Source organism: Ruminococcus sp. RTP21358st1_G6_RTP21358_211008, from assembly GCF_040908885.1.
In the GTDB taxonomy this organism is placed as follows: Bacteria; Bacillota; Clostridia; order Lachnospirales; family Lachnospiraceae; genus Blautia_A; species Blautia_A faecis.
This window is the reverse complement of sequence record NZ_JBDGDM010000008.1, coordinates 1-105,954: the sequence shown is the minus strand read 5'-3', so window position 1 is coordinate 105,954 and position 105,954 is coordinate 1. Positions and strand designations below refer to the sequence as shown.

General features: G+C 42.9%; 95 protein-coding genes and 8 pseudogenes. 25 read left to right on the top strand and 78 right to left on the bottom strand.

The features are described 5' to 3' along the window. Positions 1 to 888: reverse transcriptase domain-containing protein (locus tag AB5Z12_RS04960; RefSeq protein WP_368366355.1), on the top strand; the 888-nt coding region annotated here is incomplete at its 5' end. 122 nt (positions 889 to 1,010) lie between these two features. On the opposite strand, the pseudogene AB5Z12_RS04955 reads toward AB5Z12_RS04960, so the two are convergent. Beyond that, positions 1,011 to 2,453, bottom strand: a pseudogene (locus AB5Z12_RS04955) (DNA topoisomerase 3); the annotation flags it as partial. A gap of 305 nt (positions 2,454 to 2,758) precedes the next feature. Between AB5Z12_RS04955 and AB5Z12_RS04950 the strand changes: the two are divergent. The 3 genes from AB5Z12_RS04950 (at position 2,759) to AB5Z12_RS04940 (ending at position 4,597) form a co-directional block, all read left to right on the top strand. Further along, on the top strand, positions 2,759 to 3,691 hold the full coding sequence (locus tag AB5Z12_RS04950; protein ID WP_368357288.1) for a diacylglycerol kinase family protein: 933 nt from the start codon (positions 2,759 to 2,761) through the stop codon (positions 3,689 to 3,691). A 69-nt stretch (positions 3,692 to 3,760) separates the two neighbouring features. Continuing rightward, positions 3,761 to 4,450: a phosphatase PAP2 family protein gene (locus tag AB5Z12_RS04945; protein ID WP_148462491.1), complete on the top strand. Its 690-nt coding sequence runs from the start codon at positions 3,761 to 3,763 to the stop codon at positions 4,448 to 4,450. 75 nt (positions 4,451 to 4,525) lie between these two features. Then, complete coding sequence (locus tag AB5Z12_RS04940; RefSeq protein WP_368072542.1) at positions 4,526 to 4,597, top strand: DUF6783 domain-containing protein; 72 nt, start codon at positions 4,526 to 4,528, stop codon at positions 4,595 to 4,597. Between the two features lie 7 nt (positions 4,598 to 4,604). Here AB5Z12_RS04940 and AB5Z12_RS04935 read toward each other — a convergent pair whose 3' ends face one another. From AB5Z12_RS04935 to sfsA, 3 genes are all read right to left on the bottom strand, one after another. Further along, positions 4,605 to 5,621 (bottom strand): glycosyltransferase family 2 protein, encoded by a 1,017-nt coding sequence (locus tag AB5Z12_RS04935; protein WP_118583852.1) that lies wholly within the window; start codon positions 5,619 to 5,621, stop codon positions 4,605 to 4,607. 111 nt (positions 5,622 to 5,732) lie between these two features. After that, the gene (gene mutY, locus AB5Z12_RS04930; RefSeq protein WP_368357289.1) at positions 5,733 to 6,773 is read right to left on the bottom strand and encodes an A/G-specific adenine glycosylase; all 1,041 of its coding nucleotides are present in this window, start codon (positions 6,771 to 6,773) and stop codon (positions 5,733 to 5,735) included. Next, positions 6,770 to 7,462: a DNA/RNA nuclease SfsA gene (gene sfsA, locus AB5Z12_RS04925; protein ID WP_118583848.1), complete on the bottom strand. Its 693-nt coding sequence runs from the start codon at positions 7,460 to 7,462 to the stop codon at positions 6,770 to 6,772. Before sfsA ends, mutY begins: the two co-directional genes overlap by 4 nt. Positions 7,463 to 7,771: 309 nt before the next feature. Here sfsA and AB5Z12_RS04920 point away from each other — a divergent pair, with 309 nt between their 5' ends. Then, on the top strand, positions 7,772 to 8,386 hold the full coding sequence (locus AB5Z12_RS04920) for an HAD family hydrolase (protein WP_148462493.1): 615 nt from the start codon (positions 7,772 to 7,774) through the stop codon (positions 8,384 to 8,386). Positions 8,387 to 8,596: 210 nt separating this feature from the next. Here AB5Z12_RS04920 and AB5Z12_RS04915 read toward each other — a convergent pair whose 3' ends face one another. From AB5Z12_RS04915 to AB5Z12_RS04905, 3 genes are all read right to left on the bottom strand, one after another. After that, positions 8,597 to 8,893 (bottom strand): DUF3784 domain-containing protein, encoded by a 297-nt coding sequence (locus tag AB5Z12_RS04915; protein WP_226855285.1) that lies wholly within the window; start codon positions 8,891 to 8,893, stop codon positions 8,597 to 8,599. Between the two features lie 159 nt (positions 8,894 to 9,052). Then, complete coding sequence (locus tag AB5Z12_RS04910) at positions 9,053 to 11,083, bottom strand: L,D-transpeptidase family protein (RefSeq protein WP_226837158.1); 2,031 nt, start codon at positions 11,081 to 11,083, stop codon at positions 9,053 to 9,055. Positions 11,084 to 11,404: 321 nt separating this feature from the next. Then, entirely contained in the window at positions 11,405 to 12,748 is a 1,344-nt protein-coding gene (locus tag AB5Z12_RS04905) for an MATE family efflux transporter (protein ID WP_173715630.1), read from the bottom strand. Between the two features lie 331 nt (positions 12,749 to 13,079). Here AB5Z12_RS04905 and AB5Z12_RS04900 point away from each other — a divergent pair, with 331 nt between their 5' ends. Both AB5Z12_RS04900 and gpmI read left to right on the top strand, forming a co-directional pair. After that, a complete protein-coding gene (locus AB5Z12_RS04900; protein ID WP_118580901.1) occupies positions 13,080 to 14,381 on the top strand; it encodes a homoserine dehydrogenase in 1,302 nt (433 codons plus the stop codon). A gap of 264 nt (positions 14,382 to 14,645) precedes the next feature. Next, positions 14,646 to 16,187, top strand: coding sequence for a 2,3-bisphosphoglycerate-independent phosphoglycerate mutase (gpmI, locus tag AB5Z12_RS04895; RefSeq protein WP_118580904.1), 1,542 nt, complete (start codon positions 14,646 to 14,648; stop codon positions 16,185 to 16,187). Between the two features lie 236 nt (positions 16,188 to 16,423). On the opposite strand, the gene AB5Z12_RS04890 is transcribed toward gpmI, so the two are convergent. Continuing rightward, positions 16,424 to 16,639, bottom strand: a complete 216-nt coding sequence (locus tag AB5Z12_RS04890; protein ID WP_118580907.1) for a hypothetical protein — start codon at positions 16,637 to 16,639, stop codon at positions 16,424 to 16,426. 105 nt (positions 16,640 to 16,744) lie between these two features. On the opposite strand from AB5Z12_RS04890, the gene AB5Z12_RS04885 reads away from it, so the two are divergent. Further along, entirely contained in the window at positions 16,745 to 17,023 is a 279-nt protein-coding gene (locus tag AB5Z12_RS04885; RefSeq protein WP_118580910.1) for a helix-turn-helix transcriptional regulator, read from the top strand. Between the two features lie 320 nt (positions 17,024 to 17,343). On the opposite strand, the gene AB5Z12_RS04880 is transcribed toward AB5Z12_RS04885, so the two are convergent. The 5 genes and pseudogenes from AB5Z12_RS04880 to AB5Z12_RS04860 form a co-directional block, all read right to left on the bottom strand. After that, entirely contained in the window at positions 17,344 to 19,152 is a 1,809-nt protein-coding gene (locus AB5Z12_RS04880) for a Na/Pi cotransporter family protein (RefSeq protein ID WP_195590339.1), read from the bottom strand. 352 nt (positions 19,153 to 19,504) lie between these two features. Next, entirely contained in the window at positions 19,505 to 20,284 is a 780-nt protein-coding gene (locus AB5Z12_RS04875) for a YibE/F family protein (RefSeq protein WP_173735496.1), read from the bottom strand. Next, on the bottom strand, positions 20,284 to 21,381 hold the full coding sequence (locus AB5Z12_RS04870; protein ID WP_148462497.1) for a YibE/F family protein: 1,098 nt from the start codon (positions 21,379 to 21,381) through the stop codon (positions 20,284 to 20,286). Before AB5Z12_RS04870 ends, AB5Z12_RS04875 begins: the two co-directional genes overlap by 1 nt. Positions 21,382 to 21,819: 438 nt before the next feature. After that, entirely contained in the window at positions 21,820 to 21,984 is a 165-nt protein-coding gene (locus AB5Z12_RS04865; RefSeq protein ID WP_173735495.1) for a hypothetical protein, read from the bottom strand. Further along, positions 21,959 to 22,162, bottom strand: a pseudogene (locus AB5Z12_RS04860) (ABC transporter substrate-binding protein); the annotation flags it as partial. The gene AB5Z12_RS04865 and the pseudogene AB5Z12_RS04860, both read right to left, overlap by 26 nt. A 209-nt stretch (positions 22,163 to 22,371) precedes the next feature. On the opposite strand from AB5Z12_RS04860, the gene AB5Z12_RS04855 reads away from it, so the two are divergent. Further along, complete coding sequence (locus tag AB5Z12_RS04855) at positions 22,372 to 22,824, top strand: Fur family transcriptional regulator (RefSeq protein ID WP_243284573.1); 453 nt, start codon at positions 22,372 to 22,374, stop codon at positions 22,822 to 22,824. Positions 22,825 to 22,831: 7 nt separating this feature from the next. On the opposite strand, the gene AB5Z12_RS04850 is transcribed toward AB5Z12_RS04855, so the two are convergent. From AB5Z12_RS04850 to AB5Z12_RS04815, 8 genes are all read right to left on the bottom strand, one after another. Then, positions 22,832 to 23,131 (bottom strand): hypothetical protein, encoded by a 300-nt coding sequence (locus tag AB5Z12_RS04850; protein WP_173773250.1) that lies wholly within the window; start codon positions 23,129 to 23,131, stop codon positions 22,832 to 22,834. Between the two features lie 53 nt (positions 23,132 to 23,184). Then, complete coding sequence (locus tag AB5Z12_RS04845; RefSeq protein ID WP_173773251.1) at positions 23,185 to 26,046, bottom strand: glycoside hydrolase family 3 C-terminal domain-containing protein; 2,862 nt, start codon at positions 26,044 to 26,046, stop codon at positions 23,185 to 23,187. A gap of 33 nt (positions 26,047 to 26,079) precedes the next feature. Next, positions 26,080 to 26,730, bottom strand: coding sequence for a DUF3786 domain-containing protein (locus tag AB5Z12_RS04840; RefSeq protein ID WP_148462499.1), 651 nt, complete (start codon positions 26,728 to 26,730; stop codon positions 26,080 to 26,082). Positions 26,731 to 26,749: 19 nt separating this feature from the next. After that, positions 26,750 to 27,499, bottom strand: a complete 750-nt coding sequence (locus AB5Z12_RS04835; protein ID WP_148462500.1) for a P-loop NTPase — start codon at positions 27,497 to 27,499, stop codon at positions 26,750 to 26,752. A gap of 67 nt (positions 27,500 to 27,566) precedes the next feature. Further along, positions 27,567 to 27,761 (bottom strand): hypothetical protein, encoded by a 195-nt coding sequence (locus AB5Z12_RS04830; protein WP_118580931.1) that lies wholly within the window; start codon positions 27,759 to 27,761, stop codon positions 27,567 to 27,569. Between the two features lie 16 nt (positions 27,762 to 27,777). Beyond that, positions 27,778 to 29,595, bottom strand: a complete 1,818-nt coding sequence (locus AB5Z12_RS04825) for a nitric oxide reductase activation protein (protein WP_148462501.1) — start codon at positions 29,593 to 29,595, stop codon at positions 27,778 to 27,780. Between the two features lie 6 nt (positions 29,596 to 29,601). Further along, positions 29,602 to 30,534, bottom strand: coding sequence for an AAA family ATPase (locus AB5Z12_RS04820; RefSeq protein WP_148462502.1), 933 nt, complete (start codon positions 30,532 to 30,534; stop codon positions 29,602 to 29,604). A gap of 85 nt (positions 30,535 to 30,619) precedes the next feature. Continuing rightward, positions 30,620 to 31,390 (bottom strand): AAA family ATPase, encoded by a 771-nt coding sequence (locus AB5Z12_RS04815; RefSeq protein WP_118316228.1) that lies wholly within the window; start codon positions 31,388 to 31,390, stop codon positions 30,620 to 30,622. Positions 31,391 to 31,558: 168 nt separating this feature from the next. Here AB5Z12_RS04815 and AB5Z12_RS04810 point away from each other — a divergent pair, with 168 nt between their 5' ends. Further along, complete coding sequence (locus tag AB5Z12_RS04810; protein WP_015542174.1) at positions 31,559 to 32,206, top strand: TetR/AcrR family transcriptional regulator; 648 nt, start codon at positions 31,559 to 31,561, stop codon at positions 32,204 to 32,206. On the opposite strand, the gene AB5Z12_RS04805 is transcribed toward AB5Z12_RS04810, so the two are convergent. Beyond that, complete coding sequence (locus AB5Z12_RS04805; protein ID WP_148462503.1) at positions 32,128 to 32,754, bottom strand: DUF3786 domain-containing protein; 627 nt, start codon at positions 32,752 to 32,754, stop codon at positions 32,128 to 32,130. The genes AB5Z12_RS04810 and AB5Z12_RS04805 overlap by 79 nt on opposite strands. A 40-nt stretch (positions 32,755 to 32,794) precedes the next feature. Further along, positions 32,795 to 33,127, bottom strand: coding sequence for a hypothetical protein (locus AB5Z12_RS04800; protein WP_015542172.1), 333 nt, complete (start codon positions 33,125 to 33,127; stop codon positions 32,795 to 32,797). A gap of 228 nt (positions 33,128 to 33,355) precedes the next feature. Between AB5Z12_RS04800 and AB5Z12_RS04795 the strand changes: the two genes are divergently transcribed. Next, positions 33,356 to 33,805: an Rrf2 family transcriptional regulator gene (locus AB5Z12_RS04795; protein WP_148462504.1), complete on the top strand. Its 450-nt coding sequence runs from the start codon at positions 33,356 to 33,358 to the stop codon at positions 33,803 to 33,805. A gap of 545 nt (positions 33,806 to 34,350) precedes the next feature. On the opposite strand, the gene AB5Z12_RS04790 is transcribed toward AB5Z12_RS04795, so the two are convergent. The 4 genes from AB5Z12_RS04790 to gap form a co-directional block, all read right to left on the bottom strand. Continuing rightward, on the bottom strand, positions 34,351 to 35,685 hold the full coding sequence (locus tag AB5Z12_RS04790) for a tyrosine-type recombinase/integrase (RefSeq protein ID WP_148462505.1): 1,335 nt from the start codon (positions 35,683 to 35,685) through the stop codon (positions 34,351 to 34,353). Positions 35,686 to 35,891: 206 nt separating this feature from the next. Continuing rightward, positions 35,892 to 36,644 (bottom strand): triose-phosphate isomerase, encoded by a 753-nt coding sequence (gene tpiA, locus AB5Z12_RS04785; protein ID WP_118580952.1) that lies wholly within the window; start codon positions 36,642 to 36,644, stop codon positions 35,892 to 35,894. 188 nt (positions 36,645 to 36,832) lie between these two features. Next, positions 36,833 to 38,026, bottom strand: a complete 1,194-nt coding sequence (pgk, locus tag AB5Z12_RS04780) for a phosphoglycerate kinase (RefSeq protein ID WP_118580955.1) — start codon at positions 38,024 to 38,026, stop codon at positions 36,833 to 36,835. Positions 38,027 to 38,169: 143 nt separating this feature from the next. Beyond that, positions 38,170 to 39,189 carry a type I glyceraldehyde-3-phosphate dehydrogenase gene (gene gap, locus AB5Z12_RS04775; RefSeq protein WP_117851616.1) on the bottom strand — a complete coding sequence of 340 codons (1,020 nt, stop codon included), beginning with the start codon at positions 39,187 to 39,189 and terminating at the stop codon, positions 38,170 to 38,172. 369 nt (positions 39,190 to 39,558) lie between these two features. Between gap and AB5Z12_RS04770 the strand changes: the two genes are divergently transcribed. After that, the gene (locus tag AB5Z12_RS04770) at positions 39,559 to 40,392 is read left to right on the top strand and encodes a histidinol-phosphatase HisJ family protein (protein ID WP_173735493.1); all 834 of its coding nucleotides are present in this window, start codon (positions 39,559 to 39,561) and stop codon (positions 40,390 to 40,392) included. A 165-nt stretch (positions 40,393 to 40,557) separates the two neighbouring features. On the opposite strand, the gene AB5Z12_RS04765 is transcribed toward AB5Z12_RS04770, so the two are convergent. The 3 genes from AB5Z12_RS04765 to nifS all read right to left on the bottom strand — a co-directional run bounded on the left by AB5Z12_RS04765 (position 40,558) and on the right by nifS (position 45,267). Continuing rightward, a complete protein-coding gene (locus AB5Z12_RS04765; RefSeq protein ID WP_368368574.1) occupies positions 40,558 to 43,179 on the bottom strand; it encodes a cation-translocating P-type ATPase in 2,622 nt (873 codons plus the stop codon). 273 nt (positions 43,180 to 43,452) lie between these two features. Then, the gene (gene nifU, locus AB5Z12_RS04760; RefSeq protein WP_118580961.1) at positions 43,453 to 43,899 is read right to left on the bottom strand and encodes a Fe-S cluster assembly scaffold protein NifU; all 447 of its coding nucleotides are present in this window, start codon (positions 43,897 to 43,899) and stop codon (positions 43,453 to 43,455) included. Positions 43,900 to 44,085: 186 nt separating this feature from the next. Next, a complete protein-coding gene (gene nifS, locus AB5Z12_RS04755) occupies positions 44,086 to 45,267 on the bottom strand; it encodes a cysteine desulfurase NifS (protein ID WP_226815045.1) in 1,182 nt (393 codons plus the stop codon). Positions 45,268 to 45,470: 203 nt separating this feature from the next. Here nifS and AB5Z12_RS04750 point away from each other — a divergent pair, with 203 nt between their 5' ends. Together AB5Z12_RS04750 and AB5Z12_RS04745 are read left to right on the top strand one after the other, a co-directional pair. Further along, positions 45,471 to 46,907, top strand: a complete 1,437-nt coding sequence (locus tag AB5Z12_RS04750; RefSeq protein ID WP_270413939.1) for an MATE family efflux transporter — start codon at positions 45,471 to 45,473, stop codon at positions 46,905 to 46,907. A gap of 96 nt (positions 46,908 to 47,003) precedes the next feature. Then, positions 47,004 to 48,035, top strand: a complete 1,032-nt coding sequence (locus tag AB5Z12_RS04745) for a 3-deoxy-7-phosphoheptulonate synthase (RefSeq protein WP_118580970.1) — start codon at positions 47,004 to 47,006, stop codon at positions 48,033 to 48,035. A gap of 394 nt (positions 48,036 to 48,429) precedes the next feature. On the opposite strand, the gene xerD is transcribed toward AB5Z12_RS04745, so the two are convergent. Continuing rightward, complete coding sequence (gene xerD / locus AB5Z12_RS04740; RefSeq protein WP_173718393.1) at positions 48,430 to 49,311, bottom strand: site-specific tyrosine recombinase XerD; 882 nt, start codon at positions 49,309 to 49,311, stop codon at positions 48,430 to 48,432. A 24-nt stretch (positions 49,312 to 49,335) separates the two neighbouring features. Then, positions 49,336 to 49,449 (bottom strand): annotated as a pseudogene (locus tag AB5Z12_RS04735) (DUF6783 domain-containing protein); the annotation flags it as partial. On the opposite strand from AB5Z12_RS04735, the gene AB5Z12_RS04730 reads away from it, so the two are divergent. Continuing rightward, positions 49,408 to 49,566 carry a DUF6783 domain-containing protein gene (locus tag AB5Z12_RS04730; RefSeq protein ID WP_368072541.1) on the top strand — a complete coding sequence of 53 codons (159 nt, stop codon included), beginning with the start codon at positions 49,408 to 49,410 and terminating at the stop codon, positions 49,564 to 49,566. The pseudogene AB5Z12_RS04735 and the gene AB5Z12_RS04730 overlap by 42 nt on opposite strands. A 126-nt stretch (positions 49,567 to 49,692) precedes the next feature. On the opposite strand, the gene AB5Z12_RS04725 is transcribed toward AB5Z12_RS04730, so the two are convergent. The 8 genes from AB5Z12_RS04725 to spo0A all read right to left on the bottom strand — a co-directional run bounded on the left by AB5Z12_RS04725 (position 49,693) and on the right by spo0A (position 57,665). After that, positions 49,693 to 50,295: a stage II sporulation protein M gene (locus AB5Z12_RS04725; RefSeq protein ID WP_173773253.1), complete on the bottom strand. Its 603-nt coding sequence runs from the start codon at positions 50,293 to 50,295 to the stop codon at positions 49,693 to 49,695. Positions 50,296 to 50,510: 215 nt separating this feature from the next. Next, positions 50,511 to 52,067, bottom strand: a complete 1,557-nt coding sequence (gene rny, locus AB5Z12_RS04720; RefSeq protein WP_118580984.1) for a ribonuclease Y — start codon at positions 52,065 to 52,067, stop codon at positions 50,511 to 50,513. Between the two features lie 190 nt (positions 52,068 to 52,257). Further along, entirely contained in the window at positions 52,258 to 52,746 is a 489-nt protein-coding gene (locus AB5Z12_RS04715) for a regulatory protein RecX (protein WP_195409229.1), read from the bottom strand. A gap of 3 nt (positions 52,747 to 52,749) precedes the next feature. Further along, entirely contained in the window at positions 52,750 to 53,826 is a 1,077-nt protein-coding gene (gene recA, locus AB5Z12_RS04710) for a recombinase RecA (RefSeq protein WP_118580990.1), read from the bottom strand. A gap of 654 nt (positions 53,827 to 54,480) precedes the next feature. Then, positions 54,481 to 54,729 carry a spore coat protein gene (locus AB5Z12_RS04705; RefSeq protein ID WP_118580993.1) on the bottom strand — a complete coding sequence of 83 codons (249 nt, stop codon included), beginning with the start codon at positions 54,727 to 54,729 and terminating at the stop codon, positions 54,481 to 54,483. 12 nt (positions 54,730 to 54,741) lie between these two features. Further along, positions 54,742 to 54,927, bottom strand: a complete 186-nt coding sequence (locus AB5Z12_RS04700; protein ID WP_148462515.1) for a hypothetical protein — start codon at positions 54,925 to 54,927, stop codon at positions 54,742 to 54,744. A gap of 394 nt (positions 54,928 to 55,321) precedes the next feature. Continuing rightward, positions 55,322 to 56,767: a glycogen synthase GlgA gene (glgA, locus tag AB5Z12_RS04695; protein WP_118580996.1), complete on the bottom strand. Its 1,446-nt coding sequence runs from the start codon at positions 56,765 to 56,767 to the stop codon at positions 55,322 to 55,324. 91 nt (positions 56,768 to 56,858) lie between these two features. Then, positions 56,859 to 57,665 (bottom strand): sporulation transcription factor Spo0A, encoded by an 807-nt coding sequence (gene spo0A, locus AB5Z12_RS04690; protein WP_118580999.1) that lies wholly within the window; start codon positions 57,663 to 57,665, stop codon positions 56,859 to 56,861. A gap of 572 nt (positions 57,666 to 58,237) precedes the next feature. On the opposite strand from spo0A, the gene AB5Z12_RS04685 reads away from it, so the two are divergent. Then, positions 58,238 to 59,569, top strand: a complete 1,332-nt coding sequence (locus AB5Z12_RS04685; protein WP_226855487.1) for a SpoIVB peptidase S55 domain-containing protein — start codon at positions 58,238 to 58,240, stop codon at positions 59,567 to 59,569. Positions 59,570 to 59,598: 29 nt separating this feature from the next. Here the strand turns inward: AB5Z12_RS04685 and AB5Z12_RS04680 are convergent. Then, positions 59,599 to 59,649 (bottom strand): annotated as a pseudogene (locus AB5Z12_RS04680) (DUF6783 domain-containing protein); the annotation flags it as partial. Here AB5Z12_RS04680 and AB5Z12_RS04675 point away from each other — a divergent pair. Continuing rightward, a pseudogene (locus AB5Z12_RS04675) lies at positions 59,626 to 59,808 on the top strand (DUF6783 domain-containing protein); the annotation flags it as partial. The pseudogenes AB5Z12_RS04680 and AB5Z12_RS04675 sit on opposite strands and share 24 nt — an antisense overlap. Positions 59,809 to 59,838: 30 nt before the next feature. Here the strand turns inward: AB5Z12_RS04675 and recN are convergent. Both recN and AB5Z12_RS04665 read right to left on the bottom strand, forming a co-directional pair. Further along, positions 59,839 to 61,515, bottom strand: a complete 1,677-nt coding sequence (gene recN / locus AB5Z12_RS04670; protein WP_187565772.1) for a DNA repair protein RecN — start codon at positions 61,513 to 61,515, stop codon at positions 59,839 to 59,841. A gap of 46 nt (positions 61,516 to 61,561) precedes the next feature. Next, positions 61,562 to 61,714 carry a DUF6783 domain-containing protein gene (locus AB5Z12_RS04665; RefSeq protein ID WP_347708387.1) on the bottom strand — a complete coding sequence of 51 codons (153 nt, stop codon included), beginning with the start codon at positions 61,712 to 61,714 and terminating at the stop codon, positions 61,562 to 61,564. Here AB5Z12_RS04665 and AB5Z12_RS04660 point away from each other — a divergent pair. Continuing rightward, positions 61,664 to 61,771, top strand: a pseudogene (locus AB5Z12_RS04660) (DUF6783 domain-containing protein); the annotation flags it as partial. The gene AB5Z12_RS04665 and the pseudogene AB5Z12_RS04660 sit on opposite strands and share 51 nt — an antisense overlap. Before the next feature lie 144 nt (positions 61,772 to 61,915). On the opposite strand, the gene argR reads toward AB5Z12_RS04660, so the two are convergent. The 24 genes from argR to AB5Z12_RS04540 form a co-directional block, all read right to left on the bottom strand. After that, on the bottom strand, positions 61,916 to 62,371 hold the full coding sequence (argR, locus tag AB5Z12_RS04655; RefSeq protein WP_118581008.1) for an arginine repressor: 456 nt from the start codon (positions 62,369 to 62,371) through the stop codon (positions 61,916 to 61,918). 191 nt (positions 62,372 to 62,562) lie between these two features. After that, entirely contained in the window at positions 62,563 to 63,441 is an 879-nt protein-coding gene (locus AB5Z12_RS04650) for an NAD(+)/NADH kinase (RefSeq protein ID WP_148462519.1), read from the bottom strand. A 56-nt stretch (positions 63,442 to 63,497) separates the two neighbouring features. Continuing rightward, positions 63,498 to 64,322, bottom strand: a complete 825-nt coding sequence (locus AB5Z12_RS04645) for a TlyA family RNA methyltransferase (RefSeq protein WP_118581011.1) — start codon at positions 64,320 to 64,322, stop codon at positions 63,498 to 63,500. After that, positions 64,319 to 66,202 (bottom strand): 1-deoxy-D-xylulose-5-phosphate synthase, encoded by a 1,884-nt coding sequence (gene dxs, locus AB5Z12_RS04640; protein WP_368357278.1) that lies wholly within the window; start codon positions 66,200 to 66,202, stop codon positions 64,319 to 64,321. Before dxs ends, AB5Z12_RS04645 begins: the two co-directional genes overlap by 4 nt. 13 nt (positions 66,203 to 66,215) lie before the next feature. Then, positions 66,216 to 67,112, bottom strand: coding sequence for a polyprenyl synthetase family protein (locus AB5Z12_RS04635; protein WP_118581017.1), 897 nt, complete (start codon positions 67,110 to 67,112; stop codon positions 66,216 to 66,218). After that, a complete protein-coding gene (xseB, locus tag AB5Z12_RS04630; protein WP_270431862.1) occupies positions 67,096 to 67,320 on the bottom strand; it encodes an exodeoxyribonuclease VII small subunit in 225 nt (74 codons plus the stop codon). The genes AB5Z12_RS04635 and xseB overlap by 17 nt, the downstream gene beginning before the upstream one ends. A gap of 81 nt (positions 67,321 to 67,401) precedes the next feature. Then, a complete protein-coding gene (xseA, locus tag AB5Z12_RS04625; RefSeq protein WP_118581022.1) occupies positions 67,402 to 68,631 on the bottom strand; it encodes an exodeoxyribonuclease VII large subunit in 1,230 nt (409 codons plus the stop codon). Beyond that, positions 68,624 to 69,181, bottom strand: coding sequence for a transcription antitermination factor NusB (gene nusB, locus AB5Z12_RS04620; RefSeq protein WP_118581025.1), 558 nt, complete (start codon positions 69,179 to 69,181; stop codon positions 68,624 to 68,626). Before nusB ends, xseA begins: the two co-directional genes overlap by 8 nt. 104 nt (positions 69,182 to 69,285) lie before the next feature. Continuing rightward, on the bottom strand, positions 69,286 to 69,672 hold the full coding sequence (locus AB5Z12_RS04615; RefSeq protein WP_118581028.1) for an Asp23/Gls24 family envelope stress response protein: 387 nt from the start codon (positions 69,670 to 69,672) through the stop codon (positions 69,286 to 69,288). 183 nt (positions 69,673 to 69,855) lie between these two features. Further along, positions 69,856 to 71,445, bottom strand: coding sequence for a peptide chain release factor 3 (locus AB5Z12_RS04610; RefSeq protein WP_118581031.1), 1,590 nt, complete (start codon positions 71,443 to 71,445; stop codon positions 69,856 to 69,858). A gap of 158 nt (positions 71,446 to 71,603) precedes the next feature. Further along, positions 71,604 to 72,299 carry a SpoIIIAH-like family protein gene (locus AB5Z12_RS04605; protein ID WP_118581034.1) on the bottom strand — a complete coding sequence of 232 codons (696 nt, stop codon included), beginning with the start codon at positions 72,297 to 72,299 and terminating at the stop codon, positions 71,604 to 71,606. Positions 72,300 to 72,310: 11 nt separating this feature from the next. Beyond that, the gene (locus AB5Z12_RS04600; protein WP_226815050.1) at positions 72,311 to 72,682 is read right to left on the bottom strand and encodes a hypothetical protein; all 372 of its coding nucleotides are present in this window, start codon (positions 72,680 to 72,682) and stop codon (positions 72,311 to 72,313) included. Beyond that, a complete protein-coding gene (locus AB5Z12_RS04595) occupies positions 72,639 to 73,205 on the bottom strand; it encodes a stage III sporulation protein AF (protein WP_368357277.1) in 567 nt (188 codons plus the stop codon). The genes AB5Z12_RS04600 and AB5Z12_RS04595 overlap by 44 nt, the downstream gene beginning before the upstream one ends. 87 nt (positions 73,206 to 73,292) lie before the next feature. After that, entirely contained in the window at positions 73,293 to 74,561 is a 1,269-nt protein-coding gene (locus tag AB5Z12_RS04590) for a stage III sporulation protein AE (protein ID WP_368357276.1), read from the bottom strand. Continuing rightward, positions 74,558 to 74,944 (bottom strand): SpoIIIAC/SpoIIIAD family protein, encoded by a 387-nt coding sequence (locus AB5Z12_RS04585; RefSeq protein ID WP_118581049.1) that lies wholly within the window; start codon positions 74,942 to 74,944, stop codon positions 74,558 to 74,560. Before AB5Z12_RS04585 ends, AB5Z12_RS04590 begins: the two co-directional genes overlap by 4 nt. A 44-nt stretch (positions 74,945 to 74,988) precedes the next feature. Continuing rightward, the gene (gene spoIIIAC, locus AB5Z12_RS04580) at positions 74,989 to 75,183 is read right to left on the bottom strand and encodes a stage III sporulation protein AC (protein ID WP_021924294.1); all 195 of its coding nucleotides are present in this window, start codon (positions 75,181 to 75,183) and stop codon (positions 74,989 to 74,991) included. 74 nt (positions 75,184 to 75,257) lie between these two features. Next, positions 75,258 to 75,773 carry a stage III sporulation protein AB gene (locus tag AB5Z12_RS04575; RefSeq protein ID WP_233456011.1) on the bottom strand — a complete coding sequence of 172 codons (516 nt, stop codon included), beginning with the start codon at positions 75,771 to 75,773 and terminating at the stop codon, positions 75,258 to 75,260. Continuing rightward, positions 75,770 to 76,678, bottom strand: coding sequence for a stage III sporulation protein AA (gene spoIIIAA / locus AB5Z12_RS04570; RefSeq protein ID WP_330382709.1), 909 nt, complete (start codon positions 76,676 to 76,678; stop codon positions 75,770 to 75,772). Before spoIIIAA ends, AB5Z12_RS04575 begins: the two co-directional genes overlap by 4 nt. A 117-nt stretch (positions 76,679 to 76,795) precedes the next feature. Further along, positions 76,796 to 77,944, bottom strand: a complete 1,149-nt coding sequence (locus AB5Z12_RS04565; RefSeq protein WP_226837125.1) for a hypothetical protein — start codon at positions 77,942 to 77,944, stop codon at positions 76,796 to 76,798. Between the two features lie 263 nt (positions 77,945 to 78,207). Further along, positions 78,208 to 80,037: an ATP-dependent helicase gene (locus AB5Z12_RS04560; RefSeq protein ID WP_368357275.1), complete on the bottom strand. Its 1,830-nt coding sequence runs from the start codon at positions 80,035 to 80,037 to the stop codon at positions 78,208 to 78,210. Positions 80,038 to 80,056: 19 nt separating this feature from the next. Next, the gene (gene gltX, locus AB5Z12_RS04555; protein WP_195409220.1) at positions 80,057 to 81,511 is read right to left on the bottom strand and encodes a glutamate--tRNA ligase; all 1,455 of its coding nucleotides are present in this window, start codon (positions 81,509 to 81,511) and stop codon (positions 80,057 to 80,059) included. A 331-nt stretch (positions 81,512 to 81,842) separates the two neighbouring features. Then, a complete protein-coding gene (gene acpP, locus AB5Z12_RS04550) occupies positions 81,843 to 82,076 on the bottom strand; it encodes an acyl carrier protein (RefSeq protein ID WP_021924300.1) in 234 nt (77 codons plus the stop codon). A 102-nt stretch (positions 82,077 to 82,178) separates the two neighbouring features. Continuing rightward, positions 82,179 to 83,399, bottom strand: a complete 1,221-nt coding sequence (locus AB5Z12_RS04545; RefSeq protein WP_368357274.1) for an FtsW/RodA/SpoVE family cell cycle protein — start codon at positions 83,397 to 83,399, stop codon at positions 82,179 to 82,181. A 213-nt stretch (positions 83,400 to 83,612) separates the two neighbouring features. Continuing rightward, a complete protein-coding gene (locus tag AB5Z12_RS04540) occupies positions 83,613 to 87,194 on the bottom strand; it encodes a hypothetical protein (protein WP_368357273.1) in 3,582 nt (1,193 codons plus the stop codon). 348 nt (positions 87,195 to 87,542) lie between these two features. Between AB5Z12_RS04540 and AB5Z12_RS04535 the strand changes: the two genes are divergently transcribed. After that, entirely contained in the window at positions 87,543 to 88,163 is a 621-nt protein-coding gene (locus AB5Z12_RS04535) for a TetR/AcrR family transcriptional regulator (RefSeq protein ID WP_173718378.1), read from the top strand. A 35-nt stretch (positions 88,164 to 88,198) separates the two neighbouring features. Further along, complete coding sequence (locus AB5Z12_RS04530; protein ID WP_227200037.1) at positions 88,199 to 88,972, top strand: DUF6062 family protein; 774 nt, start codon at positions 88,199 to 88,201, stop codon at positions 88,970 to 88,972. 100 nt (positions 88,973 to 89,072) lie between these two features. Here the strand turns inward: AB5Z12_RS04530 and AB5Z12_RS04525 are convergent, their stop codons facing one another. Both AB5Z12_RS04525 and trkA read right to left on the bottom strand, forming a co-directional pair. Then, positions 89,073 to 90,512, bottom strand: coding sequence for a TrkH family potassium uptake protein (locus AB5Z12_RS04525; RefSeq protein ID WP_368357272.1), 1,440 nt, complete (start codon positions 90,510 to 90,512; stop codon positions 89,073 to 89,075). Between the two features lie 12 nt (positions 90,513 to 90,524). Next, entirely contained in the window at positions 90,525 to 91,883 is a 1,359-nt protein-coding gene (trkA, locus tag AB5Z12_RS04520; protein ID WP_118581079.1) for a Trk system potassium transporter TrkA, read from the bottom strand. A 603-nt stretch (positions 91,884 to 92,486) separates the two neighbouring features. On the opposite strand from trkA, the gene AB5Z12_RS04515 reads away from it, so the two are divergent. The 4 genes from AB5Z12_RS04515 (at position 92,487) to AB5Z12_RS04500 (ending at position 94,601) form a co-directional block, all read left to right on the top strand. Further along, on the top strand, positions 92,487 to 93,140 hold the full coding sequence (locus AB5Z12_RS04515) for a restriction endonuclease (RefSeq protein WP_118581084.1): 654 nt from the start codon (positions 92,487 to 92,489) through the stop codon (positions 93,138 to 93,140). A 136-nt stretch (positions 93,141 to 93,276) separates the two neighbouring features. Further along, positions 93,277 to 93,690 carry a spore coat associated protein CotJA gene (locus AB5Z12_RS04510; RefSeq protein ID WP_368357271.1) on the top strand — a complete coding sequence of 138 codons (414 nt, stop codon included), beginning with the start codon at positions 93,277 to 93,279 and terminating at the stop codon, positions 93,688 to 93,690. Next, positions 93,687 to 93,962: a spore coat protein CotJB gene (locus AB5Z12_RS04505; RefSeq protein ID WP_118581087.1), complete on the top strand. Its 276-nt coding sequence runs from the start codon at positions 93,687 to 93,689 to the stop codon at positions 93,960 to 93,962. The genes AB5Z12_RS04510 and AB5Z12_RS04505 overlap by 4 nt, the downstream gene beginning before the upstream one ends. Positions 93,963 to 93,968: 6 nt before the next feature. Beyond that, entirely contained in the window at positions 93,969 to 94,601 is a 633-nt protein-coding gene (locus AB5Z12_RS04500; protein WP_173719384.1) for a manganese catalase family protein, read from the top strand. A gap of 222 nt (positions 94,602 to 94,823) precedes the next feature. On the opposite strand, the gene AB5Z12_RS04495 is transcribed toward AB5Z12_RS04500, so the two are convergent. The 9 genes and pseudogenes from AB5Z12_RS04495 to AB5Z12_RS04455 all read right to left on the bottom strand — a co-directional run. Further along, complete coding sequence (locus AB5Z12_RS04495) at positions 94,824 to 95,726, bottom strand: radical SAM protein (protein ID WP_195478292.1); 903 nt, start codon at positions 95,724 to 95,726, stop codon at positions 94,824 to 94,826. A gap of 3 nt (positions 95,727 to 95,729) precedes the next feature. Next, positions 95,730 to 97,577, bottom strand: coding sequence for a sugar ABC transporter substrate-binding protein (locus AB5Z12_RS04490; protein ID WP_368357270.1), 1,848 nt, complete (start codon positions 97,575 to 97,577; stop codon positions 95,730 to 95,732). Further along, positions 97,561 to 99,426: a sensor histidine kinase gene (locus tag AB5Z12_RS04485; protein WP_368368573.1), complete on the bottom strand. Its 1,866-nt coding sequence runs from the start codon at positions 99,424 to 99,426 to the stop codon at positions 97,561 to 97,563. The genes AB5Z12_RS04490 and AB5Z12_RS04485 overlap by 17 nt, the downstream gene beginning before the upstream one ends. Then, positions 99,353 to 100,897: a response regulator gene (locus AB5Z12_RS04480; protein ID WP_118581742.1), complete on the bottom strand. Its 1,545-nt coding sequence runs from the start codon at positions 100,895 to 100,897 to the stop codon at positions 99,353 to 99,355. The genes AB5Z12_RS04485 and AB5Z12_RS04480 overlap by 74 nt, the downstream gene beginning before the upstream one ends. Positions 100,898 to 101,168: 271 nt before the next feature. After that, on the bottom strand, positions 101,169 to 102,005 hold the full coding sequence (locus AB5Z12_RS04475) for a carbohydrate ABC transporter permease (RefSeq protein ID WP_118581591.1): 837 nt from the start codon (positions 102,003 to 102,005) through the stop codon (positions 101,169 to 101,171). Next, complete coding sequence (locus AB5Z12_RS04470) at positions 102,005 to 102,859, bottom strand: carbohydrate ABC transporter permease (RefSeq protein WP_148463677.1); 855 nt, start codon at positions 102,857 to 102,859, stop codon at positions 102,005 to 102,007. The genes AB5Z12_RS04475 and AB5Z12_RS04470 overlap by 1 nt, the downstream gene beginning before the upstream one ends. Before the next feature lie 194 nt (positions 102,860 to 103,053). Further along, positions 103,054 to 104,331 (bottom strand): ABC transporter substrate-binding protein, encoded by a 1,278-nt coding sequence (locus AB5Z12_RS04465; protein WP_173719381.1) that lies wholly within the window; start codon positions 104,329 to 104,331, stop codon positions 103,054 to 103,056. A gap of 312 nt (positions 104,332 to 104,643) precedes the next feature. Further along, positions 104,644 to 105,513, bottom strand: a complete 870-nt coding sequence (gene fba / locus AB5Z12_RS04460) for a class II fructose-1,6-bisphosphate aldolase (protein WP_118581582.1) — start codon at positions 105,511 to 105,513, stop codon at positions 104,644 to 104,646. A gap of 120 nt (positions 105,514 to 105,633) precedes the next feature. After that, positions 105,634 to 105,732 (bottom strand): annotated as a pseudogene (locus AB5Z12_RS04455) (DUF6783 domain-containing protein); the annotation flags it as partial. On the opposite strand from AB5Z12_RS04455, the pseudogene AB5Z12_RS04450 reads away from it, so the two are divergent. After that, positions 105,709 to 105,864, top strand: a pseudogene (locus tag AB5Z12_RS04450) (DUF6783 domain-containing protein); the annotation flags it as partial. The pseudogenes AB5Z12_RS04455 and AB5Z12_RS04450 sit on opposite strands and share 24 nt — an antisense overlap. Between the last annotated feature and the right edge of the window lie 90 nt (positions 105,865 to 105,954).

Below are 105,954 nucleotides of genomic sequence, written 5' to 3'. Positions count from 1 at the left end.
TATACATTTGCTGTAGTCCTTGACTTGTCAAAGTACTTCGATACTCTTAATCACGAAATTCTCATCAATCTTCTCCGGAAGAATGTAAAAGATGAACGTGTAGTACAGTTGATAAAGCGCTATCTGAAGAGCGGTGTAATGGAAAACGGAGTGGTCATTGACACAGAGGAAGGCTCACCACAAGGTGGAAATCTATCACCATTGCTGGCAAATGTCTATCTCAATGAGTTCGACCAGGAATTCCTGAAAAGAGGTGTTCCATGCATAAGATATGCAGATGACATCGTGCTTCTTGCAAAGAGCAGGCGGGCATCAGAGAGACTCTTGGAAAGTAGTACAAAATATCTTGAGGAGAGACTGAAACTTACAGTCAACCGAGAAAAGAGCCGTACTGTCAGCGTGTTTGCAATCCGAAATTTTAAATTCCTTGGCTTTGCATTGGGAAGGAACGGAAAAGGCATTTATGTCCGAGTTCATCCGAAGTCATGGAAGAAGTTCAAGTCCAGACTGAAGGAGTTATCTTCCCGTAAGCGATGTCAGTCAATCAAGCCAAGCCTTGAGAAAATAAGAGTATATGCAAGAGGATGGCTCAACTACTACGGAATTGCAAGTATGAAGAACAACATAGACGACATCAACGGATGGCTCTATCACAGAATACGCATGTGCATATGGAAACAGTGGAAGAAACCTAGAACGAAATATAAAAATCTAGTCAAGCTGGGAATCCCAGAACACTATGCGGCAACAATAGCAAACAGTCGCAGAAAGTATTGGTATATCAGCAATAACAAAGCTGTGATTTGGGCGCTGAATAAAGAAAGACTGATAAACAGTGGCTTTTACGATTTAGCCACAGCTTATCAGTCTGTGCACGTCAACTATTGAAAGCGCCGTATACCGAACGGTACGTACGGTGCTGTGAGAGGACGGCGGTTAGTCACCGCCTCCTACTCGATTACCTTTAGATATTTCACCTGTCTACTTGACAAGGGGCATATCAATCTTGCTGGCGGTTTTGTTTTTCCTGTATTTAAGGAAGTTTTCAAAATCTTTAGTCTGGTTCCGGTTTTCATCTCCGGAAGACGCTGGTCTTTCAGTTTTTTCTCATCATCCGCCTCATCTTCCAAATCATCATCTGCTCCGCCTTCGTAAACTTCCTTCCAGCCCATGCTCTTTATCACTTTGCCGCTGGCTGCAAAAGTTTCTCCTGCCGCTTTCGCCTCCATGGTCACCTGCTCATACTGGCTTGCAGGATAAAGAACTGCAAGGAAACGACGGACAACCATATCATAAATCTTCCGTTCTTCATTTGTCATGTGGTCCAGCTGAACAAACTGTTCTGTCGGAATGATCGCATGGTGGTCACTGACCCTCTTATCATCCACAAAACTTCCATTCACCTGCACAGGCTTATTCATAAGTGCGCCAGCAAGCTTTCTGTACGGACCGATTCCGCAGGCCTTCAGTCTTTCCTTAATAGTAGGAACAATGTCCTTTCCAATGTATCGGGAATCGGTTCTGGGATATGTGAGTACTTTGTGATTTTCGTAAAGGCGCTGCATAATATTCAGGGTCTCTTTTGCAGAAAAACCATATTTCAGGTTGGCTTCCCTCTGCAAAGTTGTCAGGTCGTACAAGCCCGGGGCCATAGTCTTTTTTGCTTTTTTCTCTACACTGGTTATTTCAAGAGCAGCGTTCTCCAGCCTGCCTTTGATCTGCTCTGCCCTTTCCCTGGAAAAAGTACGGAAGCTCTTTGTTTTCTCATCTCTCCAGGTCCATTTCACATCCTGGGTCTCCAGAGAAATACCATAATATTCTTTTGGCACAAATTTGCGGATTTCTTCTTCGCGCTTTGCGATCATGGCAAGGGTGGGGGTCTGCACCCTGCCACAGGAAAGCTGGGCGTTGTATTTACAGGTGAGAGCTCTGGTACCATTCATTCCCACCAGCCAGTCTGCTTCTGCCCTTGCAACAGCTGCACGGTAAAGATTATCATAGTCATGCCCGTCTTTCAGATTGGCAAAGCCTTCTTTAATTGCTTTATCTGTGACTGAGGAAATCCACAGTCTCTTAATTGGCTTATGGCAGCCTGCTTTTTCCAGAATCCAGCGGGCAACAAGTTCACCCTCCCGTCCTGCATCTGTGGCTATAATGATTTCTCCAATATCTTTTCGGAAAAGCTGAGTCTTTACTACGGAAAATTGCCTGCCTGTCTGGCGGATGACTACCAGCTTCATCTCCTTGGGGAGCATGGGCAAGGTCGCCATTTCCCATTTTTCATACTTTCTGTCATATTCTTCCGGGTCAGCCAGGGTTACAAGATGTCCAAGTGCCCAGGTTACTACATAGTTTTTGCCTTCGAGAATACCACCATTTTTCTGGTTTGCGCCAAGAACACGGGCAATGTCTCTGGCAACGGACGGTTTTTCCGCAATTACAAGTGATTTCATGTATACACTCCTGATTATTTTTGTATTTGATGATGTCTGCTTAAGCAAACAGTGAAATCCTCTCCATAATTGTTAAGGAATAGTTACATTATAACACACTTCAGAAATTTTTAAGAATATTTTGTTAAAATTAATTTGTAAAACGATCCCACCAATGCTATTATGTAACCATAAAAGACAGAGAATCTACATCGCAAGGCTTCAGGTTCTTTGCCACAGAGCATGCCCCCAAATACTTTCCCTGATATGTGCTTCACAATTTATGGGAGATTTTGCAAACATGTTCTAAAAACCTAGGAGAAGTTATGTATTATTTTATTGTTAATCCCAATTCCCGCTCTGGCAGGGGACGTTCCATCTGGAATGAAATTCATCAGCAGCTTATGCTTCGGGGAATTGATTTCCAGTACTGCCTTACAAGATATTCCGGACATACTGCAGAGATTGCTTCTGATGCCTGTGCTCTTGGCACTGAATCTGAGCCTGTATATATCATTGCAGTGGGAGGTGACGGCACCATTCACGAGGTGCTCACCGGCATCACCGATTTTGACCGGGTAGTCTTCGGATACATTCCAACCGGCTCTGGCAATGATTTCTGCAGAAGCATGAGACTCCCTTTTGATCCAATGGAATCACTGGAATATATCCTAAAGGCAGAGCATATCAGCAAAATGGATGTTCCTTACCTGCTCCGCAATAATAAGAAGTCCCGATTCGGTATCAGCACGGGAATCGGATATGACGCCGGCGTATGCCAGGAGGTTCTGGCAACGCCCTTAAAGAAGATATTCAATCGTCTTGGGCTGGGAAAGCTGATTTATCTTTTCATTGCATTGAAGCAGCTGATTTTTATTAATCCAGGAAAAATGACAGTGACCCTAGATGGAGAGAATACTTTTTCCTATGACCACGTATATTTTACAGCGGTTATGAATCAGAAATATGAAGGCGGCGGTTTTAAGTTCTGCCCGGATGCTCAGCCTGACGACCAGCTTCTGGACGTGATCCTTGTGGAAGGTATCCGTAAGATAAAGCTTTTATTTTGCCTGCCTACTGCTTTTTTCGGAAAGCATGTGGGCATCAGGGGAATACATATTCTCACCTGCAGCGATATCCATGTACATAGTGCGTCCGCTCTTCCCATTCATATTGACGGGGAATCTGGCGGAATTCGCGAAGATTTAACAGTTTCCATTGAAAAAAGCTCTTTAAAAATCATTTTACCTGTGGTATAATCTCTCACGATTTGGGGGATCCGGAATTACAAGACCGGTAACCCAGATTGGAAAAGGAGTGAAAAAGACTTGGTACAATTTATAAAAAAATACAGGCATGGTCTGATCATACTTGCGTATGCCATTGTTTATATGCTTTTTTTTGAGTATCTGGAGTGCAGGCCGGTATGGGGATTTCATGTGATCGACACTGTTTTTGATGATTACATACCATTTTGTGAGTATTTTATTGTCCCCTATCTATTATGGTTTCCGTATCAGATTCTCACAGTTTTATACTTTATCTTCAGGAACAAGAATAAAAAAGAATATTATCAGTTGATTTTCAATATGATGATGGGTATGACTGTTTTCCTGATCGTGTCTTATGCATATCCAAATGTACTGCACTTAAGACCATCAGAGTTTCCAAGGGAAAACGTGTTTACAGATATGGTAAGATGGCTGTATCGGACGGATACACCGACCAATGTTCTGCCAAGTATTCATGTATTTAATTCTCTGGCAGTTCATATGTCACTTACCAATTGTGAGGCGCTGAGAGACCACAAAGGGGTAAGGTATGGATCATTGGTTCTTACATTACTTATTATCATGTCTACTATGTTCCTGAAGCAGCATTCCGTAATTGATGTGTGCTGTGGTGCTACGCTGGCGCTGTTTGGATATCTGTTTTTCTATCCGCAGAAGGCAGGAGAAGAAGCAAGTGGCATGGCAGTAGAGAGAATTGGACGGAATAATCGCAGGAAACATTATTAAACAAAACGCGCACTTCCAGAAATGGGAAGGCGCGTTTTTTTTAACAAAAATACGAGCGGCGACAACCGAATATAGATAAAATATGCTGCAAAGTGGGGCGTACAGATTGCAGGAATGATTTTTCAAACAGTCTCCAGAGCGCCCTGATCATTAATCAGTTAAATCCGTAGAACTTCTGGCAAAGCTTGTATGCAGCTACAGACACCTTACGTCCGCCGCGGCCTGGAAGGTTCATGAAGTTACCCATGAGGCTGTGGCGAAGTTTTCCGTAGAGGGCACGGTTCGTGGAGCGGATATATTCCAGAAGCTCTTTCTTCTTGTCGAGAGCTTCCTTTGTGCCGGAGCGGATCAGCATAATGGAGGAAATGGTAGTAATAATATCCAGATAACTGATCATGTAGGCTCTGGTGCGTTTATTCATGCTGCCGCAGCTGGTGTAGGAATTTACCATCAGTTTATTTACGCGGAGCTGCTGGTCGATTCTGCGGATCATAACTGTCTCGTTTACGGACTGGTCATCGCGGCCGATAAAGTAACGGTAGAAATTAGTATCCAGGTAGTACATGTTCTGTACATACGGCAGCGGATCAAAGGCAAAAATATTATCTACGTAGAAGGTATGCTCCGGCAGAGTCAAGTTGCACTCAAGGAGAAGCTGGGTACGGTAGATCATGGAGTGCATGAGAAGATATTTTCCCTTTGGCATGTGACCTACTTCATTCCAGGTGAAAATCTGGTTCACTGGCAGGCAGTGACGATACTGCATAACCTTCTTGCGGGTAGCACCCTGTTTCTCGTATACAAAATTACTGATGAGAAGATCAACTGTTTTGGAGCCTTTTACCAGCTCTTCCAGAGTTTTCAGGATCTCTTTGTAGGATTCTTCATTTACCCAGTCATCGCTGTCTACAACCTTGAAATAGAGCCCCTGGGCATTGTGGATACCGGTGTTTACGGCGCCGCCGTGGCCAAGGTTTGGCTGATGGATGGCGCGGACAATGCCTGGATATTTCTCCTGGTATTCATCTGCGATCTCGGCTGTTCTGTCCTTGGATCCATCGTCAATTACAAGGATCTCTACTTCATCTCCGCCTGGTAAAAGGGATTTGATGCAGTTCTCCATATAAGCTTCAGAATTATAACATGGAATTGCTATACTCAGTAATTTCATTTATTTTCCTCCTCATGTAGTGTAACGATTCTGTATTTTAAAATTACGCACCTTGCGATGTATTTTTCTTTTTTTCTTTGAGTTATGTTCTCAAAAACGCCAGCAGAACCGTTACATATATTTTTCATAAGCGCCAAACGCAGAAGGTATGGCGTAGTTTCTCTCTGATTCTTTTTTATCTGCAAAAAGAATTCCCGGGACATGTGTCTGCTCCAGGGAGGACACGCGGATCCGGTACGCTTTCATCCGCCACTCAATGTGGGAAAAAATATGCCTGGCATCTGGCAGTTCTTCTATATATAAGGGCTCTGCGCCAAGCTCTTTCACGTATTCCAGGGCTTCCTCACGGTTCAGGTATCCTTCTGTATTTGGAAGCTCGTATAATCCGGCAAGGAGGCCTTTCGGCGGCCGCTTGCGGATCGCAGTGCAGCTTCCATCCTGAATAACCAGAACGGTTCGCTCTTCCACCACTCTTGGCTTCTTTGGTGCTTTCACCGGAAACTTCTCCATGGTGCCGTGAAGTCCTGCCTGGCAAAAGCATCTCACCGGACAAAGATCACATTTGGGCTGTCCGTTGGGGACGCACACTACTGCTCCAAGCTCCATCATTGCCTGATTAAAATCACCTGGACGGTCTTTCGGGATAATTTCTTGCAATGCGCTTTCTGTCTTTTTGCGAAATGCAGGTCTGGTAATGTCTTCCGAATCTTCCGTCATTCTGGTGACTACACGGAAAACATTTCCATCTACGGCTGGCACCGGAATGCCATACGCTATAGAAGCGATAGCTCCTGCAGTGTAACTTCCTATCCCCTTTAACGAGATAAGAAGGGAAAAGTCTTCGGGAAGTCTGCCATTATATTTTTCTACCATTTCCCTGGCTGCCAGCTGCATGTTCCGCACACGGCTATAGTATCCAAGACCTTCCCACAGCTTTAACAGCTTTTCCTCCGGACAGACTGCCAGGGCCGGGATATCCGGCAGTTCCCTGATAAATCTTTCAAAATAGGGCTTTACAGCTTCCACGCGGGTCTGCTGGAGCATGATCTCGGATACCCAGGTGTAATAAGCGTTGTGCTTATCCCTCCAGGGCAAAATCCTTTTATTCTCATCATACCAGGTAAGAAGAGGCTGTATAAACTCATCTGTCATCTAGTTTCCTCCAAACACACAGGCACTGGATTCTGTATTTCCATCCCGTCCGGCTCTACCAGACAGTCATAGGCCAGAATATGCACCCCTGCCTTTTTCGCTTTCTGTAAGGTTTCCCCAAATTCCCGGTGCGTATCCCAGTTTGGTTCAAATCTTGTAATTCCCTTCATCTGGATCACCAGAAGCAGATAAGCCTCATATCCTTCCCTCATGCAATGGATCAGCTCTTCCAGATGCTTCACGCCCCTCGCAGTAGGAGCATCTGGAAAACGGGCAATATTGTCTGCTTCCAGGGTTACACCCTTGACCTCAATAAAAGCCTTTCTCTTATCTGAACAGGCATACAGATCGAATCTGGAATTTCCATAAGTTTTCTCAGGAGTTACCTGCACTTCCTCCGGAAAAAGATGTCCTGCCCTTACCCATTCCAGGGCGGCTTTATTGGGAATCTGGGAATCCATATTGATCAGGCGTCCGCCTTTATTTACACAGACCAGATCGTATGCTGTTTTCCTTGCCGGATTACTGCTCTTTTCCAGAAAAACCTGAACACCAGGAATCAAAAGCTCCCTGCATCTGCCTGTGTTCTTTACATGAACCGTCTCTGTCTGTCCCGCAATCTCCACATGTGCGATAAATCGGTTCGGACGATCCAGGAAACGGCCTTCTGTAATATTTTCGTATTTCATAGTTCACCTCGTGCTGCTGCCTGACTCCCAAAACGTGTCTGAAAAAGGCTTTCTTCAATGACAGTCTCAAGAAATAATGTAACTATTTCACTGCAATATAAAACTGACCAATAGTTCAAAAGCAACAGTCACCTTTCCTATCATAACATAAAATCGGCAAAAAGCCAGTTAAAATTGAAAAATCCCATATTAGGAGATTGATTTTTTTGATTTTCCTATATAGAATAGAAACCGTCAGATTTCAAAACAGAATGAGAAAAGAAGCAATTTAAGAATTTTAAGCACACCAGAAAGGACTAAAAACCTCAAATGGACAGTATTATTTTTGATATTGACGGAACTATATGGAATTCCACCGACGTTGTAGCTATGGCGTGGAATAAGGCTTTAGAAAAAGAGAATCTTGATGTCCGTGTGACAGCTGATCAGCTGAAAGGGCTGTTTGGCAGACTTCTCCCGGATATTGCGAAGGCAATCCTTCCAGAACAGACTGAAGCGGAGCAGCTTCGGGTCATCGATATCTGCTGCCAGGCTGAGCACGATCTGCTGCGTGCGATGGGGGCACCTGTTTACGACGGACTGGAAGAAACTTTGAAGGAGCTTAACAAACGCTACCCTCTTTTTGTAGTAAGCAACTGCCAGGCTGGATATATTGAGCTTGTTTTTGAGAAAACAGGGCTGGGAAAATACTTCACCGGTCATCTGTGTCCAGGAGACAGCGGGGAAGCCAAGGCAGCTAATATCCGTTCTATTGCTAAGAAATATCAGCTGAAAGCACCTGTTTATGTAGGAGACACCTTCGGGGATTACCAGGCATGTCAGGAGGCAGGGGTACCATTTGTATTTGCTTCCTATGGATTCGGACAGGTGGATACACCGGATTATGTAATTGAGAAGCCGGCGGATTTGTTGAAATTATTCTAATTATTTATACAACTTTTATTAGCATTCCTTACTTTTCAAAAAATAGTGTGCCTGACTCATCACTGAAGTAACGAGAATGTGACACACAGTTATTCAAAAGCAGATTGCGGGAATGATTTTTCAAACAGGCTCCAGTGCAGCTCAATATCCGGATTACAAAAGAAGCACCTGTATATCAATTTCCAGATATACAAGTGCTTCTTTTTCATCTCATTTCTTACATTTCTTGCGAATCACTACCACCATGATAATGAAGATAACAATTACTGCTGCCAGATAAATGATATCGTATACATAGCTCTTGACCACCATATCCAGACCGGTGAGGATTCCGAAAATGAGCAGAGTCACGCCGGAAACCAGCTGAACCTTTTTGTCATCGTAAAGCTTCTTACGCTCAGCAGCATTTCCGCCTTTCATAAGAATATCTCCATGACCGGTAAGAAGCATAACTCCCATTACAAGAGCTGCTATAGTCAGTATCATATCAAATGAATCCATATTCATATTAACTTATTCTCCACTTCTTTTGTGTTATGCTGCTGCCCGCGGTCTCAAAGACATGCAGCTGTCTTTTCATCCATCTAGAGCGTGTTTGTTCGTACTCAGTGACCAAAAACTAATTGTTACTGCTCACTGCAATTTTCCAGTCAGATAAATGATCTTTTAGTAGAAGCACACGATCGGCACATTGGTATCAATAATGCTGTACAGAGTAGCTGCTGCATCCAGCGGCATATTGATACATCCATGGGATCCGGCGTAGGTATAGCGGTCACCACCGAAATATGCCTGCCAGGTAGCGTCATGGAAACCAATTCCGCCGTTAAACGGCATCCAGTAGGTAACCTGGGTTTCGTACTCGTAAGTGCCGTCCGGCTTCTTCTCTCCACGAAGCACATCCGGGCTCTTCTTATAATACAGGGTGAAAATTCCCGGAGGTGTGGCTCTGTCATCATAACGGATATCTCCGGAAACAATGTCAGAGTCAAAGATGATGCTGCCATTCTGGTAATAGTACATGTGCTGACTACTCAAATCTACCTCGATATAGGTACTTCCAATGTCATTGTATCCATAAGAATTGGCTCTCATGGAATATACTGGTTCCCGTGTAGTCTGGGTACCTGTACGGATCTCTTCTGTCAGCTGTGCTGCTTCTGCGTCCTGATCGATTTTCCAGCCATATGCAGAGCCATAAACAGAAACAGTACGACCACTGGTCGTATTAAAGGAACGTGTTGTTCCAACTGTATCATGCTCACTTGCCAGCTGTGCCACAAAATCCTTGATATGCTGGGTAAAGGAAGCATCATCCTGCACCAGCTGCCCCTTGTCATCAAACTGCAGCCATTCCTTAAGGGTGCTTCCATCAAGAGTGACTGTCTGCTCTCCAAATGTATAGGTAATGCTGGCCTTGGTATAATTATTATAAGCATCCCTGGTGGCCTGAAGGGTGGGATCATCACTGGTCACTGCTGCCACTGCATATACATCCGGTGTATTTCCCAGATCAATGGATGTCTGGCTTCCAGAAATGGCGGTGTCCAGTGCCTTATAGGCTTCCTTCACCTTCAGCTTGCTGCCCTCTGTCTCAGGAACAATGGTAAACTCGCTTCCCTCAAGCGCCACATATGCATTCTCCGGCTCAACCTGGTTCTCTGACTGTGCACACTTCAATTCCTTTACTTCACTCTGAAGCAGACTCTTATCAAAAGTCACATTCTCCTGGGTGGTATAGCTTCTGGTCTCCATGAAACCCTTTACCCATTCATATGGCTTCTGCTGCTTCAAAAGATCCAGAACTTCTCCGTCAGACACATAGCGGTAATTGATCTGGTTTCCGCTGATGGTCTGCGGCTCCTGGTTCCGCGCGGTAACCTCAATGGAATAATCCTCCACATTGCTTGCAATCAGCTGCTCTGTCTCGTAGGCAGTCTTATTGGAACAGTTGATTCCGTTAATATAGGTTCCTTCAAAGAATCTGTCTGCATAATAGTAACTCACTGCTCCATAAGCGCATCCTGCTGTCACCGCAAGAATAGCTGCCACAATTCCCGTAACTTTAAGTCCCTTATGCTTCTTTCTGGGAACAGGGATGATCTTCTCATCCAGTTCCTCATCGGTAATAGGAACATAGGAAATCTTCGTCGGACGGGCAGATCTGGCTGCCGGCTTCGGAGACGGTCTGGCAGATTTCTTAGAAGTCTGCTTCTCAGGCTGGTCAGGTGCTACAGCACCGGCAGAGTCTTTTCTTCGGTGCTTTCTGCCTTTATTGGAACGGGGCGGAATAATTTCCACCTGAAGCTCTTTTTCAGATGTTTCCGGTTCATCTGCTGATTCATCGTCCTCTGAATCTTCGCTCTCTAAACCTTCTTCCTCTGAATTCTCTTCTTCAAATTCTGTCTCTTCCTCGTCCCAGAAGTCCTCTTCTTCCGAGCTCAGCTCTGCATCATCCTGGTCGTACTCTTCTTCCTCTGGATACTCCTCTTCAGAATCCTGCTCAGCCAGTTCTTCTGCATCGGAATCGTCTTCCCCCTCCCAGGAATCAAAATCACTCTCCTGGTCATCCTCATCATAAAAGTCTGCGCCGTGGAATTCCTCATCCAGATCTGCTTCAAGACCTGCCATAGCCGAATCTATTTTATCTTCAAAGTCTCCCGGGCTTCCCTGAGTATGCTTGTTGTCCTTACTCATGTATAAAACTCTCCTCTGATAAAAACACTGTTTGAACAAGGCTTCTCCATCTAATGGCGAAACCTTGTTTCATTATAACATATATTTTCCATTTTGTATCTTAAAATGTATATTTCCTTCAAAAGAATCCCTTTAATGTTAATTGCAATTCAAACTTCCACCCCAAGAGCTTATCCGTGAAAGTTAATTCTTCCGAAAGAATATATGGAAGTTACCCTTTCAAACTGGAAACTCGGATTGCAATCGACCTTTTTTCAGCCTTAACAGTCTATAACAGATTCATTTTATTAAATCACGTTTACGGATTTGTAATCCTGGCTTTCACTGCAGACATAATTTTCTCTTCATATCCTTCATCACATAGAAGTAAAGTACAATAAGAAGGACTGTTGCTACAATCCATGCAAATGGACTGGCCATGCATGCCATTGTATAACTCCTGGCATCTGCTGCAACAACTGCCATCACACCTCTTCCAATAAGCTCTGCCACGCCTGAGAGCATAGGAAGAAGCCCATATCCCATTCCCTGAAAGCCATTACGGTAACAATTGACCACATAAAGGGGAATCATAAACATTCCAACACAGCGAAGATATGTATCCACCATAGGGATCACCGCCTCTGCATTATCAGAGATAAACAGATAAGAAAAGCTTTTTCCCACAAAAAACAGGACAAATCCTACAACAACAGCATATGCACAGCCGATCACATCTGCACACCGGAACCCCTGACGCACACGGTCCAGCTTACGCGCACCAACATTCTGTGCACTATATGTAGACATTGTAGTTCCTATAGCTACAAATGCCTGGGTAAAGATATTATCAATCTTAGAGCCTGCTGTAAAGGCCGCAACTGCATAAGAGCCAAGTATATTCAAAGAACTCTGTACCATCATGCCTCCAATGGCTGTAATGGAATACTGCAGTCCCATGGGAATTCCCACACTGATCTGTTTTACGGCAATATCACGGTTAAAATACCAGTCTTCTTTTTTCATCTTTAGTTCCGGCACGGCCTTCCACATATAAATCAGGCAAAGAACTCCTGACACTCCCTGTGAAATAACGGTAGCCCAGGCAGCTCCCGGCGCTCCCCAGTGAAAAAAGATAATAAATACAAGGTCAAGTACAATATTCAGTCCTGCCGCCAGAATCAAAAAGTAAAGAGGCGTTTTGCTGTTTCCCAGTGCCCTTAAGATACTGGACACCAGATTATACAATACCTGGGTAAAAATTCCGGCACAGATGATCATAATATAACCATATGCACCATCAAAAATATCTTCAGGTGTATGCATGAATACAAGAAGCCTGTGCATTCCCAACATGCTTACTGCAGTCATAACAACTGCGATCACAGCAGAAAGAATTGCTGCATTACCAACCGTCTTACGCATCTCATCCATTCTTCCTGCTCCGAACTTCTGAGAGGTAAGAACTGTAACTCCTGTTGTAACCCCCATCAGGAATCCAATAATAAGGAACGTAATGGTTCCAGTAGCGCCTACCGCTGCCAGCCCCTTGGTTCCAACAAACTTTCCAACAATAACTGCATCTGCCATACTGTACAGCTGTTGAAAAACATTTCCCAGAAATACAGGAATAGTAAAATTCAACAGCATTTTCATGGGCTTTCCCACAGTCATATCTGTCTGCATATTCAGTTTTCCTCCATAAGAAAAAATATCGTTTGAGAGGGATTATAGGCGATATTTTTTCTACTTTCAAGCCCCTTTTTTTATTATTTTGCAACTATTCAGCAGGTGCTGTTCCCCGAGGTGTTTATTTGTGAACGCAGTCCATAGGATTGTATTATTTTAAGCGCTTGACAAAAACCATTTTCTGCCATACTATAAGAACCACATAACGAAATGTTAACGTGTGAAAGACATCTGTCTTTTTCGAGCTTACGTTTATATCTGCTGCCAGACTATGAACGGGAACCACGATCAAACGGCAGCACTACTATTTTTAAGAAGGGAGTTCCCCATGGGAGAAAAAGTTATAAACGCAGCCCTGCTTGGGCTTGGAACAGTTGGAACCGGTGTTTACAAGGTTCTGAAGAACCAGGAAGAAGAAATGACAGCCAAGATCGGCTGCAAGGTTAAAATACGCAAAATACTTGTCCGCAACCTGGAAAAGGCAGCTGGCAAGGTAGATGATCCGGCTGTCCTTACCAATAGCTGGGAGGATATTAAAGCAGATCCTTCCATTGACATTATAATCGAACTGATCGGTGGAATCGAACCTGCCAGAACCTATATTCTGGATGCTCTTCACGCAGGCAAGCACGTAGTAACAGCAAACAAAGATCTGATTGCCGTCCACGGAAAAGAACTTATGGACACAGCCAGAGCTTCCCATGTGGATTTTCTCTTTGAAGCAGCTGTAGCAGGCGGAATACCTATTATCCGTCCTTTGAAGCAGTGCCTGGCAGGCAACCACATGAGCGAGGTTATGGGTATTGTAAACGGTACTACCAACTTCATCCTCACAAAAATGTCCCAGGAGAATATGGAATTTAAAGATGCACTGGCACTTGCCACAGAGCTTGGCTATGCAGAAGCGGATCCTACTGCGGATATTGATGGACTTGATGCAGGACGCAAGGTGGCTATTCTCGCCAGCGTTGCTTTTAATTCCAGAGTGGTATTTGATGATGTTTATATCGAAGGAATCACAAAAATTTCCGCCAAGGACATCCGCTATGCAAAAGAGATGGGCTGTGCCATCAAGCTTCTTGGTGTTGCCCGCAATACTGAGTCCGGTGTAGAAGCTTACGTCTGCCCGATGCTGATTCCAAATGATCATCCTCTTGCAACCGTTAATGATTCCTATAATGCGGTCTTTGTCCATGGAGATGCTGTAGAGGATGCCATGTTCTTCGGACGGGGTGCAGGCGAGCTTCCTACTGCAAGTGCTGTAGTTGGAGATATTTTTGATATTGTGCGCAATATGGAAGCAGGCTGCTGCGGCCGTATCGGATGTACCTGCTATAAACAGCTTCCTGTGAAAAAAATGGAAGATACCTACAACCGTTACTTCCTTCGCCTTCATGTAGAAGACCGCTGCGGTGTACTTGCTGAAATGACAGAGGTTTTCGCCAAATATCACGTAAGCATTGCCCAGATCATCCAGAAGGACAGCCAGAACCAGGACGACCATCTTGCAGAGGTTGTTGTGATCACTTCCAAGGTTCGTGAGGGTGACTTCAAGACAGCGGTACAGGAGCTTTCCAATAAGTCTTCGGTAAAGCGTATTTCAAAGACTATCCGAGTTTATAGGAAGTAATTAGAAAAATCAAAATTATATTGTACATATGTTTATCTTAAGCATACAGTCAAAGGCACGATTCGTTCGTGCCTTTTTTATGTAATAAGCTGTTATATAAAAAGCCTGCCAAGGCAGAATTCTTTCTCATCAGAACTCCCATAGTAAATACTGCTAAAAATAGTTTCCAGAAATAAAAAAAATTGTGATTGAAAAATCCCAGATTTTTGATACTATATATAAGGAACAACAAAAGGGAAATTTTATCATATAAAGGAGCACATTATGAGCAAAAAACCAACGGTTTTAATGATTCTTGACGGATATGGCCTGAATGAAAGACATGACGCAAACGCTGTATACGAAGCGAACACACCTGTCATGGACAAGCTGATGGCTGAATATCCTTTTGTAAAAGGTAATGCAAGCGGACTGGCTGTAGGTCTTCCGGACGGTCAGATGGGTAACTCCGAGGTTGGTCATATGAATATGGGTGCAGGCCGTATCGTATACCAGGAGCTTACCAGAATCACCAAAGAGATTCAGGACGGAGACTTCTTCAAAAATGAAGCACTTCTTGCAGCTATGAAGAATGCCAAAGAAAATGATTCCGCGATCCACTTCATGGGTCTTCTTTCTGATGGTGGTGTTCACAGCCACATTACTCACCTTTTTGGTCTTCTTGAAATGGCTAAGAAAGAGGGACTTAATAAAGTTTATGTACACTGCTTCCTGGACGGCCGTGACACCCCTCCGGCTTCCGGAAAAGGATATATCCAGCAGCTCCAGGCGAAGATGGATGAGCTTGGCGTAGGTGAGATTGGTGTTGTTTCCGGACGTTATTACGCAATGGACCGTGACAACCGCTGGGATCGTGTTGAGCTTGCTTACAACGCACTTACCAAGGGCGAGGGTGTTAAGGGAACCGACGCAGCTGAGGCTGTACAGGCATCCTATGACGACGGCAAGACAGACGAATTCGTTCTTCCAACAGTCATTGAGAAAGATGGAAAACCAGTTGCCGTTGTTTCTGATAAAGATTCTGTTGTATTTTTCAACTTCCGTCCTGACCGTGCACGTGAGATTACAAGAGCATTCTGCGATGACGAATTTACAGGTTTCGCAAGAGAGAAACGCCTTGACCTCACATATGTATGCTTCACAGATTACGATGACACCATCGGAAATAAGCTGGTTGCATTCCACAAGGTTCAGCTTCACAACACATTCGGCGAGTACCTTGCAGCTCACAACATGACTCAGGCACGTATCGCTGAGACAGAGAAATATGCTCACGTAACCTTCTTCTTCAACGGTGGCGTTGAGGAGCCAAACAAAGGCGAGGACAGAATCCTTGTGAAGTCCCCGAAGGTTCCGACTTACGACCTGCAGCCAGAGATGAGCGCTCCGGAAGTATGCGAGAAGCTTGTTGCAGCAATCAAATCTGAGAAATATGATGTGATCATCATCAACTTCGCCAACCCGGATATGGTTGGTCATACAGGTGTTGAAGCTGCAGCTATCAAAGCTGTTGAAGCTGTTGATGAGTGCGTAGGAAAGGCTGTAGAGGCTCTGAAGGAGGTTGACGGACAGATGTTCATCTGTGCTGACCACGGTAACGCAGAGCAGCTTGTAGACTATGAGACAGGCGAGCCATATACTGCTCATACCACCAATCCGGTACCGTTCATTCTGGTTAATGCAGACCCGAAATATACTCTTCGTGAGAACGGCTGCCTGGCAGACATCATCCCGACTCTGATCCAGCTTATGGGCATGGAGCAGCCAGCTGAGATGACTGGTAAATCACTTCTGGTGGAGAAATAATCCGCTTATACAGCTCTGTTGCTTTAAAGGGTGCTGGCTTAAATGCCAGCGCCTTTTTATTATGTCCTTTTTTATTATGGCACAAAAAGAACAGCTCTGACAGATTTTCCATCCATCACAGCTGTTCTATTATTCCTGATACCTATTGTCGCCAGCTCTTTCTGAATTATTGTTTCCCTTATACAACAACACGATTTAAATCGTACTTCCACTGTTTACTACTTCTTATATAAAAACTACTTCTCACTGAGCTCCTTCAAAAGCTTCTGAAGATGGCGGATATAATGAAACCCTGCACACAGAGTTACCGAAATAATAACAGACAACAGTGCAGCCATGACCACATATACCACAGCGCCAGATTTCGCCCCTGCTACCATACAGTAAAACAGACACGAAGACAATGCAGCTGCAAATACAGTGGAACCTGCTATTTTTAATCCTTTTCGCATATCTTAGTCCTCCCAGATAGGGTGACTATAATCACCCTGTTATGTTTTTCATTTTAAACCCATAATAGAGATATGGCAAGAACAAAATGGACAGGAATTTGAGTGATGATAAAATACGACAGATTCTGGGAGACATTGAAAAAACGCCATATTTCACAGTACTATCTCATTAATGAGTGTGGAATCGAAAAAAGGTTATTGCGCAGACTTCGGGACAATGAAAATGTAGAAATCTTTTCATTAGACCGAATATGCACTGTTCTTAACTGTGATCTGGATGATATAGTAGAATACGTACCCAATAACCCTGATATCATTGAGGATGCGAAAACAGCCCAAAAAGAGGCAGCCGCATCACATCCTGTTCACACTCCATCGAAATAACTGGTGCTTCAGACTCCCACAGTATAAACCATACATAAACTATACGTGTCTCAGCTCTGATAAACACGTTTTTTTGAAAAAGAATAAAAATACTTACATTTTTATTTTTTTGCACGGATGCCTAATTCTTTGTTTCGGCTGAGTGGAGAGAGTCTGGAATTATTTTTAGAGCATTTTGTTCTTTTTTCATATTGTTTTTTAATTAATCCAGGGTATTAATTTTTCCATAAAGAACCCTGCTGCATAAAAAGCACCGCCAGGTGACTTTCGCATTTTATCTGCGAATTTTCATCTGACGGTGTTTTTATCTTAAAAATTATTTATTCAACCTCTTCTGGCTCCATACTCAGCTTATGCTCCACTTCTGTGCCAATATCATACTTCTGTCTGTATTCCTTAAAATAAGTGTAATATTCCAGACTGTCTGTAGGATAAATTCTGGAGTTGTGAATGTGGATGTCTGTAGTCTCTTCCCCACTTTTCATAAGTGCTGTCATGGCACTTGCACAGTGGGAAGCAATACGTCCAAAGCTGTTCAGAATATCGCTGAACACAGTTCCCTCTTCCAATCCGCATTTGCCCTGGCTGAGGCGCTCTGCATGGCGCATCTTCAGTTCATCACAAAGTCTGGTGATTACCACGCCAAGAGGTGCAACACGCTGTGCTGCCTCTTTATCGTCGTTCATAAATGCATTGCAGGTTACATTGATTTCTTCACGGACAGCATCCATAACTACATTCAACTCGTCCCATGCAGTCTGGGAGAATGTTGTATGATTATCATGCATTTCGTTGGACATATGTGCGATGTAGGAAGCATGATCGCCAATTCTCTCAAAGTCATTGATAGTGTGCAGATAAAGGGAGGTCTGGCGCGTCTGGGCGGTATTCATCTCACGTTTGGTGAGCTGGATCAGATACTCTCCAAGACGGCTCTCATATTTGTCGATCAGGTCTTCCTTACGCTGTACCTTGTCATATTTATCCTGCTGATAATCATTCAGAAGGTTCATAGCTCTGTTTACATTCTTACGAAGCTTCTTGGCCATACCATTCATAGCACGATGACACTGTCCAATTGCAAGTGCAGGATAATTTAACAGACGCTCTTCCAGAAGATCGAAGTCTGCCTCGTCCTCCAGCTCCTCTGCGCTGTCCTTGACCAGATAGCATACCAGTTTCTCCAGCTTGGAAATAAACGGGAAAAGCACCACAACGGTAGCCACACGGAAAATGGTGTTCAAAAATGCGATGGATACCGGAGTCATGATCATATCCAAAAATCCAAAATGAATGAACGCATTCAAGGTATAAAATACAATGGACCACAGGATCAGACCAAATAAGTCATTCAGCAAATATACAAGAGCTGTTCTCTTACCGTTCTTATTCGCTCCAATTGCAGAGATCAGTACCGGGCATGCAGCACCAACACCTATACCAAGAACAATTGGAAATGCACTTGCAAAGGTGAGGATTCCGGTTACGGAAAGAGCCTGCAGCACACCAACTGTTGCAGATGCACTCTGAAGCACTGCGGTAAATGCAATACCTACCAGGATACCTGCAATTGGGTTGGAAAACATTGTCAGCATATCAATGAATACAGGACTTTCACGAAGAGGAGAAACTGCTCCACTCATCATCTGCATACCATTCATCAAAATGGCAAAGCCCAGCATAATGTTTCCAATATTTCGGTATACAGATCTCTTACAGACCATACGAAGCATGATACCGATTACAGCAACTACTGCTGAAATAGTGGCTGTAGAAAGAATACTTGCAATTCCACCGGAGCCCTGGATATAAGACAGACACAGAATCCATCCTGTAATACTGGTTCCGATATTTGCGCCCATGATAATACCAATTGCCTGTTTCAGCTTCATCATACCGGAGTTTACAAAACCGATTACCATAACGGTAGTGGCGGATGATGACTGGATTACACTGGTAACACCTGTTCCAAGTGCTACTCCCTTCAGCGGGGTATTGGTCATTTTGTAAAGGAATGCTTCCAGCTTATTACCAGCAACGGATTTCAGTCCGTCTCCCATCAGCGACATTCCAAAAAGGAAAAATGATACTCCGCACAGCAAAGATAAAACCATTGAAAAAATTGCCATGTTCTAATCCTCTGTTGTCGTTTCCCTCTGCCAATTCTGCAGAGGCGACCTTTCTTTTCAAAGTATTTTCTTTTGTTAACGTGGATTTTTCTCAATTTTTACATATCCTTAATCATTATGCCATAATCATAGGCTGATTACAATATTTGATTAATTTCAAATTGTAATTTTTTGCGGTTCAAAATTTCCATTTTTCTGTATAATCTGACGAAATATATGGTAATTTTTATTTCTATTCAGCTTACTGACGATAAGTAGATACCATTATGCAAGAATCTTACACACAACCGGCATCTCTCTTATCAGTGACATCACTATATATGAAATTCCCATCTTCTGATTACCATGTAATTTAAGCGTTTAATTGCTTTTTATCTGGATTAATATGTCTGATCTGCCAGATAATGCATTTAATTGATACTGGAACTGCAACAAGACAGGCAATAGCACCAAATAGCATAATCGCAACATCCTGAAAGAGGAATCTGGAATTGAGAATGATTTCCAGACTATATTTTTGTGTCTGCACATAGGAAAACAATAAAATACTCCCTCCAAGATATGCAAAAAGCAATGTGTTTACTGTTGTGCCTATAATTTCTTTTCCCACCTGATACCCTGTTGAAGTAAGTTCTTTCTCTACCAGACTGTTTTTATGAGTCCAGACTTCATACACAGATGACGTCACAGATAGTGCAGTATCAATGACAGCTCCCAGAGTGCTGAAAACACTTACAAAAACAGCCACATGAAGCATATTAATACTGATATCTGTGTTGTAATAGTACATAAAATCCTCTTCTGAAATCTGAAGTTCATTTAAGCCATAACTTCCTGTTCTCCACGTAATAGCAAAAATCGGAATAAACAGAATCAGCATTACAAACAGTGTAGCCAGAAAGGCAGCTCGCGTTTTGACATTATTTCCATTCTGATAAAACAGAGAATTATAACAGACACCTGCTCCTGCCGCCAGTATCAGAAGCAGTGCGGGAAAACCAGCTAACATCAATATAACCGAAAAAAACAGAATAATAATATTACCTGCCAGTGCCATGATTGAAACAGCTCCACGTTCTCCTCCAATTGTAATCATCAAAAAAAGCAGCACTAATGTAAGAAAAAGAATCATTATTTTCCACTCCTTTTCAGTGATGGTATTTTCATAATAATCGAAGCAATTAAAACAGATACTGGTATTGCCAACACTATTCCAATACTTTCTATCAGAAAGCGACAGATATCATATGGAATGTGATATCTTACAAGCGTTATAAATCTGATCTCATTATTCATTTTAAGAATAAACATTGGAATCATGCCACTTACAAGAACAAATAGCAGTACATTTATCATGGTTCCCATAATATCATATCCGATTTCCCTTCCCGAATGTATCAGCTTTCTTATAGAAACTGATGGATTTTTGCGAACAATTTCACCAGTTGCTGCACTTATAGTGACTGTTACATCCATAATCGCTCCAAGCCCTGTCAGCATAATATCTGTCCAGAATATGTCGGCTGAATTACTCATGCTTCCAAGGTATTCCAGATTAGAATAATCTAAATCTCCATACCTGTGAATAGAAAAATCAAACAGCATCATAATCAGGAAAAGAACACATAAAGTCGAAAGAACAGCAGCCCATGTTTTCCTGTGAATTCCATTCAGACAGATCAATGTAGTCAACGAAAAAAGAAGTGCAATTACATTACATATTCTCAGAATATTCTTTCCATCTCCCAACAGTTGAAATCCGTACGCAAAAATCAATGTATTCAGTATCACTGATACGATCGTATAACCCCCCTGTTTTCTCGTAATATAGATCAGAAGAATAATCAGACCACCCACCAGTACGACCAGATAGATGTCACGTTTTACAGAACGTATAGTTTTTCCAGGTCTGTCTTTTGACCCATTCAGAAGTACCGTATCTCCTTTATGGTATTTCTGCGTCTGAACCTGTGAAGAAGTGTATTCGTTAGAAAGTGTAATTTCTTTACCTTTATATGCACCGTTCAATATCCGGGCTGTAATTTTCTGAGTATAATAGTGTTCTTCTGCACCTCTGGTTCCTTCTCTGCTCATGGTTTCCATTTCTGATACAGAACATATTTTTGCCAGAGGAGTGTGATAGAATCTGGCATTAAAACAGGTAAATATAACACAGATAATATAAATGCCAGCTAAAAGATATTTTTTATGAGATAGACAAAATTTCATTGAATTTATTTTCTCCTTCCAGATTAATATTTCTGCCAATATCGCATTGTACGCTTTTATTCGATGTTGGTCAATGTAAATTGCAGATTATTTGCAAATATTGTTGGCATTTTGATACTGTTCACTGGTAACATTCCGCGAGGTGTTTTTTGTGAACAAAGTTCACAGAAAACCCGAGAGTTGCGGCGCGAAATCATGCAAAGCATGATTTCTGTGCATCGCGAAGCGCGTTACTGTGAACGGAGTGAACAGTAACGGCATTTTTTTCTGTCCCGCGCCAGCATCTATAATACAAATAGTTTGCATTTACACAAAATTATTTTCTATTTCCGGAGTTAATAAATGATAGATAAAAGGCCCCAAAGCTCTGTTTCAAACATTCTGATGGAGCAAAATATATACCTTATAAATAGTTTTCTTGAATCAAGCTATCTCTGTTTAATAAATAGGATAAACATATTCCTCTTCTGACGGCTCTGCGTCTTCTATATCAGTGACAGTAATTTCCATCCCTTTATGTTTGTCATAGTGATATGTACCTGTTACATTTATCCATGCATCCTGCGTCAAATCAGAAGGCAGGTACCATATTGGTAACCTCAATCTTATCCCCTCCAACCTTTGTTGCAAAATCATACATAGGATAAAAGCTTGCCATAACATTTATTTTTTTTCCAGAAGAAGTATCCTCAGTTTCTGCTGCATATGCCAGATTAAAAGAACCAATGCCAAGTGCTATTGTAGCTGCAAGTGCTGTTCTAGTTAATAATTTTTTTCTCATAATAAAATCCTTTCTGCACAAACCTGATGTGCCTGAAAATAAAATTTCAAAAGCATATTATCTCATCCGCTTAAAATAAGCGCAAACCATTTGCGTTTATTAAAATAACGCATAGAATACCGGCCGTCAATAATATTTGCAAATTATTTGCATTTCTGGAGCATAATTGACTTAGGCGAAATAAAAAGATACAATAGAAAAAAGCACATATGAAAGGAATAAAGAAAATGGCTGAGCGAAAACCCTATACTACAAAAACAAGACAGATTATTCTGGAGTATTTGAAGTCCCAGAAGGCTGTCACTGTCAGTGTGGCTGATATTGAAAAATATTTAAAAACTGAAGGAATTAAGGTAAATACAACAACTGTATACCGATATCTTGACAAGCTTTGCGCCGAGCATATTGTAATCAAATATCCGGATCTGAACAGTGATAAAGCTGTGTTTCAGTTTGCAGGAGAAGAAAAAAAATGCACAGAACACCTACATCTGAAATGCATCAGATGTGGCAAGGTTGTGCATCTTGACTGTGACTTTATGGATGAATTTAAAGAGCATTTGTATAAAGATCATGGCTTCCGGCTGCATTGCAGCGGAGATATGCTTCATGGCATCTGTCAGGACTGTGAAAACAAAAAAATTTCTTCTCCACAGAGCTGACTGTCTTTTAGTAAACAACAGTTTCCCCGTCTTCCAGCATATCATAGTTAGAAACACCGTACGCTGTTAATTGGCCACGCATCGTAAAGCGTGTAACTGATGCATGAGCAACATTATCCATATGTGTCAGATAAAGCTTCGCCTCTGGTGCTGTCAGCGAAACATTCCATACATCCTCAGCACCCATAATCAAACGGCCATTTTCCTTTGTTTCAGCAGCACAACACGAGATGGAAAACCTGTCAATTTCTCTGGTCTGCCAGACAGTTTTTCCACTGAGGATCGCTGCCTTTTCTTCTATTGTCATCTTTTCAACCAATTTTTACTGTTTCATAATTGTTTTCCATCCCACTTTCATCCTTATTCAGCATTCTTTCTTTTCTTATATCCTCTAATTACCAGTACTTCCATTCCTGCCATGAAAAGGGCTATTACAGTGTCGATACCAATTCCTGCTTTTTTCCAGTTTTCCATACCTGTTTCTTCGTGTTCTCCATCATAAGCCCAACTGCTTACAACTGTATACATGACATTTTTGCAGGCATTTCTCATCTGAAGTACAGATGTTGGATGCTCTGGATTGGCTACATTGTTCTCTTCTCCATTGAATGTAGACAACATTACATCTACTCCATTCGCCAAAGCTGCATCTGCATTCATAAATCCATGACCATTGTTTCGGAAGAAGTCTGTAAGCGCCATTCCCCTGAATCCCCATTCATCTCTGAGAACTGTATTCATAAGGTTACTGCATTCTCCAGTCCATTTATCTCCAAGGAAACTCCAGGAAACCATAACCGCATTTGCTCCACCTTGTTTTACAGAAATCTCGAATGGTTTCAGATAAATTTCCCGGATTGCCTGCTCATTCGACCAGACACTTACCATTTTGGCATTACCTTCATACATAGCAAAATGTTTAATGTAAGAATAAACTCCGTATTTTCTTGCTCCTTCTACTGCTTTTGCTCCCATATTTCCTGAAAGAATTCCATCTTCTGAGAAATATTCATAGTTTCTTGCACCAAATGCGGTTCTATGAGTATTCATACCTGGTGCATACCAGCCCTCTGCACCCATTTCCTGACTGATCTTGCCCATGCATTCACCCCAGGCCTGTGCAAGTTCCTTATTCCATGTGGATGCAACCACAACTTCAATTGGGAATCCAATAGAACCAACTCCTGTAAAGTTGTTATTAATTGCTGCTGGTCCATCAAAATCAAGTGTAGCCACTTTTCCCACAGAATCCATGGCTGCTGTCTGATAACCAGCCATTGCAATCATATTTGCCATTTCATCAACAGTAAGCTGATCCAGAAGTTTTTCCCAACGAGGATCGTCATAATCAGCATCACGCATATCAGCTAATGTAAGTCCATTATCTGCTCCCGTTGTCGGCATTACATCCTCATCATTGAGATATGTAGTCTTATCAAAATTGCTGTTCAGATGATATTCAGAAACATATGGCTCACCCAGCTCTGCAGATGCCGGTGCTGCTGTAGCCTCTTCATAATTTGCAAAATGATCTGCTCGTGATAAATATGTCACATCGCCTTTTGCATCTTCAAATACATTTGTTGCTGCAGTATCATCTGATGCTCTTTTATTTTCTCCCTTATATACTACATCTTTATCTGCAGTATAAGTTTTCTGATCCAGCACAGTGTGTGAATCACTGTTAATAGAGATTACATAGTCACCTTTTTCAAGAACATACGCTTTTGCATTATTCTCATCATAGGAGGCCATATCTTCTATACTAAATGTAACTGTAACAGTCTGAGATTCTCCCGGCTGAAGCAGATTTGTTTTTTCAAACTCAATTAGATTTGCAGAAGATTTCTCAATTCCTCCATTTGTATATGGCGGTTTATAATACACTTCTACTACATCTTTTCCGGCAACATCTCCGGAGTTGGTTACTTCTACATCTACAGAAATCTGTCCGTCTTTTTCCTCCAGTTCACCCATTTTCTGTTCAAATTCTGTGTAACTCAGACCATATCCAAATGGATACTGTACAGTCTTGTCGTAATCAATCGCACCTTCCTGTGCAGCTGTTTCATAGTACTTGTATCCTACATAAATGCCTTCCACATAATTGGTAAATGCCGGAGCATACACCTGCGCAGTTCCTGCGTTCATTCCTTCAACAGCCATATCTGCCAGATTTGTATACTCTGTTTTTTCTGCATTATTCCACCACGGAGCAGTCGTCATATCATAAATAAATGTATCCGGTGTTTTTCCGGAAGGATTGACTTCACCTGAAAATACTTTACCAAGTGCATTAAATCCCACATTTCCCGTTCCTGGGCACCATACAACAGATTTAATCTGAGGATATTCATCTGCGAAACCAAGTTCAAACTGATTTGCTCCATTATAAATTACAATGACATTATCAAAGTTTGAGCAAACCATATCCACCATATCTCTCTCAGTTTGTGAAAGCTGTAAATAATGCTCTCCCTCAGGAAAATCATCATATTCATCAGAATTATTATCATATGCTGCTTTTCTTACATCCATAGGAATATCATTATGACCTTCACCTGCTTTTCTGGAAAGAACCACAACTGCCACATCAGAATACTCTTTCGCACTTTTAATAAGCTCATCACTGTATGTATCTACAGGTGGCTCCGGTAATGTCCAGCTCTGTTTCTGGATAGACATTTCCGGATCATCTGCACCATAATTGTTATAAAAATCAACCAGTTTCTGGTTAATAGAAAATCCGGCATTTTCAAGTCCCTGATTCAGACTGACAATATCATACAGATCATTAATTCCACCGGAACCAGCTCCTCCGTAAGCCGGATTAATAGATTCCCAGCCAAAAATATTCAGTTTTTTTGTTTCATTTAAAGGAAGCAAGCTTTCATTCTTCAGAAGAACAATTCCGTCTTCCATAATTTCTTCTGCCACTTCCGCAGCTTCTTCATTTGTTTCATCGCTTAAAGTTCCATTTCCCGTTGCAAGTCCAATCAATGTAGCCATTGGTCCAAAACAGATCATATTCACGCAGACAACAACAGCAAGAACCATTGCGATCACAGCTTCTCCTCTTATCAGAAATCTTTTGTCCCTGGACATCCTGCGGCATGCAACCATAATTACGATTCCAATTACAAGTGCAGCAATAATACCGATAATATATGGTTTGCATAATTGTAATACCGCCAAAACATCTTCCATTTCAACACTGATCATTCTCTTTTTCCTCCTTTAACTCCCTCGTCTTTTTCAGGTATCCTTTTCTTCTTGTTTCATATAATCTAATATAACATCTCCAAGATACGCTACATCCTCAGCTGCAAATGCCATTGGAAAATTATCAGAGAAAAGAATTTGTGCAGAAGGTGGAAATTCCTCATCACCTGACCATAAAATAAAACATAATTTTAATTCACGAAAAACTTCAAATTCGTAGGATACATCTCCATACTTTTGGCGTATCCCTGCCAATTTTTCCATTAATCTTTCAAAAACATCTTGTCTATTTCCATATGTTTTCGCGAGCCTCATAATACAACGCCCATAAAACTGCCTATAATAAACCTCTCCCCAAGGAAGATCACGATAGGACAAAAGATCCCCCGCAGCTTTCATATAATCTCCCTCTGAAAAATATCGTAACATCAAGATTTTTGCATGAATATCATTACACAAAATCGCATCTTTATCTGATTTATCTATGCAATGAATTTCGAACTCTGGATAACTGATCGTGTATGTGTTCTGCATAAACTTTATTATAAATGACTTGCTATTATCATCAAATGGTATATCCAGCCGACTTGTAACACCCTCTGGATTTACATTCTGAAACTCCGCAAGGTAGTATTCATATGGTTTCATTTCCAGATTATGTTTTTCATAGTAATCCTGTAACATTCTAAATCTCCTTATTCTGTTAAATAGAAAGTAGGAATTCTGTTAAGTTTTCAATAGCATCTGGTTTTTCTGACAGTTCTTTCCCCATCAGCCCCTCTCCCATAATGCCAGGATCCGCACTAAGAGATACAGCGACTCGATTTGAATTCCATACAGCTTCATACATCATTTCCTGATTCTCTTTTGTTACTTTATTGAGAACGTAATAAAATGGTTTTCGAATACTTTCCGATAATTCCCCGATTTTTTTGGAAAGCTGTAGGGATTCATAGGATGGATCTATGATTATCAATATCAAATCTACACCGTTATCAATTCCACGTCCAAAGTGTTCAATACCAGCCTCCATATCCATTAGCGCAAATTGGTCTTCTGTAAGCCTGAGATTTTGGATAAATTGAGTCATAACAGTTCCCATAGCACAAGAACACCCTTCATTTGCTTGATGAATTTTTCCACTGGTCATCAGTTTTACACCGTCCTTCAGACTATAATAATCTTCCGGTATATCATCTATAGTCCAGGTTTTCTCAAAAAACTGATGAGTAAATTTTGATAACATCATATCATTTAAAACATTTTGCTTACCACCGAAATAGTCTGTAAAATCTCTGGGAAGCTTCATACCTAGCTGTCGGTGTAGACCATAATTAGATTCATCGGAATCAATTACCAAAATTTCTTTTCCTCGTCTGGCTAAAGCCTTAGCCAACAGACTGGTTACTGTACTTTTTCCACATCCACCTTTTCCACAAACTGCTATTTTCATCTCTATATTTACTCCTCTTCTTTTTTCTAAATAATAAGAATTACATATGACCATACTTCAAACTGTCTTACTCCACTTCCTCCAGTTCTGTTCCTTCTGAAAGAATATATCCGCAGTTATCGCATACTCCGTCCTCTGCTAGTATCCCGTCTTTCACAAAGGCTTCAATGCCTCCCTGTTCATGACAGCGTGGACAATCTAATTCCTGTATCTTTTTCTGATTTCTTACATCCTGGCAAGTGGAAAATTCAATTTTACCCATAGTGATTCCTCCATTTTCATTCCATATCAATTTGTCTTCGCAAAAAAGTTCCTACCATACGGGAAAAATTACTGATATTACGAATATAGGCAAAGTCTTTTCCATAAATTCTCTTTTCCACAGAGAGCTCTTCTTCATTCCCTACAAAAATACCAATTACGAAAATTCCCTGATTTCTGGCCCGACGCACCTCATATGCAGTATCTTTCACAGCTCCTTCTCCGTCATAGATCCTGGGCTGGCGGGTTCCTGGTCGTTGTATGCTCATATCACAGGGTTTTCCATCACTTAATACGATTAAAATCTTATTTTTTTCCGGTCGCTCCATGAGAGAGGAAGAGACTGTTTTCAGTGCAAGCCCGTCTCTGTTATTGGCATATGCCCGAAATTGAAAGATTCTTTCATTTGTTTCCCTTGGATCTTCATAATCCCGAAATCTCTGAAGTACTGTATATCCCCAGAAAGCACAGTATCCTGTCACCCGATGAGGAATTCCTGCCTGGCTTAATGCTTCACTGATAATATATCCCTGCGCCGCTACCTGAGCCTGTCTGCCAGCCTGGGAACCACTGGAATCAATCAGGACGTCTATTACAAACTCAGAATCTTCTGATCTCTTTTTTCTATTAAATAACTTGTCATCGTCTGTTCTTCCAATTTTCCATAACCTCTCAGGAACAAGCTGCCCTGCATCAGATCTGCTGACAAAATCATCCTTTCGGATTATAAACGCCCGTTTCAGTGACTCTGCCAACACAGAAATATTTCTTTTGATGATCCAGTGATTATTTCCATAATAGGCTTTATTTTTTTCAAACTGCAGCTGAGAAAAACGGTATTGATTATTTTTTATCACAGGGTTCTGTAAAATTCCATCTGTAAGATACAGGATACAGTTTTTGTGGATTCCTGTACAAAATTTCCGGTTGACTCTGGCCTGCTCCGATTCACTTAGATACGATTTTCCGTAATTCAGTTCCACATATTCCCGTATCCGTCGCACTGCCTGTGGATTTAAATTCTCCGGGCTTTCCGGAACTTCTTCATTTTCCGGAGAGAAATAAAGTCTTTTTTTCTTTTTGTTTTTGATATCCAGACTCATCATCTTTTTTTTGAGATTAGAAAGATATTTTTGAATGATGTCTTCCATCTGTTCATCCGTCATGCATTCCTGCCACGCGTCATTGGCCAATGCCATATCCGGTAAATTAAGAATCTTCTCCAGATTTCCATTCCTTTTTTCAAAAGAAGGATCCAGAACATGATTATAAATCTCATCTATCACGTTTATGACATCTTCCGTATTTTCCGCATTCTTCAGAGATAGAATCTTGTACAATGCAATCTCTGCCTGTGGATCCATTCCCTTATCGTCTGTGTTCTCCAGAACATGCCTTATATACAGAAGCCTGATCCTGTGAATCAGGCCTGTTCCAGCTTTGTCTGATACCTGCTCTTCCTCGGCCTTTTCCAATTCTCTGAACGCCCATTCTCTGATTTCCTTTGTTCCCAAACGTTCTCGAATGGTAAACCGATTCACTGCAGCATCCATGCATAATCCAGCAAGAGGTAAAAGCATATCTTCTCCAGCAGAAAAATGTAATTTTTTCATCAAATACATGCCAAGTTTCTTCTGATCAAAATATCGTGCAAAAGCACCCTGTTTCACTGCCTCATACAGAACCGTTTGTTTTGAATAAACATATTTTTCTGTGTCCGGTTCAAATTCCGTATCATAATCACCACTGACTGTCCAAAAAAGATTTCTGATACGATTGCTGATCTCCAGATGATGTTCTTCCAGTTGTTCCGCCGGCCATCTGACATCCTCCATACAAGTTTACCCCCATATGTCTTTTCCGGTCCAGGAAGATGGGATTCTGGTAGAAACCACATCTTCTACGATCTCTTTTTCAAATACATCAAAACTTTTATTTATGATTCCCATCTGGATTGCATCAATTGGAGAAAGTCCGCTTCTTGTTGCTTTTACAGCAGAAACCAATCCTCTCAGGTCAAGAGATTTTGTTGAGATTTCTCCATGATAAGCTTTGATCTGCAAATCCAGAAACAGTCCTGCAAAAGCTTTCAGTGCACTTTTTTCCCCATCTGGAAAATGTTGCCTTAATATAAAAAGGACACTATCCTCATCCATTTCAGGCATATCGATTACCATAAACCTTGAAACCAGTGCTTCATTTAGTTCTCTGGTACCTGCGTAACCATAATTCATCGTACCGATAAATCGTGTTGCCGGATGAAGTAAAATCCTGTTATATCCTGGAATATCGATTCTGCGCCGATGATCCAATGTGGCATGCAGTACAGAAACGGCATCATTTTTTGCCATATTGATTTCGTCCAGGATTCCAAATCCTCCAAATTCCGCGCATTGGTAGATAGGGCCTTTCCGAAGGCGAACCTCATTATTTATAAAGGTATCCGTTCCAATCAGATCGGCACTGTCTGTATTTACATGAAAAGAAATGTCGTATTCCGGTCTTCCGAATATCCATGCCAGTGTCTCACATAGTACATTTTTTCCTGTAGCTTTCACACCGGAAAGTAACAGGTTATCTCCCTGAAGAAGTGCTGCTATTGACATTTCCAGAATCTTTTTCCCATAAAATAGGATATCCGGTTTTTCTACTCGTTCCTTTACCTGATCCTCTACCTCATAACGCATGTGAAAATCTCTCAGTTCTCCAATCAGTTCCTGCGCTATCTTCTGGTCTTCTAAATATTTTTCTATTTCTGTCCAATGACTTCTCATGAAGATTTTCCTTTCTTTGCAATTGGTTATACCAAATCAAATAATATTTCTGTTTACTCAATCTTCAAACTTTCAATCCTCCAACTCACAATCCTAACTTCTTTACAATTTCTCCCAGTGCACTTCTTACAGGAGAATCTTTCGGAAGCCGTATGATCGGCTTTCCATCACAGTCATACTGATATACCTGGTCATCATGTGGTACAACGCCTAACAGTTCCAGTCCCTGATTTCGGATTTCTTCCAGAGTTCCGGCATCCAGTTTTCCATCTGGAACACGATTCACGATTAGTCCAGTTTTCTGTGGTTTAAAGTTTAACTCCTTCATCAGCTTCGCAATACGTCCGGCTGCCTGAACACCTCTTCTGGAACAATCGCTTACAAGAATGGCAACTTCCATCATTGGCAGGATTCCTCTGCTGATATGTTCCATACCTGCTTCGTTATCAACCACAATATATGGATAATGGCTTTGCAGTTTCTGAACCTGGGTCTGTACAAGACCATTTACAAAGCAATAGCAGCCCTGTCCCTGGGTTCGCCCCATTACCATCAGATCATAATCATCTTCTTCCGCAATCGCATCAGAAAGACGCATTTCCAGATATGCCTGTTTCGTCATACCAGATGGAATCTGATATCGTGGATCTACGCCTGCCCGCTCAATTTCCTCTCTCAGCTCCCCAAGTGTGACCTCCGGCTCAACACCGAGCACTTCGTTCAAATTTGCATTTGCATCTGCATCCACCGCCAGGACCGGACGTTTTCCGCTTTCACATAAATACTGGATCAACAATCCACAAAGAGTTGTTTTTCCTACGCCACCTTTTCCTGATACTGCAATTACATGTCCCATGTTTTTCCTCCTAAAATTCTGAACAATCTGTTGACTTTTTCTTTAAACCTCATTATAGTTGTTACTATATAAATTACAATAATCAGTCTGTGAGATTTGTATGGTTACTCAACACATCAGAAAAATTGTTGAGAAATTATATGATACTAACTAATACAGGAGTATATAATGTCAGAAAAAACGAGAAAACAAGATCGCCGTACCCGCTATACCAGGCAAACCATAAAAGATACGTTCTTAGAATTGTTAAAGCAGAAAAGTTTTACGAAAATTACAGTTACAGAGATCTGCAAAAATGCTGAAATCAACCGTGGCACTTTTTATCTTCATTACTACGATATCCATGATGTATTATCAGATATTTTTAATGATATGACTCAGGATATGTTAACAACGGTAGATCATTTATTCTGTCTAAATCAAAAAAGCTGTTCCTATCCGTTCTGTCAGAAAATACAGATGGAATCACAATACAGGGCACTGTTTCTGGATGATGCAATTGCCCCTATTCTTCTGGAAAAAATAGCAGAAAATACAAAAGAAGGCTATGTGACCTGGCTTATGTCACACAGCCTCCTGACCTTTGAACAGGCAGAATCGGTTTTTTATTTTCAAATGAATGGCTGCCTTTCCATCAACAGACTGATGCTCCGCAATCACTGTAATGACTGGAAACAGATTCAGACAGTAATCGACAAATTTATCAAAGCCGGGCTGGAAAGTTTTCTGATTCATGATCAGAGAGAAGAAAAGGCTTCCGATAATTTTTGCAGCAAAATTTCTCCAACTGTTACCGCATCTTCTACACTTAGATAATGATCGGCATGATCCTGAAGAAATATTTTGCCAGATACAGGAAATTCTTCATCTGCAAACCATATTTTTAAAGTTACCGGATATCTTGGCAGAACTGGAAAAACAGCACACAAATCCGCCTTTGTCTCTGTAAATTCTGCACCCAGGTTTTTACATGCTTTCTGAATTTTCTCAGGATCTTTATCCTGCAAAAGCTTTTCCAGTTTCTGCTCTGCGGTCCGGTCAAACTTGGTTCCTCGAATCAATCCATCTTTCAGGTTACCAAAAGTAATGAGCTTCTGTGAACCTTCTGTTCCATCGGCCATATCCAGATAATGCAGCAATGTCAGATAATGCCATTCGTCCATGTTTGAGTTAATACGAAACTCAGGGAGTTGAATTTCAATCGTTTCATAAAAACTCAGTACTTCAAGCACATTTCGGCTGCTATGAAAAACAGCCCCACTTTTTGCAGCAATCTCCTCTCCAGAACGATTTTGTAACCGTTTTACTGCTGCCAGCAGCATTTCCTGAAATGCACGATTTTCTGTTTGATTTTTGTATTCCATAACTTCCCCTTTGCGAACATTTTATCGCATCATATAATAATCAATGTTTATGCAAGAATTTGGGTGGTTTCATAAATCTGGCTTTGTCCGGATTCTCTTTCATCCATTCCCGGGCAAAATCCATTACCTCAGTCATAGTTTCATAATCTTTTCCACAAAAACAGCAACTTGGGCATGTTGGACATGGCCATCCCTTATTTTTGAATCTGCATGCGTCTAAATGTCGGTATGCTCTTAATAAATTTGCTTCATATTCTTCTTTAGACTGTGAAGCTTCCCTGTTTTCACGATAATAAAGGTGATACATTTTTTTAGTCATATGTTTTTTGATTCTGGTATATAAATTTCCTTTTAATTTGTCCACAATCAGCATATTATACAATCCTCCGTAAGTTTTATTACTATGTTGACTTTTCCTTTAAATTTCATTATAGTTGTAATTATATTATTTACAATCATCAAAATAAAAAATATGTACAATTTCTCAACACATTAAAAAGAGCTGTTGAGAACTTGGGATGTTTTTGACAAACCAGAAATATTTTCGCCTCAAAAACGTGAAACCAAAATCATTATATCATACTACAAGGAGTTTCTTATCATGAAATACTCAACGAAATTAAGCGATACTGTCCATGTAATGGTTCTGATTGCTATCAACCAGGAAAACTCACTCTCCAGTGCCTCAATTGCAGAAAGTATCCATACAAATCCCGGCTTTGTACGCCAGCTCATGTTAAAACTAAAAAAGGCCGAACTTATGACCAGTGTAGCCGGACATGCCCGTCCTTCTCTTTCAAAACCAGCAGACCAGATTACGTTGCTGGATATTTATAAAGCAGTGGAGGGCGAGAAACCGCTACTTCATTTAGATACTCATACCAACCCTGATTGTGGCGTTGGCATTAATATTCAGTTGTCCTTGCAGGGATTCTATAATGAAATTCAAAAAAACACTGAAGAAAAGATGAATACAATTACTTTACAGGATATCATAAATACTTATTATCAGCGAACATCCATGCAAAATGATTTACAAAATATTATATAGCAGGAGAAACGAGAATGGACTTCCAGATATGGATTATCTTCTAAATGATGAAGAATCTGATAACGATTTGGCGAGTAAAATTTTTATATTTTCTAATCCAGGGATTTTCTTGTTATCATGCCCGCCTCCGTGCGGGCATTTTTAAATTCAGCAGCGCACCACAGGCGGTCTTTCCTGTACAGAAAAAAAGAAGCGTTCCTACAGGCGCTTCTTCTTACCATATTAGGACTTCGATCAAAAGTTAGTAGGCCACAAAGTGGGCCATTTTTCAAAAAATTACATGAATTTATATAGAGTTTTATCCAAGTCGGAAATCCGCTAAATGCTCTAGCTATCAGCGTCTAAAGGCATTTAACAACTTATATGGACATTTATGAAATCGGCCTCGTAATAACGATACCTAATTTCATTGCTTCTGCCTATCCTACACCAATTTATGAAAATAAAAAGATCCAGAATTGTGAAATTCCAACCCGACTCACAATCCTGGATTTTTAAATATGTATTGCCTAATTTCCATGTAACTTCCATAAGGCACCTTATCCTCATTCGAATTTTTCTTTTAATTTGAGATACATTTTATACAATTCTTCTTCCTTGCTCTGAACATCGGAATCTTTTTTGTATTCCTCAAGAACGGCCTGGGATGGTGTCATAACACTACTAAGTGCTTCCTCTGTAGCATGTGTGTACACATTCTCTACACTGATTGCCTTATGCCCCATTTTTAATGCAGTATTCACTACATTTGCATTTTTTGCAGTATTCGCCATGGTATCTGCAGTGTGTCTGAGTGAATGAAGACACAGCCCTTTCATCTGACCGCCTTTAGTGAGATGCACATCTCTGTCAATATTAAGCTTGTCACATAATTCCTTAAAGCACACTTCCATAGAAGCATTTGAACGTCTCTTACCATTAGCAAATGTTGGATAGAGCAAGTCATCCGGATTGTCTTTACATTTAAGTCGGGTCTGCTCCATCATATACAATACACATTCCTTGCATAGATCCGACATCATTATGAACCTGGCTTCTCCATTTTTGGGAACTTTTGTGTAATATTCTATCCCTTTTTCCTTATCATTATCCTTAAAACGAACAGATCGTGCCTCTACAATATGAATCTTGTTATTCTCTAGATCCACATTGTCATTTCTCAAAGCGGCAAATTCTCCGATTCTAAGCCCTGTTTCCAATAGAAATAATACAACAACCGGATACTGTCCCATATTATTTTTGTAGGCATAATAAAATTTCTGAATGTCTTCTGGCGTGAATACTTCTTTACGATTTTTGATATCATCTTCTCTTTTCTTGTCGTATTCATCAGAGATTTCCTTTTTTACTCTCACCTGGGCAGCATAATTCTCTTTAAGCAAGCTCCGATCAACCAGCCATTTACAACAGCGTTTACATAGCTGCATCGGCAGAGAGCAGGTTTTCTTACTCTTTAATTCTAATATCGTGTCAAAATACCGTTCAAATTCCACAGCATTCAGCATATGAAGCTGGTACTTGGATATTGGAAAATCAAAGAAATTCCGGTTCATGTTATTAATATATGTATGATAGCCGCTTCCAGTTATATTGGGCTTTACCTCTGTCTCAATATATTCAGACATATATTCGCCAAAGGTCTTGGCTTTATTAATCTTTGTATCTCTGCCTCTCTCAATTTCCTTCTCCCAGGCGACAAGATCCAGCTTTGCTTTTTCACGGGCTGCCTTTTCTGTTTCTCCCACTCGTTTAATTCTTTTGGGTTTCCCGGTCTTTGGATTAATGTATTTGCTTTGTACTACACATTCATATTTTCCGCTTGGCAGTTTTCTTACATTGCCTTCACCATTTTCTTTTCTACCCTCATAGTTCTTCGCCATTTACTTCCTCCCCTGTAGCAATTATCACTTTTTTGAATGACAGTGATTTTTCTTTCCAAAAGTGATACCAAAAGGTGATAGTAGGTAAATTATAAAACGCCCCTACCCACAATTCAATTGGTAATATTTACCAATCAACCTTGTGTTTAGGGGCGTTTAATTACTTCTTGCTTGGACACATTAGCTAAAAAATAGCTATTATTTTATTATTTGTTATAGTTTACGATATCGCCGAACTCTGGTTTCAGGGATGCACCGCCTACAAGACCGCCGTCGATGTCTGCCTGAGCAAATAACTCCGGAGCTGTCTTAGCGTTTACAGATCCGCCGTACTGGATGCGGATTGCTGCTGCAGTTGCCTCATCATAGATCTCAGCGATGCAAGCACGGATTCCTGCGCAAACTTCCTGAGCCTGCTCAGTTGTAGCTGTTTTGCCAGTTCCGATAGCCCAGATCGGCTCGTAAGCGATAACGGCTGTTTTAGCCTGATCAGCTGTAACGTTCTGGAAACCAACTTTAACCTGCTGACGGATAAAGTCCATAGTTACGCCCTGCTCTCTCTGATCAAGAGTCTCTCCACAGCACATAATTGGAGTAATTCCGTGCTCAAATGCTTTGAGCATTTTTTTGTTTACAGTTTCGCTTGTCTCAGCGAAGTACTCTCTTCTCTCAGAGTGTCCGAGAACTACGTATTTAACACCAGCGTCTGTAAGCATGTTCGGGGAAATCTCGCCTGTGAAAGCACCTTTCTCCTCGAAGTACATGTTCTCAGCACCTACCTGGATGTTGGAGCCTTTTGCAGCCTCAACTACAGGAAGAATATCGATAGCCGGTACGCAGAATACTACGTCAACGTCATCGTTTGCTACTAATGGTTTTAAAGTTTCTACTAATTTAACTGCCTCACTTGGAGTCATGTTCATTTTCCAGTTTCCGGCAATGATTTTCTTTCTAGACATTTTATATATCTCCTTTTGTATGATAAGGAAGTCCGATTCACTAAACGGACATGTCGCCGGCAGGCGGCATCACCATATATGAAAGTCAGCTGGTCTGCGCCGTTAGCCTGCTCTCATTAAGTTCCTTCGAACCAAATCCGCACATAATTCAAGCTGCGCTTACAGCTTGCTTTCATTAAGTGCTCTATTTATTTATCGTTAGCTGCTGCTACACCAGGTAACTCTTTTCCTTCAAGGAATTCAAGAGACGCACCGCCACCTGTGGAGATGTGTGTCATCTTGTCACCATAGCCGAGGATGTTAACAGCTGCTGCGGAATCACCACCACCGATGATAGTTGTAGCATCTGTATCAGCAAGAGCTTTGGCAACAGCCTCTGTGCCATGAGCGAAGTTCGGCATTTCGAAACAGCCCATCGGTCCGTTCCAAACAACTGTCTTGGCATCTTTTACAGCGTCAGCGAAAAGTTTCTCTGTCTCTGGTCCGATGTCCATTCCTTCCCATCCATCCGGAATCTCACCACGTTTTACAACCTGGATATTGCAATCATTGGAGAAGGAATCACCAATTCTGTTATCAACCGGAAGAAGAAGCTTAACGCCTTTTTCTTCTGCCTTCTTCATCATGTCTAATGCATACTGAAGATAATCATCCTCGCAAAGGGAAACACCAATGTGTCCGCCCATAGCCTTGGAGAATGTATAGGACATTCCACCACCAATGATCAGAGTATCCACCTTGTCAAGAAGGTTGTTGATAACAGAGATCTTGCTAGAAACCTTAGCACCGCCAAGGATTGCTACGAATGGTCTATCAGGATTGTTTACAGCGTTTCCGAGGAAATCGATTTCTTTCTGCATCAGATATCCAACAACAGCTGTATCTACATATTTGGTAACACCAACGTTAGAGCAGTGTGCTCTGTGAGCGGTACCAAATGCATCGTTTACAAATACATCGCAAAGAGAAGCAAGTTCCTTGCTGAATTCATCACCGTTCTTAGTCTCTTCTGCACGATAACGGGTATTCTCAAGAAGAATGATCTCGCCGTCTTTCATGTCAGCTACTGCTGCTTTTACAGTGTCATCTACAACAACCGGGCTTGGAACGAATTTCACTTCCTGTCCGAGAAGCTCTGTGAGACGTTTAGCAACAGGTGCAAGAGAAAGCTCCGGTTTCGGCTCTCCTTTCGGTTTTCCAAGGTGAGAGCAAAGGATAATCTTTCCACCATCTGCAACAAGCTTCTTGATTGTAGGAAGAGCTGCTACCAGACGGTTCTCATCTGTAATCTTACCGTCCTGCAGAGGTACATTGAAGTCACATCTTACGAGGACTCTTTTGCCTTTTACGTTGATGTCATCAACAGATTTCTTATTCAGCATCTTGTTATGCCTCCTTATAAAATTTAACTTTTTATACAGACAAAAGGGTCCGGTCCTATTCAGACCGGACCCTTCTCTGAGTCTTATTCATATGCTGTCAGGCCATGGCTTGTCAGCATTTGAAAACCCTACTCTGCTTCTGATTAAGCGTTAAGCAGTTTACCAAAGTGTTTGATTGTACGAACCATCTGGCTTGTGTAGGAGTTCTCATTGTCATACCAGGAAACAACCTGAACCTCTGTTGTGCCATTCTCAAGTGGAAGAACCATTGTCTGAGTAGCATCGAACAGAGAACCAAATCTCATACCAACGATATCGCTGGAAACGATCTCATCTTCGTTGTATCCGAAGGACTCGTTAGAAGCTGCTTTCATAGCTGCGTTGATCTGCTCTTTAGTTACATTTCCTTCAACAACTGCTGTAAGGATTGTAGTAGAACCTGTTGGGGTTGGAACACGCTGTGCGGAACCGATCAGTTTGCCGTTCAGTTCTGGGATAACAAGACCGATTGCTTTAGCAGCACCTGTGCTGTTCGGAACGATGTTAACTGCAGCTGCACGGGATCTTCTCAGATCGCCTTTTCTCTGCGGTCCGTCAAGTGTCATCTGATCGCCTGTGTAAGCGTGGATTGTGCACATGATACCGGATTTGATTGCAGCAAGGTCATTAAGTGCTTTAGCCATTGGAGCTAAGCAGTTTGTTGTACAGGAAGCTGCGGAAATGATGTGATCCTCTTTTGTAAGAGTCTCATGGTTTACATTGTAAACGATTGTCTTAAGGTCGTTTCCAGCCGGAGCGGAAATGATAACGTGTTTAGCACCTGCATCGATATGAGCCTGAGCTTTGTCTTTGGATGTATAGAATCCAGTACACTCAAGAACTACGTCTACACCGATCTCTCCCCATGGAAGCTCAGCAGCGTTAGCTTTTGCATAAATTTTGATTTCTTTTCCGTCAACTGTGATGGAATCCTCTCCAGCTACTACTGTATCTGCAAGAGCATATCTTCCCTGAGTTGAGTCATATTTTAATAAGTGAGCGAGCATTTTAGGAGATGTTAAGTCGTTGATAGCAACGATTTCAAATCCTTCTGCACCGAACATCTGACGGAATGCAAGACGACCAATACGTCCAAAACCATTAATTGCAACTTTTACTGCCATGATAAATTCCTCCTATGAATTAAATGGTAAAAATTATGTGAGTGCTTCAATCTTTGTGAAAGAAACATCAACCTATAGCGTATTGTACCTAATTCCGAACAAAAATTCAAGCCTATTTTCAAAAAAATAACAGGCAAATTGCCACAAATATTCTCTGATATGATATACTGCTCTCAAATGAGACAATTAAGTCCCTTTTATGACACAGTGGCAGCATTTATGCACGTTTTTTCCTTTCTTTTTCGTGTAGGAAGAATTTTTTTCACATGTTCCTTCGCTGTACACTTATCCATAAAATATATCTTTATATTTACAGAAAATATATTTTTAAAATACTTTGCTTGGTTTATAATTTATAAGGAGGTTATTATGAAAATACTTTCCAACTCTCCCGGAGTTTTGTGGGACTGCCACATGCATTCTGAATTTTCCGCAGATTCCGGCACTCCCACTGAGGATATGATCCGCCAGGCCATTGCACTGGGGTTTAAGGGAATCTGCTTTACAGAGCATCTGGATCCAGACTATCCACCAACTCCGGATGACCTGGAATTTGCCCTGGATATTCCCGCCTATTACACTAAATTCAACGAACTGAAAGAAACTTACAAGAATCAGATTCACATCCATTTCGGTATTGAGATCGGTTTGCAGCTTCATCTTAAACAATATTTTCACAATCTTTTAAAGGAATATCCTTTCGATTTCGTGATTGGTTCTTCTCACGTAGTCCACGGTGCTGACCCCTACTACCTGGAATTTTTCCAGGGCAGGAACGAGGAACAGGCCTACCTTGAATATTTCGAATCCATTCTGGAGAATCTGGATGCATTTCATGAAATGGACACTTATGGACATCTGGATTATATTGTCCGCTACGGTCCAAACAAAAACCAGTTTTATTCTTATGAAAAATATCGGAACATTCTGGATGCGATTCTGAAAAAACTGGCAGACACAAATGTAGGACTGGAAGTCAACACCGGCGGTTATCACTACGGTCTTGGAGAGCCAAACCCATGTACGGATATCATCCGGCGTTATAAAGAACTAGGGGGCGAAATCATCACCATTGGTGCTGACGCGCATACACCGGATAAAATAGGATACGCTTTTGATAGGGCTGCGCAGGTGCTGAAAGAATGTGGATTTGAGTATTATACAGTATTTAAAGATCGGAAACCAAACTTTGTAAAGTTATAACGAAGCCCTGTTTTTCCATACCCGGCAGAAGAAATCAGCCCGGCTTTTAGAGCATGTTAAAAAAATGCCTCATCGCCATAACAAGCGATGAAGCATTTTTTGCGTTTCTTTTCAAATTCAGCTTGAGGTATTATTTTTGATTGCCACTCAAGACCAGGTCAGTCATTATTTCTGCACTTTCTCCAAAAACAGAGAAATAATTCCTTTCTTTTCCTTCTCATGTGCCTTGTTATACAAAGATCTGCACCATTCTGTGATAACTTCGATTACAACCGGAGAGAAGGTCATCAGGATAAATACCAGGATGATCATTCCGAACTCCAGGGAGCCAAGTGCAAGCAGGTTCTGCACACATACGGCTGCAAAGAAGAAAATAAACTGCATACCGTAAATAATGATTTTCCTGTACCTGCTTAGAGGCGCGTATACCGTCTTCAAAGCTGCCATGTAGTTCCATCCGGTTACCAGGAAACAGGCTGTACTCAGCATTACATTGCTATGGTAAACGTTCTGGCAGACCAGCATAATGGTAAATACACATCCCGTAATGGTGACTGCTGCTGGGAATGCATTCATAAATACATAACGCAGAAAACCACTCTCAATCTTGTTGAAGTTGTTTTCCTGGGCGAGCAGGAAGGTTGGGATACCCACTGCGCAGGCACTGATCAGGGACATCTGAATTGGCTCAAACGGATAGCTATCGCCCCAGAAAATAGTGATCAGACACAGCAGCACAGAGAAAATAGTTTTGATCAGGAACATGGAGGCTGCGGTACGGATGTTGTTCACCACACGGCGTCCCTGGTTCACAATTTCCGGCATAGCGGCAAAATTGGAATCCATGAGCACTACATTTGCAATGTTCTTGGCAGCGTCGCTTCCCTCTGCCATAACTACGCTGCAGTCTGCCTCTTTCAGTGCCAAAACATCGTTCACACCGTCACCGGTCATGGCAACTGTATGCTTCTGTTTCTGAAGGGCAAGCACCATCTCTTTCTTCTGCTGCGGAGTTACACGGCCGAATACGGAACACTCTGCAACGGCACGCTCCATATCCTCCGGTGTGGTGATAGTGGTGGCATCAATATATTTATCTGCATTCTCCAGGCCTGCTTTTTTTGCAATGGCAGAAACAGTCACAGGATCATCACCGGAGATCACTTTCAGATCTACGCCCTGGTCTTTGAAAAATGCCAAGGTTTCAGGGGCATTATCCCTGATAATGTCAGTAAGCATAAATAACGCAACCGGCTTTAACCCTTCCGGAAGCTCATTCTCCCGATTCAGGTTTGGGCTATGCGCCAACACCAGAACACGTAAGCCTTCTTTTCCATAAGCAGCACACTGCTTGATCAAGTTTTCATTTCCATCCGGGAAAAGGAACTGGGCAGCACCCATCAGATAAGTTCCTTCTGTTTTAAAGGCTACACCGCTGTATTTGCGATCTGAGGAAAACGGAATGCAATGATCTACCGGCATGTCCGTTCTTCTGGAGAAGCGTTTGTGGAGTGCATCTGCGGTGGCGTTCTTGTCCTTTAAAACGGACATCATGTTTGCCATGACACGTTCGATCTCACCCATGGTCAATTCTGGCTGGGCGCCGCTGATGGCTAAATCAGTATTGACATTGCCCTGTGAATCTTGTGCTGACAGCTGTTCAGTAGTTCCCATAACAACTCCTATCTGCAATTGTGCCGCAACCACGGATACTTCAGACTGCGCCTCTGCAGCTGCCATTTCTGGAACTTTCTGAGCTTGATTCGCTGTTCCATTTATTGTACTTTCGCTTATATTCTCATTTTCTGCTTCCGGAGCCTTGATCTCCATCCCTTCCACATAGGGCTGTACCTGTTCCACGCACATAGTACCGGCTGTGATGGTTCCGGTTTTATCCAGACAGAGGGTATCCACTCTCGCCAGAGTCTCAATACAATACAATTCCTGCACCAGGGTATTCTTACGGGTTAACGTCAGCGCACCAAGCGTCAGCGCCACGCTGGTAAGGAGCACCAGTCCCTCCGGGATCATTCCGAGGACAGCTGCTACCATATTAACTACTGCATCTCTGATTCCGTTTCCAGCAATATAATACTGCTTATAAAACAGCAGCATTCCCATAGGAACTATGATCACACTGATGGTCTTCAAAATCGCATTCAGAGAGTTGCGCAACTCGGAATTATGACGTTTAAATTCCTTTGCCTCGCTGGTGATCTGGGAAGCATAATTGTCCTTACCTACATGGATAACCTGACAGCAGGCCTCTCCGGATGTAACAAAACTTCCAGAAAAAAGCTCGTCCCCTTCATTTTTCTGAAGATTGTCAGATTCTCCTGTCAGCAGGGATTCATTGACCTCAATACTGCCCTCAAGCACCTTGGCATCTGCAGGCACCTGATCTCCTGTTTTCAGAAAAAGGATATCGTCCAGAACCAGCTTCTCCGTGGAGATAGACCATTTTTTGCCTTCACGCAAGACCACTGCCTTGCTCTCCGTAAGGATAGCCAGCTTATCCAGCGTCTTTTTCGCACGCACTTCCTGGATGATTCCGATCACCGTATTGATCACAATAATTCCCATGAACATGGAGTTCTTATAGGAACCAACCAGCAATACCATAATCATCAGAGCCAGATTCAGAAAGTTGAAAAATGTAAGCACATTCTCCCTTACGATCTGCTTATAGCTCCTTGTGTTGGGGTTCTCATTGACATTGATTTTCCCCTCTTCAATTCTTTGTTGTACCTGTTCGTTTGTCAGTCCTGTCATCGTTACTTCCTTCATTCTTATGTTTTATTTAAGGATGTTTCCGTTTTACTCTTTTTCCCATTGTATGATACCAGTGTCAAAAGGTCAAAAAACCGTTCGTGCCATTGTATTAAAATAGGGCAGATGATAACATCCGCCCTGATGAATTCTCTTTACGGTCTGCCTCATCTTTACCACCTATTTATCTGTAACGAAATAAATCTGCTTAAGGATTCGGTTTCCTGTAAAAAATATTATTCTTTTGTATCGATGACGACACTTTATAATTACTGCAGTTCGCAGTAACTATTAATACTCTTCTTCCTCTGCCTCTTCACCCTCGTGAATGTCAGACTTCGGTTTCTTCAGACCTTCGATCTCAATGTGATGCTTCTGTGCGTAATCCCACAGTGCAGCATGTACAGCCTCCTCTGCAAGAAGAGAACAGTGTACTTTCACTGGCGGAAGTCCGTCAAGAGCCTCCATAACAGCCTTGTTGGTAAGCTTCATGGCTTCCTCAATAGTTTTACCTTTTACCATCTCAGTAGCCATACTGCTGGTTGCTACTGCGGCACCGCAGCCGAAGGTTTTGAATTTGCAGTCTCTGATAATATGTGTCTCGTCATCGATATCCAGGAAAATTCTCATAATATCGCCGCATTTGGCATTTCCTACTGTACCGACACCGCTTGCATTCTCTATTTCTCCAACATTACGTGGATGCTGGAAATGATCCATTACTTTCTCACTATACATCTTTTTTTCCTCCTGGCAAGTGTTTTAATCAAATTTTTTATTTTTTTTAACTATTCAGCAGGCACTATTCCGCGAGGTGTTTTTTGTGAACGTAGTTCACAGAAAACCCGAGAATGTTGGCGCGAAATCATGCAAAGCATGATTTCTGTGCATCGCGAAGCGTGTAACTGTGAAGGTACTGAACAGTTACTGTTTTTTTATAAAATCTTCATATAATGGAGACATTGATCGCAGGTAAGCTACGATTTCTTTCAGCTTATCTACTACAAAATCAGCATCTTCCATGGTAGTCTCCTCGCTTAAGGTCATACGCAGGGAACCATGTGCAATCTCATGTGGGAGTCCGATAGCCAGAAGTACATGGGACGGATCCAGGGAGCCTGATGTGCAGGCGGAACCGCTGGATGCACAGATGCCATAATTGTCAAGCATAAGCAACATGGACTCTCCTTCGATGAACTGGAAGCTTACATTTACATTATTCGGAAGACGTTTGGTGCGGTCACCATTTAATTTCACATACGGAATCTCTTTCAGGATTCTTTCAATGAAATGATCTCTTACCTGAATCTCTTTGTCTGTACGTTCTTTCATAGTGCGGACTGCACGATCTGCAGCAACGCCGTAACCTACGATTCCAGGAACATTCTCTGTACCTGCGCGGCGCTTTCTCTCCTGCGCTCCACCATGTACAAAGGAACGTATCTTAACACCCTTGCGGATGTAAAGGAAACCGATTCCCTTCGGTCCATTCAGCTTATGTCCACTGGAGCTGAGCATATCAATTCCTAACTCATCTACATTGATCGGCACCTGTCCAAAAGCCTGTACTGCATCTGTGTGGAAAAGGATGCCATGCTCTTTGGCAATTGCACCGATTTCCTTGATCGGCTGGATAGATCCGATCTCATTGTTCGCAAACATAACAGAAATCAGAATCGTCTCTGGTGTAATAGCTTTCTCAAGCTCGTCAAGCTTCACAATACCATTCTCATCTACATCAAGATATGTGATCTTCGCTCCGCGCTCTTTCTCAAGGTATTCGCAGGTGTGAAGGATTGCATGATGCTCGATTTTGGTTGTGATGATGTGGTTTCCTTTGGATTTATATGCTTCAAAGGTGGCTTTCAGTGCCCAGTTATCAGCCTCTGATCCGCCAGCTGTGAAATAGATTTCTTCTTTCTTGGCACCAAGTGCATCTGCGATCTGGCCTCTTGCCTTGCTGACGCCTTCTTTGCTCTTGGATGCGAAGTCGTAAATGCTGGATGGATTTCCATACATTTCGGTAAAATAAGGAAGCATTGCTTCTACTACTTCCGGAGCGGTCTTGGTAGTAGCCGCATTATCCAGATATATCATTTTTCCCATTTTTCTTCCTCCTGGTTTATTGGTATCAATTCGATATGAAAGACTCCCGGGAAAGGGTTATTTCATCTATCTCCTTAGGTACTTTTCTATTTCCTAGTATTTCGCTTGGATTTCTATCCCACTTTACCAGATAATAACAGTTCTGTCAAGGCACATTTACAGCATAAACTAACTAAAAGGATGAAGTGGATAGGCGGATTCTTATGTCTGACAAACTTTTTATCAAAGGAACCCTGATTCTTACTCTTACAGGTCTTGTAAGCCGCCTGATGGGTTTCTTCTATAGAATATTCTTATCTCATACTATTGGTGCACAGGGAGTGGGAATTTACCAGCTTACGCTTCCGGTTCACGCAATCGTACTGGCAACCTGCTGTATGGGCATTCAGGCTGCTATTTCCAGGCTGTGTGCCTCTTTCACTGCCCTTGGAAAAGAAAAAGAGTCCAGAGATGCACTGCTTCTTGGAACATTTCTTTCGATGGCACTTTGCGGACTTTTATCTTTTCTGGTCTATTGGAATGCAGATTTTGTGGCTTCTGCTTTGTTAAAAGAGCCGCGTACTACGGTTCTGCTTCGTATTCTTGCCTTTAGTTTTCCTTTTGCAGCCTTGCATTCATGCGTAAACAGCTTTTATTATGCCAGAAAAACGACTGGAATTCCAGCTTTTATCCTGCTTCTTGAGCAGACTTCCCGGATCGGCAGCACTTACGTGATCTACCTGATTCTGATTTCCCAGAAAAAAGAGATTACCCCTGTAATAGCGGCCGGAGGTGCACTTTTCAGTGAGCTTACAGCCACTGCAGCATGTATGCTGGCGCTTGGACTGGATTTTTCCAGGGAAAATTACAAACCAGTCACCGGACTGCTTCGACGTATTTTACGAGTATTTTTCTGTATGAGCAAAGGTGCTCACAGAAATTCATCTTCTGCTGTAAAATATATTTCACATATACAACCAGCTTCTGTCAAAAACAATACTGCCACTTCCATAAATGCTCTTATAAAAGAAATCGCCCAGATTGCAGTTCCCCACTCTGTCAACCGGCTGCTGCTTACCTTACTCTCTGGCATCGAAATGGTTCTTATTCCCCAAAGACTGCTTCTGGCTGGAATAAATCGGACTGATTCCCTGTCTGTGTACGGAATTTTTACCGGAATGGCGCTGCCGCTGATTCTTTTCCCGGCGACACTGACAAATTCTGCCTCTGTTATGCTGATGCCTTCTGTGGCTGGTTTACAGGCCCTCGGTCATGAAAAAAAAATCCGTCATGTGATCCGCCGCACCTGCGAAAACTGCTTTTTCTTCGGAGGCTTCTGTACATTCTTTTTCTTTATTTTCGGAAAATCACTGGGAAATTTTCTTTTTCACAGTGAAACTGCGGGGATTTACATAAGGACGCTGGCTTTTATCTGCCCTTTTCTTTATACAAATACTGCACTGGAAAGTATTCTGAACGGTCTCGGGCGCCCGGATGCCTGCCTTTTTCACAATATTGCAGGAGTGTGTATCCGAATTGGATTTGTTTTCTTTTCCATTCCTGTGCTTGGAATCCGTGGATATTTTTACGGAATGCTCCTTTCCCAACTGATTCTCACCTTGCTTCATTTCATTTATCTAAACAGACTGGAGCGTGTTTGAAAAATCATTCCCGCAATTTGCCTATCGACATTTTTTCCATCATAGTCTATAATATTGAATCGAAAATAAATTTTGCCGATAAAAGGAGAAAATACCATGGGATTTGAATTCATCAAAAAGCTTCCAACCCCCGACGAGATCCGCAACCAATATCCCATTGATGCAAAGATCAAGGCACTGAAAGAGAAACGTGATCAGGAAATCCGTGACGTATTCACTGGAAAATCCGATAAATTTCTTGCAATCATTGGTCCCTGTTCTGCAGATAATGAAGATGCTGTATGCGACTATCTGCTGAGACTTCGCAAAGTTCAGGACAAGATTGCGGATAAAGTTTTAATCATTCCTCGTGTTTATACAAATAAACCCCGTACTACCGGAGAGGGTTATAAAGGAATGGTTCATCAGCCAGATCCGGAGAAAAAACCTAATATGCTTGCCGGTCTTGTTGCCATCCGAAAAATGCACATCCGTGCTATTGAAGAGAGCGGATTTACCTGTGCGGACGAGATGCTTTACCCTGAGAACTGGCGTTACCTTTCCGATCTTCTTTCCTATGTTGCTGTAGGAGCACGTTCTGTTGAGGATCAGCAGCACCGTCTCACTGTCAGCGGTATGGATGTTCCGGCGGGAATGAAGAATCCTACAAGTGGTGACTTCAGTGTTATGCTGAACTCTGTTGTTGCAGCTCAGGGCAGCCATACATTTATCTACAGGGGATGGGAAGTTGAAACTACAGGGAATGAGTTGACACATACCATTCTTCGTGGTGCTGTAAACAAACACGGAGAGGCTATTCCTAATTACCATTACGAAGATCTTCGTCTTCTTTTCGAGAAATATTCCGCTAAGAACCTGAAGAATATGGCTACCATCGTGGATACCAACCATTCCAACTCCAACAAGCAGTATGAGCAGCAGATCCGTATTGCCAAAGAAGTTCTTCACAGCCGTCAGGTTGATTCTGATGTTCGTGGGCTGGTAAAGGGTCTTATGATCGAAAGCTACATTGAGCCAGGCAATCAGAAGATCGGACCAAACCATGTATATGGTAAATCCATTACAGATGCTTGTCTTGGATGGGAAGAATCTGAGAAGCTGCTTTATACAATCGCTGAGATGTGCTAGCGCCTGTTTGAAAAATCATTTCCGCAATCTACACGCCCCACTTTGCGGTATATTTTCAGAAATAAAATTTATTTATCTCCTGTATTCTGATTTCGGAATGCGGGAGATTTTTCAGACACGCTCTAATATCTTTCGATAGAATTTTCGGTCAAACATTTTTATAATACAAGAAAGAATCTTACTTTGCAGAATTTTCATTACATAAAAAAGAATCCTGCTTGCAGGCTTCTCCGCCTGCGGCGGGTCGCCTCGAGCGACAACTACCTTTCCGCCGCAGTGCGATCCTGCCCGGTAGGGCTTTTTATGTAATAGGAAATTCCAACGGAATTTCCTATTACATAAAAAACTGCCCACAGGTCTCTCCCATGGACAGTTATCATCTTATTCGCTCTTCTCAATGTCTTGGATGTGCTTTCATATACACATCTCGCATCCGGTTAATATTCATGCTTAAATATACCTGAGTCGTAGAAATATCGGAATGTCCCAGCATTTCCTGGACGCTTCGGATGTCTGCTCCATTCTGCAGCATATGTACTGCAAAAGAATGTCTCAATGTATGTGGCGTAATATCTCTGTGAATTCCAGCCTCCTGGGCATAGCCTTTCAGCATTTTCCAGAATCCCTGACGGCTCATGGCCTTACCGGAGCAATTTGTGAACAGCGCATGCTCTGAATCATCTTTCACAAATACCTTACGTCCCTCTTCAAGATAAAGATTCAACGCTTCCTTGCTTACATTTCCAATCGGAATGATACGCTCTTTATTCTCCTGACAAACCACATAGCCAAGCTGAAGGTTTACATCTGTGGTCTCCAGATGGATCAGTTCGCTGACACGCATACCAGTGGCATATAAAAGCTCTAACATAGCCTTATCCCGAATTCCCTTAGGCGTAGTCAGATCTGGCTGCTTCAAAAGATCGTCAACTTCCTGAATACTGAGAATCTCCGGAAGTTTCTTCTCTACCTTTGGAGATTTCAGATTATCTGTGGGGTTCTCTTCCATCTTCCTAAGTGCAAACATGTGTTGAAAAAAAGCACGCATGGAAGCAACACTTCTTGAAATAGTGGATGACGCGAAGTTCTCTTTCTCCATATAATCCATGTATCCCATAAGATCAAATTCACGGACATCTTCCGCTTTCATAATCCCCTTCATTTCCAGGTATGCAGCCATCTTGTTCAGATCCCGCTGATAGGAAACCTCTGTATTCTGGGATGTTTTTTTCGTATTATGTAAGTATTCAATAAACTCGCGTATTTCCTGTTCCATATTGTTTACTTCCTGTCTCTTTTGTTATAAATTCATTTCATATAGTCCACGATCATACTGCTTTAGACCATGTTTGAAAAAGATTCTGGAGCGTGTTTGAAAAAGGCTTTCTGTAAGATGTGCGTCACAATTTGTGGGAGATTTCGCCCGGAATTCCTATTGTCCATTGCATTTGCTCTTTCACGCTTTATTGCAGGAACGGGCTACCTCCCCACAATAACTGATCTTAAAATGTATTTGTATTATACTTTGTAATTGACATAAAATCAAACCTTTTTTTCGGCCAAAAATCGTATAAAAACAAGCTTTTTTTGCCCATTTTACAAAATAACGTCGCTTTTATGGTAACCAATACTATATCTTGTATTTTTCATATTATTCTCATTCAAAAAATTTCGAAAAATCCAGAATTTTGTTTAAAATCCATGGATTTACACGCCATTCCAAAAGAATTCCCACACCGTATAAAGCTGTATATAAGAGCACTTTCAGGAGATAAGCGCTTACTTTCTGTGGAAAAATTCCATGATTGCGCCAGATTCCCATAGATTCCCTGTAGACCATCTGATACACCGAATCCCATAATGGCAGATAGATCAGATAATGCGGAAAAAGAAGTGCTACGGCAACTGCGCCTCCGGTAAGTCCGAACTGCAGAATAGACATGGAAAATACGATTCCCAGTCCAATTCCGGTAAAAAGCATCGCCATAATTGCCATAGGGACTCCAAATACAGTAAAACCACAGATTAGAGAAAGGAAAAAAATCCCACCGCGCATCCAGAGAATCTGCAAAAGATAATCGATTCCTCCTGCTTCTGTTTTCCCATAGGTTTCCAAAAGGTACACTGCGGAAAATGCCTGCTGCTTCCAGGAAAAACGGTATATAAAGTTCGGGATCAGCATTCCTGCAAGAAATCCTGCAAGCAGCAAAGTCAGTCCTGGAAAAAAACTTTTCTTTTTGATACTGAGTAAATTTTCCATATATTCACCCTGTACCATTGTACGCAAGCGATGATTTGATTATGAATTACATAAAAAAATTCTTTTTGATTTTCCATGAATCAGCCCATGCAAGCATAGCTCGTTCATGGCTGCCGTCCGGGACTTTCATAATAAAAACCGCCTCCGCATCCTTCATATAGTATGAAAAATGCGGAAGCGGTTTCTTAATATTTCTTAATGTAAATTAACTCCGATTATTTGGCATAATCAACAGCTCTGCTCTCGCGGATCACATTGACTTTGATCTGACCCGGATACTCAAGCTCAGCCTCAATCTGCTTCGCTATGTCTCTTGCGAGAAGTACCATCTCAGAATCATTCACATGCTCAGGAACTACCATAACACGGATTTCTCTACCAGCCTGGATTGCAAAGGATTTCTCAACCCCCTTGAACTGATTGGTAATATCCTCAAGCTGCTTCAGTCTGTTGGTATAAGTCTCCAGTGTCTCTCTTCTGGCGCCTGGACGCGCCGCGGAAATCGCATCTGCTGCCTGCACGATACAGGCAATAAGGCTCTCTGGCTCCACATCACCGTGGTGTGCTGCTACCGCATTGATCACAATAGGTGATTCCTTATATTTCTTACAAAGGTTTACACCAATCTCAATATGGGATCCCTCAACTTCATGGTCAATAGATTTACCGATATCATGAAGCAGACCGGCACGTTTCGCCATGCGCACGTCTACACCAATTTCACCGGCAAGCAGACCGGAAAGCTGTGCTACTTCAATAGAATGCTTCAGCGCATTCTGTCCATAACTTGAACGGAATTTCATACGTCCAAGAAGTTTCAGAAGCTCTGGATGAATACCATGAACTCCAACATCCATAGCTGCATTCTCGCCATCCTCGCGGATCTGAGTTTCAACTTCTTTCTGTGCCTTCTCAACCATTTCCTCGATTCTGGCCGGATGGATACGTCCATCTACGATCAGTTTCTCAAGTGCTACTCTTGCCACTTCACGTCTGATAGGATCAAATGATGAGAGAACTACTGCTTCAGGAGTATCATCAATGATAAGGTCTACACCTGTCAGGGTCTCCATAGTACGAATATTACGTCCCTCACGTCCGATAATACGTCCCTTCATCTCATCGCTTGGAAGCTGCACTACGGAAATAGTAGTCTCGGCAACATGGTCTACCGCACATTTCTGAATGGCATTTACCACATATTCCTTGGCTTTCTTTCCTGCCTCTTCCTTCGCCTGGCTCTCAAGTTCCTTGTAAAGTCTGGCAACATCAACTTTAACATCGTCTTCCACAGATCTGAGCAATTCTTCTTTTGCCTGTTCGGAGGTCAGACCGGAAACACGTTCCAGTTCCTGTACTCCTTTCAGCTCGAGTTCATCTACTCTCTTTTCTTTCTTCTGCAATTCAGCAAATCTCGCTGTGCACTCTGCCTCGCGCTTCTCAACTGCTTCAGCTTTCTTATCAACGGTTTCTTCCTTCGATAAGACACGCTTCTCATATTTCTGCAGTTCGTTTCTACGTTCCTTGGTTTCCTTCTCCAGTTCGTTCTTTGTACGGAGAGATTCTTCCTTTACTTCCAATAAAGTTTCACGTTTCTTTGTTTCGGCCGCTTTTAAGGCTTCATCAATGATGCCTCTGGCCTTTTCTTCAGCTGACCCAATCGTTTCTGCGTCTTTCTTAACTTTGTTATCCACAGAAACTTTACTAGTAATAGGAACTGCAATCAGTAGAGTGGCTACTACAGCGACAACTGCAACAATAATTGTTGTCACAGGAGCACCTCCTCAATATTTAGTTTTCATTGTGCAATCACAACAATACAAGTTTATCTTTTTTTTAGAATTATGTCAAGTTTTTCTACACAAAAACAAAATTTAAATTTCCAAAGAAACGTCTAGCGTTACTGTTCACTCCGCGACCAGTAACACGCTTCGCGATGCACAGAAAGAATCCGGCAATTTATCAATAGCTTCTCTCACAGGTAATATTCATGTCTTCCAGCACGTGGGAAATATCTCCATAGGAAAAACCTCTTCGAAGAAGAAATCCCTGGAGGCGGCGCATCCCCTTCTCGTCCAGGGCAGTACCAGGCTGACACTTTTTCTCTACTGTAGTTCGGAGAATGGCCAGTTCATCTGGCTCTTCAATCTCTGCTGCCTCTTCCCAGGCTGCAAGGGCAGTCTCGCGGTCAATTCCTTTCCCTGAAAGCTCCTGGAGAATCTTCTGACGGCTTTTGTTTCCCATGCGGAAGGAAATATAATTCATGGCATAGCGGTAATCGTTCAGATACCCATAGGAACGCACATAGTTCATGGCATCCTCTGTGGCTTCTGCTGAAAAGCCTGCCTGACGCAGCCGGTCAGACAGGCCTTTCTCTGTACGGTCCATATGCTCCAGAAGAAGCATTGCCTTTCTTCTGGCATTCTTTTGCTCTTCAGGTGTAACCGCCATATTTTATTCCTCTTCTGCTGCCGGAGCGTCAGATTCTGGTGTAGTTTCTTCTTGCTTCACATCCTGCTGCTCTTCCTCCTCACCTGGAAGAAGGTGATAATGGATACGAACCTTGCGTTCAATCTCATCGCAGATGTCCGGATGCTCTTTCAGGAACAGCTTGGCATTCTCACGTCCCTGGCCGATCTTATTTCCTTCGTATGCATACCATGCACCGCTCTTATTCACAATGGAATTCTCAGCAGCAAGATCAAGGATATCCCCTTCCTTGGAGATGCCGGTACCAAACATAATATCAAACTCAGCCTGCTTAAATGGCGGAGCAACCTTATTCTTAACAACCTTGATCCTGGTGTGGTTTCCAACCATCTCGCCGCCCTGTTTCAATGTCTCTACACGGCGTACATCAAGACGTATGGATGAATAGAACTTAAGGGCACGTCCACCAGTAGTTGTCTCCGGGTTACCAAACATAACACCAACCTTCTCACGGAGCTGGTTGATAAAGATCACAACGCAGTTAGACTTACTGATAATAGCGGTCAGCTTACGAAGTGCCTGTGACATCAGACGTGCCTGCAAACCTACATGACTGTCTCCCATGTCACCATCAATCTCTGCCTTGGGAACCAGAGCTGCAACGGAATCCACGATGATAATGTCAACTGCACCGGAACGAACCATGGTCTCTGTAATCTCCAGAGCCTGCTCACCATTATCCGGCTGGGAAATGTAAAGATTATCAATATCTACGCCGATGTTCTTCGCATATACAGGGTCAAGAGCATGCTCGGCATCGATAAAACCGGCAATTCCGCCTCTTTTCTGAACCTCGGCTACCATATGTAATGCAACAGTGGTCTTACCACTGGACTCTGGTCCGTAGATTTCTATAATACGTCCCTTCGGCACACCGCCTACCCCAAGTGCAATGTCAAGGCTCAGGGAACCGGTAGGAACAGTCTCCACCTGCATATTGGCACTGGACTCACCCAGTTTCATTACAGAGCCCTTGCCATATTGCTTCTCAATATGTCCAAGAGCCGCTTCCAGCGCTTTCTTCTTCTCTTCATTTATCATTATTCCGATCTCCTATTCTTAATAATCAGACAAGTCCGTAGTAATTTCTGTAATCATTAACCGGACTGTATAACCTGTTACCATTCACAAAAGGCACCTGGCAGAACCTTATCCGTGAACAGCAGCCAGGATCTGTTACTGTTCACTCCGTTCACAGTAACGCGCTTCGCGATGCACAGAAATCATGCAAAGCATGATTTCGCGCCGCAATTCTCGGGTTTTCTGTGAACTTTGTTCACAAAAACACCTCGCGGAACATTACCAGTGAACAGCAGCCAGGATCTTCTTGCTTGCGTAATACGAACCTATGTTCGTTTCTCTGTAGTACATACTATCTTAAATCAGTTCACTTGTCAAGCCCCTACTCGCCATATAAAAATTTTATTTTTCATGTTAAGCCAAACGAACTGTAAAGTTATTTTCACCGGTGGAAGCATCCCGGAATACGGGTGTGAAATTCTTGTATACCCGGAGACAGACAAAACTCCGGTAAATTTTGAAATGAATCGTATACGACTTTTATATTGTCGTTTTCCTGTCAGTAATTCTACTATATAGCAAAACATCCGGAATTACAAGAATTATTTCCTGCAATCCGGATGTTATTTACTATCCCATTACTGTTCACTCCGTGACCAGTAACACTAGCCCCTCTTATCCCTGGCTAAGCACGCTTCTGACATGATCCACTTCTTCCCTTGTTGCCTGAGCTGCCGGCACATAATAGCCTCTTGCACGGGCAATCTGGTAAATCTCCTCCTGGGACATCTCGCACTGATTTCTCATCTGTTTTAAGGTTTGTTTCAGCTGAGGATTCTCTGTCTGAGGGATCATCTCCCCATAACGGGTCAGTTCACCGTTAATTCCGGCAAGGGTATCTGCTACCATCACTTTTTCATTCATCTGCGGCACCTCCTACTGTAAATACTGCATAAGCTGATTTTTGCAGTCCACTGCCGACTGGGCAGACTTCTGGAAAAACTGTTTTACCTGGGCATCGGTAGCCTTACTTGCATACTCCTCCATTTTACAATGGGTGGTGTCAAATCCGCCGATCAGGTGACGTAAATTCTGTAGATCCAGTTCTGAAATTTGGTTCATATGACCTGCCTCCTGTTAAAATATGTTACTGTTCACTCCGTTCACAGCAACGCGCTTCGCGATGCACAGAAATCATGCATTTGCATGATTTCGCGCCGCACTTCTCGGGTTTTCTGTGAACTACGTTCACAAAAAACGCCTCGCGGAATGTTACCAGTGAACAGTAACTAAAATATTTCTGTAGCGAAAACCAACAGTATGAAACCTTTGTTTTCGACAGCCTTCAAATGTCCATATATACAAAATACAGGAGAAAATTAATCTCTCCTGTATCCTGAGGCGGACACTTTACAGAAAGTAGTATGTCCGAATTTCATCTTATTATGTACCGTATATATTATGTACCATATATATCTATATCCGTACTTTAAATGGCATATTTCTTACAGAATCATTATTCCCCGATCAGCCAGTTGTACATCTCTTCATACTGGCGTGCGGAATTACTCCATGAGAAATCCTTTGCCATAGCCCGGTCTACCATCTTATTCCATTCGCGCTTCTTGTCATAGTAAATGTGCTCTGCATAGCGGATCGTGGAAAGCATCTCATGTGCATTGTAATTGCTGAATGAAAATCCGGTTCCGGTTCCTTCGAATTCATTGTAAGGCTCTACCGTATCCTTCAGACCACCTGTCTCTCTGACGATTGGAAGAGTACCATAACGAAGGCTCATCAGCTGGCTCAGACCGCATGGCTCAAACAATGACGGCATCAGAAATGCATCAGAAGCTGCATAGATTCTGTGAGACATGCTCTCATCGTAATAAATCTGTGCAGAAACCTTGCCATGATATTTCCAGTCAAAGTGACGGAACATATTCTCATAGCGCTCATCTCCTGTGCCAAGAGCTACAATCTGTACACTATCCTGACAAAGCTCGTCCATGATATAAGCGATCAGGTCAAATCCCTTCTGATCTGTCAGACGGGAAACAATACCGATCATCATAGCCTTCGGATCCTGCTCAAGTCCTAAATCTTTCTGTAGCTGGATCTTATTCTTAACCTTCTCCTTACGGAAGGTGGTAGCATTATAACGAGCTGACAGATTAATATCTGTCTCCGGATTAAAATCATTATAATCAATACCATTTACAATACCACGCAGACTGTTGGAGCGTGCACGGAGCAGTCCGTCCAGACCTTCGCCATAGAACGGTGTCTTGATCTCATCTGCATATGTATTACTTACTGTAGTAACAGCATCTGCAAATACAATACCACCCTTCAGGAAGTTGCCATCCTTGTATGCTTCCAGCTTATCCGGTGTAAAATAGTAATCGGAAAGTCCTGTAAGCTCCTTGATCGTCTTCACATCATATACACCCTGGAATTTCAGGTTATGTATGGTCATGATGGTCTTAATTCCCCAGAAGAACTGATTCTGCTGGAAGCTGTCGTGCAGATAAACCGGAACAAGACCTGTCTGCCAGTCATGGCAGTGAATAATGTCCGGGCGGAAATCAATTACCGGAAGTACGGAAAGCACTGCCTTGGAGAAGAATGCAAATTTCTCCAGATCCCACGGAGCACTGTCATATGGCTTCGGTCCACTGAAATAATACTCATTATCTATAAAGTAGAACTTAATGCCATCATACTCCATCTGAAGAATACCTACATAACAGTTTTTGTATCCAAGATCCATGTAGAAGTGTGTGACATATTCCATTTTATCTTTCCATTCCTGCTTCATGCAGGCATATTTCGGTAAGATCACGCGAATATCAAAATAACGTTTATCAAAGCATTTCGGCAGTGAGCCGGCTACATCAGCCAATCCTCCGGTCTTAATGAAAGGCACTGCCTCTGATGTTGCAAAAAGAATTCTTTTCATCCAAAAAACCCTCCTTAGTAATAGCAAATAGCATTACTGCCACTTAGTGCCAGTAACCTGCTTCTGTCTTTTATTATACCCCAAATTCGGCTCATTGGAAAGAACGATTTTTATATTCCAGTCTGATTTTGTCAGCAATCAGTGCAATAAACTCGGAATTGGTAGGTTTTCCTTTCCCATTGCTCACTGTATAGCCAAACAGCTGGTCAATGGTATCCATTTTTCCACGGCTCCATGCAACTTCAATGGCATGTCGGATAGCCCGCTCCACGCGGCTTGGCGTTGTCTGATGGCGTTTGGCTATGGTTGGGTATAAAATTTTTGTAATAGAATTCAGCATTTCCATGTCATTTACGGATAAAATAATAGCATCCCGCAGATACTGATAACCTTTAATATGTGCAGGTACTCCGATTTCATGTATGATATCTGTCACATCCGTTTCCAGATTTCCTGAATTGTAAGTATTTTCCTCTTCCTTTTGTCTTGGACGGTTCATTTCCCTGACGCGTCTCTCTCCCGCCCGGCGGATGTGTTTGATTCGGTTCAGCAGCATTTTGTTGTCAAAAGGCTTCAGCATAAAATAATCTGCTCCAAGATCAAAAGCGTCCTCTGTGATCCGCTCCTGTCCCACTGCCGAAACCACAATAAATGACGGCACTTTTTTCAAATTTTCATCGTGACTGAAGCGCTCCATCACTGAAAGTCCGTCTACTTTTGGCATGATAATATCCAGTACAACCACGTCAGGCTGTTTTTCCTTTATGATGTTACAGATTTCTTCTCCATTATGTGCTTTTCCAACCAGTTTCAGTTCTTCGTCCTGATCAATGATCTTACTCAGTACCTCCACCATTTTCTCATTATCGTCCGCAATTGCCACATTCAATTTTTCCATGAGGCCATTCTCCTTCTACTATTTTGAAAATTCTCCGGCAATCCACAGCCGGAAAGTTGCTATATTTCTGATATCAGGAAGCAAACGCGTTTTTCTTCCCAATATCTTCCTATCACCTGTACAAAACAGCAGGGCCCTGTTTGCTCTTGCACATTTTTCAGAAAAATTTTCCTTTGCTGTAACAACGTCTATTATAGTGGAACTGCCATGGGGAAATCAAGCCGAAACTGCCGTTTTTACTGCATTTTCGTTCGATTAGTTTCGAGCTTTTTTGCGTCTTTTAACGACAATAATTTCGTTTTTTCTGAGGGGATTTTTATATTAAGACAGCGTTTTACACCGACTCTCAATTTAACACAGTTTATTTTTTTCGCGTTTTATGATTGAAAGATATGGAACAGGTTCATAAAAATACAAGAGTGAAATCATGATTTTTCTCCATACTAGTACAGTGAAAATTAAGTTTCTGCTATATTGACACAGTATATGAAAAATCAGACAAGTCACTATAGCGGTTACTTAATATTTGCTGTACCAGCACAGTAAAAAACAAAAGAAAAGGATGTGAAAACATGTACCAGAAACGAAAATACAAACATTTTATCCTGCTCTGTCTTGTCCTTGACCTTCTGACAATGGTATTTCTGGGATATCGTTATCTGGACCGGAAAATTCCGGATGAAATACACATTGACAAAAATTCAGGACTTGACCTTTCCCAGATTTCCAATCTTCCTTTTGTATCTTTCGGAGATACAATCACTACTTCCGGGGAAGGCAGCTACCAACTGCCTTGCAGACTTTTTGGAAAAATAGCTTTCAAGAATATTAAAGTGAAACCAACAGAGGCAGACACCATTCTGGTCAGCGGCAGCACAGTGGGGATTTACATGGAAACAGACGGAGTTCTTGTGATCGACACCGGAGAAATCCTTTCTAAAAATGGGCAGATGCAGGATCCGGCAAAAAATATTTTAAAGCCTGGCGATTATATTGTTGCACTAAATGAGCAGAAAATATCCTGCAAGCAGGATTTAATTAACGATCTGGAAACTATTGATGGAAAGCCTGTTACGGTAAGCGTGCGAAGAAATAACAGTACCATTCCGGTCTCTCTCTCCCCGGCACAGGATGCTTCCGGAAAGTACAAGCTTGGAATCTGGGTCCGGGATGACACCCAGGGAATCGGAACCCTTACCTATGTAACAAAAGACGGAAATTTCGGTGCTCTTGGCCATGGAATCAGCGATATCGACACAGGAAATCTTTTGTCAATAAAGGGAGGAAATCTTTACTGTGCCCAGATTCTCGGAGTGCAAAAAGGGGAAAAAGGAAGTCCCGGAGAACTTTCCGGGCTGATCCGTTACAGAAATGACAATGTGATCGGACAGATTCGTGTAAATAGTTCAAATGGAATTTACGGCAGTTTCACCAGCAGTTCTGGCAATAATATTACAGAGCTCCAGGCCGCAGCTTCTGCTTCAGATGATACGGTCAATGCTTCTGAAAGCTTTAACCAGTCCAAAACTTCTTTCTGGGATTTTGCAGACAGTTTTTCCGGAAATGATTCTCTGCCAATTTCCCTCCGCCAGATGAAAATCGGCTACAAACAGGAAGTACAGACCGGTCCGGCTTCCATTCTGTGTGATGTAGGTAATGGAGTAAAAGAATACGATGCAGAAATCACCAGAATCGACATGAACCACGAGGACACTAACAAAAGTTTCGTCATCCATATCACCGATCAGCGGCTTCTTAACACCACCGGCGGCATTGTCCAGGGCATGTCAGGCAGTCCCATCCTGCAAAATGGAAAAGTAATCGGTGCGGTAACCCACGTTTTTGTCCAGGATGCGGCAAGTGGGTATGGAATTTTTATTGAAAACATGCTGGAGCGTGTCTGAAAAAGGCTTTCTGCAAGATGTGCGTCACGATTTGTGGGAGATTTTGCCCGGATGAGGGCGCCGTAGCGGACTACGGCAACTGAATTCGGGCAAAATATACCGCAAAGTGGGGCGTGCAGATTGCGGGAATGATTTTTCAGACTCGCTCCGGAGCCTGCCTGAAAAAGCTTCTGATATACTCAGAAATCCCCTGTCAGACAGGAGCCTGTCTCACAGAGGATTTCAACTTACATGTTTGAAAACTCATTTTCTCAATCTACAAAAAGGAATTATGCCTTGCACTCCCTGGCCAGTTTTTTCATCTCCCTTGCATTTTCCAGCACAGCGCCAGTGATCTGGGCACCCCCAAGAAGACGGGCCAGTTCGCGGATGGAGGCTTCTTCATCAAGGGGATGGATCTGAGTGGTGGTCTTGGTGCCTTCAACCTGCTTCTCGATCTCAAAATGGGAATCTGCCATGGCTGCGATCTGGGGAAGATGGGTAATGCAGAGCACCTGATGATGATGCCCGATCACTGCCATTTTCTCAGAAACCTTCTGAGCAGTACGTCCACTGATTCCCGTATCTATTTCATCAAAAATCAATGTTTCGATCTGGTCACGGTCTGCCAGGATTGCCTTCAGTGCAAGCATAATTCTGGAAAGCTCACCACCGGATACGATTTTACCAAGGGGCTTCAGACTTTCTCCCGGATTTGTGGAAATTTCATACTGGATTTCATCATAACCATTCTCTGTAAAACTGCTTCTTCTGGAAAACGTGATGGCAAACTGTACATCCAGGAAATTTAAGTCTTTTAATCCCTGGATTACCTTTTTCTCCAGCTGATGGCTGTATTCTTTACGAATTTCCGAAAGACGGCTGCAGGCCACTTCCAGCTTTTTTTCTGCCTTTTTCAGTTCTTCCCTGGAAGCCTCGAAAATTTCTTCATACTTCTGAAGTTTGTTCAGCTTTTCCTGCTGTTTTTTCTGGTATTCCTGGATTTCTTCGATACGCTGACCGTATTTGGCTTTCAGACCATTGAGCAGATCCAGGCGGCGCTCTGTCTCATAAAATACGGATTCATCAAAAGTCATGTCATCCATATAGGAGGACAGCTCCCTGTTAAAATCATTGAGAAGTCCGTCCACTTCGCTTAAGGTCTGGGAAAGGGATTCCAGCTGATCATCGTACTCTGTCACTCTGGAAAGCTCCCGAAGAGCCTCTCCCACTGCTTCCCCAGCTCCCTGTCCATCATATCCGGTAAGGGCATGGGCACTTTGCAGGGAATCGATAATTCTGCGTCCATTGGAGAGCTTTCGATATTGCTTTTCCAATTCTTCGTCTTCTCCTGGAACCAGAGATGCTTTCTCAATCTCATTGATCTCAAATTCCAGAAAAGCCATTTCCCGATTCTTCTGCTCTTCGTCCATATCAAGGGATTTCAGTTCTGCCTGACATTTCTTATATTCCTGATAGGCAGCTTTCACCTTCTCTTTTTCCGGAAAGATTTTCTCACGGCCATAAGCGTCCAGGATTTCCAGCTGTTTCTCCTCATAGAGAAGGGACTGGTGCTCATGCTGCCCGTGAATGTCAAGAAGACAGGCTGCAGCGGCCTTCATCTGGCTGACAGTGCTTGTCTCCCCATTTATCTTATTAATGCTCCTGCCGTCCATGATTTTTCTTGACATGAGGATCTGTCCGTCCTCCGGATAAATATCAAGTGCGGCAAGTGCTTCTTTTGCTTTCGTATTTTCAACCTGAAATAAAAGCTCTACCAGTGCATAGGGCGCATTTTCCCTGATCATGCTTCTGGATGTCTTTCCTCCCAGGATCAGCTGCATGGAACCGAGAAGAATGGACTTACCGGCACCAGTCTCACCGGTGAGGATATTCAGCCCTGGTCCGAATTCCACTTCAATTTCATCTATGAGTGCAAGGTTTTTTACGTGTAAATGTACTAACAAGGTTGACCTCCTTACGTTACTGTATATTCAAATGGACAGTAACTCCTTACTCTTTTCTCATACCCTTATAAACAGGCCTAGAGCGTGTTTGAAAAATCATTCCCGCAATCTGCACGCCCCACTTTGCGGGAGATTTCACCCGAATTCGGTTGCCGTAGCCCACTACGGCGCCCTCATCCGGGCGAAATCTCCCACAAATTGTGACGCACATCTTGCAGAAAGCCTTTTTCAAACACGCTCTAAAGCCCATATGTAATGTCAGGCAACGCTATGCTTCAAAGCCACACATGCCCTTCAGATAGTAACAATCGAGCAGGAAATTCCTGCCCGATCCACTTTATGTTCTCAGTCAGCTCTGAAACCCGATTGAAAATTCCGGTCATGCAAACTGTTTCCATTTTTATCTTCTGTTCAAAATACTGCCCAGCTTCTCCATGACACCCTCCGCCAGCTCAGAGCTTTTGCAGGCACACATAATCGTGTCATCTCCTGCAATACAGCCCAGGATTTCCGGCCATTTCAAGGCATCCAGAGCTGTGGCAACTCCCATTGCCATTCCGGTAACTGTTTTGATCACTACCAGATTCTGTCCAACCTCAATGGACACAACCGCATCATTTAACACTCTTGTATACTGGTCCCCAAGCCCTGGCTGTGTATCCTGCAGGATGGCATAGCGGGATTTCCCGTCTTTTCCTGCAACCTTGGTCATTTTCAGTGCACGGATATCTCGTGAAACCGTAGCCTGTGTCACCTTAAAACCGGCTTCATTCAATCTGGCTGCAAGCTCTTCCTGTGTATCTATGTCATATTCTTTTATCAGTTCGATAATTTTCTCATGTCTTGCTAATTTCACTTCTTAACCTCCCCTGCAAAGATTTTCTGCCCTGAAGTCTGTTAAAAAAGGCTGTCACTTACAATACCCCTTTTTCAAACAAGCTCTGAATGAACCTTTGCAACGCATTCTGAAAATGATATTATCAATAAAATTCCCATACTATGATCAATACTTATAATAATATTTGTATTCTGATACATTAATAAAAATCAGCTATCCCTCATTTTTTGTCTCAACACTTCAACAAAACTAAGATGATTCAGCTTCAAAATCCTGGTTTTCACCTCTGCCTTTCGGATCACAATCTTATCTCCTGTGATCATTGGAATTTCAGAATCCCCATCAAAAGAAGCCAGTCCTTTTTCACAATCCTGGTGACGTCCCTCTCCCATTTCCACCGTGATCACATCCTCCGCTGGGAAAACAATGCTTCGGCTGTTCAGAGTGTGTGGCGCGATCGGTGTCATAATCGTCATCTCTCCACTTGGTGAAACAATAGGACCGCCAACAGAAAGGCTGTATCCTGTCGAACCTGTAGGTGTGGAAATAATAATTCCATCAGCGTTATAAGAGTTCAGATATTCGTCATTGACAAAATTTTTAAATCTTACAACACGAAGGGGACCTTCCCTTGCAATTACAATGTCGTTTAAGGCAATATCCTTGCCAATGACCCTGTCTCCCCGGTAAACAGTCCCGGAGAGCATCATTCTCTCTTCCACCTCGTAGACATCCTCCGTAAGCTTGTCAAGAGCCTGGTATACAGACTGCCTGTCCACCTCAGCCAGAAAGCCCAGATTTCCAAGATTGACTCCCAGAAGGGGAATCTGACTGCGCTTCTTATCGTGAGCCGCCTGAATGTCTCTGGCAGCCTGAAGAAGGGTTCCATCACCGCCAAGTACGATAATGCACTGTGTTTCTTCCGGAATCTTTCTTGGATCCGTATAGTGGAACGGACCTGCAGTCTGTCTTCCTGCAAGCTGAACTTCACAGTGTCCGCCTCTTTTTCCAAGATAATCCACTACCCGGTCTGTAAATTCCAGATTTTTATCTTTTTCATTGTTGGTTATAATATAAAACTTATTCATACCAAAGTCCTGTATCTGTTTACTGTCCCCTGTAAGCAACAGCATTCAACTGCATACTATTTTTCTGCCGGTTTATCCAATGCTCCGTGTGCCTGTGCAACCACATCCTCCACTTTCACAGTAAGACTGTCCGGAACCTCCGTTCCCTCCGGTCTTTTCTTCAGATGCAGAAGATATTCAATATTTCCCTCTGGTCCTTTGATCGGAGAAAAAGAAAGATGGCATGGCTCGAGGGAAATACTCATGGCGAAATCCCTCACCTTCTCTATCACTTCCTCGTGTACAGCAGGATCACGGACAACCCCTTTCTTTCCCACCTTTTCCCTGCCAGCCTCAAACTGGGGTTTTATCAGGCAGACGATTTCGCCATCCTCTGTAAGAAGATTTCTCACAGGTCCCAGTACCTTGGTCAGGGAAATAAAGGAAACATCAATAGAGGAAAATGCAGGTTTCTCCTGGATATCCTCCGGTACCACATAGCGAATGTTGGTTTTCTCCATGCACACAACTCTTGGGTCGTTGCGAAGCTTCCAGTCCAGCTGGCCATATCCCACATCAATAGAATATACCTTCACACCGCCATTCTGAAGCATACAGTCTGTAAAACCGCCTGTAGAGGCGCCTACATCCATGCACACCTTCCCCTCAAGACTTACATCAAATTCATTCATTGCTTTTTCAAGCTTCAGGCCGCCGCGGCTTACATATGGAAGGGTGTTTCCTCTGACTTCCACTTTCACCGTTTCAGTAAACATGGAGCCTGCTTTATCTTCCTTCTGACCATCTACATAAACCTGTCCGGCCATGATATATGCTTTTGCTTTTTCTCTGGAAGGTGCAAGAGCGCGCTCCACCAGCATCATATCCAATCGTTTCTTCATTCTCTTATTCCTTCTGAATAGTTACCTGAAATTTTCTTTATCTTCTCTGCAATGGCATTGGCGCTAAGCCCCAGCTGTACCCTAAGACTGTCCACACCTCCATGAGGCACAAAACGATCCGGAATAGCCACTGGCAGCACCTGGATACCAGGATGATGTTCTTCCATATAACCGCATAACTGCTGTCCAAAGCCACCATTTTGCACATTTTCTTCTACTGTTACCACCAGGCTGTGATTCCGCGCCAGCTGATCCAGCAAAGCTGTATCTAATGGCTTTACAAATCTGACATTTACAAAGGTAGAATCAATTCCTTCCTTCTGTAATTCACTGCAGACCTCTGCACAGATCTCCACCATGCTTCCAAGTGCCAGAACTGCTACCTTACAACCGCTGTGAAGGACTTCACTTTTCCCCATCTCCACAGCTGTCTGATATTCCTGCAGCCCCTGATATGCATTACCTCTTGGGTAACGGATTGCTACCGGGCCATCCGCTTTCACAGCAAAGCGAAGCATTTCCTTTAACTCCCAGTCATTCTTCGGTGCCATCACTGTCATTCCAGGCATCATGCTGAGATAGGAAATGTCAAAATTGCCCTGATGTGTCTCACCATCTGCTCCAACAAGACCTGCCCTGTCCACTGCAAAGATCACATGAAGCTTCTGCATGCACACATCGTGAAGCATCTGATCCACAGCTCTTTGCAAAAAGGAGGAATAAATGGCAACCACCGGGACTACTCCGCCAAGTGCCAGTCCGGCTGCAAAGGAAACTGCATGCTCTTCTGCAATTCCTACATCAAAGAACCGGTCTGGAAATCTCTGGGAAAACTTTTTCAGCCCGGTACCATCAGGCATGGCAGCTGTAATGGCAACCAGCTTCTCTTCTTCTGCTGCCACCTGGCACAAAGCATCTGCAAACACATCCGTATAACCCGGACAGACCTTCTTCTGGGTTGGCTTTCCAGTCTTGATGTCAAACGGTCCGATTCCATGAAACATATCCGGATTCTGTCTTGCAGGTTCATAGCCACGTCCCTTTTCTGTAAGAACATGAACCACAACCGGTCCCTTCACACGCTTTGCCTCATTAAAAAGGCGCATCATCTGGCGCATATTATGCCCGTCCACCGGTCCAAGATAGGTCAGGCCCATATTTTCAAAGAGCATTCCCGGAATAAAAAGCTGCTTAATGCTGCTTTTCGTCCTTCTCACAGCATCCACCATAGCGGTTCCCACACGGGGAATCTTTTTTACCGCCTTATTCAAGCTCATTTTCATTCCGGTGTATGCTTCTGCAGTACGGATCGCACTGAGATAATTTGACATTCCTCCTACATTTGGAGAGATTGACATATTATTGTCATTTAAAACAATTATAAAATTGGTATCCAATTCGGCTGCATTATTCAGCGCCTCATAAGCCATACCGCCTGTAAGCGCACCATCGCCGATCACAGAAACCACATGATAATTCTCTCCAAGAAGATCCCTTGCATGCACATAACCAAGGCCTGCAGAAATAGAATCTGAGCTATGTCCCGCGTCAAAAGAGTCGCAATTGCTCTCCCCTCTTTTTGGAAAACCACTCAGTCCGCCTTCCTTGCGCAGGGTCTCAAATTCACCTTTTCGTCCGGTGAGGATCTTATGAGTGTATGCCTGATGGCCTACATCCCAAATCAGCTTGTCATCTGGAAAATCCAGTACATTATGCAGTGCCAGTGTAAGTTCTACCACTCCAAGATTGGATGCCAGATGTCCTCCTGTCCTGCTGACGGATTCAATCAAAAAGCTTCGTATTTCTTCTGCCAGCTGCGGAAATTCAGCCAGAGGAATTTTGTGAATATCGTTGGGCTTTTTTATTTTATCCAGAATCATTTGTATCCTTCTTTCACTTCCTGCGTCCCACCAGCTCGTTCACCAGAGTAAACAGGAATTCATTTTTCTTATTCAGTCCTTCAAACAAAGTAACTGCCTCATCTGACAGCTTCTTCACCTGCTGTGATGCTTTCTCAATTCCCATAAGTGTCACATAAGTAGTCTTATGGTTCTTCTCATCACTGTGAATTGGCTTACCCAGCTCTTCCTCGGTGCTGGTCACATCCAGGATATCATCCTGGATTTGGAACGCAAGGCCGATATTTTTTGCTGCTTTTTCTACTATAGCAGTCTCTTCTTCCGTGGCACCTCCAAGAATTGCGCCTGTCATCACAGAGGCTTCAATAAGTGCAGAAGTCTTATTCTCATAAATATAATCAATCATCTCACGGCTCATAGGCTTGCCGTCATTTTCCACATCCACACTCTGTCCGCCAAGCATTCCGTAAAGTCCGGTCTTATGGGACATTACCTTCAGTGCCTGAATCACATGTGCCTGACAATCTGGTGTATCTGCCGTGTCAAAAGCTGTAAGCATCACTTCATAAGCATAATTGAGAAGTGCCACACCGCTAAGAACCCCCATAGCTTCCCCATAAACTTTATGAGTAGTAAGACGTCCTCTCCGGTAATCGTCATTATCAAGAGCCGGAAGATCATCATGGACCAGTGAATGGGTATGAATCATCTCCATTGCTGCCATAAAAGGATATGCCAGCTTCTCTTCTCCTCCAAACAGCCTTAAGGTTTCCAGGATCAGCATAGGGCGAAGGCGCTTTCCTCCTGCCAGAATACTGTAATTCATTGCCTGTGCCATAGTCTTCGCAAAACCTTCCTCTTCCGGAAGATAAGACTGGATCACTTTATTAATTTCTTCTGTTCTTTTTTTTAATTCATCTTGAAAATTCACCAAGGCTACCATCCTCATTCATCTGCAGCATTTTTTTCTCAACAGTATCAAGCTTATCATTACAATATTTCAGAAGCTCCATTCCCTGTTTATAAAGGCGAAATGAATCTTCCAGGGAGGTCTCACGGTCTTCCAGCCTTCTCGCCAGAACATCCAGCTCTGAAAAAGCCTCCTCCAGAGTTTTCTCTTCTTTTTTCTCATCAGCCATCCTTCCGCACCTCCGTCTTTATTGCTGCACACATTGTGCACAGAAGTCTTTTACTAGCTATGCACGATCTGCATGCTGACTTTATTTTTCACTGTCTGTATCTGCTCCGTAACTGCTGGCTTTTGTATTCTGTACAGACGCCTCTATTGTACCATCTGTAACATAAATCAGCAGACCATCCCCTTGTTTTACCTGTGAAACGCTTGTCAATGTCTTTCCTTCCTTATCAGAGACGTAGGAGTAACCCTGATTCAGCTTCCGAAGAGGAGAAAGACCGTGAAACCTTTCCAGATAGAGGGACAGTCTGTGTCTTTTATCTTTTATCTTTTGTTCCATGGCAGACTGGATTCGTTCCTGCACATCTGCCGCATACTGCTGACGGTCACGCAGACGGCTCTCTGGATTCAGATACTGAAGACGTGTTCCATATCTTTCCAGTTTTGCCCTGTTTACGTCAATTTTATTCCACACTGCCCGTTCCAGCCGTTCCTGATACCCTTGCATGGAATTCAAAAGAGTCCGGCAGTCAAAATAGGCGAGTTCTGCCGCTGCTGAAGGTGTAGGGGCACGAAGATCCGCCACAAAATCCGCGATGGTAAAGTCAGTCTCATGTCCCACTGCAGAAATTACAGGTGTATGGCACTCAAAAATCGCCCTTGCCACCTCTTCTTCGTTAAAAGCCCATAGTTCCTCAATAGAACCACCGCCCCGGCCTACAATGATCACATCCACGCCTGCCTCGTCCAGCATGCGGATACCACGTACAATACTGGCCGCTGCTCCCTCTCCCTGCACAAGTGCCGGGTAAAGAATACTCTGGATAAAAGGATTTCTTCGGGTGGAAACGTTGATAATATCCCGAATCGCAGCACCTGTAGGAGATGTGACAATCCCCACTCTGTGGGCAAATTCCGGTATGGGCTGCTTATACTCCTGTGCAAACATTCCCATATCCTCCAGCTCCTGCTTCAACGCCAGGTATCTTTCATAAAGCGCACCAGCTCCCTCTAAAGTAATCTCCTTCGCATAGAACTGATATGCGCCATCTCTTTCATAAACATCTACTCTGCCCCCGGCTATCACCTTGTCTCCGTCTTTCATGCGGAAAGCAAGACCTTTTCTGGAACCTGCGAACATAACGCATTTCAGTGTGCCGCCTTCGTCCTTTAATGTAAAATAGATGTGTCCTGTGGAGTGGTATTTACAGTTGGATACCTCTCCCTTTACATAAATATTCTGTAAAAAATAGTCCTGGGTAAACATGTTCTTCACATAGCGGTTTACCTGACCAACAGAATAGACATTATTCATTTTTATTTTCCGGTGCCCTAGAGCTTACATTGCGGTTGACAACTACCACCTTTTTGGAAGGATCCTTTACCTTGAAACCGGATTTCGGTCTTGCAGAGGTCTGTTCTTCTTTCTTAGAAGATGCCTTTCTTGCAGCAACCTTCTTATCCGGGTTGGCAATCTTTCCAAGGATTCCGTTTACGAATGCACCGGACTCTTCAGAACCGAAGCATTTCGCCAGTTCTACAGCCTCATTGATGGCAACTCCTACCGGCACTTCCTCTTTCTCATATTCAAGCTCATACACAGCCAGACGAAGAACTGTCAGATCAACACGGTTCATACGGCTTGTCTTCCATCCCATACTGATGCTGTTCAGCTTCTCATCAAGCTCATCTGTGTGGTTCATAATGTTCATATATTTGCGGCTGATATAGTCCCGGTCGCTCTCTTCCAGATTCTCAATATCAGCTAAATATAAAGCCAGCTGCTCTTCCATTTCTTTCTGTGTATTAAACTCGCTGATAAAAAGCAGCTTAAAAATATGTTCTCTCTGTTCCCTTCTTCTCATGTTTCCTCCTACTATCTGTAACTCCCGAAAATCCCTGCAAAGAAATGTCAGCTCACGCAGACATTCATAGAAAAAAAAGGAAAGGTTTACTTTCCTTTTTTCGTTTACTTGCTTTTTTCATTCTCCATATCTACGCTTGCAATATGAATATTGACATCTGCAACCTCAAGTCCTGTCATGTTCTCAATGGCTGCTTTTACTTTCTCCTGAACCTTCTTGCTGGTCTCAAGGATATTCATGCCATATTCAATATTCAGGGTAAGGTCAACGCTTACCACACTGTCAACAATTTCAACCTTAACTCCCTTGGAGAGATTCTTCATTCCAAGCTTGCTTACCAGCTCATTGGTAATATTACCTGCCATGGAGGCAACTCCGTCTACTTCTGTAGCGGCAAGTCCGGCGATAATAGTAACGACCTCATCTGCGATCTGAACCTCACCGATTCCCTCAATATCCTGTATTTTATATGTTGTTCTCTTCTCTGCCATGCTTACAAACCTCCTAGGTTTAATCTGCCGGCTGCCGGAAAATTCGCATCTTTCCCCGAGGCCAGCGTCAAATCTGCCTTACGGCGTATTTACACGAAACGGACTATCCCACGCATCTGCGCAGTTCTATTTCTATCCGAGACTTTCTTTAATTATAGCAAAATGCGTCAAAAATGAAAAGAGTTATTTACTGAATTCTGTTAATATTAAATCCGGATTTCTGTCTTCTGTCATGCCCACACTCCATGCATTGATAAACAGAAGCAACGGATTGCCTTTCAGATCTGTAACCTTCTTCATGTCAGAAGTTCCGACGATCTTGTCCACCTGAATCTCATCCTTGTTCGCAATCCATCTGATGTGCTCATATGGCAGATTTTCCAGACGAATTTCCACATTATACTCGTTCTCCAAACGATATTTCAAAACATCAAACTGGAGCACACCAACAACGCCCACAATGATCTCTTCCATATTTCCGTAAAGCTCCTGGAAAATCTGGATGGCACCTTCCTGTGCGATCTGGTTAATTCCCTTTACAAACTGCTTTCTCTTCATGGTATCCAGAAGTCTTACCCTTGCAAAGTGCTCCGGTGCAAATGTAGGAATGCCCTCAAATGCAAATTTTTTTCCAGGCGTACAGATCGTATCTCCAATAGAGAAAATACCGGGATCAAATACACCGATAATATCTCCTGCATAAGCCTCCTCAACTACATGGCGTGACTCAGCCATCATCTGCTGGGGCTGAAGAAGTCTCATCTTCTTATCCCCCTGTACATGATAAACCTCCTGGGAGGCATCGAATTTGCCGGAGCAGATACGCATAAATGCAATTCTGTCACGGTGAGCCTTATTCATATTTGCCTGAATCTTAAATACAAAAGCAGAAAAATCATCGCTCATAGGATCAACAAGACCTGAGTCTGCCATTCTTGGAAGAGGTGACGTAGTCATCTTCAGGAAATGCTCCAGGAAAGTCTCAACACCAAAATTGGTAAGAGCGGATCCAAAGAACACAGGAGTCAGTTCTCCCTTACTTACCATCTCCTGATCGAACTCGGCACTTGCGCCATCCAGAAGCTCGATTTCCTCCAGAAGCTGTTCTTTCTGCTCCGGATCCATAACCTCAAGTGCATGAGGAGAATCCAGATCGATTTCCTCAATAGTTCCCTCCTTGGTACCTTTCTGGGTATCTGTGAAAGTAAGGATCTTATTCGTGTTGCGGTCGTAAACACCGCGGAATTTCTTACCGGAACCGATTGGCCAGTTAATAGGGCAGGTTGCGATTCCAAGCTCTTTTTCGATCTCGTCAAGAAGATCAAAGGTATCGTTGGCATCACGGTCCATTTTATTGATAAAAGTAAAAATAGGAATGTGTCTCATAACGCAGACCTTGAACAGCTTTCTGGTCTGTGCCTCAACACCCTTGGACCCATCGATTACCATAACTGCAGAATCTGCAGCCATCAGGGTACGATAAGTATCCTCTGAGAAATCCTGATGTCCAGGAGTATCCAGAATGTTGATGCAGTAACCGTCATAATGGAACTGCAATACGGAAGAAGTAACGGAAATACCTCTCTCCTTTTCAATTTCCATCCAGTCTGATACTGCATGGCGGGCCGTTGCCTTTCCTTTAACACTACCGGCCAGATTAATGGCTCCGCCATACAGCAGGAATTTCTCAGTCAGAGTAGTCTTACCTGCATCCGGGTGGGAAATGATGGCAAAGGTTCTTCTTTTTTCTATTTCTTTCGTATACTTCGACACGTTTAGCCTCCTATTTGAATTCTCTATTTCAGACACGCTCTAGAGCGTGTATTCTTACATTTTTGCAGCATTCCTATTCTAGTATAAGGACTGCTGCACTGTCAAGGGGGTATATCATGGATTTACTGTAGTATTATCACGGATTTACTGTAGTATTATCACGGATTTACTGTAGTATCATCATCAATATCCACGGAAGTCTCCAGTGATTCATCTTTATTTACCAGTTCTTCCTCGCTTTCATTTAACGGCGTGATCACAATATTTTCCGGCGCAATTCCCGTTTTTCTTTTCACAATGTCTTCAATCTGAGCCCGTTTTGCATCTGTCAGATCTGCTTCCGGAACCACCACATCTGCCGTTTCTCCGGTAAGGTTTACGATCACATTTTCGAAGCCTTTGGCTTCCAGAAGAAGTTCTGCTGCCGACTCTTTTTCCGTCAGATCCGCCATGGAAACCATTGTGCTCACAGCCTCCTGCTTCTGGTCATCTCCCAGATCCTGGTTGTTAATAATAGCCTGCAGGTCTGCTTTATTCTGGGAACGGATCTGTTCTCTGGAAAGTTTGGCCTGGGCCGCAAAATCAGAAGCCGCAGTAAGTACAGCTTCCCCCGGCGTGCTGGTGGTCTGATCCTGCACATCCGTAAGGCTGCTATCCGCCCCGTTCTCATCCAGAAGGGCTGTTTCATCGGTCAGATCATAGTCTACATCCTCCAGAATACTGCTGCTGTCCGCGCTTGCCTCCTTATTTTTCAGGCCAAGATCTACATCTGCAAAATTCAGGTATCCTGCAACTGCGATCAGAACCGCCAGTGAAGTAATGATTACCTGGTTCTTTTTCAGAATCTTTTTCACTTTACCTCTCCTCATTTCATTTTCATTACTTTAATTTTATGGGCATCCAGCTGAAATAATGCCATAACTCCTTCTACAATATTCCTGGAAACCACAGAATTATCTGCTCCTTCCGCCGCGATCAGCACTCCGGTCACCGCCTGATTTCCGGAATCGTAGAAACTGCTGCTGTCTTTTTCTTCCCCTGTCATAAGGAGCACCCGCACTTTTCCCACTCCTTCTGTCTGGGATAAAAGATCTTCCAGTTTTTTCTCCAGAACTGTCCGTTCTGCATCTGTATTTTTCTCAGAAGAAGCTGAAAAAAAGGAACTGCTTTTTACTTCCGGGGAGCTATCCTTTTTATCGGATACCGGAAGTGCAATTACCGTAAGCAGAAGTCCCAAAAGGAGAAGAATCACCCATTGTCTGCTTCCCATTTTCCCAAGCAAGGACTTCACAGTTTTCTTCCCTGATTCCCCAGTTTGCTGCAAGTTCATCTTTTATCCCCCTCTCAAGCTCTCCATCTGGCACCTCCTTCGTCCACAGGCAGACTTTTAACAGCTCCCCTTCTATATGTACTTTGCATGCCGTCACTTCTATGCCTTTCTTTTTCAAAGATTCCGGAATATTTTTCTCAAGCTGCTCCTCCACACCTTTTTCCAGAAGGCTTTTCTGAAGATTTTCCATATCAAGAGTGAGCCGTTTTTTTTCTTCCTGCTGGTAAAGGCTGGAAAAGCTTTCCGGCAGTGTTTTAGCTTTTTCCAGAATGGAAAGCATGGGAGTGATCAGCATAACCATCAGCAAAAGTCCCATAAAAAAATGCACATAACGCTGATATTTCCCGGTAGGCACCAGATGGATGAGCATAGTCAACAGAATATAAAATATGGCAAGGCATTTGATCCAGCTGTAGATGGCTTCTTTCATAATATATCACTTCCCGCATCCCATTTTGGTCCCATATCTCAGTCATATGCTCAGGTTATTATGGTTCATTTCCGCTTACTGTTACTTTTATCCGCCTACAGACGCCATGAGAACTATAAAGGTAAGCACACACAGAATTTCCGCAGTCAGCATGATCCGCAGAAGCAGGGCACAGCCTTCTCCCATTGTGCCAAGGCAGCCTACGATTCGTTTGTCTGATACAGGCTGTGCCACTGCACCAAGGAAGCGAAAGCTAAGGGATAGGAGACCATAATGAATCACAGGTCCGGCTCCTGCAAGAAGCAGAACCACCACCGCCATTGCTCCAAGACAGTTTTTCACAAGCAGTGCCCCTGCCAGAATCAATTCTGTTACCGCATTTACGGCATTTCCCACAGCCGGAATCGCTCCGGCAGTTCTGCCCAGGGCAGTTCGTTTGATGGCATCCATGGCAGGCGCAACCAGTCCTCGTACCGCCTGAAGCCCAAGGACAGCCCCAAGCATGGTTTTCAGGCTCCAGTTGATCATAGTTTCCAGAAGTTCTGCCATCTTGCTTAACATATCCTCTTTGGAAAGATGGTTCACCATACAAAGAAGAACATACAGATTAGCCCCTGGCAGAATCAAAGTGAGAAGAAGCCATTCCACCAGCCACACCAGAAGAAGAACCCCCTGATAAAATACAGAAGCCGTGACAGCTCCTGATGCTGCTGAAACTGCCACGAAATAAGCAGGTGCCAGGCCTTTCATAAACTGAGTCATCCATTCCAGCTGTTTTCCAAGAGAAACTCCAAGCTGCTGATAGCTGTTCATCAGAATGGTAAATAATAAAAGATATACCATGTAAAAACTTACCTCTCCAATCTGGCTGTTTTCAAATACCTCTGCAAAATTTGAAAAAACAGCAGCTGCCAGCACCAGGAGAAGAATGCGAAAAAAATTAGCCCGTTCTTTTTCCAGCCGTTCAAAAAAGAGGCTGCGCAGAAATTGCTGCACCGCCTCTTTTGAAAATACTGTTTCGCCGTTTATCATGTTTTTTAATGCTGTTCCTATGGAGAAGCTGTCCTCTCCCAGCATTTCATCCATTAAAGTTTGTACCTGTTCGAAAGACATGTCAGAAACCAGCTGCTCCGTAATGCCCTCAGAATCAGCGGAAGCTGCACAATAGCCAATACCTGCTGTTACCGTTTTCTCCGTTGTCTCTTCCTCTGTTTCGACTGCTGTTTCACCTGTAAAACTCTCAGCTTCCATGTTCTCTGCGTTTACATTTATTTTTCTGGTTCCCATCAGAATCCATACTACAAACAACAATGCAGCAATTACCTGCCATTTTTGTTTTTTTCTCCAGAACCTCATACCATGAACTCCTGAATCGTCTTCAGAAGTGCCATAAGCACCGGCATGCTCAGCACCATCACCGACAATTTACAGAACAGCTCGATCTGAGCCGCTGTTGTGCTGTAGCCTGCATCTTTACAGATTCCGGAGGCAAACTGGCCGATGTAGGTAATTCCGATCATTTTTACCAGTGTGGAAATATATTCCGTATCCACTGGAAGTGTCTCCTGGATTTTCCCCAGAGATTCAAACAGGTAATAAATTTTCCCCACAGCAAGTCCCATGATCACAAGACCAATTCCAACTGTAATAAAACAGGCGTATTCCGGTTTGGTTCCTTTCATAAGAAATCCAAGAATAACACCGCATACGCCTAGTAACGAAATCTTTATAATGTCCATTTTCCACCTCCTGAACACAGGTGACAGGATATTGGTGAATCAGATCACAATTCAAATAATTTTTTTATGCTGTCAAACAACTCATAAATATATGGTACGATCCAGAAGAGTACCACAAGGAGACCTGCCAGGCTGACTAAAAAAGCCTGCTCCTCTCTGCCGCTGTGTTTCAGAACCTGAGAAAGCACGGAGACCAGAATCCCCACAGCAGCTATTTTAAAAATAATACTGACTTCCAAGGGGGCCTCCTTTCTTACCGTTATCTGCCTTACATAACCGTTTTCCAGGCAATTTTTCCAGATATTATATGAAATTACCACAACAGGACTGCCAGCAGAATTCCGCCCAGAATTCCCATGCTCTGATATGTTTTCTGCTGCTTTGGCATAGCACTTTTCAGAGTCTTTATCCTGTAGCCTAGCTCCTCCTCCAGAAGTGTCAGCTGTGCCACCTGCATTTCCCTGTCCAGATATCCCAGTTTTTCACCCAGAGAAAGAAAGCTTTCCCGCTCTTCCTCTGAAAGTTTGTAAAGGGGAAGCAGTCTTGCCGCGCATTCCCTGAAAATCTCATCAAAGGTAATTCCAGGCCGCTGCTGAAGCCATCCTGCAGTTTCTTTGAGAAAAAGCCTGTACTCTCCTGGCATTTTTGCTGCAGCATCAAGAAAGGCATCTTCCAACGTCGCCCCTGTGCAGCGGATTTCCCCTTTCAGTAACAGAAGAAGCTGAGCCAGTTTTTCCAGAATTTTCAGTCTGGCTGTCAATTCCATGCTTTTACACAACCCAAGACCTGTTCCGGAAAAAAGGATCAGAATGATTCCTGCTGTTTTCAACAAGGCCTCCCGTTTCTGTCATAAATTCCAAGTATGGTTCCCGCATGTTCTCCCTTGTCCAGGAAAATATACCGTTCAAACACTCTTCTTCTCACCAGCCTTTCAAAATAAGGCTGATGGATCACGTCCTCAATGGAATTTCCATGAGCGGTGGCGATTACTTTACATCCACTGTGAATCACAGATTCCACAGCTTTAAAGTCTTCTTTCCGTCCCAGTTCATCTACGGCCACAACTGCCGGAGACATAGAACGGATCAGCATTTCCATCCCTTCTGCCTTTGGACAGCCGTCCAGCACATCCGTACGCATACCAAGGTCATTCTGGGGAACTCCCTGATAGGAACCGGCAAGCTCACTTCTCTCATCTACAACGCCAACCGTTACCCCCGGCATTTTTTTCTTTTCCTCACCATTGCTCAGCTGACGGATAATATCCCGAAGCAGGGTTGTTTTCCCCCCTCTTGGCGGAGAAACGATCAAAGTATGCGCTACCCAGTCTTTTTTGCGGATATAGGGCATCACCTGGTCTGCACAGCCTACCACTTCGTGAGCCAGACGTACATTTATACAGGAAATATATTTCATTCCCTGGATCTCATTGCCGTCAAGAATCACCTTTCCGGTAACACCTACCCGATGACCTCCCTGAACAGTAAGAAACCCCTGGCGCATTTCATCTTCATAGGAATAAAGGGAATAACCACTTATATATTCCATGGTTTCCTTCAGATCTTCCCTTGTCACCACGTATTTACCATCATGGTCGGTAAGGAAACCCTCACCTCCGTCATAGGTGTAGAACAGCGGTCGTCCTACTCTTAACCGTATCTCATATATTTTGTCATAATCAAGGTTTGCATTCATCAACAGTCTGCGGATATTGCCCGCAAACAGGTTCTGAATCTGCTCTGCTTCTATGTTGTATCACCTCTCAATTTTAATATATGTGGACAATCCCGGATTCATTCTTAAATAAATCCCCCAGATTTACACGCTCTAGAGCGTGTTTGAAAAGGCATTCTAATACTGGCTCACATTACTCTGTATGCTCTGCTGGTATTCTTCCATTCTGGGAAGGCTCAGTTTTAAAACCCTGTCCACAATATTCACAGACGCTGAACTATATGCATAGGCAGCGGATTCAAACAGCACGTACAAGTCATCCCCATCCACAAAAATCTGTTCGATTCGTTCCGGAAACCGATAGCTGACAGCAGAATTTTCATCTACATAAAGCCTTTTATCGGATTTCTCATAAAATACCACTCTGGAAGGCAGAATTCCAAAGGAATGAGACAAAAGAAGCTTGTCGTTATAAAAAGCCATTCCCTGTGCCTGTTCGGAAATGGTGGAATAATCAAGGGGAACTGCCATCCCAAAGTTCATTCCCAGACCTTCATCCATAGTATTTATCAGGTTTCCCTGATCATCTACTGCATATCTTGCAATTGCACTGTCTGTATATTTTGTAAAGCAGCCAACGTATAGACACCCATCATAAAAGGTCATAAAGGAATCACGGACGATTCCGTAAAGGCTGGCTATCTGGTTGGTCGCGATAGGATGCCTACCCGCATCATAGTCATAATTTTCAATGGATTCCATGGTAAGACTCACTGCCTGGGCAAGCTCCTGCGTATTTGAAGAATACCACAGAATCTGATGTTCACTGTCATACGCCAGACCGCCAACATGTGGCTGTCCGGGCAAAATAATTTCTTTTATAAAACGGTGCGATTCTTTATTAATCATATAGATCACAGAGTTATGCTTTTTCGCATGACAATAGGCACTTACAAAAACATAATCCTCTGTTACTGCCAGACCCTGCGGTGTCATAGTGGTACACATGGCCGGCATATCACCTTCACTGGTAAGAAGGGTTCGTGTTGCTTTCAGACCAGGAATAATATAGGTTCCGTATTCCCGCTCTTTTTTCCTGTCTTCAAAGGCAAATGCCATCAGCTCTTCTTTCTGGGAAAGCATCTGGATCTGTCCACGAAGCGTATAGTAAGCCGCTTCCTGATTGGTGGTTTTCCTCTTGGTGGGCGGCTCATTTCTGCCTCTGTATATAAAGGCATATGCCAGATAAGATCCCACAATGACCAGAACCATGATCAGGATCCTGAGCCAGAAAATGCGGTTTCTCCATTTCATCTTTTTCTTCATTTATCTGCACTGCTTCCGCAATAGTACTCTTTTGGTAACTGTTCCGTACCTTCACAATTACATGCTTTACAATTGCATGCTTCGCGATACACAAAAAATCATGCTTTCCATGATTTCACGCCGCAATTCCCGGGCTTTCTGTGAACTGTGTTCACAAAAACAACCTCGCGGAATACTGTCTCCTGAATAGTTACCTCTTTTTTTGTTATAATTTCACAACAGACATCATTATACTTTATCAGGTTTACGTTTACAAGAGGAAATTAGAACAGCCCGGTTTCTTCCAGAAACCGTGAAGGGTCACGCTCTTTATCGTACTGACGGCGCACATAACAGAGCATAAGTTCTTTCTTCGCCCGGGTCATGCCTACATAAAAAAGCCGGCGTTCTTCTTCCAAGGACTCTGCCAGAACCGCTTTTTTATAGGGAATGCTCCCTTCGTTTACATTCATAATATAAACTTTATCGTATTCCAGCCCTTTTACCGCATGAAGGGTGGAAATTACAATCCCTTCCCTTTTCGTCTCCTGTTTTTTCGCCTGTTCGGCCAGTTTCTTTGTGTAATCCTCTATGTAGTTTTCCCACTCTTCCAGGGTTTTCATGCCTTTGGCACTTTCCTGTATGCGGTCAAGGACCTCAAGGAGCTCCTCTGGACGAATTTTACGATACTGGGCATATTCAATCAGATACTGCTCGTAGCCCATTCCTTTTCGGATAAAATTCACTGCAGCATAGGGTGCTAAAGTGGAAAGAATCCGAAGATGTGTTTCCAGTGTGGTAATCCTGTCGCACATCCAGTCTTTATCTTTATAGAAATCTCTCAGTGCAGAAAATGAGATTGTGGTCTGAGTCAGGGCATCCCTTGCTATATACCGGTTGGGGCGGTTCATGATTTCCAGGAAAAGCTTTCGCGTCCTGTCTCCTGCTGCCATTTTCAGATATGCCATCAGGTTTCTGCTGATCCAATGCCGGAACAGATTGGGCAGCTGTTCTTTCATGGTAAAAGGAATCTGGTACTCCATCAAGGCTCCAACAAGCCCCTCTGCCTCCTGATTGGTACGAAAAAGCACTGCAGTATTCTCCAGATTCTCTCCTGCCTCCAGCCGCTTCTTCAAAAAAGCGGCAATCTTCACATACTCTTCTCTTGGATTGTCAAATTCCATCACCTTCACAGGTTTTCCCTGCTCATTTGGCGTAGACAGCCTCTTCTTAAAGCGGATCTGGTTGCAGCCCACCACATTCATGGCTGCCTGAAGTACATTTTTCGTACAGCGATAATTAATGTCCAAAAGAACCGTTTCTGCCTTAGGATAATCTTTGGTAAAGTTCAGCATGATCTCTGGCTTGGCGCCACGGAAATGATAAATAGACTGATCATCGTCTCCCACTATGAACAGGTTATCCCTGGGCTTTGCCAGCATCCTTACAATATCATACTGGAGATGGTTGATATCCTGAAATTCATCTACCATAATGTATTGGAATTTGTTTTGCCATGCCGCCAGGATATCTTTTCTCTTGACAAAAAGTTCATAGCAGCAAAGAAGCATGTCATCGAAATCCAGTTTTCTTCTCTGACGCAAAGCCTTCTGATACCCATTATAAATCTGGCGGAATATCTCATCCGGGCAGCAGGAAGAATAATAGTGATCCAAGGAAATCCTCCCCCCTTTTACCACGCTGATTTCCTTTGCCACATCCTCCTGGAAATCTCCCTCCTGCGCTAGTTCCTGACCAAATTCCAGAATCATTTCTTTTAAAATGGCATATTTTTCTTCTTCTGACAAAATATTGCCGGCACTAAGTCCATAAGCCTGCTTCAGGATTCCGTAAAAAACACCGTGAAAGGTTCCGAAGGTAACAGCCGTGGAGGTCTGTCCGGTAAACTTCAGAAAACGCTCTCTCATCTCTTTTGCTGCAGCCCGGGAAAAGGTTACAACAAGAACAGAGGACGCCGGTATTTCCCCCTCACCAGTCATATATGCAGTTCTTTCAACGATCACTGAAGTTTTCCCCGAACCGGGGCCTGCCAGAACCATCATAGGTCCTGACAGGTGGGCGATTGCCCTTAATTGAGATGGATTTTTCTTCATAATTGAGACAGATTCTTCATTACAGATTCTCAAGCTTCTCAATTGCAGCTTTCACACGGCGGATTGTCTCATCCTTGCCAATGATCTCCATGATCTCGGTAGCGCCTGCCGGTGTCATCTGCTTACCTGAAACAGCTGTACGAAGAGGCCACATTACATAGCCGTTCTTGTAACCTTTCTCCTTGACAAATTCACTTAAGGAAGCGAACAGCGGATCATTGGTGTAATCCTCCTGAGCTTCCAGAAGCGGAAGAACTTCTTTCAAAACTGTAAGAGAAGTCTCTTCGTTTGTTTTCATTTTCTTATGGCAATACATAGATGCATCATACTCCGGAACTTCCTGGAAGAAATCAATCAATGCCGGAATGTCAGGGAAAGTTTCGATTCTGGTCTGAACCATTCCTGCAATTTTCTTAAAGTTAAAGTCTCCCTTCAGAACTTCCTTCATGTATGGAAGTGCTCTTTCATAAAATACTTCCGGATCCATTTTCTTAATATACTCGCCATTCATCCAGCGAAGCTTGTTAATATCAAATACAGCCGGAGATTTATTAATGTGATGATAATCAAATTTTTCAACCAGTTCCTTGAGACTGAAGATCTCGTTATTATCTGCCGGACTCCAGCCCAGAAGTGCAACATAGTTTACAATTGCCTCGGAAACAAATCCCTGATCCAGAAGATCCTCATAGGAGGAATGTCCGGAACGTTTGGACAATTTGGCGTGAGTTTCATCCGTGATCAGTGGACAATGTACATAAACCGGAATATCCCAGCCAAATGCCTCATAGATACGGTTGTATTTCGGGGAAGAGGAAAGATATTCATTGCCTCGTACCACATGTGTGATTCCCATAAGATGATCGTCTACAACGTTAGCAAAATTATAAGTCGGATATCCGTCAGATTTGATCAGGATCAGATCCTCAAGTTCCTCATTGTTTACTGTAATATCTCCGTAAATTACATCATGGAAAGTGGTAGTTCCCTCTGTAGGCATGTTAAAACGGATTACATGTGGCTCTCCGGCATCCAGACGGCGCTGAACTTCTTCCTTAGAAAGCTTCAGGCAGCGTTTGTCATAAATGGAAATCTCCTTGCCTGCTACCACACGCTTCATGCTCTCTAATTCTTCCTTCTGGCAGAAGCAGTAGTATGCATCGCCCTGGTCTACAAGCTGTCTGGCATATTTCATGTAAATCCCCTGTGCCTGGCGCTCGCTCTGTACATATGGGCCATATCCACCGTCCTTATCCGGACCTTCGTCATGAATAAGACCAGTCTTCTCCATAGTACGATAAATAATATCTACAGCGCCCTCTACATAGCGCTCCTGGTCTGTATCCTCAATACGGAGAATAAAATCTCCGCCTTCATGCTTTGTAATAAGATATGCGTATAACGCAGTACGTAAATTTCCAACATGCATTCTGCCTGTAGGGCTTGGTGCAAATCTGGTTCTGATCTTAGTCATGTCTTCTCTATTCTCCCTGTTTATTCTTTCTTATCTTCTGCTGCTATTCCGTGATGGCAACTGCCTTTTCACATTATATACCTAATCCATTCAAAATGTCTATAGAAAAAATCCCCCTGAAGCCCAGCCTCAGGGAGATCGTTACGTTCACTCCGTTCACCGTAACGCGCTTCGCGATGCACAGAAAGACGAACCTTCTTGTGACAAGCACAAGAAGTAGCGTTTGCTGCGCAAACTTAATTCTCGGGTTTTCTGTGAACTTTGTTCACAGAAACACCTCGCGGAATGTTACCAGTGAACAGTAGCGGGAGATCATCATCTGCGAAAAAAATTAAGCATCGATTCCTTTATCTCTCAGATAGTCGATTACATCACCAACTGTGTTCAGCTCTGTAAGCTCCTCTGCCGGAATCTCGATGTTGTACTCGTCTTCCAGAGCCATAACAAGCTCGAAGAGGTCAAGGGAATCTGCTCCCAGGTCATCCTTGAAAGAAGTATCTGCTGTAATTGTCTCTGCGTCGCAGTTAAGCTGCTCTGCGATCATTTCACTCATCTTTTCTAACATTGCTCATTCTCCTTTAATAAATATCTCGAAAACCGGCTTCTATCAGCCGTATGTCATACACTGCGGAAAGTATATAATCTGCTGGCTCATTTGTCAAGAGAATTATAGGATAAATTCCGGCTCCTGGAATTTAATCTGTCTGGCCACACTTAAGGCCAGTCCCATCTCTGCCATCAGGAACAAAATGGAGGTACCTCCATAGCTGATAAATGGCAATGTGACACCTGTGTTTGGCATGATATTCAGCACAACGGCCACGTTCATAATAACCTGCAAAGCGATATGTACAAAAACACCGCTCACAAGCAGGGAGCCAAACATATCCGGTGCATTCTGTGCAATAAAAAATAATCTGTACAGCAGATAACCAAACAACGCCAAAACCATGATCGCGCCAAAAATCCCCAGTTCTTCACAAATAATGGAAAATATCATGTCATTCTGTGCCTCAGGCACACTTCCAAGCTTCTGAATACTGTTTCCAAGTCCTCTGCCAAAGAAACCTCCTGAACCAATTGCATACAAAGCCTGCAGGGTCTGATAGCCATCTCCGCTTGCATAATCCTCTGGATGAAGCCATACCTGAATACGACGTAAACGGAAGTTAGAGCTCTGATCCATATGGGAAAGACTGTATACCAGGATTGCCACCAGAATAACCGCAACAACAGCAAGGATAACAAATGGTTTTGTTTTTGGATGTGCAATAAACACCAGACCTACGGTAATCCCCAAAATAATCATCGCAGTACTCAGGTTATCCGTAAACACATATGCAAACAGGGCCTGAATGCCGCCCATTCCCAGAAGTACCATAGTAGCTTTCAGGGTTTCCACTCTCTTTCCCATTTTGACGATCAGATAGGACAATGTGATGATCACTGCAATCTTTGCAATCTCTGCCGGCTGAAACTGTACCCCAAGCTTCAGCCATCTTCTCGCTCCATGAGAGGTGACTCCCAGGGGAGTCTTTACCAGCACCATGAGAACAGCGGCTGCTCCATAGATCAAAAACGGAAATTTCGCCAGAATATGATAATCAAAATAGGACACTATAATTGCCAGCACAAGACAGCCGATACTGTACATTGCCTGTTTTTTGAAATAGAACATATCGTCCCCTTCATTAATCTGAGCCATGTAAGAGCTTGTACTGTAAAGCATGATCAGACCAAAGCACATGATCAATATGATTACTGCGACCAGATTAAAATCATAGTAATCTGATTTCGCCTTTTTCATTTTGATCTTGGACTTATAGCCAGGACCTGCCTTTTTCTTTCCTGACCGGATACTTGCTTTTTTCTTTTTCGCAATATCCACTTTATCACCTTTTTCTGTTCATTTTTATATAAACTCTTTTATTTCCTTAATTGTTTTTCATTATAGCAGACTCTTTTTGCAGGTGCAACCCAAAGGTGCTGTTACTCCGTGAACGGTAACGGCTGCAGGGTTTATCCCGTAATAGAAAAGAGCAGGATACTCTCCTGCCCTTCTCTGTTTCCTTATAGAAATTTATATCTGACCTGCTTAAGATCAGTCTTCACTGCCATCATCGAAGCCTTCTGTTTCAATAATGAACTTCACGTTGCCACTCATGGAAGCATCTTTTCCTGTGAAGGATGTATAAGCAGCATCATCAGACTGGAGTGCTTCCAGGCGATCCAGAACACTCTGGAAATCATCTTCCATAGTATCTTTCAGTTTCTTGATACCCTCATCGTAGAACTCTTTCTCACCATCCTTCAGATCTTTTGCTCCATCCTTCAGATCCTTAGCTCCGTCTTTCAGATCTTTTGCCCCATCCTTCAGGTCTTTTGCTCCATCATCCAGGGTCTTAGCTCCGTCTTTCAGACTGCTTGTTCCGTCTTTCAGAGTCTTAGCTCCGTCATTCAGCTCCTTAGCTCCATCTTTCAAAGTCTTGGTTCCGTCTTTCAGATCTTTTGTTCCGCTTACTAAAGAAGATGTACCACTCTTCAATTCACGAGTTCCATTATTAACACTGTTTGCACCGCTTCTTAACTGGGAAGCTCCGCTTCTCAGATCTGCAGCACCGTTCTTTAGCTGTGCAATACCGGATTTTACCTGTCCACTGGCTGCTGCTAATGTACCTGCTCCGCTTACAAGGCTCTTGGTTCCTGCTGTCAGCTGGGATGCTCCACTGTTCAGGGTATCACTGCTTGCTGTCAGCTGAGAAGCTCCACTTCTTAGTGCCACACTGTTTGCTGCAATCTGACCAACACCAGTTACCAGCTTGCCGGTTGCTTTGCTGATTGAACTGATACCTGCATCAAGGCTCTCCTTTGCACTCTTTAATGTACTTGCGCCACTGAGAAGTGCTGTTGCATTGGCATTATCCTTGCCCTGAAGGGTATTGATTCCATCTGTAATAGTCTTCTCACTGTTAAGGATCTGATCTGCTCCGCTTGTAAGTGTCTCAGCAGCCTTGGTATCCTGTAACTGTTTATAGCCAGCCTGAAGCTTCTCATTTCCTTCTGAAATCTGTTTAGCACCTTCCGCTAACTGATTCACAGAATCTGTCATGGAAGAAAGATCTCCAAGTCCTGCAATCAGACTGCTTACTGCTGTCAGACTCTCTCTTACCTGCGTTCCGGCTGCTTTCAGATTTGATGCTCCTGTAGATAACTGACCTTCACCTGCTTCCTTCAGCTGTGCCATTCCACTATTCAGAGAATCAGCACCTGTGCTCAGCTGTGCGGCTCCTGCATTTGCGGTCTGGGCTCCTGATTCAACAGCAGCTGCACCTGCAATCAGTTTATCTGCTTCACCAGCTAAAGTTGAGGAGCTCGCTGATGCTGCTTCTGAAATACTGCCCGCTGCACCTTCCAGGGTGGACGCAATGGCATTTAAGGATTCCTGAACACTGCTTCCGTTTGTCTCAGCCTGGACAGCTACCTGTGACTGTGCCTGAATGTTACCTAGCTCACCCTGGGCGGCAGAAGCATTTCCAAGACCTGCATTTAACTGCTCGATTGCAGAATTAATAGCTGCTGCAGTTCCTTCGTCAAGTCCCTCTGTTCCAAGTGCTCCCTGCAAAGTTGCGATTGCACTGCTCATAGAGCTCTGGGTTGCACTGATTGCACCAGCTGCAGCATCTGTAGATACCCCTGCGGACTGTGCAGTAACCGTAGTCTCAATCTGGGCAGCTGCCTCACGGATACTTGCTGCTGAATCCTTCATTGTCTTAGAGGCACTGTCGCCGATCTGACTGATTGAATAGCTTGTTCCTTCTTTTAATTTTCCAATTCCGTCTTTTACCTGAGTTGCACCGGAAACAAAAGCCGCTGTACCATCAGTCAGGCTCTTTGCACCCTCTGCAACACTTGCTGCTCCAGAAGCAGCCTCACCTACTTTTCCAACGTATTCCGTTACACCGTCAGCCAGGGAATCAGCTCCATCTGCATACTGATTCAGGCTCTTCACCATTGTTTCCGGCTTTGCAGCTGCTACATTCTTGGCAATTTCTGTAAGTTTTGCAGAAGCAGCGCTGATTCCTTCTGAAGCCTGCTGGATTCCAGGTGCCAGCTGTCCTACCCCTTCAACCAGTGCAGATGTTCCACTTACATAGTCCTTGGTTCCCTGTGCCAGGGCACTTGCACCGCTTACATAAGTGCTTACTCCGTCAGTCAGCTGAGTTGCACCATTTACATAAGCGGTTACACCGTCTGCCAGCTGATTTCCACCAGCCACATATTTGTTCACACCATCTGTCAGGGATTTCATTCCTTTATTATACTCTGCCATGTTGCTGTTTACAGTGTCAACACCTTCTGTGTAGCTGTTCACACCAGAAGCCAGTGAATCCACCCCTGCAGTATACTGGGAAATACCGCTCTGCAGTGTTTTTGCACCGCTGTTTAACTGGTAAGCACCAGTCTTGGCACTTGCCACACCAGCATCAAATTCATTGTAGCTGGAAGCCAGTGTATTGGCTCCGCCATAAAGCGTTCTGGTTCCATCGTACAGAGTCTTTGTTCCACTGTATAAGGAAGTAGTTCCATCATAAAGCTGACCGGCTCCTGTATTAAGAGTCTTGGCTCCGTCGTAAAGCTGACTGGCTCCGTCATCCAGATCTTTACTTCCATCATAAAGCTGGCTGGTTCCATCTTTCAGAGTCTTGGCTCCGTCATCCAGGTCCTTGGCTCCATCATAAAGCTGGCTGGTTCCGTCTTTCAGATTTTCGGTTCCATCATAAAGATCTTTCGTTCCATCATAAAGCTTCTTAGTTCCATCAAAAAGATCCTTAGATCCATCTACCAGCTTCACTGCTGCATCATCCAGTTCATCCAGAGAATCCTGAAGTTCATCCAAATCATCGGAATCCTCAAGATTCAGACTGCTGAGCAAGTCTGTAACCGCCATAGTGAAAGTATTTCCCATAGTACAGTCTGTAACATCAGCCTCCATTGTGAATCCTTCCGGAATATCAATCTTATCGGAAAGGTCACCGCTTAAATCCAGGCTGTCCTTTAAACCTGGAACTGCAACTCCTACAACCATTTCCTTGTCGCCATCGGAAATCACCTTTCCATTATCAATGGTAACATTGGAAAAATTATCGGAAGAAAGGATCATTCCGGTTACCATAACAAACGGAGAATAAACTTCTACGTCTTTTTTATCAACTTTTACTGTCTTTTTGGATTTGTTTGTATAAGAAACTTCCATACGAAGATGTCCACTCTTGCCAGCAAGCTCCTCTGGAGTAATTTCCTGGTCATCCAGATAATATTTGATCTTCATATCTACCGGAAGTTCCTTGTTGGAAGTTCCCTGATAGTAAATATCACTGCTGTCTGTATTCCAGGTAACCTTGTCGCCATCCTGGGTAAAGGTTTCATCACCTTTTACATTCTTGATTCCTTCCAGGTCAGATACATCGGATATATCTCCCTCTGCTGATCCGGAATTCTTCAGCCAGTCAGATACGGTGATGTCTTTTATTTCACCTTCTGCAGTAGCGTTTACATATACGGTTTCTTCCTTGGATACTCCATTGTCTGCTTCCTGTGCTGCAGCAATTACCGGTGTAGTTCCAAGGACGGCAGCCATTCCGGCAGCCATTGTAACATTCAGAATCTTTTTATTTCGGTTCATGTTAGCCAACTCCTTAATTCTTACTTAAATATCTGACGTCTGCAAACTCCTCTCGCTGTCCTGCAGCGTATCTGTTTTCCCGACATCAGTTAGTCATCTCTTAGCCTATGAAAGTTATACAACAAAACTGACCAGTAGTCAATATCTGCTTTTTACCCAAATCTTTTCCTGTTTTGATATTGACTTTTGGTCATTTTTGTTTAAAATAGAAATAAACCACCATAATTATCAAGAAAAGTTCAGATAGTGAAGCTATAATTGTAACAACCGGCTTTTATTGCTGCTGGAAGAGACAGTAAACTTTTATTTATAGAATGTCTGACAGACATAAGCTTAGGAGGAACTGGCATGGGAAAACTGGAGTTAAATAAAAAAAGGAAGAAAAGTGCTCTGTACAACACTGCCTTTGAACTCTTTACCACTAAGGGGCTTGCCAAGACAACCATTTCCGATATTGTGGAAAATGCAGGTGTTGCAAAAGGAACTTTTTACCTCTATTTTAAAGATAAATATGATATTCGAAATAAGCTGATCTCTCACAAAGCCGGCGAACTTTTTTCCGAGGCGCATGACGCTCTGGAAGCCTCCCACATTACCGGTTTCACTGCACAGCTTCATTTTATTGTAGATAATATTCTGGACAGGCTGGAAACTGAGAGTAGTCTGCTTGGCTTTATTTCCAAGAATCTGTCCTGGGGAGTTTTTAAGGATGCGTTTCAGGAACAGGCAGATGACGATGATTTTCCATTTTTCCAGGAATATCTCAATCTTCTGGATCAATCTGATGTACAGTATGATTCCCCAGAGCTGCTTCTTTTTACCATTATTGAACTGGTAAGTTCCACAAGTTACAGCTGTATTCTTCACTCCCAGCCAGTCTGTCTTGCTGAATACCGTCCTTATCTTCATCGGACGATAGACTGTATTTTGCAGGCATTTATCCATGGAGCAGATGTTGAAAAATTATAGACTTATACATTAAAATCCTGAAGGAGACCTTACAGATGAAAGAAAAATTATATACCATTCCCCTGATGGATGCTTTTAAAGCAGAGGACGAATGCCCTTTCTGTTTTGTGGAGCGCCAGCTGGAACAGCATGCCATGGATTTCGTTTTAGGTGCCGGCGCATCTTATATGGAAGACGATGTACGGGCAGAAACTGATAAAATGGGCTTTTGCCGTACCCACTATAAGAAAATGTATGACTACGGAAACCGTCTGGGTACAGGGCTGATTCTGAAAACCCATTTTCAGTACAAAACAAAAGAACTTCATGAACAGATCAGGATTTTCGCCCCTTCCAGGACTTCCGTTTTTTCCAGATTTAAGAAGAGGAACACAGATACAGAGGCACCGAAGACTTCTCTTGGCACATGGGTAAAAGAACAGGAAGATACCTGCTATATCTGCAATTTTTATAAAGATACCTATGCAAGATATCTGGATACTTTTTTTGAACTGTTTAAAAAAAATCAGGAATTTCTCCCGCTTTTTGAAACCTGTAAGGGATTTTGCATTCCCCATTTCGGAGATCTTGTTGAAACAGCTGAAAGTGCTTTATCTGATAAAGAGAAAAAAGCCTTTTACGCTATCCTTTTCCCAATGATGGAGCAGAATATGCAAAGGCTTTCTGATGATCTGGACTGGTTCTGCGATAAGTTTGATTACCGCAATAAAGATGCGGACTGGCGTACTTCCAAGGATGCACTGCCGCGTGGAATGCAGAAAGCGGCAGGAGGATATCCGGCAGATGAGCCATATACTATGGACAAGTAAGACCAAACAGGCTCCTGCTCGTTGCTTACGCAAATAAAGACTCCTCAAATTAACATTCTTTAGAGCGTGTTAATTTGAGGAGTTTTTTATTTGTCAGTTTTCAGAACTTTCTCCAGGTATCTCTCTTAAACAAAAGTAACAGCGGGAATACTTCAAGCCTTCCTGCCAGCATATCAAAGATCATAACAGCCTTGGAAATATAAGAATACGTATCAAAGTTCCCGGTAGGTCCCACAGCTCCAAGACCAGGTCCTATATTATTCAAAGTGGCTGCGATCGCAGTGAAATTGGAAACCATATCCAGATTGTCCAGACTTATGATCAACAGTGAAATAACAAAAATCATAATATACACAAACAGGAACATATTTGTAGCTCTCACCACCTCATGGGGAATCGCCTTATCATCCATCTTGATCTTCTTCACTGCATTTGGGTGCAGATACAGCTGCAGTTCCTTGCGTGCAGATTTACACAGGATCAGAAGACGGGATACCTTGATACCGCCGCCTGTACTTCCTGCACAGGCTCCCACAAACATAAGGATAACCAGAATGGTCTTGGAAAATACCGGCCACACATTGAAATCTGTGGTAGCATATCCAGTAGTAGTAATGATGGAACCCACCTGGAAGGCAGCCTGCTGGAAAGCTCTTCCAAAGCTTGTGAACATTTCTCTTGTATTAATAGCGATAGCTACAATGGCCAAGCCAATAATCCCCAGATAGTAACGTACCTCTTCATTCTTGGCTGCCTGCATTACTTTCTTGGTCAGAAGCAGATAATAGGCATTAAAGTTGATTCCAAAAAGAATCATAAAGACCGTAATCACCACCTGATTATACGTGCTGTAGCTTGCAATACTGTCATTTTTGATACCAAAACCACCAGTACCTGCGGTACCAAAACTAAGGCACAATGTATCAAACAGAGGCATTTTTCCAATGAGAAGGAAAATGATCTCCACAATAGTCAGAATAATGTATATGGTATACAAAATCTTGGCTGTGGACTGTACCTTCGGTACCAATTTGCAGACAGACGGTCCCGGGCTCTCTGCTTTCATCAGATTCATGTGGTATCCACCGGTAAGAGGCAGCAGGCAGAGAATAAATACCAGTACTCCCATTCCGCCAATCCAGTGGGTAAAGCTTCTCCAGATCAGCATACAGTGAGACAGAGCCTCCACATCACTCAAAATACTGGCTCCAGTCGTGGTAAAACCGGAAACAGTCTCAAATATTGCATCTATAGGATGGGGAATACTTCCTGAAATAATAAAAGGAAGGGCTCCTGCAATACTGAGTACCAGCCAGCTGAGAGCAACTGTAACAGCACCCTCTTTGGCATGGAATACTTTGCTTTTTCTTTTTCTCCTGGTAAGCGGAATTCCGATTGTCAGGCAGATCAGCATCGTGATCAGAAATGCCAGACCATTTTTTTCCCGGTAAATGATTGCTGTTATTCCTGGCAAAATCATAAATGCCGCTTCAAAATTGAAGATCCAGCCAAGAATATAAGATATCATGGAATAATTCATGTCCGGACTCCTTTACTTTGCAAGTATATCGTTGATATCACGAAGGCCTCTGTTAGTGGTAACAATTACAACTCTGTCACCAATCTCCAGGGCATCATGTCCACGAGGAATGCGGACACTGCCATCCCGGTAAAGACATCCAACCAGAAGATTCTTCTTCAGATTCAGTTCAGACAATGTCCTTCCTACAATAGGTGAATTATCACAGATCTTAAATTCCAGAGCTTCTGCCTTTCCATCCAGAATGTGATACAAGGTCTCCACATTACTTCCAATGGAATTCTGGGTTGCTCTTACATACTGCAAAATATAATCTGCAGTAATGTATTTCGGGTAAATAACACTTCCGATATCCAGACTGTCAATAATATCGTCATAGGCAAGTCTGTTTACCTTGGCAACCAGCTTGGCATTCGAAATAGTCTTTGCGAAAAGGGAAAGGAAAATATTCTCCTCGTCCATATTGGTCAAAGTTACAAAGGACTCAGCACTTTCCAACCCCTCTTCCAGAAGAAGGGAACGGTCTGTGCCGTCACCATTAATAATCGTAGCATCTGTAAGTTCTTCGCTTAGGAACTCACAGCGGTTCTTATCTTTCTCAATTACCTTGACTTTGATCTTCATGGCAAGCAGGGCCTGGGCAAGATAATAAGAAATTGTTCCGCCACCTACGATCACGGTGTTCTTTACCTGATGGGTCTTCAAGCCAATCTTTTTAAAGAAAGCTGCTGCATTCTGCGGGGTAGCAAGAATAGAAATCACATCTCCATTCCGGATCACATTGGTACCACCTGGAATGGTAGTATAATCTTTTCCCTCAATAGCACAGAAAAGAATATCGCAGCGAAAGTGCTCAGTAATCTGCTGGATGCTCTTTCCATCCAGTTCAAATTCAGGCATTACTTTAAATTTCAGAAGTTCTACCTTGCCTCTGGCAAAAGTATCAATCTTTATGGCGGATGGAAAACGCAGAAGTTTTGAAATTTCCTGTGCTGCTGCCAGTTCCGGGTTGATGATCATGGTTACACCCAGACGCTCCTTGATAAAACCGATCTCCTTACTGTAAATCGGATTACGCACACGGGCAATTGTGTGGCAGTGACCAGTCTTCTGGGCGATCAGACAGCATAGAAGGTTCATCTCATCTGATACAGTAACCGCGATAAGAATGTCTGCGTTCTCAATTCCCGCTTCCATAAGAGTATTGATACTTGCTCCATTTCCAACAACGCCCATAGCATCTACTTCATCTATAATCTCATTAATCCTGTCCGGATTGATATCGATCAGAGTTATATCAGTATCCTCTTCCTGAAGCTGCTCTGCAAGTGTACGTCCAACTTTTCCACACCCGACAATTATAATTTGCATAACTCCTCCAAATATATAAATAATAGGAAAATGTCAGGTCACAGACAAAAAATGAGTCTGCCCCTAACATTCTAAACACTGCTATTATAGCACTACTGTATGCTTTTGGAAATAGTCATTTTCTTACAGTAAATCTTAGAGTGTGTTTGAAGTTAACTGTGAACTTTGTTCACAAAAAGCCCGGGAAGTGCGGCGCGAAATCATGCGAATGCGTGATTTCTGTGCATCGCGAAGCGCGTTACTGTGAACGGAGTGAACAGCAACGTGTTGTTCGAACAGGTGTTTACTTTTTATTTCATATGTAGTACAATGACTTTATCTCTATAAATATACTTTTATTTCATTTTCCCGAATTTGGCTTTCGCCATTAACTTTATAAACAGGATATTTTCCCCAGAAATGGAAGGAGGCCGGTGCTTTCGCACCGGCGCGTATGAAAAAGAAAAATATTAAATTAAGAAAGACTTGGTGCTTTCTACAGTTAATAATATACGAAACAAATGTGATAAAAGTGTGAAAGACTTTTGAAAAAATCATGAAACGATTTCTGCTGTTTTTGTATAAAAAAACGAAACAATAACTCAAAATAAGGGATTTTACCAGATGAATGGACACAAATTTGAATATAAATGCGCCCGGATGCTGCGCCGAAAGGGATTTCACCATGTAGAAGTTACCAAAAAAAGTGGTGACCAGGGTGTTGACATCATTGCCTACAAACATTTTTCAAAATATGCAGTTCAATGCAAATATTATTCTTATCCAGTTGGGAATAAAGCCGTGCAAGAGGTCTATGCCGGGGGCAAATACTATGACTGCGACCGCTGCATCGTTATGACAAATGGCACTTTCACCAAGGCAGCTATCAGCGCAGCCAATAAATTAGATGTAAAGCTATGGGACAACTGCTCTATGTTAAAGAGTACAAGTCTGATTTTTGAAATAATGAGAGCAATGAATATTCTTGGAATCCTATTTGGATGTTATCTTCTAAGAAATGTTTTTCCATTTTCTTCGGATACTTATTTGCAGTATTATCGGGAATTTTCCCTGATTCTGGCTGGGCTTCTTGGCTGGCTGGGCTGGGAGAACTGGATGTTAAGTACTTTAGCTGGAGCACTGTACCTTTTCCTTGAATTTACATTTCAAGGAGCAGGCAACGTTCCTGAATTCCTGGCAGGCGGTGTAAATCTTGTATTTCTGATTCCCGCACTGATTTATTTTGTGCATGTGTATCTCTTAAAACCAAAGCCATAATAAAAAATACCATCCGTTCTTTTCACTGCACCACCAACAGTATACGTAACTATTACATTCTCTTATATAAACACATTTATATATTTTTACATAGAATAAAGGGAAAGACCTTACGGAATAAGGAAAGGATCTGTTTATGGAAAATTATCAGATGAACCGTTCGGGCTGCCGCCCTTATAATAGAACCTGCGGGATGATGAATTTCTCTCCCGCTCCACTGTCGCAAATGCGGCGAGAGACTTCTTGCAGCGAAATGAATTGTGAGTCCTCAGACTGTACCAGACCATATAAAAATTCCAGTGATTTCATACCTGTGAAGTCTTCATACAATCCGCCAATTTCCCAAACACCAAACTGCCCCTGCACTAAACCAGTTTCATCAAAAACAGATAATATGTATGAGCACCTGAAACACCTGACACCAGCAATGGCCTATGTACCATATCAGAATTTCACTTCAGCCTATGATCTTGACTATGCCTTGTCTGTGGGCACTATTTTCCCACAGCTTTGTAAACCATTCTGTGGAAAGAGAGGTATTCGAAGATGATGAGAAAGCAGCCTTCCCCAAGATGCTCTTTTTTACAGCAGATCAATGAGGTTAGTTTCGCTGTCAATGACATGCTTCTTTATCTGGATACTCACCCTGAGGATCAAAAAGCATTGCGCTATTTTTCCGATATTTCTGACCGTCGCAACCAGCTGATGGCCGAATATGCTGAGAAATACGGTCCTCTGACCATCGACAGTGCAGCTGTAAGCAGTGAAAATGCATGGAAATGGTCTCAGCAGCCATTTCCATGGGAAAAGGAAGGAGCGTGACAGTTTATGTGGAATTATGAAAAAAGATTACAGTATCCAATCAATATCAAAACGCCAAATGCGAAGCTGGCTCAGTTCATTATGAGCCAGTATGGTGGCCCGGATGGAGAAATCGGTGCTTCTATGCGCTATCTCTCCCAGCGCTTTACCATGCCGAACCGAACCTCTGCAGCTGTGCTTAATGATATCGGTACTGAAGAACTGGCACATCTGGAGATGGTTTCCACCATGGTTCACCAGCTTACCCGTGACCTCACTATGGAAGAAATTGAGAATTCCGGGCTGGGACCATATTATATTGACCACACAGTTGGCGTGTGGCCACAGGCAGCAGGGGGTGTTCCATTTAATGCCTGCGAATTCCAGAGTAAAGGTGATCCAATCACGGATCTATTTGAAGACCTTGCAGCAGAACAGAAAGCACGCTCCACTTATGACAATATTCTCCGTGTAGTACGAAATATCCCGGAAGTTGCTGATCCTATCCGTTTCCTGCGTGCAAGGGAAGTGGTACATTTCCAGCGATTTGGTGAAGCACTTCGCTCCATCCAGGAACAGTTGGATGCCAAAAACTTCTACGCTTTCAATCCAGGCTTTGACAATCCCTGCTCTGCAAGCTGTGCACCTGAAGCAAAATAGCATATGCTGCTGGTCATAAAGATAACCGTAACAGCAATACACATCTCACAGAAAACCTTTTTTAAACACGCTCTAATACTGCCCGGCAATTGCTGGGCAGCTTCAAAACAGTAGTCAGCAGGCTTTTTCTCCCCATACCAATTGTTCGTTTACTCAACTTCAAAGTCACCACAAATATCCTCTGGAACTATATCATCGGATTCGTGCATAATACTTTTTCTTTCATACCCCTTCATAATCAAACGCCGGTATAAAACTTTCCTCCGCAGTCTCCCCTTCCTGAAAATAGCCATTTTCGATTCCAAGCTCAATGGCAGCGTCCAACACCTTTTCATACTCTCGTCTGGTCACTTTCCGATTCAGTTCCGGAAATTTCTCATTCTTCCAGACAGGCGTATATTGGTTCATTACGCTGATAAAAATATCCTCCCCATAAGTCCGGTACAGATATTTCAATACTGCAATAGAATTTTTGGTATGCCCTGGCAAAATCAGATGACGAACAATTGTCCCGCGTTTTATATATCCATCCTCCGCAAACTGACAGGGACCGGTCTGACGCATCATTTCGGCAATTGCACTCTGCGCCGCCTGCGGATAATCCCTTGCGTTGGAAAAAGCAGCAGCCAATTCAGGCTCCATATATTTCATATCTGGCAGATATACATCCACATAACCATCCAGTCTCCGGATAGTTTCCACGCTCTCATACCCACTGGAATTGTACACGACTGGAAGATTCATTTCCTTTCCTCTGGCCAGCTCCAACGCCGAAATAATATGCGGCACATAATGCGCCCCAGTGACCAGATTCAGATTTGCCGCCCCTTTTTCCTGCAATTCCAGAAAAATTTCAGCAAGCCGCTCCACTGAAATTTCTTTTCCGGAATCCCCAATGGCAATATCCCGGTTCTGGCAGAAACAGCACCGCAAGCCGCAGCCAGAGAAAAAAACAGCCCCTGATCCTTTTTTTCCTGAAATACAAGGTTCCTCCCACATATGAAGAGCGGCACGGGCAGCCCTTATAGTACTGTCCATGCCACAATATCCTCTTTTGCCCTCCAGACGATTCACATTACACTTCCGGGGGCATAAGGTACAATTCTTAAATAATTCTTCTCGCATAAATTACGAATTCTCCTCTCTGATCTTCTCGGTCAGTTCCCTTCCCCCCTGGTCATACCACTCTTCCACAAAGGTATCAAAGTAATCCATGGGCTGCTCTCCCATGATCATCTGAATAAAGGCATTTTTCTCCAGGGAAGCAAGCATGTTGGGAATCTCTCCATCCGAATCAACCAGATATGTTCTGCGCACCGAACTATAATGGCCGTCAACCAGCACGCCCACTGCTGAAATTCTGGACTTGTACGCAGCCCAGTCCTCTACAGTTACATTTTTCCCGCTCAAATACTTCATACAGGCATCATAGTAAGACTTCTCCAGTGCGCTTAAATTACTTGCCTTCTGCTTGCCGGACATTACTCTCCTGATATCCTTCGTAACATTATAAATTGCCTCATTATAATCCACATTAATAACCAGCGGTCTGGCTGTAGGGTCCACATTCAAAGCAAAATAGCTGTTGATCTCATCCGCATTTTCCTCATCTTCGAACCGGCTGTAATCAAACAGAACACTGATAATTTTCATTACAATTTCCGGATGTTCGTAGCCCTTTCTCACAACCACATATTTGTTGTCCCGAAAAGAAGCATAAACGTTGTCTTTTTCCTGATATTCAGCAGTAAGGTAATAAGGCTCCCAGTCTGCTTCCGGATCATTCTCAGCCACATCCATAAGCGGATTATTCGGTGCCCACCAAAGTCCAAAAAACGCACCGCATTTACCTTCCACTACCAGATCACGGAGATTATTCTGAGCACGCAGGGCAAAGTTCTGATCCAGTATTCCTCTTTCATATAGCTCACGCAAATAAGCAACGGCAGATCTGGTCTCCTCTGTCAAAGAACCATAGACAATTTCCCCGTCTTTGTCCTTGATCCATCTTCTTGGATAAGAATAAAATTTTTCAAAAACAGGTTCCACCGAATAATTCTGACTGGTAGTAGACACAAAATTGGTATCACACACAAGTCCCACAGGATCTTCCCCTTCCTCTGCTCCCATCCTGTTTTCCTGAAAAACCTGGATAATATCCATAGCCTCTTCCAGAGTCTCTGGCTCTGCAAGACCCAGCTGATCCATCCAGTCCTTTCTCATCCACAAAAGACAGGGACCATGGTCGATCACCGCTTCCGGCAGCGCCATCAGCCTGCCATCAAAGGTTCCTGCACCGAGAAGCTGGGGACCATAGCTGTTATACATGGCCTTGATTCTCGGGGAGGTACAGTTTGCATAAACCTCAGTCAGATCCTCCACCATGTCATTTTCCACAAGAACATTTAAAGTCTCCCTGTCTGAAACCACCAGTACATCCGGCAAAGTGTGATCATTTACCAGCACATTCACATACTCGTCGTAGCGATCCTCCCGCTCCATATAGGCATTTTCATTCTGCACGTTCAGAATCTCTTTCAGATATCTGGTATAAGCGCTGTCTTCGTAGGTATTTCCTGCTGGAAGATTGGAATTATTGGCACCGCTCATCTGTCCTAAAGTATAAGTCACAAGCTCCGGGTACTTTCCATACGGAGTTGTGGAAGCTTTTTTCCACAATCCGCTATCTGTAGAATTATCTGTCTGGGATTCTTCTGTTTCTGTACTTTTCTCTGCATCCGTTCTGTTTTCTGCTGTCTTTTCCGTCTCGTTGTCTACAGTGCCTGGGTCAGCTGCATCAATTCCGGAATCACTGCATGATTCCTCAGAAAGCCCATAATCTGCTTCTTCGTATTCCACACCCGTTGTCTCTTTTCCCATATTTCCAGCTGCGCTATCACAGCCTGTCAATGAACCAGACGAAATCAACATGGAAAAAGTCAGTCCCAATACCAGAATTCTATTTTTTTTCTTCACTTTTTCCACCTTTCTTTCCTGTTGTGTCCTCTGTGTCTTCTTCCGGTTCCTGCAAAAACTTTTTCGTAGAAAACTCTCCGGCTGCCACAGCCTCCTCATCCGCTTTTTCTCTTGGAATTCTCATTTCTACCCTGGTGCCTTGATCAATCTGGCTAAACACCTTGATTCCGTACTCCATCCCATAAAGAAGCTGCATTCTGTCATTGACATTTTTAAGACCATATCCGGAAGCCTTGTAAGTTACCAGCTTATCTGCCTCTTCCTGTTCCATTCCTGGTCCATTATCCTCCACAGCAAGAAGCACATCCTCACCGTCCTTTACAAAAAACAGTTTCAGAATCTTCTCTCCTTCTTCTTTCATGTCCAGCCCATGCTCCAATGCATTCTCCACAACAGGCTGCAGCAGCAATTTAGGCACAATATCTCCTTTCACCTCCGGGTCAATGTCCCAGATCACCTGAAAATCATTGTCATGCATCACCAGCTGGATATCCAGATACGCCTTAATATTCTGAATACAGTTATCCACAGTTACCATATCCTGCCCCTTACTCAAAGCAGTCCGGTAGAACATAGATAAGGACAAAGTAACCTTACTGATTTCCCTCTGACTGCTTCGAATAGCCATCCAGTTGATAACAGACAGGGAGTTATACAAAAAATGAGGATTGATCTGGGCAGTCAGTGCCTTCAGTTCAAACTCTTTCAACGCAATCTTATTCTCATAAACCTCATGGATCAGACGATTGATCTCGTCCATCATGCTTCGGAAGCTGCGCACCAGAAGGCCAATTTCATCTCCAGCATTGCTGTCCACCGTAACCTCACGGCTCCCCTGGTTTACCCGGTTCATGTTATCGGTAAGCTCCTCGATCTTTCTGGTAAAAAGTCTGGAAAAAGAAAGTCCCAACACCAGAATTATGGCTACACAGGCCGCAATCAGGGGAATCTCGCTGACCAGGATTCCTGACACAGAGCTGTCCACTGCTGATTGCAGCTTATACAGATAAAAAATCCATCCGCAAGCCGCGTTCTTCCGGTTTACAAAAGCATAATCTCCCTGCCCGGACTCCAGAAACTCCCTGGAGACAGCCTCTCCCGAATCCTTTTCTTCCTTTTCACCCAGCATTTCCTTCTGAAACAGAACATTTCCCCCTTTATCCAGGATCATGCCCCCGGATTCTGCAGAAATAATCTTTTCAAAGGGCTGAAAAATCTTATTATAATCCAGTGTAACGCAAAGAACTGCTGTCTGCTCTCTGCCAGTATAAATCCGCCTTACAGCTGCAATCTCCGGTATCTGGCTGTCCACCACCCACTGCACAGACACATCCTCTTCCAGTTTGTCATACCACCACTCCTTATCCACCTCTGACAAAGGCACAAGTGTATACTCATGGCGCACTTTAATGCTTTCTGCAAACAACTGGATCTGTATAATGGCATCATGATAAGACTTTGGTACAGACAAAAGAGGATCTGCTACTTCTGTATATTTTATATACGCTTGATAATTATCCATATTTTTCTCAGTGATCAGATCCTCAATATCCGGGGAATAAGTGAGATAATTCAGAAGACTGGAAAAAACTTCTATCTGGCTGTCGATTCCCTCTCCGGTCTGTTCCAGAATGGAAGACATATCCTCCATTTCTTTTTCCCGGAGCAGACTGCTCATGCGGTCATGACTATACAATACAAGCAGGATCATGGGAACCAGGCTGGCTGTCACAAGAAGAATAGTCAGCTTATGACGATATTTCATATTCTCAAATTTATTCTTTATGACTGCCGGTATTTTCATCCTCTTCACCGGTTCCTTTCCGATAGGACTCCGGGCTGCTTCCATAATATTCCCTGAAACTTCTGCAGAAATAAGAAACATTGGGGATTCCTACCTGTTCACTGACCTGTGCCACCTTCATATTGGAATTACACAAAAGCTCCTTCGCCTTTTCCATCCGAACCACACGTATAAAGCGGTTCAGGTTCATACCAGTCTCTTTTTTAAAAATAAAGCTGAGATAGCCAGAAGACAAATACACCTTCTCCGCCAATGTCTCAAGACTTAAATCCTCCGCATAGTGCTGGTAAATATAATTCTTCACAGAAGCAACTTCATCTCTGGAATCACTCATGGAACGCTCCAGAAACTCCTCGTACTCCTTAATATTCTCCTGAGTGATTGCAAGGATCTGCTTCAGATTGGTACAACTGTACAGCCGCTCTACCTCATGATCCAGCTTCCGCTCCTCAGAGAATTGATTTTCCTGAAAAAGCTCCTGGATCACATTGGAAAAAACAAATTTCACATACATGGCAGAGAAACGGGTATCATTCTCATATTTCTTCACCAGACACTCAAAATGCTTCTTCAGCTGCTCCACATCTTTGCGGGAAATGTCTTCGGAAATCTTCTCCATCAGACGGGAATCCTGTGTCTCCGCATTCACCGGCTGGCTGTCAGAGGCCTCATTATTAAACACATGCACATCTGGATGATAAAATTTCTCCTCCATGGTCTGCTCCAGCTGGGACATAATTTCAGGCAGCGCCTCATGCCCTTCAAACCGGCTGCTCACTGCAAGGTGAAAACTTGCAGAGTAATTCTGCTTCAAAATGTCATATAAATGCTTGGCAACCAGCTGATAATCGCAGTACACATCAGAAAAAAACAGCACAGACTGTCTGGTATTCAGATTCAGGTAAAAGAAATTCCGGTGCAATCCCTGCATCAGTTCCTCATCAATATTATCTGGAACATTATCAAAAAATGCCTTATCTGATTCGATAAGAATCGCACAGTGCCACTGCTCCCAGTTAGATTCATCTAAAATCTCCCCAGCTTTTTTCAACACTTCTTCATTTCCGGAATACAGGTAAGTCTGAAGAAAATACTGAAGAAGAAAATTCTTCCCTTTCTCTTCCTTCTGCTTCTTGGACCGGATACTTTGAAGCTCTGCTTTTACTTTCCCGATAGTTGTATGAAATGTATCCGGATCAACCGGCTTCAGCACGTAATCCTTCACTCCGTAACGCATAGCTTCCTGGGCAAAAGCGAAATCACTGTATCCACTAAAAATTACAATTGGAAGATTGGGATACTCTTCTCTGACCTTGCTAGCCAGCTCCAGACCGTCCATATGAGGCATTTTTATGTCTGTTAAAAGAAAATCAATCTCTTCACTTCGCAATACATTCAGTGCCTGCCTGCCATTGGCAGCCTCATGGATCTCGTATTCTCCCTCTTCCTGTGCCAGAAGGAATTTAATTCCCTCCCGCTCAATTTTCTCATCGTCTGTTATCAAAACTCTGTACATATTGGTACTCCGATCTTTTATTATATTTAACACCGGGACAACTCTTCCAACTGTCATTTATGTCCGTCTGTCAGAAAAGCCAGAAATTTCATATCGCCTGTTGCTTCGCCCCATTTTTTCTGTCTGGCGCACATGAAATCTTATATAAAGATAAAGATAGCCCCTCGCATCTCTGCAAAGAACTATCTTTATTTTAACATTCTGGTATCATATTGAAAAGGGAATAATCTCCAAATTTCTCAGGTAAAAACCGTTCTTTTACCCAAAGAAATCAACCCTTAACTGCACCTGCAACAACTCCCTCGATAATATATTTCTGGCAAACCAGATATACAACAATAATCGGGATAATGTCGATCATAATACTTGCCATCATCGGTCCCATCTGTACATGACCATAGCTTCCACGGAAATACTGGATTGCCATTGGGATTGTTTTATATTTCTTAATATCCAGAACCAGTGTTGGAAGAAGATAATCGTTCCATACCCACATCAGCTCCAGAATTGCAGTAGAGATAATGGTTGGTTTCAAAATCGGAATCAAGATCTTAAAGAAAACCTGCAGAGGACTGCATCCATCAATCATGGCAGCTTCCTCAATTTCCAGCGGGCTTCCTTTTACAAAACCGGTAAACATAAATACTGCAAGTCCGGCACCAAATCCAAGGTAAACAATGCAAATGGTGTATGGATTATTCAGTTTCAAAGTATCTGCTGTTTTTGCCAGGGTAAACATAACCATCTGGAAAGGAACAACCATACTGAATACGCAAAGGTAATACAGAACCTTGGAAAGCAAGCCGTTTACACGTACAATGTACCATGCGCACATAGAGCAACAAAGCAGAATCAAAACAACAGACATAACTGAGATCACAAGGCTGTACCAGAAGGATTTCAGGAAATCCATCTGTGTGACGCTGGCTATAAAGTTCTGGATTCCGTTCCAGGTCTCAGATGTAGGAAACTGGAAAACACCAGATGTAGTAATTGCGGACTCCACTTTTAAGGAGTTAAACAGGATCATAACAATCGGGTAGATCCAGATAATTGAAATTATAGAAAGAATTATAGTTGGGATAATACTTTTTTTCTTATCTGCCATTATGCCTGCACCTCCTTAGATGATGTTGCACGAAGCTGGATTAATGCGATCACAACAACCAGTACAAAGAATACAACTGCTTTTGCCTGGCCGATACCCTTCCATGCAGGGCCGCTTCGTCCGTAGAATGTATCGTAAATGTTCAGTGCCAGTAACTGTGACTGTTTTCCAGGATCTCCGCCTGTAAGGGAAAGGTTCTGGTCGAACATCTTGAATCCGTTTGTAAGAGTAAGGAATGTACAAATTGTAACAGATGGCATGATCATCGGAATCTTGATTTTAAACAGGATCTGTGATGCGGTTGCGCCATCAATCTGTGCAGCCTCAATCAGATCCGGAGATACGTTATTAAGACCAGCCACATAAATGATCATCATATATCCAATCTGCTGCCATAACAACAGGATGATCATTCCAATAAAACCATTTGTTGCAGACAACTTCAGAAGAGGCTGTCCCCACATGGAAAGCAGACCGTTTAACAGTGTCTGCCAGATATAACCAAGTACAATACCACCGATCAGGTTCGGCATGAAGAATACAGTACGGAACACGTTTGTTCCTTTGAAGCCTTTTGTCAAAGCCAATGCAATGGAAAATGCCAACACATTAATCAGAATACTGGAAACAAATGCGAATACAACGGTCAGCCAGAATGCATGACTGAAGTCACCGCCGATAAAAATTTTCTGATAGTTGGAAAGTCCAACCCAGACTACATCTTTTACAGTTGAAAATTTACAAAATGAAAGATAAATACCCCAGATAAACGGCCATAAGAAACCTATAATAAATGCAGCCAATGTTGGCAGAACAAATACCGGCCACCATTTTTTCAGAGATTTTCCTACCATTTTTCACTCCTCCTTTTCCTGTTATGACACCTTTGTGGAAGATTATCCACCACCCCAAAACATTACATCATTTTCCCATTAAAATGGGGAGGCTGTATTTCGCCTCCCCACCCTGTTCACCATTCTATAATATGTCCTGAATTTCTTCTGGACATATTATATGCTGTTGGAAAGAAATTTATTACCTGTTACGATTATTCGGAAAGAGCTTTCTCAGTTGCCCAATTGTCAACGAATGCGGAAACTACATCATCCCAGGAACCGCTTCCTGCTGCATATAATGTAAGCGCTGTACCAAGACCGTTCTTCCACTCTTCAGATGGCATTGTTGTGAAGTTCCATGATACAGGTGTAAGGCCAGCTGCTGTATACTCTGCATCCTGTTTTACAAATACGTTTGTGGGCTCCTGTGCTGTTTTGAAAGGAATTGTAAAGCCCATGTCTTCTGACATAGCCTTTGTTCCATCCTCAGAAGTTACGCACCAGTTCATGAAATCAAGTGTTGCCTGGATATCTTCCTCAGAAGCTTCTTTGTTTACACACCAGAAGTTCTCTGTACCGGTTGCAAGGCCTTCGTTCTCATCATCAACACCGAAGTAAATCGGAATCATAGCCAGCTCGTCATCGCTGTATGTTTTGGACAATTCGCCATATTCCCAGGAACCATTCTGATAGAATACTGCATCTCCGTTGATGAACTCGTTACGGGAGTCATCTGCTGTCTTAGCGGAAAGCTCAGCTCCATCGCAGGTAGAATCTGTGATGTAAAGATCAAATACGTTCTTATAGTTATCAAGGTATGTTCCCTTGATTGCATCTGTATCATCGATGCCATCTGCCTGATACTCATAGTAGATTGGAAGGTTTGCAAGGTGTGTTTTGAATCTCCAGTCAGAGGATCCGTCCATACCAGCGCTTGTGAAAGCACCTTTCACTCCAAGCTCATCTTTTCTTGCCTGGATGTCATCAGCAACCTTCTTCAGATCATCAAAGCTCTTGATGTCATCTACTGTGTAGCCTGCTTTTTCCAGTAAGGTTTTGTTTACGATCAGTCCATAGGACTCGATTACGTATGCAATACCATCAACTGCATCACCGTCTTTTACAGTGTAAGCATCAGATGTAAGCTGTGAGTAGATATCAGATCCGGACAGATCATAGCAATAATCCTTCCAGTTCTTAAGTCCTACAGGTCCGTTTACCTGGAAAAGTGTAGGAGCATCACTCTTAGCCATCTCAGACTGAAGTGTGGTCTCATACTGTCCGGAAGCTGCTGTAACAACTGTTACCGGAACACCTGTCTCTTCTGTATATTTTGCTGCCAAATTCTGCCATGCTTCATCCTGCTCTGGTTTGAAATTTAAGTAGTAAACCTTTCCAGATGCATCATCAGCCATAACCGGTAATGCCGGTACCATAGAAGCTGCCATAACTGCGCTAAGTCCCATTGCTGCGATTTTTCTCATCTTCATAATTTTACTCTCCTTTTCTTTGAGAACCGTTTCTTAAGATGTTTATATAATACTGATTTTTCTGTTAAAAAACCATGATAAAAAATCAAGAAACATGTTCATTTTTTTAGAGAGTGATATTTGAATATGGACATTTTGTCGCAACTTGTACAAAACATTACAATTTTTATCAGATCCAGACTTTGAATAATAATTCGGGTCACAAGCCAGAACCTATTGGAAAAAGCAGTCTGTGAAACATCTCATATATGCAAAAGAGGACTGCTTGCGCAGTCCCCTTTCTCTTTCCGCATGTGCGGAGAAAAATCATATTCAAGCTTTTCCAACGGATCCGAAGATTTCCATTTTCTCTTTAACAGTAGCCTTGATTGCATCGAAGCCAGGTGCAAGAAGCTTACGTGGGTCATATCCTTTACCCTGCTGATCTTTGCCTTCCTCGATGTATTTACGTGTAGCTTCTGCAAAAGAAAGCTGGCACTCTGTGTTAACATTGATCTTGGAAACTCCAAGGTCGATAGCTTTCTTGATCATGTCTGTAGGAATACCTGTACCACCGTGAAGTACTAACGGCATATCACCTGTAAGCTGCTGGATTGCATCCAGAGTCTCAAAACTTAAGCCCTTCCAGTTAGCTGGATATTTACCATGAATGTTACCAATACCTGCTGCCAGGAAATCGATACCAAGATCAGCGATCATCTTGCATTCCTTAGGATCTGCGCACTCGCCCATACCGATAACGCCATCTTCCTCACCACCGATGGAGCCAACCTCTGCCTCTAAGGACATTCCATGCTCTCTTGTGATCTTAACCAGTTCTTTAGTCTTAGCAACGTTCTCTTCGATCGGGTAATGAGAACCGTCGAACATGATGGATGAGAATCCAGCCTCAACACATTTCAGGCATCCTTCATATGAACCGTGATCCAGGTGAAGTGCAACCGGAACAGTGATCTTCTGCTCTTCCATCATACCTTTAACCATTCCAACAACGGTCTTATAACCAGCCATGTACTTACCAGCGCCTTCGGAAACGCCCAGAATAACCGGGGAGTTCAGTTCCTGTGCTGTAAGCAGGATAGCCTTTGTCCACTCAAGGTTGTTGATATTGAACTGACCTACTGCATAATGTCCAGCTTTTGCTTTTTTCAGCATTTCTGTTGCATTAACTAACTCATACATGATAAAATTCCTCCTATCTTTGGAAACACCTTAACTATTTCCATTGTCTGTAGTTTAGCAGATTTTTCCCCATTCGTCTACCTCTTTGCAAAAAAAATGAGTTATTGATTCTTTTTTCATTCACCTGGAGCGTATTTGAAAAAAGCTTTCTGCAAGATGTGCGTCACAATTTGTGGAAGATTTTGTCCGGATGAAGGCGCCGTAGCGGGCTACGGCAACTGAATTCAGGCAAAATATACTGCAAAGTGGGGCGGGCAGATTGCGGGAATGCTTTTTCAAACACGCTCTGGCGCGCAAAACATCAAAAAAGCTGAAAAAATATCTTGCAAAAACTTTCTTCTTTGTATATAATAAATTCATTCACGGATGGATTCCCGAGTGGCCAAAGGGGACAGACTGTAAATCTGCTGGCGATGCCTTCGAAGGTTCGAATCCTTCTCC

Bases quoted from the DNA above. Each gene is read 5' to 3' on its own strand.
- AB5Z12_RS04480 (WP_118581742.1), bottom strand. From the start codon at position 100,897: ATGTACAGAGTTTTGATAACAGACGATGAGAAAATTGAGCGGGAGGGA.
- tpiA (WP_118580952.1), bottom strand. From the start codon at position 36,644: ATGTCTAGAAAGAAAATCATTGCCGGAAACTGGAAAATGAACATGACT.
- AB5Z12_RS04595 (WP_368357277.1), bottom strand. From the start codon at position 73,205: ATGAAAGAAGCCATCTACAGCTGGATCAAATGCCTTGCCATATTTTAT.
- AB5Z12_RS04525 (WP_368357272.1), bottom strand. From the start codon at position 90,512: ATGAATTATTCCATGATATCTTATATTCTTGGCTGGATCTTCAATTTT.
- AB5Z12_RS04765 (WP_368368574.1), bottom strand. From the start codon at position 43,179: ATGAAGGAAGTAACGATGACAGGACTGACAAACGAACAGGTACAACAA.
- gltX (WP_195409220.1), bottom strand. From the start codon at position 81,511: ATGACTAAGATCAGAACCAGATTTGCACCAAGCCCTACAGGCAGAATG.
- spo0A (WP_118580999.1), bottom strand. From the start codon at position 57,665: ATGGAAAAATTGAATGTGGCAATTGCGGACGATAATGAGAAAATGGTG.
- AB5Z12_RS04870 (WP_148462497.1), bottom strand. From the start codon at position 21,381: ATGAAATTTTGTCTATCTCATAAAAAATATCTTTTAGCTGGCATTTAT.
- AB5Z12_RS04510 (WP_368357271.1), top strand. From the start codon at position 93,277: ATGGAAAATTATCAGATGAACCGTTCGGGCTGCCGCCCTTATAATAGA.
- mutY (WP_368357289.1), bottom strand. From the start codon at position 6,773: ATGACAGATGAGTTTATACAGCCTCTTCTTACCTGGTATGATGAGAAT.
- AB5Z12_RS04715 (WP_195409229.1), bottom strand. From the start codon at position 52,746: ATGGCGGTTACACCTGAAGAGCAAAAGAATGCCAGAAGAAAGGCAATG.
- AB5Z12_RS04820 (WP_148462502.1), bottom strand. From the start codon at position 30,534: ATGAGAAGTCATTGGACAGAAATAGAAAAATATTTAGAAGACCAGAAG.
- AB5Z12_RS04505 (WP_118581087.1), top strand. From the start codon at position 93,687: ATGATGAGAAAGCAGCCTTCCCCAAGATGCTCTTTTTTACAGCAGATC.
- xseB (WP_270431862.1), bottom strand. From the start codon at position 67,320: ATGGCTGATGAGAAAAAAGAAGAGAAAACTCTGGAGGAGGCTTTTTCA.
- recA (WP_118580990.1), bottom strand. From the start codon at position 53,826: ATGATAAATGAAGAGAAGAAGAAAGCGCTGGAAGCGGCTCTTGGACAT.
- AB5Z12_RS04515 (WP_118581084.1), top strand. From the start codon at position 92,487: ATGAATGGACACAAATTTGAATATAAATGCGCCCGGATGCTGCGCCGA.
- AB5Z12_RS04900 (WP_118580901.1), top strand. From the start codon at position 13,080: ATGGGAGAAAAAGTTATAAACGCAGCCCTGCTTGGGCTTGGAACAGTT.
- AB5Z12_RS04465 (WP_173719381.1), bottom strand. From the start codon at position 104,331: ATGAAGATGAGAAAAATCGCAGCAATGGGACTTAGCGCAGTTATGGCA.
- AB5Z12_RS04700 (WP_148462515.1), bottom strand. From the start codon at position 54,927: ATGAACCAAATTTCAGAACTGGATCTACAGAATTTACGTCACCTGATC.
- AB5Z12_RS04770 (WP_173735493.1), top strand. From the start codon at position 39,559: ATGAAAATACTTTCCAACTCTCCCGGAGTTTTGTGGGACTGCCACATG.
- AB5Z12_RS04590 (WP_368357276.1), bottom strand. From the start codon at position 74,561: ATGAGGTTCTGGAGAAAAAAACAAAAATGGCAGGTAATTGCTGCATTG.
- AB5Z12_RS04855 (WP_243284573.1), top strand. From the start codon at position 22,372: ATGAAAGGAATAAAGAAAATGGCTGAGCGAAAACCCTATACTACAAAA.
- xerD (WP_173718393.1), bottom strand. From the start codon at position 49,311: ATGGAACAGGAAATACGCGAGTTTATTGAATACTTACATAATACGAAA.
- gpmI (WP_118580904.1), top strand. From the start codon at position 14,646: ATGAGCAAAAAACCAACGGTTTTAATGATTCTTGACGGATATGGCCTG.
- AB5Z12_RS04880 (WP_195590339.1), bottom strand. From the start codon at position 19,152: ATGGCAATTTTTTCAATGGTTTTATCTTTGCTGTGCGGAGTATCATTT.
- nifU (WP_118580961.1), bottom strand. From the start codon at position 43,899: ATGTATAGTGAGAAAGTAATGGATCATTTCCAGCATCCACGTAATGTT.
- AB5Z12_RS04830 (WP_118580931.1), bottom strand. From the start codon at position 27,761: ATGGGTAAAATTGAATTTTCCACTTGCCAGGATGTAAGAAATCAGAAA.
- AB5Z12_RS04800 (WP_015542172.1), bottom strand. From the start codon at position 33,127: ATGCTGATTGTGGACAAATTAAAAGGAAATTTATATACCAGAATCAAA.
- fba (WP_118581582.1), bottom strand. From the start codon at position 105,513: ATGTATGAGTTAGTTAATGCAACAGAAATGCTGAAAAAAGCAAAAGCT.
- gap (WP_117851616.1), bottom strand. From the start codon at position 39,189: ATGGCAGTAAAAGTTGCAATTAATGGTTTTGGACGTATTGGTCGTCTT.
- AB5Z12_RS04915 (WP_226855285.1), bottom strand. From the start codon at position 8,893: ATGAATATGGATTCATTTGATATGATACTGACTATAGCAGCTCTTGTA.
- AB5Z12_RS04935 (WP_118583852.1), bottom strand. From the start codon at position 5,621: ATGAAATTACTGAGTATAGCAATTCCATGTTATAATTCTGAAGCTTAT.
- xseA (WP_118581022.1), bottom strand. From the start codon at position 68,631: ATGAATAATGTCTATTCTGTTGGTCAGGTAAACCGCTATGTGAAGAAC.
- AB5Z12_RS04790 (WP_148462505.1), bottom strand. From the start codon at position 35,685: ATGGCGAAGAACTATGAGGGTAGAAAAGAAAATGGTGAAGGCAATGTA.
- AB5Z12_RS04805 (WP_148462503.1), bottom strand. From the start codon at position 32,754: ATGGAATACAAAAATCAAACAGAAAATCGTGCATTTCAGGAAATGCTG.
- AB5Z12_RS04565 (WP_226837125.1), bottom strand. From the start codon at position 77,944: ATGAAGAAAAAGATGAAATGGAGAAACCGCATTTTCTGGCTCAGGATC.
- acpP (WP_021924300.1), bottom strand. From the start codon at position 82,076: ATGTTAGAAAAGATGAGTGAAATGATCGCAGAGCAGCTTAACTGCGAC.
- trkA (WP_118581079.1), bottom strand. From the start codon at position 91,883: ATGCAAATTATAATTGTCGGGTGTGGAAAAGTTGGACGTACACTTGCA.
- AB5Z12_RS04470 (WP_148463677.1), bottom strand. From the start codon at position 102,859: ATGGTAGGAAAATCTCTGAAAAAATGGTGGCCGGTATTTGTTCTGCCA.
- AB5Z12_RS04560 (WP_368357275.1), bottom strand. From the start codon at position 80,037: ATGAAGAAAAATCCATCTCAATTAAGGGCAATCGCCCACCTGTCAGGA.
- AB5Z12_RS04645 (WP_118581011.1), bottom strand. From the start codon at position 64,322: ATGAAGAAACGATTGGATATGATGCTGGTGGAGCGCGCTCTTGCACCT.
- pgk (WP_118580955.1), bottom strand. From the start codon at position 38,026: ATGCTGAATAAGAAATCTGTTGATGACATCAACGTAAAAGGCAAAAGA.
- AB5Z12_RS04825 (WP_148462501.1), bottom strand. From the start codon at position 29,595: ATGGAGGATGTCAGATGGCCGGCGGAACAACTGGAAGAACATCATCTG.
- AB5Z12_RS04795 (WP_148462504.1), top strand. From the start codon at position 33,356: ATGAAATACTCAACGAAATTAAGCGATACTGTCCATGTAATGGTTCTG.
- AB5Z12_RS04475 (WP_118581591.1), bottom strand. From the start codon at position 102,005: ATGGCAGATAAGAAAAAAAGTATTATCCCAACTATAATTCTTTCTATA.
- AB5Z12_RS04535 (WP_173718378.1), top strand. From the start codon at position 87,543: ATGGGAAAACTGGAGTTAAATAAAAAAAGGAAGAAAAGTGCTCTGTAC.
- AB5Z12_RS04840 (WP_148462499.1), bottom strand. From the start codon at position 26,730: ATGTTACAGGATTACTATGAAAAACATAATCTGGAAATGAAACCATAT.
- AB5Z12_RS04705 (WP_118580993.1), bottom strand. From the start codon at position 54,729: ATGAATGAAAAAGTGATGGTAGCAGATACCCTTGCCGGAATTAACGGT.
- AB5Z12_RS04485 (WP_368368573.1), bottom strand. From the start codon at position 99,426: ATGGAAGCAGCCCGGAGTCCTATCGGAAAGGAACCGGTGAAGAGGATG.
- dxs (WP_368357278.1), bottom strand. From the start codon at position 66,202: ATGATTCTGGATAAAATAAAAAAGCCCAACGATATTCACAAAATTCCT.
- AB5Z12_RS04530 (WP_227200037.1), top strand. From the start codon at position 88,199: ATGAAAGAAAAATTATATACCATTCCCCTGATGGATGCTTTTAAAGCA.
- AB5Z12_RS04850 (WP_173773250.1), bottom strand. From the start codon at position 23,131: ATGACAATAGAAGAAAAGGCAGCGATCCTCAGTGGAAAAACTGTCTGG.
- AB5Z12_RS04910 (WP_226837158.1), bottom strand. From the start codon at position 11,083: ATGAGTAAGGACAACAAGCATACTCAGGGAAGCCCGGGAGACTTTGAA.
- AB5Z12_RS04585 (WP_118581049.1), bottom strand. From the start codon at position 74,944: ATGGACATTATAAAGATTTCGTTACTAGGCGTATGCGGTGTTATTCTT.
- AB5Z12_RS04815 (WP_118316228.1), bottom strand. From the start codon at position 31,390: ATGGGACATGTAATTGCAGTATCAGGAAAAGGTGGCGTAGGAAAAACA.
- nifS (WP_226815045.1), bottom strand. From the start codon at position 45,267: ATGGGAAAAATGATATATCTGGATAATGCGGCTACTACCAAGACCGCT.
- AB5Z12_RS04750 (WP_270413939.1), top strand. From the start codon at position 45,471: ATGTCTGACAAACTTTTTATCAAAGGAACCCTGATTCTTACTCTTACA.
- sfsA (WP_118583848.1), bottom strand. From the start codon at position 7,462: ATGAAATACGAAAATATTACAGAAGGCCGTTTCCTGGATCGTCCGAAC.
- AB5Z12_RS04540 (WP_368357273.1), bottom strand. From the start codon at position 87,194: ATGAACCGAAATAAAAAGATTCTGAATGTTACAATGGCTGCCGGAATG.
- AB5Z12_RS04745 (WP_118580970.1), top strand. From the start codon at position 47,004: ATGGGATTTGAATTCATCAAAAAGCTTCCAACCCCCGACGAGATCCGC.
- AB5Z12_RS04810 (WP_015542174.1), top strand. From the start codon at position 31,559: ATGTCAGAAAAAACGAGAAAACAAGATCGCCGTACCCGCTATACCAGG.
- AB5Z12_RS04685 (WP_226855487.1), top strand. From the start codon at position 58,238: ATGTACCAGAAACGAAAATACAAACATTTTATCCTGCTCTGTCTTGTC.
- AB5Z12_RS04885 (WP_118580910.1), top strand. From the start codon at position 16,745: ATGATAAAATACGACAGATTCTGGGAGACATTGAAAAAACGCCATATT.
- AB5Z12_RS04615 (WP_118581028.1), bottom strand. From the start codon at position 69,672: ATGGCAGAGAAGAGAACAACATATAAAATACAGGATATTGAGGGAATC.
- AB5Z12_RS04835 (WP_148462500.1), bottom strand. From the start codon at position 27,499: ATGAAAATAGCAGTTTGTGGAAAAGGTGGATGTGGAAAAAGTACAGTA.
- AB5Z12_RS04500 (WP_173719384.1), top strand. From the start codon at position 93,969: ATGTGGAATTATGAAAAAAGATTACAGTATCCAATCAATATCAAAACG.
- AB5Z12_RS04905 (WP_173715630.1), bottom strand. From the start codon at position 12,748: ATGCAGACAGATATGACTGTGGGAAAGCCCATGAAAATGCTGTTGAAT.
- AB5Z12_RS04950 (WP_368357288.1), top strand. From the start codon at position 2,759: ATGTATTATTTTATTGTTAATCCCAATTCCCGCTCTGGCAGGGGACGT.
- AB5Z12_RS04920 (WP_148462493.1), top strand. From the start codon at position 7,772: ATGGACAGTATTATTTTTGATATTGACGGAACTATATGGAATTCCACC.
- AB5Z12_RS04875 (WP_173735496.1), bottom strand. From the start codon at position 20,284: ATGATTCTTTTTCTTACATTAGTGCTGCTTTTTTTGATGATTACAATT.
- AB5Z12_RS04890 (WP_118580907.1), bottom strand. From the start codon at position 16,639: ATGCGAAAAGGATTAAAAATAGCAGGTTCCACTGTATTTGCAGCTGCA.
- AB5Z12_RS04495 (WP_195478292.1), bottom strand. From the start codon at position 95,726: ATGCGAGAAGAATTATTTAAGAATTGTACCTTATGCCCCCGGAAGTGT.
- glgA (WP_118580996.1), bottom strand. From the start codon at position 56,767: ATGAAAAGAATTCTTTTTGCAACATCAGAGGCAGTGCCTTTCATTAAG.
- AB5Z12_RS04845 (WP_173773251.1), bottom strand. From the start codon at position 26,046: ATGATCAGTGTTGAAATGGAAGATGTTTTGGCGGTATTACAATTATGC.
- nusB (WP_118581025.1), bottom strand. From the start codon at position 69,181: ATGAGAAGAAGGGAACAGAGAGAACATATTTTTAAGCTGCTTTTTATC.
- AB5Z12_RS04650 (WP_148462519.1), bottom strand. From the start codon at position 63,441: ATGAATAAGTTTTATATTATAACCAACAATGAAAAAGATAAAAATCTG.
- AB5Z12_RS04725 (WP_173773253.1), bottom strand. From the start codon at position 50,295: ATGGAAAATTTACTCAGTATCAAAAAGAAAAGTTTTTTTCCAGGACTG.